General features: G+C 70.8%; 95 protein-coding genes, 2 tRNA genes and 1 pseudogene (2 of these 98 cut by a window edge). 34 read left to right on the top strand and 64 right to left on the bottom strand.

Translation table 11 applies throughout. The features are described 5' to 3' along the window. A protein-coding gene (locus tag N5D62_RS04830) for a hypothetical protein (RefSeq protein WP_279756478.1) crosses the window boundary here: on the top strand, positions 1-155 show its 3' portion. It extends 256 nt beyond the left edge of the window; only the last 155 of its 411 coding nucleotides appear in the window; its start codon lies off the left edge, out of view; its stop codon occupies positions 153-155. On the opposite strand, the gene N5D62_RS04835 is transcribed toward N5D62_RS04830, so the two are convergent. The 12 genes from N5D62_RS04835 to N5D62_RS04890 all read right to left on the bottom strand — a co-directional run bounded on the left by N5D62_RS04835 (position 67) and on the right by N5D62_RS04890 (position 13,860). Then, the gene (locus N5D62_RS04835; protein WP_279756480.1) at positions 67-885 is read right to left on the bottom strand and encodes a helix-turn-helix transcriptional regulator; all 819 of its coding nucleotides are present in this window, start codon (positions 883-885) and stop codon (positions 67-69) included. The two genes, N5D62_RS04830 and N5D62_RS04835, sit on opposite strands and share 89 nt — an antisense overlap. A 229-nt stretch (positions 886-1,114) precedes the next feature. Further along, positions 1,115-1,459: a CzcE family metal-binding protein gene (locus tag N5D62_RS04840; protein ID WP_279756482.1), complete on the bottom strand. Its 345-nt coding sequence runs from the start codon at positions 1,457-1,459 to the stop codon at positions 1,115-1,117. A 251-nt stretch (positions 1,460-1,710) separates the two neighbouring features. Continuing rightward, positions 1,711-2,493: a DNA-binding domain-containing protein gene (locus N5D62_RS04845; protein ID WP_279756484.1), complete on the bottom strand. Its 783-nt coding sequence runs from the start codon at positions 2,491-2,493 to the stop codon at positions 1,711-1,713. Next, the gene (locus tag N5D62_RS04850) at positions 2,490-3,359 is read right to left on the bottom strand and encodes a DUF692 domain-containing protein (RefSeq protein ID WP_279756486.1); all 870 of its coding nucleotides are present in this window, start codon (positions 3,357-3,359) and stop codon (positions 2,490-2,492) included. Before N5D62_RS04850 ends, N5D62_RS04845 begins: the two co-directional genes overlap by 4 nt. Positions 3,360-3,363: 4 nt before the next feature. Then, on the bottom strand, positions 3,364-3,651 hold the full coding sequence (locus tag N5D62_RS04855; RefSeq protein WP_279756487.1) for a hypothetical protein: 288 nt from the start codon (positions 3,649-3,651) through the stop codon (positions 3,364-3,366). Positions 3,652-3,784: 133 nt separating this feature from the next. Continuing rightward, positions 3,785-5,350 (bottom strand): ATP-binding protein, encoded by a 1,566-nt coding sequence (locus N5D62_RS04860; RefSeq protein WP_279756488.1) that lies wholly within the window; start codon positions 5,348-5,350, stop codon positions 3,785-3,787. Then, complete coding sequence (locus tag N5D62_RS04865) at positions 5,347-6,033, bottom strand: heavy metal response regulator transcription factor (RefSeq protein WP_279756489.1); 687 nt, start codon at positions 6,031-6,033, stop codon at positions 5,347-5,349. The genes N5D62_RS04860 and N5D62_RS04865 overlap by 4 nt, the downstream gene beginning before the upstream one ends. Next, positions 6,030-9,302 carry a CusA/CzcA family heavy metal efflux RND transporter gene (locus tag N5D62_RS04870; RefSeq protein WP_279756490.1) on the bottom strand — a complete coding sequence of 1,091 codons (3,273 nt, stop codon included), beginning with the start codon at positions 9,300-9,302 and terminating at the stop codon, positions 6,030-6,032. The genes N5D62_RS04865 and N5D62_RS04870 overlap by 4 nt, the downstream gene beginning before the upstream one ends. A gap of 13 nt (positions 9,303-9,315) precedes the next feature. Further along, complete coding sequence (locus tag N5D62_RS04875) at positions 9,316-10,725, bottom strand: efflux RND transporter periplasmic adaptor subunit (RefSeq protein ID WP_279756491.1); 1,410 nt, start codon at positions 10,723-10,725, stop codon at positions 9,316-9,318. Positions 10,726-10,766: 41 nt separating this feature from the next. Beyond that, the gene (locus N5D62_RS04880) at positions 10,767-11,984 is read right to left on the bottom strand and encodes a TolC family protein (protein ID WP_279756492.1); all 1,218 of its coding nucleotides are present in this window, start codon (positions 11,982-11,984) and stop codon (positions 10,767-10,769) included. Positions 11,985-12,130: 146 nt separating this feature from the next. After that, positions 12,131-12,544, bottom strand: coding sequence for a hypothetical protein (locus N5D62_RS04885; RefSeq protein ID WP_279756493.1), 414 nt, complete (start codon positions 12,542-12,544; stop codon positions 12,131-12,133). A 206-nt stretch (positions 12,545-12,750) separates the two neighbouring features. Further along, positions 12,751-13,860, bottom strand: coding sequence for an S-(hydroxymethyl)glutathione dehydrogenase/class III alcohol dehydrogenase (locus N5D62_RS04890; protein ID WP_279756494.1), 1,110 nt, complete (start codon positions 13,858-13,860; stop codon positions 12,751-12,753). A gap of 153 nt (positions 13,861-14,013) precedes the next feature. On the opposite strand from N5D62_RS04890, the gene N5D62_RS04895 reads away from it, so the two are divergent. Next, positions 14,014-16,245 carry an ATP-binding protein gene (locus N5D62_RS04895; RefSeq protein WP_279756495.1) on the top strand — a complete coding sequence of 744 codons (2,232 nt, stop codon included), beginning with the start codon at positions 14,014-14,016 and terminating at the stop codon, positions 16,243-16,245. A gap of 96 nt (positions 16,246-16,341) precedes the next feature. Here the strand turns inward: N5D62_RS04895 and N5D62_RS04900 are convergent, their stop codons facing one another. From N5D62_RS04900 to N5D62_RS04940, 9 genes are all read right to left on the bottom strand, one after another. Then, entirely contained in the window at positions 16,342-17,760 is a 1,419-nt protein-coding gene (locus tag N5D62_RS04900) for an FAD-binding oxidoreductase (RefSeq protein ID WP_279756497.1), read from the bottom strand. Positions 17,761-17,779: 19 nt separating this feature from the next. Then, positions 17,780-19,297, bottom strand: coding sequence for an aldehyde dehydrogenase (locus N5D62_RS04905; protein ID WP_279756498.1), 1,518 nt, complete (start codon positions 19,295-19,297; stop codon positions 17,780-17,782). After that, on the bottom strand, positions 19,294-20,118 hold the full coding sequence (locus tag N5D62_RS04910) for a gamma-glutamyl-gamma-aminobutyrate hydrolase family protein (RefSeq protein ID WP_279756499.1): 825 nt from the start codon (positions 20,116-20,118) through the stop codon (positions 19,294-19,296). The genes N5D62_RS04905 and N5D62_RS04910 overlap by 4 nt, the downstream gene beginning before the upstream one ends. Then, complete coding sequence (locus N5D62_RS04915; protein ID WP_279756500.1) at positions 20,115-21,593, bottom strand: NAD-dependent succinate-semialdehyde dehydrogenase; 1,479 nt, start codon at positions 21,591-21,593, stop codon at positions 20,115-20,117. The genes N5D62_RS04910 and N5D62_RS04915 overlap by 4 nt, the downstream gene beginning before the upstream one ends. Beyond that, positions 21,590-22,942 carry a 4-aminobutyrate--2-oxoglutarate transaminase gene (gabT, locus tag N5D62_RS04920; RefSeq protein WP_279756501.1) on the bottom strand — a complete coding sequence of 451 codons (1,353 nt, stop codon included), beginning with the start codon at positions 22,940-22,942 and terminating at the stop codon, positions 21,590-21,592. Before gabT ends, N5D62_RS04915 begins: the two co-directional genes overlap by 4 nt. Positions 22,943-22,952: 10 nt before the next feature. Continuing rightward, positions 22,953-24,317, bottom strand: coding sequence for a glutamine synthetase family protein (locus N5D62_RS04925; protein WP_279756502.1), 1,365 nt, complete (start codon positions 24,315-24,317; stop codon positions 22,953-22,955). 225 nt (positions 24,318-24,542) lie between these two features. Beyond that, entirely contained in the window at positions 24,543-25,859 is a 1,317-nt protein-coding gene (locus tag N5D62_RS04930; protein ID WP_279756503.1) for an FAD-binding oxidoreductase, read from the bottom strand. Continuing rightward, entirely contained in the window at positions 25,859-26,971 is a 1,113-nt protein-coding gene (locus tag N5D62_RS04935) for a M14 family metallopeptidase (RefSeq protein WP_279756504.1), read from the bottom strand. Before N5D62_RS04935 ends, N5D62_RS04930 begins: the two co-directional genes overlap by 1 nt. Positions 26,972-27,109: 138 nt before the next feature. After that, positions 27,110-28,087: a helix-turn-helix domain-containing protein gene (locus N5D62_RS04940; protein WP_279756506.1), complete on the bottom strand. Its 978-nt coding sequence runs from the start codon at positions 28,085-28,087 to the stop codon at positions 27,110-27,112. Between the two features lie 168 nt (positions 28,088-28,255). Between N5D62_RS04940 and N5D62_RS04945 the strand changes: the two genes are divergently transcribed. From N5D62_RS04945 to N5D62_RS04955, 3 genes are read left to right on the top strand one after another with little or no spacing between them, the layout of a single operon-like run. After that, positions 28,256-30,490, top strand: a complete 2,235-nt coding sequence (locus N5D62_RS04945) for a TonB-dependent receptor (protein WP_279756509.1) — start codon at positions 28,256-28,258, stop codon at positions 30,488-30,490. Beyond that, positions 30,480-31,781, top strand: a complete 1,302-nt coding sequence (locus tag N5D62_RS04950) for an MFS transporter (protein WP_279756510.1) — start codon at positions 30,480-30,482, stop codon at positions 31,779-31,781. Before N5D62_RS04945 ends, N5D62_RS04950 begins: the two co-directional genes overlap by 11 nt. 12 nt (positions 31,782-31,793) lie before the next feature. Further along, positions 31,794-33,878, top strand: coding sequence for a S9 family peptidase (locus N5D62_RS04955; RefSeq protein WP_279756511.1), 2,085 nt, complete (start codon positions 31,794-31,796; stop codon positions 33,876-33,878). A 65-nt stretch (positions 33,879-33,943) separates the two neighbouring features. Here the strand turns inward: N5D62_RS04955 and N5D62_RS04960 are convergent, their stop codons facing one another. Together N5D62_RS04960 and N5D62_RS04965 are read right to left on the bottom strand one after the other, a co-directional pair. Further along, a complete protein-coding gene (locus tag N5D62_RS04960; RefSeq protein ID WP_279756513.1) occupies positions 33,944-36,454 on the bottom strand; it encodes a DUF2339 domain-containing protein in 2,511 nt (836 codons plus the stop codon). A gap of 396 nt (positions 36,455-36,850) precedes the next feature. Then, positions 36,851-39,568: a winged helix-turn-helix domain-containing protein gene (locus tag N5D62_RS04965; protein ID WP_279756515.1), complete on the bottom strand. Its 2,718-nt coding sequence runs from the start codon at positions 39,566-39,568 to the stop codon at positions 36,851-36,853. 213 nt (positions 39,569-39,781) lie between these two features. Here N5D62_RS04965 and N5D62_RS04970 point away from each other — a divergent pair, with 213 nt between their 5' ends. Both N5D62_RS04970 and N5D62_RS04975 read left to right on the top strand, forming a co-directional pair. Next, entirely contained in the window at positions 39,782-41,713 is a 1,932-nt protein-coding gene (locus N5D62_RS04970) for a hypothetical protein (protein ID WP_279756517.1), read from the top strand. A 112-nt stretch (positions 41,714-41,825) separates the two neighbouring features. Next, the gene (locus tag N5D62_RS04975) at positions 41,826-42,341 is read left to right on the top strand and encodes a hypothetical protein (RefSeq protein WP_279756519.1); all 516 of its coding nucleotides are present in this window, start codon (positions 41,826-41,828) and stop codon (positions 42,339-42,341) included. A gap of 40 nt (positions 42,342-42,381) precedes the next feature. On the opposite strand, the gene N5D62_RS04980 is transcribed toward N5D62_RS04975, so the two are convergent. The 10 genes from N5D62_RS04980 to uvrC all read right to left on the bottom strand — a co-directional run bounded on the left by N5D62_RS04980 (position 42,382) and on the right by uvrC (position 49,896). After that, positions 42,382-42,714 (bottom strand): hypothetical protein, encoded by a 333-nt coding sequence (locus N5D62_RS04980; RefSeq protein ID WP_279756521.1) that lies wholly within the window; start codon positions 42,712-42,714, stop codon positions 42,382-42,384. An 82-nt stretch (positions 42,715-42,796) separates the two neighbouring features. Further along, positions 42,797-43,585: a hypothetical protein gene (locus N5D62_RS04985; protein WP_279756523.1), complete on the bottom strand. Its 789-nt coding sequence runs from the start codon at positions 43,583-43,585 to the stop codon at positions 42,797-42,799. A 19-nt stretch (positions 43,586-43,604) separates the two neighbouring features. Beyond that, positions 43,605-43,982 carry a VOC family protein gene (locus N5D62_RS04990; protein WP_279756525.1) on the bottom strand — a complete coding sequence of 126 codons (378 nt, stop codon included), beginning with the start codon at positions 43,980-43,982 and terminating at the stop codon, positions 43,605-43,607. Between the two features lie 117 nt (positions 43,983-44,099). Beyond that, positions 44,100-44,175 (bottom strand) — tRNA-His (locus N5D62_RS04995). Between the two features lie 116 nt (positions 44,176-44,291). Beyond that, a complete protein-coding gene (locus N5D62_RS05000; RefSeq protein WP_279756527.1) occupies positions 44,292-46,205 on the bottom strand; it encodes a peptidylprolyl isomerase in 1,914 nt (637 codons plus the stop codon). 101 nt (positions 46,206-46,306) lie between these two features. Next, positions 46,307-46,382 (bottom strand) — tRNA-Val (locus N5D62_RS05005). A gap of 34 nt (positions 46,383-46,416) precedes the next feature. Next, a complete protein-coding gene (locus N5D62_RS05010) occupies positions 46,417-46,689 on the bottom strand; it encodes an HU family DNA-binding protein (RefSeq protein ID WP_067270581.1) in 273 nt (90 codons plus the stop codon). A gap of 110 nt (positions 46,690-46,799) precedes the next feature. Then, a complete protein-coding gene (pgsA, locus tag N5D62_RS05015; protein WP_279756528.1) occupies positions 46,800-47,366 on the bottom strand; it encodes a CDP-diacylglycerol--glycerol-3-phosphate 3-phosphatidyltransferase in 567 nt (188 codons plus the stop codon). A gap of 29 nt (positions 47,367-47,395) precedes the next feature. After that, complete coding sequence (locus tag N5D62_RS05020; protein ID WP_279756529.1) at positions 47,396-47,944, bottom strand: hypothetical protein; 549 nt, start codon at positions 47,942-47,944, stop codon at positions 47,396-47,398. A 26-nt stretch (positions 47,945-47,970) separates the two neighbouring features. Continuing rightward, on the bottom strand, positions 47,971-49,896 hold the full coding sequence (gene uvrC / locus N5D62_RS05025; protein ID WP_279756618.1) for an excinuclease ABC subunit UvrC: 1,926 nt from the start codon (positions 49,894-49,896) through the stop codon (positions 47,971-47,973). A 206-nt stretch (positions 49,897-50,102) separates the two neighbouring features. Between uvrC and earP the strand changes: the two genes are divergently transcribed. Both earP and efp read left to right on the top strand, forming a co-directional pair. Further along, positions 50,103-51,182: an elongation factor P maturation arginine rhamnosyltransferase EarP gene (gene earP / locus N5D62_RS05030; protein ID WP_279756530.1), complete on the top strand. Its 1,080-nt coding sequence runs from the start codon at positions 50,103-50,105 to the stop codon at positions 51,180-51,182. 146 nt (positions 51,183-51,328) lie between these two features. After that, entirely contained in the window at positions 51,329-51,883 is a 555-nt protein-coding gene (efp, locus tag N5D62_RS05035) for an elongation factor P (RefSeq protein WP_279756531.1), read from the top strand. 89 nt (positions 51,884-51,972) lie between these two features. Here efp and N5D62_RS05040 read toward each other — a convergent pair whose 3' ends face one another. The 6 genes from N5D62_RS05040 to N5D62_RS05065 form a co-directional block, all read right to left on the bottom strand. Continuing rightward, positions 51,973-52,287, bottom strand: a complete 315-nt coding sequence (locus N5D62_RS05040) for a hypothetical protein (protein ID WP_279756532.1) — start codon at positions 52,285-52,287, stop codon at positions 51,973-51,975. Positions 52,288-52,381: 94 nt separating this feature from the next. Next, a complete protein-coding gene (locus N5D62_RS05045; RefSeq protein WP_279756533.1) occupies positions 52,382-53,242 on the bottom strand; it encodes a 2OG-Fe(II) oxygenase in 861 nt (286 codons plus the stop codon). A gap of 72 nt (positions 53,243-53,314) precedes the next feature. Further along, on the bottom strand, positions 53,315-54,100 hold the full coding sequence (gene yaaA / locus N5D62_RS05050; RefSeq protein ID WP_279756534.1) for a peroxide stress protein YaaA: 786 nt from the start codon (positions 54,098-54,100) through the stop codon (positions 53,315-53,317). A 108-nt stretch (positions 54,101-54,208) separates the two neighbouring features. Beyond that, positions 54,209-55,576, bottom strand: a complete 1,368-nt coding sequence (locus N5D62_RS05055) for a TolC family outer membrane protein (RefSeq protein ID WP_279756535.1) — start codon at positions 55,574-55,576, stop codon at positions 54,209-54,211. Positions 55,577-55,832: 256 nt separating this feature from the next. After that, entirely contained in the window at positions 55,833-56,486 is a 654-nt protein-coding gene (locus tag N5D62_RS05060) for a protein-L-isoaspartate O-methyltransferase (protein ID WP_279756536.1), read from the bottom strand. A gap of 48 nt (positions 56,487-56,534) precedes the next feature. Continuing rightward, the gene (locus tag N5D62_RS05065) at positions 56,535-57,233 is read right to left on the bottom strand and encodes a TetR/AcrR family transcriptional regulator (RefSeq protein ID WP_279756537.1); all 699 of its coding nucleotides are present in this window, start codon (positions 57,231-57,233) and stop codon (positions 56,535-56,537) included. A gap of 194 nt (positions 57,234-57,427) precedes the next feature. Between N5D62_RS05065 and N5D62_RS05070 the strand changes: the two genes are divergently transcribed. The 4 genes from N5D62_RS05070 to mnmH all read left to right on the top strand — a co-directional run bounded on the left by N5D62_RS05070 (position 57,428) and on the right by mnmH (position 62,858). Next, positions 57,428-58,255, top strand: a complete 828-nt coding sequence (locus N5D62_RS05070) for an undecaprenyl-diphosphate phosphatase (protein WP_279756538.1) — start codon at positions 57,428-57,430, stop codon at positions 58,253-58,255. Between the two features lie 70 nt (positions 58,256-58,325). After that, entirely contained in the window at positions 58,326-59,144 is an 819-nt protein-coding gene (map, locus tag N5D62_RS05075) for a type I methionyl aminopeptidase (RefSeq protein ID WP_279756539.1), read from the top strand. A gap of 16 nt (positions 59,145-59,160) precedes the next feature. After that, entirely contained in the window at positions 59,161-61,794 is a 2,634-nt protein-coding gene (locus N5D62_RS05080) for a [protein-PII] uridylyltransferase (protein ID WP_279756540.1), read from the top strand. Further along, positions 61,791-62,858: a tRNA 2-selenouridine(34) synthase MnmH gene (gene mnmH, locus N5D62_RS05085; RefSeq protein ID WP_279756542.1), complete on the top strand. Its 1,068-nt coding sequence runs from the start codon at positions 61,791-61,793 to the stop codon at positions 62,856-62,858. The genes N5D62_RS05080 and mnmH overlap by 4 nt, the downstream gene beginning before the upstream one ends. 174 nt (positions 62,859-63,032) lie before the next feature. On the opposite strand, the gene N5D62_RS05090 is transcribed toward mnmH, so the two are convergent. The 4 genes and pseudogenes from N5D62_RS05090 to N5D62_RS05105 form a co-directional block, all read right to left on the bottom strand. Then, positions 63,033-63,380, bottom strand: coding sequence for an FKBP-type peptidyl-prolyl cis-trans isomerase (locus tag N5D62_RS05090; RefSeq protein ID WP_279756619.1), 348 nt, complete (start codon positions 63,378-63,380; stop codon positions 63,033-63,035). A 33-nt stretch (positions 63,381-63,413) separates the two neighbouring features. Continuing rightward, positions 63,414-63,758: pseudogene (locus tag N5D62_RS05095) on the bottom strand (FKBP-type peptidyl-prolyl cis-trans isomerase); the annotation flags it as partial. Positions 63,759-63,787: 29 nt separating this feature from the next. Then, the gene (gluQRS, locus tag N5D62_RS05100; protein ID WP_279756543.1) at positions 63,788-64,726 is read right to left on the bottom strand and encodes a tRNA glutamyl-Q(34) synthetase GluQRS; all 939 of its coding nucleotides are present in this window, start codon (positions 64,724-64,726) and stop codon (positions 63,788-63,790) included. Beyond that, entirely contained in the window at positions 64,723-65,685 is a 963-nt protein-coding gene (locus N5D62_RS05105; protein WP_279756544.1) for a LysR substrate-binding domain-containing protein, read from the bottom strand. Before N5D62_RS05105 ends, gluQRS begins: the two co-directional genes overlap by 4 nt. Before the next feature lie 121 nt (positions 65,686-65,806). On the opposite strand from N5D62_RS05105, the gene N5D62_RS05110 reads away from it, so the two are divergent. From N5D62_RS05110 to N5D62_RS05120, 3 genes are all read left to right on the top strand, one after another. Then, positions 65,807-66,529, top strand: coding sequence for a pirin family protein (locus N5D62_RS05110; protein WP_279756545.1), 723 nt, complete (start codon positions 65,807-65,809; stop codon positions 66,527-66,529). A 114-nt stretch (positions 66,530-66,643) separates the two neighbouring features. Then, the gene (locus tag N5D62_RS05115) at positions 66,644-67,141 is read left to right on the top strand and encodes a hypothetical protein (RefSeq protein ID WP_279756546.1); all 498 of its coding nucleotides are present in this window, start codon (positions 66,644-66,646) and stop codon (positions 67,139-67,141) included. Further along, positions 67,069-67,779 (top strand): DUF599 domain-containing protein, encoded by a 711-nt coding sequence (locus N5D62_RS05120; RefSeq protein WP_279756547.1) that lies wholly within the window; start codon positions 67,069-67,071, stop codon positions 67,777-67,779. The genes N5D62_RS05115 and N5D62_RS05120 overlap by 73 nt, the downstream gene beginning before the upstream one ends. A 55-nt stretch (positions 67,780-67,834) precedes the next feature. On the opposite strand, the gene clpB is transcribed toward N5D62_RS05120, so the two are convergent. The 3 genes from clpB to N5D62_RS05135 all read right to left on the bottom strand — a co-directional run bounded on the left by clpB (position 67,835) and on the right by N5D62_RS05135 (position 71,411). Then, positions 67,835-70,447, bottom strand: coding sequence for an ATP-dependent chaperone ClpB (gene clpB, locus N5D62_RS05125; RefSeq protein ID WP_279756548.1), 2,613 nt, complete (start codon positions 70,445-70,447; stop codon positions 67,835-67,837). Between the two features lie 89 nt (positions 70,448-70,536). Next, positions 70,537-70,917 (bottom strand): fluoride efflux transporter CrcB, encoded by a 381-nt coding sequence (crcB, locus tag N5D62_RS05130; protein ID WP_279756549.1) that lies wholly within the window; start codon positions 70,915-70,917, stop codon positions 70,537-70,539. After that, complete coding sequence (locus tag N5D62_RS05135; RefSeq protein WP_279756550.1) at positions 70,914-71,411, bottom strand: molybdenum cofactor biosynthesis protein MoaE; 498 nt, start codon at positions 71,409-71,411, stop codon at positions 70,914-70,916. The genes crcB and N5D62_RS05135 overlap by 4 nt, the downstream gene beginning before the upstream one ends. A gap of 175 nt (positions 71,412-71,586) precedes the next feature. Here N5D62_RS05135 and N5D62_RS05140 point away from each other — a divergent pair, with 175 nt between their 5' ends. Beyond that, a complete protein-coding gene (locus tag N5D62_RS05140) occupies positions 71,587-72,321 on the top strand; it encodes a type II toxin-antitoxin system antitoxin SocA domain-containing protein (RefSeq protein ID WP_279756551.1) in 735 nt (244 codons plus the stop codon). 137 nt (positions 72,322-72,458) lie between these two features. Then, on the top strand, positions 72,459-73,187 hold the full coding sequence (locus N5D62_RS05145) for a type 1 glutamine amidotransferase (protein WP_279756552.1): 729 nt from the start codon (positions 72,459-72,461) through the stop codon (positions 73,185-73,187). A gap of 26 nt (positions 73,188-73,213) precedes the next feature. Here N5D62_RS05145 and N5D62_RS05150 read toward each other — a convergent pair whose 3' ends face one another. After that, complete coding sequence (locus tag N5D62_RS05150) at positions 73,214-75,571, bottom strand: restriction endonuclease (RefSeq protein ID WP_279756553.1); 2,358 nt, start codon at positions 75,569-75,571, stop codon at positions 73,214-73,216. 155 nt (positions 75,572-75,726) lie between these two features. Here N5D62_RS05150 and N5D62_RS05155 point away from each other — a divergent pair, with 155 nt between their 5' ends. Both N5D62_RS05155 and N5D62_RS05160 read left to right on the top strand, forming a co-directional pair. After that, positions 75,727-76,236 carry a hypothetical protein gene (locus N5D62_RS05155; protein ID WP_279756554.1) on the top strand — a complete coding sequence of 170 codons (510 nt, stop codon included), beginning with the start codon at positions 75,727-75,729 and terminating at the stop codon, positions 76,234-76,236. Between the two features lie 149 nt (positions 76,237-76,385). Further along, positions 76,386-77,111 (top strand): glutamine amidotransferase, encoded by a 726-nt coding sequence (locus tag N5D62_RS05160; protein WP_279756555.1) that lies wholly within the window; start codon positions 76,386-76,388, stop codon positions 77,109-77,111. 20 nt (positions 77,112-77,131) lie between these two features. Here N5D62_RS05160 and N5D62_RS05165 read toward each other — a convergent pair whose 3' ends face one another. The 3 genes from N5D62_RS05165 to N5D62_RS05175 form a co-directional block, all read right to left on the bottom strand. After that, on the bottom strand, positions 77,132-78,010 hold the full coding sequence (locus N5D62_RS05165; RefSeq protein WP_279756556.1) for an RNA ligase family protein: 879 nt from the start codon (positions 78,008-78,010) through the stop codon (positions 77,132-77,134). Between the two features lie 344 nt (positions 78,011-78,354). Further along, on the bottom strand, positions 78,355-81,378 hold the full coding sequence (locus tag N5D62_RS05170) for a hypothetical protein (protein WP_279756557.1): 3,024 nt from the start codon (positions 81,376-81,378) through the stop codon (positions 78,355-78,357). A 112-nt stretch (positions 81,379-81,490) separates the two neighbouring features. Continuing rightward, positions 81,491-81,763, bottom strand: coding sequence for a hypothetical protein (locus N5D62_RS05175; protein WP_279756558.1), 273 nt, complete (start codon positions 81,761-81,763; stop codon positions 81,491-81,493). A 239-nt stretch (positions 81,764-82,002) separates the two neighbouring features. Between N5D62_RS05175 and dbpA the strand changes: the two genes are divergently transcribed. Together dbpA and N5D62_RS05185 are read left to right on the top strand one after the other, a co-directional pair. Then, on the top strand, positions 82,003-83,343 hold the full coding sequence (gene dbpA / locus N5D62_RS05180) for an ATP-dependent RNA helicase DbpA (protein ID WP_279756620.1): 1,341 nt from the start codon (positions 82,003-82,005) through the stop codon (positions 83,341-83,343). Further along, positions 83,340-84,578: a DEAD/DEAH box helicase gene (locus tag N5D62_RS05185; RefSeq protein ID WP_279756559.1), complete on the top strand. Its 1,239-nt coding sequence runs from the start codon at positions 83,340-83,342 to the stop codon at positions 84,576-84,578. The genes dbpA and N5D62_RS05185 overlap by 4 nt, the downstream gene beginning before the upstream one ends. A gap of 51 nt (positions 84,579-84,629) precedes the next feature. Here the strand turns inward: N5D62_RS05185 and kdpE are convergent, their stop codons facing one another. From kdpE to N5D62_RS05225, 8 genes are all read right to left on the bottom strand, one after another. Then, positions 84,630-85,337 (bottom strand): two-component system response regulator KdpE, encoded by a 708-nt coding sequence (gene kdpE, locus N5D62_RS05190; protein WP_279756561.1) that lies wholly within the window; start codon positions 85,335-85,337, stop codon positions 84,630-84,632. A gap of 4 nt (positions 85,338-85,341) precedes the next feature. After that, a complete protein-coding gene (locus N5D62_RS05195) occupies positions 85,342-88,149 on the bottom strand; it encodes a DUF4118 domain-containing protein (protein ID WP_279756562.1) in 2,808 nt (935 codons plus the stop codon). A 37-nt stretch (positions 88,150-88,186) separates the two neighbouring features. Next, a complete protein-coding gene (locus N5D62_RS05200; protein WP_279756564.1) occupies positions 88,187-89,035 on the bottom strand; it encodes a TorF family putative porin in 849 nt (282 codons plus the stop codon). A gap of 102 nt (positions 89,036-89,137) precedes the next feature. Continuing rightward, positions 89,138-89,770 carry a potassium-transporting ATPase subunit KdpC gene (kdpC, locus tag N5D62_RS05205; protein WP_279756565.1) on the bottom strand — a complete coding sequence of 211 codons (633 nt, stop codon included), beginning with the start codon at positions 89,768-89,770 and terminating at the stop codon, positions 89,138-89,140. Positions 89,771-89,786: 16 nt separating this feature from the next. Then, positions 89,787-92,015 carry a potassium-transporting ATPase subunit KdpB gene (gene kdpB, locus N5D62_RS05210; RefSeq protein WP_279756566.1) on the bottom strand — a complete coding sequence of 743 codons (2,229 nt, stop codon included), beginning with the start codon at positions 92,013-92,015 and terminating at the stop codon, positions 89,787-89,789. Positions 92,016-92,031: 16 nt separating this feature from the next. Beyond that, positions 92,032-93,825 carry a potassium-transporting ATPase subunit KdpA gene (gene kdpA / locus N5D62_RS05215; protein ID WP_279756567.1) on the bottom strand — a complete coding sequence of 598 codons (1,794 nt, stop codon included), beginning with the start codon at positions 93,823-93,825 and terminating at the stop codon, positions 92,032-92,034. 1 nt (position 93,826) lies between these two features. Beyond that, entirely contained in the window at positions 93,827-93,916 is a 90-nt protein-coding gene (kdpF, locus tag N5D62_RS05220) for a K(+)-transporting ATPase subunit F (protein WP_279756568.1), read from the bottom strand. 221 nt (positions 93,917-94,137) lie between these two features. Next, positions 94,138-95,082, bottom strand: coding sequence for an EamA family transporter (locus tag N5D62_RS05225; protein ID WP_279756569.1), 945 nt, complete (start codon positions 95,080-95,082; stop codon positions 94,138-94,140). A gap of 98 nt (positions 95,083-95,180) precedes the next feature. Here N5D62_RS05225 and N5D62_RS05230 point away from each other — a divergent pair, with 98 nt between their 5' ends. Then, positions 95,181-95,741 carry an NAD(P)H-dependent oxidoreductase gene (locus tag N5D62_RS05230; RefSeq protein WP_279756570.1) on the top strand — a complete coding sequence of 187 codons (561 nt, stop codon included), beginning with the start codon at positions 95,181-95,183 and terminating at the stop codon, positions 95,739-95,741. A 79-nt stretch (positions 95,742-95,820) separates the two neighbouring features. Beyond that, a complete protein-coding gene (locus N5D62_RS05235) occupies positions 95,821-96,717 on the top strand; it encodes a LysR family transcriptional regulator (protein WP_279756571.1) in 897 nt (298 codons plus the stop codon). 7 nt (positions 96,718-96,724) lie between these two features. Here the strand turns inward: N5D62_RS05235 and N5D62_RS05240 are convergent, their stop codons facing one another. Then, a complete protein-coding gene (locus tag N5D62_RS05240) occupies positions 96,725-97,165 on the bottom strand; it encodes a hypothetical protein (protein ID WP_279756572.1) in 441 nt (146 codons plus the stop codon). A gap of 254 nt (positions 97,166-97,419) precedes the next feature. Between N5D62_RS05240 and N5D62_RS05245 the strand changes: the two genes are divergently transcribed. The 3 genes from N5D62_RS05245 to N5D62_RS05255 are packed head-to-tail and all read left to right on the top strand — an operon-like array spanning position 97,420 to position 98,565. Continuing rightward, on the top strand, positions 97,420-97,905 hold the full coding sequence (locus tag N5D62_RS05245; RefSeq protein ID WP_279756573.1) for a hypothetical protein: 486 nt from the start codon (positions 97,420-97,422) through the stop codon (positions 97,903-97,905). An 8-nt stretch (positions 97,906-97,913) separates the two neighbouring features. Next, positions 97,914-98,213 carry a hypothetical protein gene (locus N5D62_RS05250; RefSeq protein ID WP_279756574.1) on the top strand — a complete coding sequence of 100 codons (300 nt, stop codon included), beginning with the start codon at positions 97,914-97,916 and terminating at the stop codon, positions 98,211-98,213. Continuing rightward, positions 98,203-98,565, top strand: a complete 363-nt coding sequence (locus N5D62_RS05255; RefSeq protein ID WP_279756575.1) for an ankyrin repeat domain-containing protein — start codon at positions 98,203-98,205, stop codon at positions 98,563-98,565. Before N5D62_RS05250 ends, N5D62_RS05255 begins: the two co-directional genes overlap by 11 nt. Before the next feature lie 164 nt (positions 98,566-98,729). Here the strand turns inward: N5D62_RS05255 and N5D62_RS05260 are convergent, their stop codons facing one another. The 5 genes from N5D62_RS05260 to N5D62_RS05280 form a co-directional block, all read right to left on the bottom strand. Further along, a complete protein-coding gene (locus N5D62_RS05260; protein ID WP_279756576.1) occupies positions 98,730-99,218 on the bottom strand; it encodes a hypothetical protein in 489 nt (162 codons plus the stop codon). A gap of 337 nt (positions 99,219-99,555) precedes the next feature. Next, positions 99,556-100,470: a serine protease gene (locus tag N5D62_RS05265; RefSeq protein WP_279756577.1), complete on the bottom strand. Its 915-nt coding sequence runs from the start codon at positions 100,468-100,470 to the stop codon at positions 99,556-99,558. Between the two features lie 40 nt (positions 100,471-100,510). Next, positions 100,511-102,217 (bottom strand): caspase family protein, encoded by a 1,707-nt coding sequence (locus tag N5D62_RS05270; RefSeq protein ID WP_279756578.1) that lies wholly within the window; start codon positions 102,215-102,217, stop codon positions 100,511-100,513. Positions 102,218-102,311: 94 nt separating this feature from the next. Continuing rightward, a complete protein-coding gene (locus tag N5D62_RS05275) occupies positions 102,312-103,286 on the bottom strand; it encodes an alpha/beta hydrolase (protein WP_279756579.1) in 975 nt (324 codons plus the stop codon). Positions 103,287-103,356: 70 nt separating this feature from the next. Continuing rightward, entirely contained in the window at positions 103,357-104,808 is a 1,452-nt protein-coding gene (locus N5D62_RS05280) for a patatin-like phospholipase family protein (RefSeq protein ID WP_279756580.1), read from the bottom strand. A 359-nt stretch (positions 104,809-105,167) separates the two neighbouring features. Between N5D62_RS05280 and N5D62_RS05285 the strand changes: the two genes are divergently transcribed. The 7 genes in view from N5D62_RS05285 to N5D62_RS05315 are tightly spaced (at most 52 nt apart) and all read left to right on the top strand, a layout consistent with a single transcriptional unit that may run on beyond the window. Beyond that, positions 105,168-105,779 carry a hypothetical protein gene (locus N5D62_RS05285; RefSeq protein WP_279756582.1) on the top strand — a complete coding sequence of 204 codons (612 nt, stop codon included), beginning with the start codon at positions 105,168-105,170 and terminating at the stop codon, positions 105,777-105,779. 26 nt (positions 105,780-105,805) lie between these two features. Next, entirely contained in the window at positions 105,806-106,900 is a 1,095-nt protein-coding gene (locus N5D62_RS05290) for a transglycosylase SLT domain-containing protein (RefSeq protein WP_279756583.1), read from the top strand. A 52-nt stretch (positions 106,901-106,952) separates the two neighbouring features. After that, the gene (locus tag N5D62_RS05295; RefSeq protein ID WP_279756584.1) at positions 106,953-108,614 is read left to right on the top strand and encodes a protein adenylyltransferase SelO family protein; all 1,662 of its coding nucleotides are present in this window, start codon (positions 106,953-106,955) and stop codon (positions 108,612-108,614) included. Beyond that, positions 108,611-109,471 carry a toxin-activating lysine-acyltransferase gene (locus N5D62_RS05300; protein WP_279756585.1) on the top strand — a complete coding sequence of 287 codons (861 nt, stop codon included), beginning with the start codon at positions 108,611-108,613 and terminating at the stop codon, positions 109,469-109,471. Before N5D62_RS05295 ends, N5D62_RS05300 begins: the two co-directional genes overlap by 4 nt. Further along, on the top strand, positions 109,464-111,617 hold the full coding sequence (locus tag N5D62_RS05305; protein ID WP_279756586.1) for a type I secretion system permease/ATPase: 2,154 nt from the start codon (positions 109,464-109,466) through the stop codon (positions 111,615-111,617). The genes N5D62_RS05300 and N5D62_RS05305 overlap by 8 nt, the downstream gene beginning before the upstream one ends. Continuing rightward, complete coding sequence (locus N5D62_RS05310; protein ID WP_279756587.1) at positions 111,614-112,933, top strand: HlyD family efflux transporter periplasmic adaptor subunit; 1,320 nt, start codon at positions 111,614-111,616, stop codon at positions 112,931-112,933. The genes N5D62_RS05305 and N5D62_RS05310 overlap by 4 nt, the downstream gene beginning before the upstream one ends. Next, positions 112,923-114,212 carry the 5' portion of a TolC family protein gene (locus N5D62_RS05315; RefSeq protein ID WP_279756588.1) on the top strand. It continues 93 nt past the right edge of the window, so only the first 1,290 of its 1,383 coding nucleotides appear in the window; the start codon lies at positions 112,923-112,925; its stop codon lies off the right edge, out of view. Before N5D62_RS05310 ends, N5D62_RS05315 begins: the two co-directional genes overlap by 11 nt.

Consider the following 114,212-nt stretch of genomic DNA (forward strand, 5'->3'; position numbering starts at 1 on the left):
TGCCCAAGGCGGCGCGCCTGGCGGCCGCGGCGGCGAGCAAGGCCTTCGGCTTCTCGATGGGCTTCGTCAGCAGCGAGGACGAAGGCCTGCGCCAGGGCCAGGCGTGGCTGGACGCGCGCGATACGCCGCCGGTGTCGCCCCGAACGTCCGCTTGAACAGCGTGATGAACGCGGTGGGCGTCGCGTAGCCGAGCGTCAGCGCGATCGCCGTCACCGGCTCGCCGACGGCCAGCAGCTCCAACGCCCGCAGCAGGCGCACGCGCTGTCGCCAGGTGCTGAAGTTGAAGCCGGTCTCGAGGACGAAGCGGCGGCTCAGCGTGCGGACGCTGACGGCGGCCCAGCTCGCCCAGTCCTCCAGGCCGCGCGCGTCGGCCGGGTCGGCGATCAGCGCCCGGGCGATGCGAAGAAGACGGGGGTCCCGCGGGAGCGGCAGGCCGAAGGCCTCGACCGGCAGGCTGCGGATCTCGTCGAGGATGACGGCCGCCACGTGGCCGGCCGCGGCGTCGAGCGGCCCCGGTGGCCAGCCGCTGGCGCGCTGCACCGCCTCGCGCAGCAGCCCGGACACGCGCAGCGTGCAGGGCCGCGGCGGGAGGCTGTCGCACGCGGATTCGGCGACGAAGACGCTCCAGCCCTCGAAGGGGCCGTGCGAGCGGGCCGAGTGCTCGAGGCGCGGCGGCAGCCACACCGCATGGATGGCGGGAACGACCCAGAGGGCACCCTCCACGCCCACCGACAGCAAGCCGCGCAGCGAGCCGAAGAGCTGGCCGCGGGCGTGGCGATGGGGCTGCTGGAGGAACTCGGCCTCCTGGAGGCGCCCCGCGGCGACGATGACGACGGGGCCGTCGGGCGCGTCGAGCAAGGCGGGATCGAGGGACAGGTCGGCCATGGGTGCCGGCGAGCATAGCCGTCACCGCGTGGCGTCCATCTCGCGGCGCGGCCGGCCGATCGCTCGAATCGGCCAAACCGCGCTGCCGCCTGCAGCCTTGCAGCCTTGCAGCCTTGCAGCCTTGCAGCCTTGCAGCCTTGCCGTGCTGCCGGCTGACCCGGCAGCCGGCCGGGTGGATACGCCGCAGTCCATCGGAGCCGCGGCGCGGAGGCCGGGAGGCCTCGGGCGATCAGGCGCGTTCGCCGTCGTTCTTCTCGACGTGGACGGTGAAGGGCTTGGTGACGAAGCCGGCGGGCGCGATCTTGGCCAGGTCCACCGAGCGGTGGCCGACGACATCGAACTTCCAGGTGAAGCTCTTGTCGCCCTGGCGGAACTGCACCGTCTGGCCGCAGACGATGTCCAGCGACTGGCGGGCGTTCAGGTCGACGACGACATCCGCCTTCGCGCCGGCGAACGGCACGCCGTAGACGGAGTTGCCGTTCATCAGACGCTCGGACGACTGGGCGGCGGCGGGGCCGGCGATGCCGGCGAACAGACCGGTGGCGACGGCGATCAGGGCGATGGTGCGGGTCATGGTGAAGTCCTCTTCGCGGTGGACCGGCGCTCCCGTTGAGCTCCTACGTCATCCACCATGAGACGCACTGTAGAAACCAGGCGTTGTCGCGCCGCATGGCGGTTCGATGACAAGTTCGTCAGCCTCCGCATCCGCTGACATCGATGACACGACCCTTCGTGTCGCCAAGCAGGTTGAGCAGATGATGCGCCGCACTTCGGCGTGGCGTGGCGTGGCGTGGCGTGGCGTGGCGTGGTGGCCGTGGGCGCCGCTCAGCGAGCGAGCAATTCCTCGTCGACCCAGCGGCGCAGCAGCATGCCCATCTCCGCGGCGACGTTCAGCTCGGGCCGCGCTTCGGCCAGGTCCGCGCACGTCTCGGCGAACGTGCGACCCGAAGCCACGGCGTTCAGCGCCAGGGACTCGAGCGGCCCAAGGCTTCTGAAGTGCGGGGAATGGCCGCGCCGCCAGATCAGCAGGTCCAGCGGCGTCGCCAGCGCTTGCGCGGCGGGCGGCGTCTCGTCGCCGTCGAGCGCCTGCCACAGCGCCAGCGTGTTGAAGGACTGCTTCAGGCGCCCAAAGCTGGGCGGCAGCTGAAGTCGCAGCTCGGCCCAATCCTCGGGCGCCAGCGCAGCCAGGTCGGGCATCGTGAGCACCGGCGCATCGCCGGCATCGAAGGCGCTCCGAAGCGCCCAGTCCAGCGCGGCCAGTTCGGCGATCTCGCCATCGTCCGGCCACCGCCGCGAGAGCCACGAGGCGAAGTCCGCGCCATACCAGCGCAGACTGAAGTGCGCCGAGCCGTGGACCTCGACGAAGGCCAGCGCCTCGCGCTCGAACCATTCGTCGCCGAGGTACCGGCGCGTATGCCCGTAGCTGTCCGCCAGCGTGTCGTGCAGCCGCGCGCGATAGGCATGGTGGTAGATGGACAGGCGTCGCTCCGCGGGGAGGCCGGAACCCCGACGCAGCCGGGTGTCGATCAGGCTCGGTTGCCCGATCAGGTAGTCCTGCAGGGACCGCTGCAGGTCCAGGAGCCGAGAGGCCTGCTCGACGGCGTTCATGCGGCCTTCCTTCCGGCGTCGCCGGGCCAGGCGGCCGCGGTGATCACGCGGGCCTGGTCGAGTTCCGTCAGCAGTTCCGACAGCGGCGGGATGTGGTCGTCCCGTTCGATCATCGTCGCCACCGGGCCGAATCGCCGGAGGGCCTCGGCGTACAGCTGCCACACCGGCGGGGCCACCGGCTGGTCGTGCGTGTCGATCAGATGGTCGCCGTGGTCGCTGTGGCCGGCCACGTGGATCTGCTGCACGCGCCCGGCAGGCAGGGCGTCGAGGTAGGCGAGCGCGTCGAATCCGTGATTCACCGCGCTCACATGGATGTTGTTGACGTCGACCAGCAGCAGGCAGTCGGCACGTCGCGCGACCTCGGCCACGAACTGCGCTTCGGTCAGGCTGGAGTCCGCGTAGTCGAGATAGCTGGAGACGTTCTCCACCACCAGCCGGCGGCCGAGCGCGTCCTGCGCCTGACCGATGTTGCGCACCACCACCCGCAGCGCCTCGTCCGTGTAGGGCAAGGGCAGCAGGTCGTGCAGCTGGCGGCCGTGCGCGCCGGTCCAGCACAGGTGATCGGACACCCACAGCGGCTCGACGCGACGGGCCAGCGACGCCAGCTGCCGCAGGTAGTCCGCATCCAGACCCGCCACGGCGCCCAGGTTCATCGAGACGCCGTGCATCACCATCGGGTAGCGCGCGCGGATGCCGTCCAGCATGGCCAGGGGCTTGCCGCCGGGCACGAGGTAGTTCTCCGCGATCACCTCCAGCCAGTCGACCGGCTGCGGCGCGGCCAGGAAGTCTCGATAGTGCGTGCTGCGCAGGCCCAGGCCGAAGCCCGGGCTCGGCTGTGCGACGCGCGCGACGGGTCCGGGCTTCATGGGCTTACTTCTTCGCGGCCAGGTCGCCGATCGTGCCGCCCGCGCTCAGGCACGACGCCGCGTCCATGCCCTTGAAGCTGTGGCCCTTGCAGGCGTTCTGGCCCTTGCAGGCGTTCTCCGTGGTCTTGCAGTCCGCGTTGCCCTTGCACTCGTGCACGCCGTAGCAATGCACCTTGTCGCTGGCGGCCACGGCCAGGCCGCTGCTGCCCTGGGGAGCGGGCGCCGCCTGGACGGACAGGGCGAACATGGCGGCGGCGGCGGCCAGGGCGGCGGATTGGGTCTTGCTGATCATGGGATGCACTCCGAAAGAAGGTTCAGGTTGATGAAACGGAGCGCTCCTGCGCGTTCCGCACCCTGCTATTCGTCGTGGCCGCCGCCGAAGTTACAGCGCCCGGAAAATTTCTGCGAAGGCGCGCCCGGACAGCTCAGGGGAGCGCCTGCGCTTGCGGCCGCCCCGCCGACACCGTGAACCCCACCGTCGTCACGCCCGCCTCCGATCGCGCCGACGCCTGGCCGCCGTGCATGCGCGCGATGGCCGCGACGATCGACAGGCCCAGGCCGTGATGCCGGCTCGCGTCGACCCGCGAGCGGTCGGCGCGATAGAAGCGGTCGAACAAGCGCGGCAGGTGTTCCGGCGGAATGGCGCTGCCTTCATTGCTCACGCCGATCCAGAGTTCACCGGACCGGTCGTCCTCGCCGTGCTCGCCATGCTCGCCGTGCTCGCCGTGCCCCCCATCACGGCCGTGCTCCGCATGGCGGCTGCGATCCGCGAGGCCGCTGCGTTCCGCGAGGCCGCCGTGTTCGCCCTGCCCGGCCGGCCCGATGTCCACGACGATCTCCGACCCCGGCCGCGCGTACCGCGTGGCATTCCCGACGAGGTTCGAGATCGCCCGTTGCAGCAGCCCCGCGTCCACGCTCGCGCCGGCCTGTCCGCGCACCGTCGCCGTCACCCCGGCCTGGCGCAGCGAGGCCTCGTGATAGTCGAGCACCTCCGCCGCCAGCTCATGCAGCGCGAGCCGCGCCTCCCGGCTCGCCTGCGCGCCGCGCTGCGCGTTGGCCAGGAACAGCATGTCCCCGACGATGCGCGCGATCCGCCGCAGCTCCTCCAGGTTGGACGCCAGCGTCTCGCGCAGCGCCTCCGGCGACCTCGGCCGCCTGAGCGCGAACTCGCAGCTGTTGATCAGGATCGAGATCGGCGTGTTGAGCTCATGCGCGACATCGGCATTGAAGGACTCCATCTGCCCGTACGCCCCCGCCAGCCGGTCCAGCAGGTCGTTGAACTGCGCGATCAGCGGCTGCAGTTCCTCGACCTGGTCGCGGCCGTCCAGCCGCAGATGCAGCCGGTCCGCGCTCACCGCGGCGATCTGCCCGACCAGCGCGCGCAGCGGCGTCAGCTCGCGCCGCACGCCGATCGCCGCGCCCGCCGCCAGCACCAGCGAGCCGCCCAGCGCCGCCAGCACCAGCGTCCAGCCCAGCCGCGCCAGCAGCGCGTCGTCCGAGCGCTTGTCGAAGGTCAGCGTCACCGAGCCCCGGCCGCCCAGTTGCTCGGGCAGCGGCACCGCGAAACGCACCCGCTTGAGGTCGTGCCCCGCCGGCGGGCGCCGCGGCGGCGACACCAGCAACTGCCCGCCCGCGTCGGCCAGGCTCACCGTCAGCTCGTCGTGGCCGGCCAGGAAGTCGGTGAGCAGGTGCCGCACGCTCTCCAGGTCGTGCGCGCCGCGCGCCTCGGTCAGCAGGTGCTGGATGGCCTCGCGCTTCATCCGCAGCGTCTCGTCCTGCCGCCGGTCCAGCGTCAGGAAGATGACGATGTAGACGGCCAGGCAGGCCGCGCCCAGCCCCAGCATCGACTGCAGCGCGAAGCGCAGCAGCAGCCGCAAGCCCAGGCTCCCGGCATGCAGGCCCATCGCGCTCATCGGGCCCGTCGGGCCCGTCGCGCCGATCGATCCGGACGCGCGTTCGGTCGCCGCCGGGTCTCGTGCCTTGACGCTCATGCCGGCCGGTCCTCGAGCACGTAGCCCATGCCTCGCACCGTGTGCACCAGCGGCCGCTCGAAGGGCTGGTCGACCTTCAGCCGCAGCCGCCGGATCGCGACCTCGACGACGTTGGTGTCGCTGTCGAAGTTCATGTCCCAGACCTGCTCCGCGATCTCGGTGCGGGACAGCACCTCGCCCCGCCGCCGGATCAGCAGCGTCAGCAGCCCGAACTCCTTGACCGTCAGGTCGATCCGCTGTCCCGCGCGCGTGACCTTGCGGCGGATCGGATCGACCTCCAGGTCCGCGACGCGGTACATCGCGCCCTCGCCCGCCGGCCGGCCGCCGGCGCGGCGGCGCAGCAGCACCTCCACCCGCGCGACCAGTTCCGAGAACGCATAGGGCTTGGTCAGGTAGTCGTCGGCGCCCAGCCGCAGGCCCTGGACACGGTCCTCCACGCGCGAGCGCGCGGTGAGCATCAGCACCGGCACGTCGCTGCCCTGCCGGATCGCGCCGAGCATCGCCAGCCCGTCGATGCCCGGCAGCATGCCGTCCAGGATCAGCAGGTCGTAGCGGTTCACCGAGGCCAGGTGCAGCCCGTCCACGCCGTTGTGCGCGACCTCGACCGCGTAGCCCTCCTCGGTGAGGCCCTTGCGCAGGTACTCCGCGGCCTTGGCCTCGTCCTCGACGATCAGCAGCTTCATGACGCCGCCCCGCCCGGCGCACCCGCACCCGCGCCCGCACCCGCGCCCGCGCCCGCACCGGCACCCTCGCCCACGCCGGCCGCCGCGACGCGACCGCCCCTGTCACCGATCGTCCCGGTGTCGGTGCCGGTGTCGGCGTCCTCCTCCTCGTCGCGCCGGTGCGCGAGCCGGTACAGCACCGGCAACACCAGCAGCGTCAGCGCGGTCGAGGACAGGATCCCGCCGATCACCACCGTCGCCAGCGGGCGCTGCACCTCGGCGCCGGTGCCGGTGGCCAGCGCCATCGGCACGAAACCCAGCGACGCCACCAGCGCCGTCATCAGCACCGGGCGCAGGCGCGTCAGCGCGCCTTCGTGGATCGCGTCGTCGAGCCGCTGGCCGCCTTCGCGCAGGTTGCGGATGAACGAGATCATCACCAGCCCGTTGAGCACCGCCACGCCCGACAACGCGATGAACCCCACCGCCGCCGAGATCGACAGCGGGATGTCCCGCAGCCACAGCGCCACGATGCCGCCGGTCAGCGCGAACGGAATGCCGCTGAACACGATCAGCCCGTCCTTGAGGTTGCCGAACATCGCGAACAGCAGCACGAAGACCAGCAGCAACGACACCGGCACCACGACCTTGAGCCGCTCGGTCGCGGACAGCAGGTTCTCGAACTGCCCGCCCCAGGTCATCCAGTAGCCGGTCGGCAGCGCCACCTGCGCGCGGATCGTCTGCTCCGCCTCGGCGACGAAGCTGCCGATGTCGCGCCCGCGCACGTTGGCGCTGACGACGACGCGGCGCTTGCCGTCCTCGCGGCTGACCTGGTTGGGCCCCGGCGCCGTCGTCAGGTCGGCGACCTCGCTCAGCGGAATGAAGCGCCGCGCGCCGTCCGCGCCGACCGGCAGCGGGATCGGCAGCCGCCGGATCGCCTCCAGGTCGGCGCGCTGCGCCTCGGGCAGCCGCACCAGGATGTCGAAACGGCGGTCGCCCTCGAACATCGTGCCGGCCTCGCGGCCGCCCAGCGCCGTCGCCAGCGTGTCCTGCACGTCCTGGACATTGAGCCCGTAGCGCGCGGTCCGCTCGCGGTCGACGGCGACGCTGAGCACCGGCAGGCCGGTGGTCTGCTCGACGTTGACCTCCGACGCGCCGGCGATGCCGCCCAGCAGCGCGGCGATCCGCTGCGCCGAGGCCTCCAGCACCGCCATGTCGTCGCCGAAGACCTTCACCGCGACGTCCGAGCGCACGCCCGAGATCAGCTCGTTGAAGCGCAGCTGGATCGGCTGCGAGAACTCGTAGTTCTGCCCCGGCAGCGTCGCCACCTCGGCCTGCACCGCCGCCAGCAGCTCGTCGCGCGTCTTGCGCGGCTCGGGCCACTGGTCGCTCGGCTTGAGCATCACGTAGCCGTCGGAGATGTTGGGCGGCATCGGGTCGGCCGCGATCTCCGCGGTGCCGGTGCGGGCGAAGACGCGCTCGATCTCGGGGAACTTCTCCTTCAGGCGCGTCTCCAGCTGCTGCTGCATCGCCACCGACTGCGACAGGCTGGTGCCGGGGATGCGCAGCGCCTGGATCGCGAAGTCGCCCTCGTTGAGGCTGGGGATGAACTCGCTGCCCATGCGCGTGGCCAGCAGCCCCGACAGCGCCACCGTCACCGCGGCGAAGGTCAGCACCACCGGCTTGGCGCCCATCACGCGATGCAGCATCGGCTCGTAGGCGCGGCGCGCCCCGCCCATCAGGCGGTTCTCCTTCTCGCCCACCCGATCGCCGATGAACAGCGCCACCGCGGCCGGCACGAAGGTGATGGACAGGATCATCGCGCCGATCAGCGCGATCACCACGGTGAAGGCCATCGGGTGGAACATCTTCCCCTCGACCCCGGCGAGGGCGAAGATCGGCAGGTACACGATCATGATGATCAGCTGCCCGAACAGCAGCGGCCGCCGCGCCTCCTGCGACGCGAGGAAGACCTCGTGGAAGCGCTCGGACCGCGTCAGCGGCCGGCCCTTGTGGGCCTGCGCGTGCGCCAGGCGCCGCACGCAGTTCTCCACGATCACGACCGCGCCGTCGATGATGATCCCGAAGTCCAGCGCGCCCAGGCTCATCAGGTTGGCGCTGACCTTCTGCTGGACCATGCCGGTGAAGGTGAACAGCATCGACAGCGGGATCACCATCGCCGTCAGGATCGCCGCGCGGATGTTGCCCAGGAACAGGAACAGCACCGCGATCACCAGCACCGCGCCCTCGATGAGGTTCTTCTTCACCGTGGCGATCGCCTTGTCCACCAGCGTCGTGCGGTCGTAGACGGTGACCGCGTGCACGCCCGGCGGCAGGTTGGCGTTGACCTCGGCCATCTTCCTGGCCACCGCCTGGGAGACGGTGCGGCTGTTCTCGCCGATCAGCATGAAGACGGTGCCCAGCACCACCTCGCGGCCGTTGTCGGTGGCCGCGCCGGTGCGCAGCTCGCGGCCGATCTCGACGGTGGCCACGTCGCGCACCCGCACCGGCACGCCGCCCTCGTTGCGCAGCACGACGTTGCCCAGGTCCGCCATCGAGCGCACCTGCCCCGGCGCGCGGATCAGCACCTGCTCGCCGCGGCGCTCGATGTAGCCGGCGCCGACGTTGGCGTTGTTGCGGTCCAGCGCCGCGACCACGTCGGCTAGCGACAGCCCGTAGGACGACAGCTTGGCCGGATCCGGCGCGACGTGGTACTCCTTGGCGTAGCCGCCGATCGAGTTGATCTCGGTCACGCCGGTGACGTTGCGCAGCTGCGGCTTGATGACCCAGTCCTGGATCTCGCGCAGGTCGGTCGGCGTGTAGGGCTGGCCGTCGGGTTTCTTCGCGCCGGGCTCGCTCTCGACGGTCCACAGGTAGATCTCGCCCAGCCCGGTGGAGATCGGCCCGATGTGCGGCGTCACGCCGCCCGGCAGTTCGCCGCGCGCGGCCTGGATGCGCTCGTTGACGAGCTGGCGCGCGAAGTAGAGGTCGGTGCCGTCCTTGAAGATGACCGTCACCTGCGACAGCCCGTAGCGCGACAGCGAGCGCGTCTGCTGCAGGCCCGGCAGGCCGGCCATCGCGGTCTCGATCGGGTAGGTCACGCGCTGCTCGGTCTCCAGCGGCGAGTAGCCCGGCGCGCCGGTGTTGATCTGCACCTGCACGTTGGTGATGTCGGGCACGGCGTCGATCGGCAGCTTCTGGTAGCTGTAGACGCCCAGGCCCGCCATGCCGAGCACGGCCAGCAGCACGAGCCACCGGTGCTCGATGGCGAATCGGATGATGCGTTCGAACATGGTCCGCGGCCCCTCAGTGCGAGTGCGAGGCGCTGGCCTTGCCGGCCTCCGCCTTGACCACGAAGCTGCCCACGGCCACGACCGGCGTGCCGGCGCGCAGGCCCTCGACGACCTCGACGCGCTGGCCGTCGCCGCGGCCCACGCGCACCGGCTGGGCGACGAAGCCCTCCGCCGTCTTCACGAACACGACGGTCTTGTCCGCCATCGTCTGGACCGCGTCGGCGGCCACGCTGACCGGCACGGTGAAGCGGTCGCCGCGCACCTCGACGTTGACGAACAGGCCGGGGCGCCAGGCGCTCTTCGGGTTGTCCAGCGCCACGCGCGCCTGCGCGGTGCGGGTCTGCTCGCCGATCAGCGCGCCGACGTAGGCGACCTTGCCGGTGGCGGACTGCTCGAAGGCGGTGGCGCGGATCGTCACCGCGTCGCCGACGCGGACCTGCGCCAGGTCCTTGGCCGGCACGCTGATCTGGGCCCAGACGCTGCGCAGGTCGGAGACGGTGAACACGTTGGTGTCCTCGCGCACCTGCTCGCCCAGCGCGATGTGCTTCTCGACCAGGGTGCCGTCGAACGGCGCGCGCAGCTCGAAGCGGTTCAGCGCGCTGCTCTCGGGCGACGCGCCGACGGCCTGCAGCTTCTGCCGCGCGTTGGCCACGGCGATCTCGGCCTCGCGCAACGCCTGCTCGGCCACCTGCACGTCCTGCTGCGGCGAGATCTTCTCCTCGTACAGCCGGCGCTCGCGCTCATAGGTGGCGCGGGCGAGCTGCAGCCGCTTGTTCGACGCCTGCAGGTCGGCGCGCTGGTCCGACACCGCCGGGCTGCTGATCACCGCCAGCAGCTCGCCGCGGCGCACCACCTGGCCCAGCGACACCGGCACCGCCTCCACCACGCCGGTCACCCGCGGCACGACGTGGGCGGTGCGGTCCTCGTTGAACTTCACCTCGCCGGGCAGCTGGAAGCTGCCCTGCAGCGTCGCGGACGCCGCGGGTTCGACGACGATGCCGGCCGCCTTGACCTGGGCGTCGGTCAGGCGGATCACGCCCTCGTCCTCGTCGGCATGGGCGGCCTCGCCGGCCTTCGCCGCCTTGCCGCCCTTGCCTGCCTCGTCACCGTGGCCATGGGCGTCGGCCTTGCCGCCCTTGCCCGCCTCGTCGCCGTGGGCGTGCGCGTCGGCCTTGCCTTCCTTGCCTTCCTTGCCGGCCTTGCCGTCCTCGTGGTGCTCGTCGTCCGAGTGGCCCTTGACCTCTTCATGGCCGTGCCCGTGGCCGTGGCCTTCCTCGGCTTGCGCGCCACCGGACTTGCCGACGCCGGTCAGGATGCCGATGCCGGCGGCGGTGCCCAGCAGCAGGATCACCGCGATCGCGATGGCCTGCTTCCTGCGCGCGCCGCGGCGCGTGTCGTCATTGAAATCGTGGGGAGTGTTCATGGGAATGGAGTCGGAAGGGGGTCGATCGATCGGGCGCCCGCTCACGGGCGGGCGTCGGCGGCGCCGAGCCGCCGGTCGATGTCGGCGGACAGCCGATGCGCCTGCGACAGCGCCGTGAAGTACTGGCCGCGCGCCTGCAGCCAGGTGCGCTGCGCGTCGAGCACGTCGAGGAAGCCGAACTTGCCCAGCTCGAAGCCGCGTCGCGCGGCCTCGTAGGCGCCCTGCGCGCCGGGCAGCACGTCGCGGCGCAGGACCTGGACCTCCTCGGCCCGCGCCTGCAGCTGGTCGACGGCCTGCAGCACCTCGGCCCGCAGCCGCTGTTCCTCCGCCTGCGCGAGCGCCTGCGCCGCGTCGCGCTTGCGCAGCGCCTCGAACTGCGCGCCCTGGTTGCGGTCGAACAGCGGGATCGGGATGGACACGCTGATCAGCGGTTGCGTGCGGCCCAGTTCGGTCGCGCGCTTGCCGCCCAGGCCCACGGTCACGTCGGGCGTGGCGCGCGTGCGTTCCAGGTCGAAGGCCGCGTCGGCGCGCTGCACCGCCAGCCGGGCGCGGCGCAGCAGCGGCGACTGGTCGATGCGCGCGTCCATCGCGGGGCCGTCGGGCAGCGCCGGCAAGGCGTCGGCGCTGCCGTCGACGCGCGCGATGGCGCCGGGCGCCTCGCCCATCGCCGCGGCCAGCGCCCGCAGCGCGGCGGCGAGGTCCGCCTCGGCCAGCCGCAGCTCGATCCGCGCGCCGGACTCGGCGACGCGGGCGCGCGTGTCCTCGACCGGCGAGACCTTGCCCGCTGTCACCCGGCGCGACACCGCCTGCGCGCCGCTGGCGGCGATCTGCAGCGACTCGCGCGCGACCTGGACCCGCTCCTGCGCGATCAGCGTGTCGAAGAAGGCCTGGATGGTGCCGGCGCGGACCTCCGCGCGCTGCGTCTCCAGGTCCGCCGCGGCGAGCTCGCGGTCGCGCCGCGCCAGCTCGACCCGCGCGGCGCGCTTGCCGCCGAGCTCGATCGTCTGGCTCAGCATCAGCGAGGTGCTGCGGGTCTCGCGGCGGGTGTCCTCGATGTCGAGGCTCAGCGAGGGATTGGGGATCAGGCCGGCCTGCCGGACGGCGCCGTCGGTGGCCGCGAGTTCATGGCCGGAAGCCCGCAGCAGCGGGTTCTGACGCAAGGCGGCCTGCACCGCGGCGTCCAGCGTCAGGCCGGGGTCGGCCAGGGCCGGGAAGGAAGTCAGTGCCGCGCAAGCCAGCGGCACGAGGAATCTGCGCATCGAATACTCCAGGGTTGCGGGGACAACACGAGGGATTCGACGAAGGCAGCGCGGCCGGGGGCCGCGGGACAGGCCGCGAAGGCGCGCTCAGGGCGCGCCCGGTCGGGGCTCAGGAGAAGAAGGAAACGTCCGCTGCGATCGCCGAATCAGGCGATGCGCCAGTTGGGGCGTTCGGGGTGGTCGGGCGCGCGGGTGGAGAACGGCTGCGGACCCGCGTCATGCAGCAGTTGCGCGCCGGGGCGCGGCAGCGGGACGCCGTCCAGGCTCATCGCCCGGGTGGCGCTGAAGTGGCAGGCGCCGCAGTCGCTGTCGATGGAGAGCTTGCCGCCGGCCGCCTTGCCCGCCTCGGTGGGCTGGTCGGCGGAAGGATCGGCGGAGGCGCCGGCCGTGCCGGTCGACGGCTTGGCCGAATGAGCGCCGGCGCCGGCGTGGGAGTGCTCGTGATGCCCGACGTGGCGGGCGTGGCCGACGCGGTCATGCTGGCAATAGACCGCGGCCGCCGCCCAGGAGAACTGGAGCGGCAGCAGGACCAGCAGAAGGAGCGTGAGCCAGCGGCGCATGGGGGCGGAGTGTAAGAGCACGCGACTCTAAAGCCCCTCGCCCGTCCGAAACCCACGTGGCCGGATGACAAATCTGTCAGCTTTCCCGGCGCCCCATGCGGGCGCCGGCGTCGCCAGCGATCACCGCGAACCCGCGGCGATGGCAGGCACCAGTCCAGTCCGGATCTGCGCTCCGGGGCCGGCCGCTCGGCCGGTCCCATGCCGGATCAGTAGTGGACGACCGAGCGGATCGACTTGCCCTCGTGCATCAGGTCGAAGGCCTCGTTGATGCCGGTCAGCGGCATCGTGTGGGTGACGAAGGGCGCGAGCTGGATGTCGCCGCGCATCGCCTCCTCGACCATGCCCGGCAGCTGCGAGCGGCCCTTGACGCCGCCGAAGGCCGTGCCCTTCCAGGTGCGGCCGGTGACCAGCTGGAACGGGCGGGTCGAGATCTCCTGCCCCGCGCCGGCCACGCCGATGACGACGGACTGTCCCCAGCCGCGGTGCGCGCACTCGAGCGCGGCGCGCATCACGTTGACGTTGCCGATGCACTCGAAGGAATGGTCGACGCCCCAGCCCGTCATCTCGACGATGACCTGCTGGATCGGCTTGTCGTGGTCCTTGGGGTTCACGCAGTCGGTGGCGCCGAAGACCTTGGCCAGGTCGAACTTGGTCGGGTTGGTGTCGATGGCGATGATCCGGCCGGCCTGCGCCAGCTTCGCGCCCTGGATCACCGCCAGGCCGATGCCGCCCAGGCCGAAGACGGCGACGGTGTCGCCGGGCTGGACCTTGGCGGTGTTCTTGACCGCGCCCAGGCCGGTGGTCACGCCGCAGCCCAGCAGGCAGACCTGTTCCGGGTTCGCGTCCGGGTGGATCTTGGCGAGCGAGACCTCGGCCACGACCGTGTACTCGCTGAAGGTCGAGCAGCCCATGTAGTGGTAGACGGGCTGGCCGTTGTAGCTGAAGCGGGTGGTGCCGTCGGGCATCACGCCCTTGCCCTGGGTGGCGCGCACGGCCACGCACAGGTTGGTCTTGCCGGACTTGCAGAACAGGCACTCGCCGCATTCGGCGGTGTAGAGCGGGATCACGTGGTCGCCGGGCTGGACGCTGGTGACGCCCTCGCCGACCTCGACGACGATGCCGGCGCCCTCGTGGCCCAGCACCGCGGGGAACAGGCCTTCCGGATCGTCGCCGCTGAGCGTGAACGCGTCGGTGTGGCACACGCCGGTGTGGGTGATGCGCACCAGCACCTCGCCCTTGCGGGGCGGCGCGACGTCGATCTCGACGACTTGCAGGGGCTGTCCGGCGGCGAAGGCGACGGCGGCGCGAGATTTCATGGTTCGACTCCGAGGGATGTGGGAATGCGGCGGGCGAGTCTAAACCCGATGCGCGGCACGCTCCCGCGGCGGCCCGGCGCCGCCCACCTCGCCTGTCGGGCGCGACGCTTGCCCGCGTGGGCCACACGTCCGCCCCAACGGCGAGGAGTCCTCATGCTCATCGAGCGGCCCTGGATGCGCTGGCCCGCGTCGCTGCTGGTCTTCGCCGGCGCCACCTGGCTCAACCTGCACCTGCAGCCCCAGCTCGGCGACCGGGCGCCGCTGCTGCCGTACTTTCCCGCCCTGGTGATCGTCGGCCTGAGCTGCGGTTTCGGCCCGGCCTTCGCGTTGCTGTGCGCGTCCTGCCTGGCGATCCTGTACTTCTGGATCCCGCCGGTCGGCACGCTGTTCCCCGTCGAATCGGTCTCCAACGTCGCGTTGATCGCCCTGTTCTTCTGCGCCGGGCTGCTGATCGCCGCCGTCGCCGCCACGGCCGGCAGCCTGGTGCAGAAGGACCGGCGCAGCCGGCAGCGCCTGCGCCTGGCGCTGGCCGCGGGCCGGATGGTCACCTGGGACTGGGACATCGAGCAGCGCCATCCCAGCACGACCGGCGACGCGACCGCGATCTTCGGGCGGCGCATCCGCTCGATGGAGGACATCCTGCAGGCCCTGTCCGCCGACGACGCCGCCACCTTCCGCCAGCGCTACGCCTACGCGCTGGACAGCGGCGGGCGCTTCAGCCAGATCGCGGCGATCGTGCGGCCCGACGACGGCCAGACCGTCTGGACCCAGATCGACGGCTACGTCGCCACCGATTCCAAGGGCCGCGCGGCGCACGCGTACGGCGTGCTGGTCGACGTCACCCCGCAGCAGGAGGCGCTGCGCGCCAGCCAGGCGGCCGAGGAGCGCTTCCAGCTGGCGCTGGAGAGCGCCAAGGTCATGGCCTGGGAATGCGACGAGCAGGCGCGCTACACCTGGGCGGTCAACGTTCCGATGGGCATCTCGCGGGAGCAGGTCATCGGCGCCGAGGTCGGCAGCGTGGCCGGCCAGCCGACCTTCGCCGCGGCGGTGCTCGACGCGGTGCGCTCCGGCCAGCCGGTCACGCTGGACCAGCGGGCCTCCCACGGCGGCCGGGACTACCAGCTGCTGACCTCCATCCGCCCGATCCAGGACGCCGACGGCCAGGTGCGCCGGCTGCTCGGGGCCACCGTCGACGTCACCGAGCTCGCGGCGGTGCAGCAACAGCTGCTGCTGGAAAGCCAGCGCAAGGACACCTTCCTGGCCACGCTGGCCCATGAACTGCGCAACCCGATGGCGCCGATCCGCTACGCCGTGTCGGTCCTGCAACACACCGCCGACGAGGGCGCCCGGCATCGCGCCGTCGAGATCATCGGCCGCCAGTCCGCCCACATGGCGCGGCTGCTGGACGACCTGCTCGACATGAGCCGCATCACCCGCAACGACGTGGCGCTGCAGCGCCAGGTGATCGACCTGAGGACCGTGGTCAAGCAGGCGCTGGAGGCGGTGGAGCCGGTCTACGTCGAGAAGCGGCACCGCATCTCGCTGTCGATGCCGCCGCGGCCGGTGCCCGTCGAGGGCGACCCCACGCGGCTGCAGCAGGTGCTGGGCAACCTGCTGGACAACGCGGCCAAGTACAGCCCGGTGCCCGGCGAGGTGCTGGTGCACCTGGCCGTCGACGCCGGGCATGCGAAAGTCACCGTCACCGACCGCGGCATCGGCATCGCCAAGGACCTGCTGTCGCGCGTGTTCGAGCTGTTCACGCGGCTGGACTCGAGCAGCGCGGCGCCGGTCGGCCTGGGGATCGGGCTGGCGGTCTCGCGGCAACTGATCCAGTTGCACGGCGGGACGGTGTCGGTGGAGAGCGAGGGCCGCGACCGCGGCAGCCGCTTCATCGTCTGCCTGCCGCTGGCCGAGGGCGGCGTGGGCGCCCTGCCCGGCGCGTCGACCGGACCGGCGTCCGGCCAGGACGACCATGAGGACGGGAGCGCTGGCAACACCTGCGTGTTGATCGTGGATGACAACGAGGACGGCGCGAACACGCTGGCCGAGGTGCTGCGGGAGGCGCGCTTCCGCACCGCGGTGGCCTACACCGGGGAGGACGCGCTCACCGCCTTCGAGCGGCTGCACCCGCGCGTGGTGCTGCTGGACATCGGCCTGCCCGACCTCAGCGGCAACGAGGTCGCGCGGCGCCTGCGCGGGCGGGCCCGGGACGAGCTGGTGCTGGTCGCCGTCACCGGCTGGGGCCAGGAGGCGGACCGCGCCGCCACCGCCGCGGCCGGCTTCGACGCCCACGTGGTCAAGCCGGTCGACGCGACGGAGATCGAGCAGTTGATCCGCCGCCTGCTGCGTGAACCGGCCTCGAGCGCCGCCCTCGGCACGGGCTGATCCGATCGGATCGGCGAGGACCACCTTGGGCCGGCGCCTCCGTCATCCGACGTCAGCGGCCCGCTCCTTCTCTCTTGCTCCCCGTACCCTCAGCGCTCATCGGCCCAGCCGGTCGCGCAGGTCGTACCAGAACGCACCCAGCGCCGTGAGCGGCACGCGCAGCAGCCGTCCGCCGGGGAACGGGTAATGCGGCAGGTCGGCGAAGGCGTCGAAGCGCGTGGCCTGGCCCTGGATCGCCTCGGCCAGCACGCGGCCAATCAGGTGGGTGAAGGTCACCCCGTGCCCCGAGCAACCCTGCGAGTAATAGATGTTGGGCGCGAGCCGCCCCACCTCGGGCAGGCGCGACAGCGTCAGCAGGAAGTTGCCGGTCCAGGCGTAGTCGATGCGGACATCGCGCAGCTGCGGGAAGGTCTTGGCCAGCTTGGGCCGCACGATCGACTCGATGTGCGCCGGATCGCGCGCGCCGTAGATCACCCCGCCGCCGTACAGCAGCCGCCGGTCGGCCGACAGCCGGAAGTAGTCGAGCAGGAAGTTGCAGTCCTCGACGCACAGCTTGTCCGGCAGGATCTCGGCCCAGCGCGCGCCCAACGGCTCGGTCGCGATCACCTGCGTGCCGCAGGGCATCGAACGCGCCGCCAGCTGCGGTTCCAGGTTCCCGAGGTAGGCGTTGCCTGCGACGATCACGAACCGCGCCCGGACCACGCCTTGCGCCGTCACGACGCGGGCCGGATCGCCGCGTTCGATGCGCACCACCGGCGAGTCCTCGTGGATCACGCCGCCCAGCGATTCCAGCGCCAACGCCTGGCCCTGCGCCAGCCGCAGCGGGTGGACGTGGCCTGAGCTGCGGTCAAGCAGCGCGGCGGCGTAGCGGCGCGAGCCGGTGGCCGCCTCGGTCCGCGACGCGTCGAGCAGCTCCAGTTCGCGGTGCCCGTAGCGTTCCCACAGCGCCTGGTGCCGCTCCAGCCCCTCGACCTGCCGGCCGTTGAGCGCCGCGAACATCCCGCCGGGTTGGAAGTGGCAGTCGATGTTGTATTGGCGGATGCGCTGCTTGATGATCGCCGCGCCCTCGAAGGCCATCTCGCCCAGCGCCTTGGCCGTCGTCGCGCCGTGGCGCGCCTCGATGACGTCCAGGTCGCGCGAGTAGCTGTGCACCAGCTGCCCGCCGTTGCGCCCCGAGGCGCCCCAGCCGACGCGATGCGCCTCCAGCACGACGACGCGCAGCCCCGCTTCGGCCAGGTGCAGCGCGCTCGACAGCCCGGTGTAGCCGGCGCCGATGACGACGACGTCCGCCTCGGTCAGCCCGCGCAGCGGCGGCCGCGCCGGCTGCCGCAGGGCGCTGTCGGCGTAGAAGGATGGCGCATGCGGCTCGCTCCGCTCCGAACGTTCGGAGCGCTCCGATTGCCGAGGACGGTCGTCGTGTCCGATGGCCTCTCGATGCCCGATCGGCGCATGCGGCTCGCTCCGATCGAGGGACTGGTCGCGACGCCGCGCGCCGCCGTGTTCGGTCGTGTCCATGGTCTTCGCCGTTGCGGCCTCACGCGCGGTCATCGATGCGCAGCCAGGTGGTCTTCAGCTCGGTGTACTTCTCGAACGCGTGCAGCGACTTGTCGCGCCCGTTGCCGCTCTGGCGGTAGCCGCCGAAGGGCACGGTGATGTCGTCCTCGTCGTACTGGTTCACGTGCACGGTGCCCGCGCGCAACCGGCGCGCGACGCGATGCGCGCGGTCGACCTGCCCGGTCCAGACGCTGGCCTGCAGGCCGTAGGGGCTGTCGTTGGCGATGGCCAATGCCTCGTCCTCGTCGTCGAAGGCGATGACGCTCAGCACCGGGCCGAAGATTTCCTCGCGGGCGATGCGCATGTCGTTGCGCACGCCGCTGAACACCGTCGGCTCGACATAGAACCCGCCGCTGTCGGCGCGGGCCTGCTCGCCGCCGCAGGCGACGGCGGCGCCCTCCTCCCGGCCGGCGCGCAGGTGGCCGAGCACCGAGCGCAGCTGCGCGTCGTCCACCAGCGCGCCCATGCGGCTGGCCGCGTCCAGCGGATCGCCCGGCATGAACTTGCGGGCCTCGTCGCGCAGCAGCGCCACGCAGTCGTCGACGCAGCCGCGCTGGACCAGCAGCCGCGTCGGCGCGTTGCAGGACTCGCCCTGGTTGAAGAAGACGCTGGCCGCGGCGGTGCGCGCGGCGCGCTCGAGGTCGGCATCGTCGAAGACCAGGCAGGCCGACTTGCCGCCGAGCTCGTTGTAGACCCGCTTGAGGTTGGACTCCGCCGCGCAGGCCAGCATGCGCCGGCCGATCCGCGTCGAGCCGGTGAAGCCGATCGCGTCCACGTCCCCGTGCAATGCGAGCGCCTCGCCGGCTTCCTGGCCGTAGCCCGGCACCACGTTGAGCACGCCGGGCGGCAGACCGGCCTCGAGCGCCAGGTCTGCCAGCCGCAGCGCGGTATAGGGCGACTTCTCGCTGGGCTTGAGCACCACGCTGTTGCCCGCGGCCAGCGCCGGGCCGAGCTTCCAGGCCGCCATCAGCATCGGATAGTTCCACGGCACGATCGCGCCGACGACGCCCATCGGCTCGCGCGTGATCAGCGCCAGCGCGCTGTCGGGCGTCGGGGCGATCTCGCCGTAGAGCTTGTCGATCGCCTCGCCGTACCAGGCCAGGCAGGTCGCGCTGGCGACCACGTCCACCGCCAGGCTGTCGGCGATAGGCTTGCCCATGTCCAGCGTCTCCAGCAACGCCAGCTCCTCGCGGTGGCTGAGCAGCAGCTCCGCCCAGCGCAGCAGCACGCGCTTGCGCTCGCGCGGCGGTCGCGCGCGCCAGCTGCCGCTGTCGAAGGCGTGACGCGCGGCGGTCACCGCGGCGTCGATGTCCAACGCGTCACCGCGCGCCACCTCGCCGAGCAAGCGGCCGTCGATCGGCGAGTGCTTGGCGAAACGCTGTCCTTGCGCGCCGTCGCGTCGCCGGCCGCCGACCAGCAGCCGACCGTCCGCCCGCAGCGCCGCGGCGCGCGCATGCCAGTCGATGGCCGAAGGGGAAAGAGTCTTGGGATCGTTCATGGTCGATGTCCTCTTGTCGAAGGGCTCCTGGTGTCGCGCCGTTCCCGGCAGGCCGCGCCGAAGGCCTGCAGCAGCGCCATCGAGGCCGGGTTCTCGGCGGCCCGCCATTCCGGGTGCCACTGCAGGCACAGCGAGAAGGTCGTCGCCTCGGCCAGCGAGAAGGCCTCGACCAGGCCGTCCGGCGCGCGCGCCTCGACGCGCAGCCCCGGCGCGAGCTGATCGATGCCCTGGCCATGCAGGCTGTTGACGCGCAGCTCGCGCGTGCCCAGCACGCGTTCCAGCAGGCCGCCGGGCTCGACGAAGACCGGATGCGCCGGCCCGTACTGCGTCGTCACCGGATCGGCGTCGTCGGCGCGGTGGTCCGCCATGCCGTCCAGCGCCTGCACCGCCTGGTGCAGGCTGCCGCCCAGCGCCACGTTGCTCTCCTGCAGCCCGCGGCAGATCGCCAGCAGCGGGATGCCGCGCTGCGCCGTGCGTCGGATCAGCGGCAGCGTCCAGCTGTCGCGCAGCGGATCCAGCGGCAGGCTGCCGTCGTCCACCGTGCCGTCGTAGTGCCGCGGGTCCACATTGGACGGCGAGCCGGTCAGCAGCACGCCGTCGGCGATGTCCAGCCACGCGTCGAGCTCGCCCGGATGCGCCGCCGGCACCACCAGCGGGAAGGCGCCGGCCAGCCGCACCGCCTCGACGTACTTGTGGCCGACGACATGGAAGTCGTGGTCACCCAGCCGCCGGTTGCAGGCCGAAACCAGCACCCGGGGTGCGTCGGCCAGCAGCGGCCGCGCGATGGCGTGGATCGGCGTCGTCAGTGTCGTGCTCGTCATCGCTGCAGGTCTCCCAGGCAGAGGTACTTGGCCTCCAGGTACTCGTCCAGGCCGGCGCGGCCGCCCTCGCGGCCCAGGCCCGACTGCTTGACGCCGCCGAACGGTGCCTCCGCGGTCGAGATCAGCCCGGTGTTGATGCCCACCATGCCGGCCTCCAGCGCCTCGGCCACCCGCATGAGGCGGCCGATGTCGCGCGTGTAGAGGTAGCTGGCCAATCCCGTCTCGCTCGCGTTGGCCGCGGCGACGACCTCGGCCTCGTCGCGGAAGCGGAACACCGTCGCCACCGGCCCGAAGATCTCCTCGTGGGCGCAGCGCATCGCGGGCGTCGCGTCCGCCAGCACGGTCGGCGCGTAGAAACGCGCGTCGACCCGATGCCCGCCGGTCACCAGGCGGGCGCCGAGCGCGAGCGCGTCCTCGACCAGCCGCTCCACCTTGCGCAGCGCCTCGGCGTCGATCAGCGGGCCCTGCGTCGTCCCGGCCTCGAAGCCGTTGCCCAGCCGGATCTCGGTGCGGGCACGTTCGGCGAGCCGCTCGACGAAGCGCTCGTAGACGCCCTCCTGCACGTAGAACCGGTTGGTGCAGACGCAGGTCTGGCCGCCGTTGCGGAACTTGCTCAGCAGCGCGCCCTCGACGGCGCTGTCCAGGTCGGCGTCGTCGAAGACGATGAACGGCGCGTTGCCGCCCAGTTCCAGGGCCAGCTTCTTGACCGTCGGCGCGCATTGCCGCATCAGCAGCCGGCCGACCTCGGTCGACCCGGTGAACGACAGGTGGCGCACCACCGGGCTCTCGCACAGCGCCTGGCCGATGGCCACGGACTGCGCGCCGTCGGCGGGCAGCAGGTTGAACACGCCCGGCGGCATGCCGGCGCGCTGCGCCAGCTCGGCCAGCGCGAGCGCGGACAGCGGCGTCTGCTCCGCCGGCTTGACGACGACGGTGCAGCCCGCGGCCAGCGCCGGCGCGACCTTGCGCGTGATCATCGCGACGGGGAAATTCCACGGCGTGATGGCGGCGCACACGCCGATGGCCTGCCGGATCACCAGCAGCCGCTTGCCGGCCTGCGCGCTGGGCACGCATTCGCCGTAGGCCCGGCGCGCTTCCTCGGCGAACCACTCGACGAAGCTGGCGCCGTACGCCACCTCGCCGTGCGCCTCGCGCCAGGGCTTGCCCTGCTCGGCGGTGATCAGCGTGGCGAGGTCGTCGGCATGCGCCTGGATCAGCTCGAACCAGCGCCGCAACACCGTCGCGCGCTCCAGCGCCGTCTTGTCGCGCCAGCCGGGCAACGCGCCCTGCGCCGCCGCGATCGCGTCACGGGCCTGCTCGGCGCCGCAATTCGCGACCACCGCCAGCAGGTGCCCGGTGGCGGGGTCGCGCACCTCGAAGCGCGCCGGCGCGTCGGTCCATTGGCCGTCGATCAGCGCATGCGCCTTGGGCAGCGCGCCGTCGCGCAGCCGTTGCGTCAGGGCCGGGCCGATCATGCGGCCTCCCTCGGCGTAGGCGTAGGCGTGGGCGTGAGCACGTGCGCGGGCGTGACCGTTGCCCTCGACGTCTCCGCCAGCGCCTCCGACAGCGCCTCCGACAGCACCGCCAGCGCCGTATCGAACTGCGCCTCGGGGATCGTCAGCGGATAGAGGAAACGGATCACGTTGCCGTCCATGCCGCAGGTCAGCAGCAGCAGGCCCCGGCGCAGGGCCGCCTGCTGCACCTGCCGGGCGAGGTCCGCGCTGGGCTGGCCGCTGCGCGGATCGGCGAACTCGGCCGCGATCATCGAGCCGACGCCGCGCACCTCCACCAGCGCCGGGCAGCGGGCCTGCTCGGCCTCGAGGTGTCGCCGCAGCCGCTCCCCCAGCATCCGCGCGCGCTCGCACAGCTGCTCCTCGACCATCACGTCCAGCACCGCATGCGCGGCCGCGACCGCCAGCGGATTGGCGGCGTAGGTGCCGCCCAGCCCGCCGGGCGCCGGCGCGTCCATGACCTCGGCGCGCCCGCACACGGCCGACAGCGGCATGCCGCCGGCCAGGCTCTTGGCCATCGTGATCAGGTCCGGCCGCGCCGCGTGCTGCTCCATCGCGAACAGCGTGCCGGTGCGGCCGAAGCCGGTCTGGATCTCGTCGGCGATCAGCAGGATGCCGTGCTCGTCGCAGACGCGCCGCAACGCGGCGGTGAGCTCCGCGGGCGCGACGTGGAAACCGCCCTCCCCCTGCACCGGCTCGAGCAGCATGGCCGCGACCCGGCCCGGCTCGATGTCGTGCTGGAACAGCCGCCGCAACGCGGCCAGCGTGTCCGCCACCGTCACGCCGCGCCGCGAATCGGGGAACGGCAGGTGGTGGACCTCGCCGGGGAACGGCCCGAAGCCCTGCTTGTACGGCACGGTCTTGCCGGTCAGCGCCAGCCCCATCAGCGTGCGGCCGTGGAAGCCGCCGCCGAAGGCGATCACGCCGGATCTCCCGGTGGCGGCGCGCGCGATCTTGATCGCGTTCTCGACCGCCTCGGCGCCGGTGGTGAAGAAGGCGGTCTTGCGCGCGCCGTCGATCGGCGCCAGCGCGTTGATCCGCTCGGCCAGCGCCACCGCGCTCTCGTAAGGCACGATCTGGTAGGCCGTGTGGGTGAAGCGATGCAGCTGCTGCTCGATCGCATGCAGCACCCATGGATGGCGGTGCCCGGTGTTGAGCACCGCGATGCCGGCGGCGAAGTCGGTGAAGGCGCGCCCCTCCACGTCCCACAGCGTGGCGTTGTCGGCCCGCTCGGCATGGAAGTCGCACATCACGCCGACGCCGCGCGGCGTCGCGTCGCGGCGGCGCCGCTCGATCTCCTGGTTCCTGGACATGGCGGCCCCTTCAGACGTGCAGCAGCAGGTGCTCGCGCTCCCACGGCGAGATGACCTTCATGTACTCGTCGTGCTCGATGGCCTTGACCTCCGAGTACACGGTGATGAACTCGCGCCCCAGCACGTCGTGCAGCTCGCGCTCGTCGGCCAGCAGGCTCAGCGCCTCGCCCAGCGAGCGCGGCAGCTGGTATTCCGACAGATAGGCGTCGCCCATGCATTCGGGCGTCGGCTCGATGCGGTTGCGGATGCCCAGGTAGCCGCAGGCCAGCGTCGCGGCCAGCGCGACGTAGGGATTGGCGTCGGCGCCGATGACGCGGTTCTCGATGCGGCGGGACGCCGGCGTGGCCAGCGGCGAGCGGATGCCCACGGTGCGGTTGTCGGTGCCCCACTGCGTGTTGATCGGCGCCGCGGTCGAGCGCGCCAGCCGGCGGTAGGAGTTGACATAGGGCGCGAACAGCGCCATCGCCGCCGGGATGTACTTCTGCAGCCCGCCGATGTACCAGCGGAACTCCGGGCTGGCCGAGCCGTCGGCCAGGCTGAACAGGTTGCGGCCGCTCTCGCGGTCCACCAGGCTCTGGTGGATGTGCATCGCGCTGCCCGGCTCGTTGGCCATCGGCTTGGCCATGAAGGTCGCGTACATCTCGTGGCGCAGCGCGGCCTCGCGGATCGTGCGCTTGAAGAAGAACACCTCGTCGGCCAGGCCCAGCGGCTGGTCGTGGAAGAAGTTGATCTCCATCTGGCCGGCGCCAACCTCGTGGATCAGCGTGTCGACGTTGAGCTCCATCTTTTCGCAGTACGCGTAGATGTCCTCGAACAGCGGATCGAACTCGTTGACCGCGTCGATCGAGTAGGCCTGGCGCGAGGTCTCGGCCCGGCCGCTGCGGCCGCGCGGCGGGCGCAGCGGCGTGTTGGGATCGCTGTTGCGCTCGACCAGGTAGAACTCCAGCTCCGGCGCGACGATCGGCGTCCAGGACTCGGCCTCGAACAGCTCGCAGACGCGCTTGAGCACCGAGCGCGGCGCGAACGGCACCAGCCGGCCCTCGCGGTCGAAGCAGTCGTGGATCACCTGCGCGGTCGGGTCGCCGGCCCACGGCACGATGCGCACCGTGCTCAGGTCGGGCCGCAGGTGCATGTCGCGATCGGTCGGGTGGATGACCTCGTAGTACGGGCCCTCCTCCGGGAAATTGCCGGTGACGCCCAGGCCGACGACGGCCTCGGGCAGCCGCATGCCGCGGTCCTCGGTGAATTTCTCGCGCGGCAGGATCTTGCCGCGCGCCACGCCGGTCAGGTCGGGCACCAGGCATTCGATCTCGGTGACGCGATGCGCGTCGAGCCACTTGTCCAGGTCGTTGAAGCTGAAGTTCTTTCGGTCCACGGGGGACTCCTTGAAGTCGCGTGGGCGCAGGAGCGCGACGGCGCACCGGCGCGCGCACGCAGGGCCGCGCGGACGGGGCCGCGGGCACGCAATGGCGGGATCGGGGGACGGGGACGCGCGCGCCGGCGCGCCGCCGTCAGCGCGCGCCGTCGGGGGGCTCCGCCTCGTGCTGCGGCATGCGGTGCCGGTCGCGGCGCGGCGCGCGGCAGCTGGGATTGCCGGCGTTCACAGCAGGTCCTTCAGCCGGTAATAGGCCATGCCGGCCACCAGCGCGGGCGTGCGCAGCCAGCGGCCGCCGGGGAACGGCCGGTGGCGCAGCGCGGCGAAGGTGTCGAAGCGGCCGGCGTCGCCGGCGATCGCCTCGGCCACCAGGCGGCCGGCCAGGCCGGTCAGCGCCAGGCCGTGGCCGGAGAAGCCCTGCAGGTAATAGACGTTGGCCGCCTGCCCCTGCCGCGCCGGCAGCCGGCCGAAGTCGGGCGCGCGGTTCATCGTCACGTCGACGAAACCGCCCCAGGTGTGGGCGACGCGGGCCTCGGCCAGTTGCGGGAAGACCTGCGTCATCCGCGCCCGCATGCTCTCGCTCAGGTCCGACGGCGTGCGCGTGCTGTAGCTGGCGCGGCCGCCGAAGATCATCCGGCCGTCGCGCGAGGGCCGGTAGTAGTCCAGGATCGCGTTGTTGTCGCAGACCGCCGAGCGCGACGGGATCAGCCGCTCGAGCTGCGCGGCGGGCAGCGGCTCGGTGGCGACGATGTAGGTGCCGACCGGCATGATCCGCGCCTCGAGCTGCGGCGCGATGTCCTGCAGGTAGACGTTGCCGGCGAGCAGCACCTGGCGCGCGCGCAGCGAGCCCTGCGCGGTGTGCAGCACCGGCCGAGCGCCGGCCTGCAGCCGCAGCACCGGCGACTGCTCGTGCAGCCGCACGCCCAGCGAGGCCGCCGCCCGCGCCAGCCCCAGCACGTACTTGAGCGGATGCAGGTGGCCGGAGCGCGGATCGTGGACCGCCGCCACATAGCGCGGGCTGTCGACCCAGCGGCGCACCTCGGCGCCCTCGATGCGGGCCATCGGATAACCGTAGCGACCCTCGACGAAGTCAGCGCCCTCGAGCAGCTCGCGCGCCTTGCGCGCGTTGCAGGCGACACCGAGGAAGCCGCTCTGCCATTCGGCGTCGATGTCGAAACGGGCGCAGCGGTCGCGGATCAGGTCGATCGCCTCGATGCTCATGCCCCACACCTGGCGCGCGGCGGTGGCGCCGAGCTGCTGCTCGATCACCGCCGGGTCGCAGGCCAGGCCGTGGATGACCTGGCCGCCGTTGCGGCCGCTGGCACCGCCGCCGACCTCGCGCGCCTCCAGCACGCGCACGTCGAAGCCGCGCCCGGCCAGCTCCAGCGCCGCGGACAGCCCCGCGAGTCCGCCGCCGACGATGGCGACGTCGCAGGACGCGTCGCCCTGCAGCGGCGCGTGGCGCTCGGTCCGTTCCGCGGTGGCGACGTAGTACGAGTCGCGCGCCAGCGCCGCGTCTTCCTGAAGGTAGTTCGCGGCCATCACGCCCTCGCGCCCGTGCCGTCGACCACCGCGCGCAGGCCTTTGCGGCACAGCGCGACGCCGCTCTCCATCACCGCGGCCCGCCAGGCGGGATCGGAGGGGATGAAGGCCTCGACGTAGTCCTCGCGCGCCATCTCGGTCACCGGCGTCTCGACCGCCTGGCGGCGCAGCCACATCAGCGTCAGGTGCGCGCGCTGCATGCGGCGGCGCTCGTGGGTGCCGAACTCGATCGCCACCGCCGAGACGCGGCAGTCGGGCAGCTCGGTCGCGAAGGCGTCGAGCAGCAGGCCCTGGAAGGTCGCCAGCGCCTGGTGGGTCGAGCCCTTGCCGCTGAGCGCCTCCGCGCCCCAGACGGCGATGGCGCGCTCGCGCGCCTCGGAGCCCGGCGGGTCGACGTTGATCAGGAAGGGCTGGCCGTACGGGCCGATGCCGGTGTGCAGGTCGGCGAACAGGCACTCCCGCGCCGCGTGCAGCTGCCGGCGCAGCAGCGCCCGCACCGCGAGGTTGGACCAGGCCGGCCGGTCGCCGCCATGGAAGATGCCGTCCGCATGGCTGTACTGGCCGCCGTTGAACGCGTCCGAGAAGCCCTGCTCCCCCACCCGCGCGCGGAACGCGTCCATCGCGGCGAAGGCCTGGGCGATCTCGGCTTCGGTCCAGTCGTTCAGGTAGAGCTGCGGGTGCAGCTCCGCGTAGCCGGGGTTGGCCGGCGGCGGCGTCTCGCCGTGGGCGCGGAAGTTGCGGTTCAGGTCGACGTTGTCCTCGTTGACCCGCTGACGGTGGGCGAAGCCCCAGGGGTTGATCGCGTGGATCAGCAGCACCGCGACGTCCTCGGGCAGCGCGCCCGGGCCGCCCTGCGCCAGCCAGGCGGTCTGGACCGCGGAGCCGGCGTAGCCCTCGATGCCGTGCGTGCCGCAGGCGACGACGAAGACCTTCGACGCGGCCGGCGCGCCGAAGCGCGCGGCATCCATCCACAGCGCCTCGCCCTCGGGGCCATGACCCGGGTGGCGCATGCTGTCCACGCTGCCGCCGCGGGCCGCCACGGCGGCGAGCCAGGCGTCGCGCGCCTCGGTGAAGGACGCCGGGAATCCCGGCTGGGCAAGTGCATTCGACATGGCCGGCAATGCTAGGCCGGGCCCGGTGGCGAGGCCATATCCGTCCCGGGCTATGACGGCCCGGTCGACCGCCGAGCGCCACCGTTTGCCGGGCTCCCGCCAGGCACCGCGGCATCGGCGCGCCGATGCCGCTCGCGTCTAGCGCGGCTGCGGATCCTGGTAGCGCGCCAGCGGATCGAGCTGCCGATCCGGGTCGGCGAACGGGATGCACTGGATGAACAGCGAGAACAGCTCCGCCTGCGAGCCGGTCTCCAGCTTGCGATGGATGCTCTTGCGCTGGTTGCGGATCGTGCCCTCGGCGGTGTGCAGCCGCTCGGCGGTCTGCTCCGAGGAATAGCCGCTCAACATGTAGAACAGCACCTCGCGCTCGCGCCGCGTCAGCACCGAGGCGCCGAACTGCTCCATCGTGCTCTGCACCTTGCGGTGCACCAGGTGGTTGACCTCGTCGCGCTCCGGCGGCGCCACCAGCTCGTGGTGGCGCTTGAGCGCCGAGAACAGCAGCGGCAGCACATGGCGGATCAGCGCGATCTCCGCGGCCTCGAACGGCGGCGTGTCCTCCTCGCGGCCCAGGCAGACCGCGATGCCGCTGCGCGCGTCGATGCGCCACAGGATGTCGATCGTGTCGATCAGGTGGGTGTTGCGGAAGAAGATCTCGAAGAACTCGCTGGCGCGGAAGTTGTCCGGCACGTAATCCGACATCGAATAGGCGCCATCGGCCTGTCCCGCGAGGAACATGCGGTAGACCGGATCCAGGATGTAAGGGCCGTCGACATAGACCTCCTCGCGCGCGCCGCGGCGCTTGGCCGCCGGCGCCTCGACGGCGAGGTACTCGGGCCGCTCGTCGACGACGTAGCGCAGCGCGATGCCCTGTTCCGCGTCGATCAGCGGGCGCAGGAAACCCATCATCGCCGTGTAGAAGCCGGGGCTGCCGACCGCCGCGTAAAGGGCCGCCAGCCGGTCCACCCCGTCGGCGTCCAGCGCCAGCGCGAAGCGGCTCTGGCGCCGCGCCCGGCGGGGCTGCGCGCCCGGGTCGGTGGGGGCGCCTGGCCGCTCAGGCGCGGCGGGGGAAGCCGGCGAGGCCGGCAAGGTCCAGGGGGGAGTGGGATCGCTGACCATGGCGCGCCATCATGCCTCGCCGGGCTGGCCCCCACCCATGGGTAACAGCTTATCTCGGGGGGGATATTTCAAGCGCGTGACACGCTTCTTACCATGCCGGTCCATGAACCGCGGTGCCGTCCCGGCCGCGTCGAGCGACAGAACTTCCACCCCCGTCTGGAGAGATTCATGGTCCCGCGTCCCTCGCCGTGCGCCGCCTCGCGCACCTTCCGCCGAACCCCGTTGCTGCTGGCCGTCGGCTCGCTGATCAGCCTGGCCGCCGCCGCCCAGCAGGCCGCCCCCGAGCCCCCGAAGCCGGAGGCCAAGCCCGGCGCGGACGACAAGGCGCCGGTGGCGCTGGACCGCGTCGAGATCACCTCCAGCAAGCGCCGCCAGCTGCAGAGCGAGATCGCCGGCACCGTCACCGCGCTGTCGGGCAGCAAGCTCGAGCAGCTGGGCGCCGTCGACGCCGAGAGCGTCTTCAAGCTCAGCCCCGGCGTGCAGTTCAACAAGGGCAACGCCGACGGCGCGCTCTACAGCATCCGCGGCATCGGCACCAACACCAGCTCGGACAACGTCATCTTCGGCCAGGCCTCGACCGGCATCTACATCGAGGACGTGCCCTTCACCGACCCCTACGTCTACATCTCCAGCCCCGACGTGATGCCCTTCGACCTGGAGCGCGTCGAGGTGCTGCGCGGGCCGCAGGGCGCGCTGTACGGCTCGTCCTCGCTGGGCGGCGCGGTGCGCTACCTGTTCGCCAAGCCCGACCTGCGCGAGCAGCGCTTCACCGTGCAGGCCGGCGCCAGCAGCGTCTCCGGCGGCGGCACCGGCTACAACTGGGCCGCGATGGCCAACCAGCCGCTGGTCGACGGCGTGGCCGCGCTGCGCGTCGTGCTGGGCAAGCGCCGCGACCCGGGCTACGTCGACAACGGCACCACCGGCCGCAAGGACGTCAACGTCGGCAACGCCGACTCGGCCCGCGTGATCCTGGCGGTCAAGCCGATGACCGGCCTGGACCTGACCGCCACCTACGTGCGGCAGAAGAGCACGCAGGACGGCGACTCCGGCGTCTCGCCCGACCCGAACCGGCTCAGCGTCAACGCGCCGACCGACGCGAAGGTCGATTCGAAATTCGACCTCGGCACCGTGCAGGTCAACTGGGAGGTGGCCGGCCTGCGGCTGACCTCGCTGACCGGCTACCAGACCAAGCGCCGCAACCAGGACAGCGACCTGACCTACCAGCTGGTCCCCGACTTCACGATCTACGGCGGCGTGAACTACCCCAACGTGGACCGGGCGCTGAACACCGAGCGGCGCAGCTCCAACTCGTTCACGCAGGAGATCCGGCTGGCCCCGGCCACGCCCGGCGACCTGAACTGGCTGGTCGGCGCCTTCCACCAGAAGGCCAACTTCTTCCGCACGCAGAAGGTCACGCTGCCCGGCGCCAACGACCCGGAGAACCTGCCCGGCGACATCTACTTCGAGACGCTGCGCCGCGGCGAGGCGGTCGAGAACTCCGTCTTCGCCGACGTGGACTGGAAGCTCACGCCGAACTGGAACGTCGGCGCCGGCGCCCGCCGCTTCAAGACCAGCGTCGACTTCGAGCGCTCCAACTTCGGCGCGCCGCTGGACTACTTCCAGGACAAGGACAGCGGCACCACGCCGCGCTTCAGCACGCGCTACCAGTTCTCGCCGCAGGTCGCGGCCTACGCGACCGCGTCGCGCGGCTATCGCTTCGGCGGCATCAACACGACCGGCTCGACGCCCTACAAGTCCGACTCGCTGTGGAACTACGAGGCCGGGCTGCGGCTGCAGCCGGCGCGCAACCTCTCGTTGGACCTGAGCGTGTTCACGCTGGATTGGAAGAACATCCAGGTCTCGACCGCGAATCCGGAGGGCTTCATCGTGATCGGCAACGTGGCCAAGGCCCGCTCCAACGGCCTGGAGGCGACGCTGGGCTGGCGGCCCCGCAGCGACCTGACGCTCAACGCGTCGGTCGCGGTGACGGACGCCAAGCTGGGTGCGTCCTTCGTGTCGGCCAACGGCCGCGACGTGGCCTCCGGCACGCAGCTGCCGGGCGTGGCGAAGTTCCAGTCCACGCTGGAGGCGGCCTACCGCTGGGCCGGCCCGTTCGACGCCAGCTCCACGCTCGGCGCGGTGCTGCAGCACACCGGCAAGCGCAAGGCGCAGCTCGACGCCGACCTGGACCTGCCCGCCTACACGACGCTGGACCTGCGCTGGACGCTGACCTGGTCGCAGATCGAGCTGGCCGTGTTCGCGCAGAACGTGGCCGACAAGCGGGGCCAGTCCAGCGCGGTGGTGAACTACTCGACCTACCAGAACCCGGGCGCGGTGAACTACACGCAGTGGTATCCGATCCGCCCCCGCACCGTCGGGCTGAACCTGCGTTATGACTATTGATGCCGTGCCCGCCGCCGCGCCGCGGACGGAAGAACGGGGCGGCGCCGGCCCCCTCGTGGTGCTGGCGGTGCTCACGCTGGTCAACGCGGCGGCGCAGTCCGGCAGCACGCTGCTGTCGGCGGTGCTGCCGCTGATCAAGGCGGAGTTCGGTTTCTCCGACGCGCAGCTCGGGCTGCTGACCGGCTACGGCTCGGCGGTGTCGTACGCGCTGCTGGCGCTGCCGATCTCGCACTGGGCCGGGCGCCATGGCAACTCGCTGGTGCTGGCCGTCAGCATGGCGGTCTGCGCGGTGGCCAACTTCGTGACCGCGGGCTGCAGCTCGCTGTGGCACCTGATCGCCGCGCGGCTGGTGGCCGGCACCGGGCCCGCCGCCGCCTGGCCGCTGGGGCAGGCGCTGGTGGCGGAGCACTTCCCGCCGCGGCGGCGCTCGGGCGCGATGGCGGCCTACACCGCCGGGGACTTCATCGGCGGCACGCTGCCGCTGGTGATCGGCGCCTGGCTGGCGGTGCGACATGGCTGGCGCTCGGCCTTCCTGGTGTTCGGCGTCGCGATGCTCGGCGTCGCGCTGTTGCAGCGCTGGCTGGTGCGCGACCAACCGGCCGTCGCGGTCGAGCCGGTCGAGGCCAGCGCCGACGACGAGCCCGCGCCGCGCTGGCAGGACGGCGTGCGCGAGCTGATGCGCCAGGGCGCGTTCGTGCACATCATGTTCGCCTTCAGCTGGGCGTCGTTCGCGGTCTACGGGCTGTCGCAGTGGATGCCCAGCTTCTACAACCGGCAGTTCGGGCTGCGGCCCGACGAGGCGGCCGCCTTCTTCGGCGGCGCCTATGCCGGCGGCGCGCTGCTGGGGCTGCTGCTGGGCGGCGTGATGGGCAACCGCATCGGCGGCGACCGCATGGACCGGCTGCTGGTCTTCTGCATGGGGACCTACCTGCTGACCTTCCCCTGCATCCTGGGCGTGCTGTTCGCGCCCAGCCTGCCGGTGGCCTTCGCCGCGCACGTGGCGGCCACCACCTTCGGCGCCATGCCCAACGGGCCGGTGCTGTCGATGATCCACGGGACCGTGCCGCGCCGGCTGCGCGTGCTGGCCTCGTCCGTCTTCCTGCTGGTGCTGACCCTGCTCGGCAACGGCGGAGGCCCGCTGCTGATCGGCCTGGGCAGCGACCTGCTGGCCGCCCGGTACGGCGGCGAATCGCTCAAGTACGCCATGCTCGCTGTGAAGCTGCTCGGCGTGATGCTCTTCATCCATCTCGGGATCGCCTGGCGCAACGCCCGGCGCGACGCCCGCCAGTAAAAGGAGACGGCCATGACGGCCCATGTGTTGCCCGCGCTGCGGGAAGAGGACTACTACGCCCTGCGCAACCCCAACGACCCGCAGATCTCGCCGGACGGCCGCTGGGTGGCCTACACGCTGGCGCGGCCGCTGGCCGACGAGGACGTGTGGACCGAGGAGGTCCGCGTCGTCGAGCGCGCCGGGCGGCGGGCCTTCACGATCGGCGCCGGCAGCCAGCCGCGCTGGTCGCCCGACAGCGGCCGGCTCGCCTGGGTGCGGCCGGCGGCGGACGGCTGCGAGATCGCGCTGTGGGACGTCGCGACGCGGCGCGAGACGCTGGCCGCGCCCTTGCCCGAAGGCGCGCAGGGCCTGGCCTGGTCGCCCGACGGCGCGCGCATCGCCTTCGTGATGCTGGTGCGCGAGGCGCCGCCCCGCGGACCGCTGCGCGAGGCACCCGCCTGGCATGCGCGGCGCACCGCGCAGTGGGCGCCGCCGGCGCGCTACACCGAGCGGGCGCTGCGCCGGCTCGAAGGCCTGGACGACGAGCGGCCCCACGGCCATCACCAGATCCATCTGCTGGAGGTGGCCAGCGGCGCGGTGCGCCAGTTCACCTTCGATCCGTTCGACCACGGCGGCCCGGCGTCGGCGATCACCAAGCTCAACCTGGCCGGACGGATCAACTGGACGCCGGACGGCCGCCACCTGCTGATGTCGATGCAGCGGCCCGCGCCGACGCAGGGCCCGTGGGATCCGGAGCTCAACCTCGCCTCGGAGGTCTACGAGTTCGCGCTGGCCGACGGCGCGGTGCGCCAGCTCAGCGACTTCGGCGGCGTGGTCTGCCGCGCGACGCTGTCGCCGGACGGCCGGTGGATCGCCTTCGCCGGCTTCAAGAACCGGCGGCGCGCCTTCCACACGCACAGCGTGCACGTGATGCCGCGCGAAGGCGGCCCGATCCGTTCCTTCGCCCACCCGGAGACGCTGGAGATCCACCAGGACCTGGTCTGGGAGCCCGACAGCCAGGCGCTGCTGGTGCTGCAGACGCGCCAGGGCGACGGCGGCCTGGCGCGCCTGGACCTGCAAGGCCGCTGGTCGATGCGGCGCACCGGGCTGGGCGGCTCGGCGGCGTCGGGCTACGTGCTCTGGAACAAGGGCATCAGCGTGTCCGACGACGGCCAGGTCGCCTACCTGGAAGGCCGCGCCGACCGCACCGACGAGGTCGCGGTGCTGCACGCCGACGGCGTGCGCAGCGAGCAGCTGAGCGAGCACGGCGCCTGGCTGGCCGAACGCGCCGTCGCGCCCATCGAGATGCTGTGGGCGCCGACGCCCACGCCGACGCAAGGCTGGCTGCTGCGGCCGCCCGGCGCGCGCGCCGGGGAGCGGCTGCCGTTGATCGTCTGGCTGCATGGCGGGCCCTACCTGGCCTGGGGGCCGCATTTCGCGATCGCGCCGCAGTTGTGGGCGGCGCGCGGCTACGCGGTGCTGATGCTCAATCCGCGCGGCTCGCTGGGCTACGGCGAAGCCTTCACCGACGCGATCCATCACAACTTCCCCGGCCCGGACGACCTGCGGATCGTCGACGCGGTCGAGCATGTCGTGCAGACGCAGGGCCTCGACACGGACCGGGTGTTCCTGGCGGGCGAGTCCGCCGGCGGGTTGATGTCGAGCTGGCTGATCGGGCACACCGACCGCTTCAAGAGCGCGGCGGTGGTCTACGGGGTGATGGACTGGACCAGCGCGGTGCTGACCCAGGACCGGTCCGACTACTACCCCTTCTACTGGCGCCCCGCCCCGCCGTGGGAGCCCGGCATGCTGGAGAACTACTGGCAGCACTCGCCGATCTCGGTGGTGAACCGGGTCAAGACGCCCACCATCGTGCTGTGCGGCGACGTGGACTGGCGCACGCCGCTGTCGCAGTCGGAGATGTATTACACGGCGCTCAAGCTCTGCGGCGTGAAGGCGGCGCTGGCCACCTTCCCCGACAACAACCACGGACTGGAACGGCATCCGAGCCAGTACCTGGACATGCTGGACCTGATCGTGCAGTGGTTCCGCAAGAGCGAGGCGGAGGACGAGGCCGCCGGCGAACGCGTCGGTCAGCGGTCGGGCGCGACCCGGTAGGTCGACCGGTCCGGCGGCGGGCGCGGTTCGGTGGCGTACCGGGGCCCGGTGCCGCCACGGTCCCGTCAGGCCGCCGGCGAATCGCCCACCGCCGGCGGCGCCTCGCGCGCCGGTGGCTGCGGCGCCAGGTAGCCCGCCAGCAGGAACAGCGCGCCCATGCCCAGCAGGCTGCCGACGATGCCCATCGGCGAGAAGGCCCAGCTGCCCAGCGACAGCAGCAGCTTGGCCATCGCGATCGCGCAGACGACGGCGGAGACCTGCCAGGCCAGGCGCTCGCGGCGCCGGGTGCTCAGGAACAGCGAGGCGACACCGACGGCGGCCAGCGCCAGCGGCAACAGGTAGCTCTCCCAGGCGAGCGGGAAGGCGGCATCGGGCCCGTCGGTCGCGCCGCGGACCACGACATAGCCCATCGCCACGCCCAGGGCCGCCGTGGCCACCCGACGGGCCTCCACCGGGACGGCATCGCCGAGCATCCGCCACGTCGCCAGCGCCGCGAAGAAGGCGATCGCGGCCAGCCACCAGACCGCCTGCGTCGTCTCGGCGGACGGCTCCGCGGCGAGCACCAGCGGGATCGCCGACGTCAGCAACCCCACCAGCGCCACGCGCGGCGCCGTGATGGCGCCGCCGGCGCCGAGGGCCGCCAGCGCGGGCCAGGCGCGCAGGACCTGCGCGAACGCCGCCGTGCCGGTGACCGCCAGCAGCGCGATCACGGGCCACGGATAGGACAGCGCGTGGGCGACGAGCGCCGGCAGCAGGCCGGCGAGCCAGAGCTGCGCCTTGATGGGTTCGGCCAGGCGCGGGTCCATCGGCCGGCGCAGGCGCCAGCCGGCCATCGCGGCGCCGAAGACGACCGGCGCGATCAGCGCGGCCAGGTTCATCGCGCGCGCCAGGGTGGGCTGCGACGGCACCAACGCCAACCAAGCCAACGCCAAGGCGCCAGCGAACAGCGCCGACACGGGCGTCGGCGTCGAGGTCCGCGTCGACGTCCGCACGGGCATCGCCAGCGGGTTCGGGACGGGAGCCGGCGCCGTGGGCGTCGGCCTCTCCCGGACCTCGCCGAGCGCCGGTCCGCGACGCCACATCCGGACCGCCACGCTGACCGCGGTGACCGCCAACAGGATCAACACGAACGTCGGCCACGCTTCGGCGCCCAGTCCCAGCTGCCGGTAGGTGAAGACCGCCGCGGCCCCGACCGTGATGACCGCCGCCAATCGGGCGTCGAGGGCCCGGCCGAGATAGTCCATGCGCAGCGAGAGCGCGAGCGCCGCGAGCAGCAGCAACCCGGCCGGCCATGAGCCCGTCACGCCGGTCATCGACACCGCGCCGACGATCACCAGGCCGCGGGCCACCCAGCGGCGGATGAACGACCCGTCGCGCGCCGAGAGCATCAGGATCGCGCCCTCGGCGAACAGGCCCAGGCTCGACACCGCCGGGGACAGATCGCCCTGCATCAAGCCGGCGGCCACGCTGAACGCCGCGAGCACCCAGGCCGTCTCGCGCAGCGCGGGCTGCGGGAAGGCCTTCATCGCGCCGAGGCCCAGCATTGCCGCCGCGGCGAACGCGACCGCCATGAACGCCAACGGCCCCAGCAGCCAGCCCTGGACCCCCAGGTAGAGCACGACGCTCATCGAGAAGCAGGTCACCAGGATCGGCGTCTCCCAGGCCAGGCGCGCCGCGCCCGAGGCTGCTGGCATGGCTGTCGCGCTCGCACTCGCACTCGCGCTCGCACTCGCATCCGACTCCGACTCCGACTCCGACTCCGACTCGGAGCCCGAACCCGAACCCGATCGTGCATGGGACGCCCTGGCGTCGGCGACCGCGTCCGCCTTGCCGCCATAGCGATTCGCCCAGATCAGCGCCCAGCCGGCGAACTGCGCGAGGTAGGCGTGGAGCAACGCCTGCTGCTGCCACGCGGGCAGCGCCGGTTCATGGGCCGAGCCGACGGTGGCGAGCGACGCCAGCCCCGCCGCGCAGACATGCGCGTGGACGCCGATCTCCTGCCAGCGCCGCGTGTGGCTGACCCACAGCGCCGAGGCGGTGACGATCAGGCCGTAGATCAGGTTGAACAGCAGCCCGCCCGCTCCGTACATCGCCAGCAGCGGCGCGGCGTAGGCGCCGAGGAAACCAACGCCGGCCAGGACCTTCGCGTCCTCCTTCAGCGAGCGCCAGACCAGCACGCCCGAGATCGCCGCGAACAGCGTCAAGGCCGTCCACGGCGTCAGCACCTCGTAGCCGGACGCGCCCGCGTAGGTGGCGAGGTAACCGATCGCGGCGGCGCCGCCCTGCACGACCTGACCCCACAGCGCGTTGCGCGCGCTCAGCCGCACGCCGGCGAAGCCCAGGCCCGCGGCCGCCGCCCAGGCCAGCGAGACCTTGGCGATCGGGGACAGCAGGTGACCCCATTCGATCGAATGGAACAGGAAGACGAAGCCCAGCAGCAGCAGGCCGATGCCGGCGACCGCGAACAGGTTCTTGCGCAGCAGGTCGAACAACGAGACCTGCCAGGACGGCTTGGTGTCGACGGGCGCGTTGATCGTCGGCACCGGGAGGCTCGCCGCCTTCGGTCGCGGCGGCATGGGCGCCTGTGGCGCCGTGCCTTCCGCGGCGGGTGCGGCGGGTGCGGCAGTCGCGGCAGTCGCAGCGGTCGCGGCGGTCGCCCCGGCCGGTGTCGGCGCGGCGCTCGCCGCTGCGGGCCGTGGCCCGTCGGCGGGCGGCGCGGCGGACACGACGACCTCCGACGGCAGCGGTGCGCGGCGGACGGTCTCGGCCGGCCGCTTGGCCAGGAGTTCTTCCAACTGCCGGACACGCCGCTTCAGCGCAGCGAGGTCCGACCAGAGGATGCCGACGGCGACAAGGAGTAACAGGGTGACGAACGCGCTCATGGCCGCGCAGTGTGCGCGAAGCGCCGGCGCCGTCCATGCCGAAAACACGGGGGAGCGCCAGGCGCCCCCCACCCGTTCAGGAGGCGCGACTCACCGCAATTGGTCGCGCGCCGCCTTGGCCACCAGGTAGATCCGGCCCGGCTGGTCCAGCGATTCCTCGTCCTCGGCGATCGCCGCCAGCGCCGTGTCGAGCACGCGCCGCGCCGCGACCGTGTCTCCGCGCTGCTGCAGCGCCACGCCGCGCAGCGCGTCGATGCCCGCGCCCCAGGCGCCGGTAGCGCGGGTCGCCTCCAGCACCTCGGCGTCGAGCTGGTCGATCAGCGCCTGCGCCCGCGCCGTGTGGTGCAGCTGCAGTTCCACCAGCGCCAGCACGAAGGTCGCGTCCTGGGTCTGCGGCGCCTTGGGCCCCGCCAGCCGCGCGAGCTGCTGCTGCGCCTGGCGCGCCTTGTCCAGCGCCTGCGCCGCCTGGCCGGCCTCGTTCTGCGCCCGCGCCCAGTTCAGCATCGTGACGTAGGTGACCGGATGCGCGTCGCCCAGCTTGGCGCGGGCGCGGAGGTAGACCTTCTCGCCGTACTCGATCGCGCGCGGCCAGTCCGCGCGCCGGAACGCCACCGCCATCAGCTCGTTGAGCAGCGTGATGTGGCGCGAATGGTTCTCCCCCAGCCGGGCCACGATCACCGGCTGCGCCTGCAGCAGCAGCGCCTCCACCGCCGCGTGGTTCTCGCCCTGCGCCCGCGCCAGCGCCAGCCGGGTCATCGCGATCAGCAGCTCGTTGTCCTCCTTGCGGCCGCGCGCCTCCTCGATCAGCCGCCGGCCCTCCTCGCGCGCCTCCTCGTCCTTGCCGGCCATCGCCAGCGAGAAGATCAGGTCCAGGCGCAGCACGTCGCGCTGCGCGGTCGCCGCCGGGTCCCTCGCGTCCTCGCCCTCGACCGCGGCCCGCAGCACCGGCACCGCGCGCGCGAATTCGTTGCGGTCGACCAGCAGCGTGCCCTCGGCCATCGCCAGGCGCCGCCGCGCCTGCGCGTCGGTGGCCAGCAAGGGCGCGCTCAGCGCCTGCAGCCGTTCGAGTTCCTTCTGCGCCTCGTCGCGCCGGCCCAGCTTGCTCAGCACCCGCACCAGCACCGCCCTCGCCTGCAGGCCCTGGCGGCCGTCGGCCTCGCCGTCGCGCTCCATCAGCAGCAGCGCGGCGCGCGCCTCCTTCTCCGCGTCCGGGAACTGGTCGATGGCGCTGAACAGCGAAGCCAGGCTCTCGTGGATCGCCGCCTCGGTCTCGGACTGCGCGCCGAAGCGCTTGGGCACCCGGTCGCGCGCGCTCTGCAGCACCTCGCGCAGCGTCGTCTCCGCGCCCTTGGCCGAGACCAGCGGATTGGTCCGGCCGATCAGGTCCTCGGTCAGGAAACGGGTCAGCGCGGTCGCGCGCTCGAGCTCGGTGCGCGCCGCGTTGCGCGCCTGGACCGCTTCCTGCTGCAGCCAGACCGCCACCGCCACGCCCAGCACCAGCACCGCGATCAGCGCCCGCGCGATCGGACGCCGCGCCTGCGCGCGGGCCAGCGTCTCGCGGTCGCGCTTGAGCGCGTCCTCCGCGTCGCGGCTCGCCCGCAGCGCCGCCCGGCGCGCCTCCAGCCGGCGCAGCCGGTCGGCCAGCTCATCCGCGCCGGCCAGGCGGCGCAGCGGATTGCCGTCGGTGGCCAGGCGCAGGTCCTCGCGCAGCAACTCGTCCTCGATCTCGCTTTCCCAGCCCGGCGCCATCGGCTGCCCGACCCGCCCCGACAGCAGCTGGTACAGCAGCACGCCCAGCGCGTAGACATCGCTGCGCACCGTCGGCACATGGCCGGCGAACAGCTCCGGCGCCACGTACAGCGGCGTGCCGGTGGTGGCGTTGTCGCCGATCGCGCCCTCCTCCACCGTCATGCCCAGCCGCGTGATGCCGAGCTGCTCCAGCCGGTCCGCCTCCATCAGGTGGCCGCTGCCGAAGTCGGTCAGCCGGACCTGCGGCCGGGCCGGGTCGCCGTCGACCAGCACGTTGGCCGGTTTCAAGTCCTTGTGCAGCACGCCGACCGCGTGCGCCGCGGCCACCGCGTCGGCGATCTGCAGGAACAGCGCCAGCCGCGCCCCCGGGTCCAGCCGCGCCAGGTGGGCCTCCGCCCAGTCGCCCAGCGTCGCGCCGCCGTAGCGGCATTCCAGGAAGAACGGCGCGACCTCGAAGTTCCAGTCCAGCACCTCGACCACGCGGCCCGGGTCGTCCAGGCCTTCCTGCAGCAGCCGCAGCAAGGTCACCTCGCGCTTGAGCGCGCGCAGCCGGGTGGTGTCCAGCGCGAACTTGTAGACCCGCTGCTCCCGCGTCTTCGGATGCTCGCCCAGCCAGACCTCGCTGCCGCCGGTGCGGCCGAGCTGCCGGACCAGGGCGAAGTTCGCACGACCCGGCACCGGCTGGCCGGCCGCCAGCGCCAGCGGACTGGCGAACTGCCGCCCGACGGCGGTGCGGGTGACCGGTCCCTCGAGCCGGTAACCGACCCGGGCCTGCGTGGCGATGTGGCCGGCGTTGCTCTCGCCCAGCGCCCGGCGCAGCTTGTTGATCGCGTTGGGCAACACCTTGTCGACGGTGACCCGTCCGGCCCAGACCTCGCGCAGCAGTTCGTCCTTGGTCACGACCTCGCCGGCGTGCCGCAGCAGGTAGGCCAGCACCTCCAGGGCGCGGCGCTCGACTTCCACCGGCAGTCCGGCGACGCGCAGCTCGAAACGGGCTTCATCGAATTCGGCGGTACCGAATCGGTAACTGAAGGCTGACTTCTCCATCGAAACAGACATCAAAACCATCCAGGAAAGCGGTAACGCGGCGATTAAACCCCGGCCGCCGGAATCGCCCGGCGCGGGCCGACACGGGAATCGGCGACGTTACCGATCCGTTATCGGGCCGTGACCGGGGCGTGCCGACACCGCCGGGGGGCCAAACCTAGCATCGACCGCGATCGTGTCCTCCCAGGGCGCGAGACCCTTTTCGACCGCAACTCCATTCAAGGCATGACATACAAACAATCGAGAGAGACCGCCTCGCGGCAAGCGCGCAGGCTCGGGTGGCTGGCGGTGGCCGTGATCGCCGCGTCGGCGCTGACCGGTTGCCTGGAAGACGATTCCGATGACCCGGTCGATCCCGGCCCCGGCGGTCCGGGCGGCCCGGGCACCCCGGTGACCTACGCGGTGACGGCCAGCGTCACCGGCAACGGCAAGATCACCAGCAACACCGGCGGCCTGGACTGCGGCACCGCCTGCACCGCCACGGTGGCGGCCAACACGGTCCTGCAACTGACGGCGACGCCGGCCGCCGGCCAGGTCTTCGACAGCTGGGGCGGCGCCTGCGCCACCACCGCCACGCCGACTTGCAGCGTGACGGTGACCCAGGCGACGGCGGTCTCGGCCACCTTCCGGGCCGCGCCGACCGCCACCTTCGGCCTGACGGTGGCCGTCACCGGTAACGGCAAGGTCACCTCGCTGCCCGCCGGCATCGATTGCGGCACCGCCTGCAGCGCCACCTACGCCGCGGCCACGCAGGTCGTGCTGACGGCCGCGCCCGCGCAGGGCCAAGTGCTGCAAGGCTGGGGCGGCGCCTGTTCCGGCACCGCCGCGGCCTGCACGGTGACGATGAGCGAGGCCCGCAACGTGACGGCCGCCTTCGCCGCGGCCCCGGCGGCGGCCAAGGCCTGGCAGGCCGCGGCGCTGATGGAGGACAGCAACGACTTCAACGTCGGCGAGACCAACCAGTTCGCCGACGCCCACCTGCTGTCGGCGGTGGACGGGTCGGGCAACGCGATGATCCTGTGGGAGCAGTCGGACGGCACGCCGGACGGCCGCACCCGCAAGGTGTTCTCGCGCCGCTACACGGCGGGCCAGGGCTGGGCCGCCGCGGTGGTGGTGCCGGGCCTGACGACGACCAGCGAGCGCGAGGAGATGGTCTCCGGCCGCCTGCTGATGGACGCCGCCGGCACCGCGGTCTGGGTGCGGGAGAACTTCCAGACGCGCCGCTACGCCGTGGGCACCGGCTGGACGGCGACGCCGTTCGCGCCGACCAACGGCGGCGGCGGCGAGCTGACCGACGCGCGCATCGACGCCGACGGCAACGTCCACCTCGTGGGCATCGGCAACGGCGACGTGCGCTACAGCCGCCTGCCCGCGGGCAGCAACCAGTGGCCGGCGTTCGTCGACATCAGCCAGTCGTCGCTCGAGACCCGTGCCGCCCAGCTGGCCGTCAGCGCCCAGGGCGCGGTGACGGTGGCGTGGAAGGAGCGCAACCCGGGCGACTCGAACGACAGCATGAAGGCCACCCGCTTCACCGGCGGCGCCTGGCAGACGCCGGTGCGCATCGAGGAGATCCTGACCAACGTGCAGGACACGATCCCGCGCCTGGGCGGCGACGCCGCGGGCAACGCGATCGCGGCCTGGCACCAGGGCAACGCGATCTACGCGAGCCGCTACGACGTCGCGACCAACGCCTGGAGCACGCCGGCCGCGCTGGACACCACGCTGGTGAGCAGCATCTCGTCGATCGAGCTGGCGATGAACGCCGACGGCAAGGCGGTGATCACCTGGAGCGCGAGCACCTCGCCGCTCAAGGCCGCGACCTACGTGCCGGGCACCGGTTTCTCGGCCGCGGCGATGGCGCATGGCTATGCGGCCGGGCACGGCGTGAGCATCGACGGAGACGGCCGTGCGGTGCTGGTCTACCGCAGCCCGGACCTGGGACCGCCGCTGGGCAGCGTCCAGAACCTGTACGCGCGTGAACTGCCGTGGGGCGGCGCCTGGAGCGCGGCCACGCTGCTGGAGAGCGGCGCGCCGGAGGTCAAGGGCGGCTTCGCCTGCTCGCTGAACCCGGCGGGCCAGGCGGTCTGCGTCTGGGCGCAGTACGACACCACGGCCACCGACGACCGCAACAGCCTGTGGAGCGCCATCCGCAAGTGAGGCCCCCGCTCAGGGAGAGCACCCGCCCCGGCCGATCGCGGCCGGGGCTTCGGCGGGCCGGTGGCTAACATCGGCCCGCTTTGTCCTGCACGCAACTTCAAGGGAGACACGAATGAAGGCAGTCTTGACCGGATGGCTGGTGGCCATCGCGCTCCAGGGATCGTTCGCGGAGGCCGCGCCGCCGGTGTCGCCGACCTCCGCGGCGGCTCCGGCCGCGTCGCCGCTGGTGGGCCAGTGGGCGCTGGATGTCGGCACGCTGCCGATGCCGCCGGAGATGCGGCCCCAGCGCGTGGAGCTGGACTTCCGCGCCGCCGCCGACGGCAAGTGGACGACGCAGGTCGACATCGTCGACGCCAAGGGCGGCCGGATGCAGTCCACGTCCACGCTGGCGCTGGACGGCACGCCGGGGCGCGCCACGGGGAACTACTGGGTCGACGTCGTCAACGCCAAGATGCCGGCGCCCAACGTGCTGGTCATGCAGTTCGTCTACGAAGGCATCCCGCGATCGACGCGGGTCTACTCGGTCAGCCCGGACGGCCAGGTGCTGACGGAGACCGAGGCCTACTTCAAGGACGGCGCGCCGGTGCTGCGCACGGCGCTGTTCAGCCGCGCGGCCCGCAAGCCCTGAGGCGCCCCGCCCTCGCGGTCGTTCTCGCGCCCGGCCTCGCTCAGACGAGGCCGAGTCCGGCGAGGATCGACCCGATGCCCATCGCGCCGGTGACGGCCGCGTAGAAGAAGGCCATCTTGGGCGTCGACGGCCAGGAGAGGTTCTCGCAGAACCAGCGCAGGCCGCGCAGGAAGAAGGTCCGGTCGCTGAAGCGGACGCTGGCCAGGAACATCAGGCTCCACGCGATCAGCGTCAGGCCCATCAGCACCGATTTCATGCCGCCGTCGGCGCGCAGCGCGCCGGCGGTCAGGGCGGCGAGGAAGGCGATCAGGCAATAGCCCAGGACATCGCCGCGCGGTCGCGGCGAATTCGGATCGGAAGGGGGAGCGGTCATCGTCGTCGGAAAGGCGCGTCGCGTGGCGGCCGGGAGGTCGGCCGCGCCACCGCGCGCGCGGCGCAGCATACCGCCCGCGGGTTCAGCGGGACCAGTCGTAGGGCGTCGTCGTCGACACCTTGACAAGGCCGGAGGCTTCGAGGATCGGCCGCGAGAAGTCCGTCGAATCGCTGTGGATCAGCGACTTGCCCAAGGCCAGCGCGGCACGTGCCCGCGCGGCGGTCAACGCGCGATAGATGCCGCGCCCGCGCCAGGCCGGGCGCGTCGCGCCGCCCCAGATGCCGGCGAACGCGGTGCCGGCCACCGGCTCCAGGCGGCCGCCGGTGATCACCTCGCCCGCGGCCTCGGCGATCCACAGGCTCGTGCCGTCGCCGCGGGCCAGGTGCTCGAGCATCGAGGCCGTCATCGGCGCCGGGTCGCCATCGCCGAAGACCTCGGCCTGCATCGCGCACAGGCGCGCGACGTCCTCCGGCTCGTGGATCGAGCGCAGCGTCACGCCGTCGGGCAACGGGACGTCGGCGACCAGCAGGCGGGCCTCGCCGACCATGATCGATTCCGGCTCGCCCGGCGCGAAACCGTGGGCGACGAGCGTGTCGTGCAAGCCCGGCGCATGGTCGTGGGCGCGGGTCTTCCATTCGACGTGAAGGATCGCGGGATCGGCCTGGAAATGCCGCAGCGCGTCGACGACCAGGCGGCGGACCTCCGCGGCATCGGCGCCGCCGAGGTCGCGGTAGCTGACGAAGCCCTGCCCTCGGGCGAAGGTCACCAGCCGCAGCGGTCCCAGCGAGCTCACGGCGATGGCGCCGGCGGCTTCGGCATCGCCGCGGAGTTGGGCGTCGTAGGCGGCGAGCAGGGAGTCGGTGTCTTGCATGGCGAGCGATGATGCCGTGCTACTCGGCGCCTTTGAACACCGCCTCGACGCGATGACCGTCGGGATCGACGACGAAGGCGGCGTAGTAGGTCGGCCCGTAATGCGGACGCAGGCCGGGGGCGCCGTTGTCCGTGCCGCCCGCGGCGATCGCCGCGGTGTGGAAGGCGTCCACCGCGGCCCGGCTCGGCGCCGAGAACGCGAGATGGAATCCCGGTCCCGGTGGCGCCGCATCCGGCCGCTGCTTGACGCAGAACACGTCCTCGCCGTCCTCGACGCCGTAGCCGATCGCGGTGTCGTCCTCATAGACCCGTCGCAACCCCAAGGCCGCGAGCGCGCCGTCGTACATGCGGACGCTGCGCGCCAGCGAAGCGACGCCGAAGGAGAGGTGGTGAAGCATGTCGAGCGCCTGGGCGGTTGTGCGGAAGGCGCTACGGTAACGGCTCGGCGACGTTTCTGACCCGCAAAGCAAAACGCCCGCGAGACTTGCGTCTTGCGGGCGTTTGCTTCTATTCGGTGGGGTGGCTGATGGGACTCGAACCCACGACGACCAGAATCACAATCTGGGACTCTACCAACTGAGCTACAGCCACCGGAGAAGCCTTAGATTATGGCTGAAGTTCTCCTCTGTGGGAAGCACTTTCTGCGATTCTTTTGAAAATCCTTCGAACCGCCCAAGTGCCGCCCCGTTGCCTTCAGCCAAGGCGCATCAATTCGCCGGCGCCGAAGCCGCCGTCGCCTTCAGCGCGGCCGGCTTGATCGTGGCCTTGTACTCGGCCTTCAGCGCGTTGTAGTAGCCCTGCATCTCGACCGCGCTCCAGGCGCGCGCGTACTGCTCCGCCGCCCGCTTCGCATCGATCAGCGCCGGATCGCGCGCCAGCACCTTCTCGATCTTCACGACCAGGAAGTTGCCGTCGCCGCCGTCCACGCCGACATAGGCCGGCAGCTTCGACGCATCGGCGCGCATGACCGCGTCCAGCACCTTCTGCGGCATCACGCCGGGCTTGGCGCGCGAGACCGTCACCGGCTCGCTCAGGCCCTTCGCGTCGCCACCCTTCTGCAGCTCGGCCAGGCGCGCCTCGCCCGCCTTCCTGGCGGCCTGGGCGGCGTGCTCCTGCACCCACGCGGCGGTCACGGCCGGCTTGACCTCGGCCAGCGCCGGCACGCGCGCCGGCTTGTACTCGACGACGCGCGCCGACACCAGCTGGTTGCCGCCCGCCTCGATCGCGGCGGTGTTGCGCTTGTTCTTCAGCGTGTCGGCTTCGAAGACCGCCTCCAGCAGCTTGGCCGAGGCCAGCGGGCCGGTCGCGTCCGGCGCCGGCTTGCGACGCACCGTCGCCTTCTGGATCGTCAGCTTGAACTTGTCGGCCGCGGGCTTGAGCGAGTCGCTCTGCTCATACACGGTGTTGCCGAAGTCCTCGGCCATCTCCGTGTAGCGCTTCTGCGCCAGCTGGCGGCGCAGCTCGGCTTCGATCTCGGCCTTCACCGTCTCGAACGGACGCGCCTGACCGCCCCGCAGGTCGGTCAGCATGATGATGTGGTAACCGAAGTCGGACTGGACGACGTTGCTGATCTCGCCCTTCTTCAGCGCGTACACGGCGTCCTCGAACGGCTTGACCATCGCGCCCTTGCCGAAGAAGTCCAGGTCGCCGCCGCGCTCGGCCGAGCCCGGGTCTTCCGAATTCTTCTTGGCCAGCTCGGCGAAGCCCGCCGGGTTCTTGCGCGCCTCGGCCAGCAGCGACTCGGCCTTGGCCTTCGCCTTGGCCTTGTCGGCGGCGGACATGTCCGCGCCGGCCTTGATCAGGATGTGGCTCGCGCGACGTTCCTCGTCGCTGGTGTAGCGCGTCTTGTTGTTGTCGTAGAACTTCTGCACCTCGTCCGCGCTGACCGTCACGCCGGCCTGCAGCGCCGCGGCGTCCAGCGCCACGTACTCGATGTCGGCGCTCTCGGCCAGCTGGAACTTGGCGGCGACCTTCGGGTCCTTGTAGTAGGCCTCGAGGTCCGCGTCCTTGGGCACCAGCGTCGCGGCGAACACCTGCGCGGCGAACGGCTGGAACTGCACCTCGCGCTGCTGCAGCAGCGCGTCGAAAGCGAGGCCGGCGCTGGCCTGCGTCGGCAGCGCGCTCTGCGCCAGCGGCGCCAGCACCGAGTTCATCTGCAGGTCCTGGCGCAGGCGTTGCAGCAGGCCGTCCACCGTCAGGCCCTGCTGGGCGGCGATCTGCTTGGCCGTCTCCGGATTGCGCAGCGGCGCCAGTTGCGGATCGGTGCGGATCAGGTCGAGCAGTTGCTCGTCGGTGATCGAGCGGTGCTCGTCGGCCACCACGGCGCCGAGCACGCGCTCGCGCAGCAGGTTCTCCAGCACGTCCTTGCGCACTTCCGGCGACTCGAACATCTTGGGGTCCATCGTCGGGGCCTGCTCACGCATGCGCTCGACCTGCTGGCGCTGGGCCTGGTCCCATTCGGCCTGCGTGATCTTGCGGCCATCAACGGTCGCCACCGTCGCGTTGCTGCCGTCCATGAAGCGGCTGTAGCCCTCCACGCCGAGCAGCACGAAGGACGGCAGGATCAGGATCAGCAGCAGGAACTGAAACAGCCGCGTGTGCTTGCGAACGAAATCAAACATCAACAACCTCGGGTCATTTCACATACGACAAAGGCGAACCGGGGTTCGCCTTTGGGCCGCGGCATTCTAGTCCACCGTTTCAGGGGACTCGCCTCGGGATTTGGTGGGCGCTGACGGTCTCGAACCGCCGACCTACTCCGTGTAAAGGAGCCGCTCTACCAACTGAGCTAAGCGCCCGAAAGCTTCGGGTGGAGTGGGAGCGAAGGCCGTCTCAGTTGACGGCGTCCTTCAGGGCCTTGCCCGGACGGAACTTCGGCACCTTCGCCGACTTGATCTTGATCGCCTCGTTCGTGCGCGGGTTGCGGCCGGTGCGCGCGGCGCGCTTCGTGACGCTGAAGGTGCCGAAGCCCACCAGCGACACCGTCCCGTTCTTCTTGAGCGTGGTCTTCACGCCGCCGATCACGGCTTCCAGCGCACGCCCCGCGGCGGCCTTGGAAATGTCCGCCTGCTTGGCGATGTGCTCGATCAATTCGGACTTGTTCACGAAGGTACCCCCTCATTGGTTTGCCAGGCCGCCGAACGGCGCGGGAAGCGGATTCTAGACGCATTGGCTTCGGGCCCCGACAAGGGGGAAGTCCCGATACAAGGGGGGTCTCAACGCACTTTCGCGCGGATCTCGGGGAGCGCCTTCTGCAGGTAATAGACCATCGACCAGATGGTCAGCACCGCGGCCAGGTAGATCAGCCAGGTGCCCCACAGCCGGGTGTTGATCAGGCCGAACAGCCGGCCGTCGTACAGCAGGAAGGGGATGGCCACCATCTGCACCGTCGTCTTGAGCTTGCCCAGCATGTGGACCGCCACCGAACGCGACGCGCCGATCTGCGCCATCCACTCGCGCAGCGCGGAGATCGCGATCTCCCGCCCGACGATCACCAGCGCCACCAGTGCGTCCACGCGCTGCTGCTCCAGCAGCACCAGCAGCGCCGCGCAGACCAGGAACTTGTCGGCCACCGGATCCAGGAAGGCGCCGAAGGACGAGGTCTGGTTGAGCTTGCGCGCCAGGTAACCGTCCGCCCAGTCGGTCAGCGCGACCGTGATGAACAGGACGGTGGCCAGCAGGTTTTGGTGGGCGGGCGCCATCTGCAGGTGGAACACCCCGACGATCAGCGGGATGGCCACGATGCGGGCCCAGGTCAGCAAGGTTGGCAGCGTCCAGAACATGGGCGGCATTGTGCCCCCTTCCGGGGGGCTCAATCGTCCAGCGTGCGCGGCTTGAAGCGCCGGTCGTCGTCGAAGAGGAACACCTCGACGAACTTCCACGGCTTGGGCAGCCGGCTCACGTCGCCGAAAGGCGCGGCACGGCGCACCGCCGCGATCGCCAGCTCGATCGTGTCCTCCGCCTGCGTCGGCTTGCGCAGCACGCGGATGTGCTTGATGGTGCCGTCCTGGTTGAGTTCGACCTCCAGCACCGGGATCGCCAGCAGCTCCGGCGGCGGCTCGCTCATGTAGGTGGTGTCCGGGTTCGCGGCGACCATGCGCTGCGCGGCCTGGCGGCGCAGGTCCTCGTGCGAGGCCACCGCGTGCGGCGCCGGCAGCGGCAGGCCGCGGCGCACCGCGGGCGACGTCGGCACCGGCGCGGCCGGCGAGGTCGGCGTCGCGGTGATCTCGCGCGTCGGCGCCGGGGCCGGCGGCGCCGGACGCTGCGTCGGCGTGCCGCAGGCCGCCAGCGACAACGCCAGCGCCAGCTTGGCGGTCCCGCGCAGCGCGCGTTTCAATGGGAGTCGGTCGATCGTGTTCATCACTTCTTTTCCAATCCGCGCGCCGCTCAATGCAGCGCGCGATAGATCTCCTCGGCGAGTTCGCGCGAGATGCCCTTGACGCTGCACAGTTCCTCGACGCTCGCGCCGGCGACGCCGCGCACGCCGCCGAAACGCTGCAGCAGCTGCGCGCGTTTCTTTGGCCCGACGCCAGGCACGTCCTCCAGCCGCGAGCCGCCGGTGCGGATCGACGCGCGCTTGGCGCGCATGCCGGTGATCGCGAAGCGGTGGGCCTCGTCCCGGATCTGGGCGACGAGCATCAGCGCCGCCGAATCGCGCCCCAGGTACACCTTCTCGCGCCCGTCGGCGAAGACCAGTTCCTCCAGGCCGACCTTGCGGCCCTCGCCCTTCTCGACGCCGACGATCAGGCCCAGGTCGACGCCGAGCTCCTCGAACACCTCGCGCGCCATCGACACCTGCCCCTTGCCGCCGTCCACCAGCACCAGGTCGGGCATGCGGCCGGTGCCATTCTGGGCGGCCTCGGCCATCTTGCTGTAACGGCGTGTCAGGACCTGGCGCATCGCGGCGTAGTCGTCGCCGCCGGTGATGCCCTCGATGTTGAAGCGCCGGTACTGGCTGCTCTGCATCTGGTGGCCCTCGAAGACGACGCAGGACGCCTGCGTCGCCTCGCCGGCGGTGTGGCTGATGTCGAAGCACTCGATGCGGAACTTGTCGAGCTCGGTGACGCTGAGGTCCAGCGCGTCGACCAGCGCGCGCGTGCGCGCCTGCTGCGAACCTTCCTCGGACAGCAGCCGCGCCAGCGCGATCTCCGCACCCTTGACGCACATCTCCTGCCAGATGCGGCGCTGCCCGCGCGGCTGGGCCTGCGTCGTGACGCGGTAGCCGGCCTGCGCGCTCAGGGCCTCGGCCAACGCCGGGTCGACCGCGTCCGACAGCACCAGCAGCGACGGCACCGCCATCTCCAGGTAGTGCTGCGCGATGAAGGCCTCCAGCACCTGGCGCTCGGGGCTCGGCGGCGCGGCCGCGGCGCCCTCGCCCGCCGCCGCGTCGTCCTCGTCCATCAGCTGGATCGCGGTCGCGTCGTCGACATGTTTCGGGAAGTAGGCGCGATCGCCCAGGTGCCGCCCGCCGCGCACCATCGCCAGGTTGACGCAGGCGCGCCCGCCCTGGAGCTTGACGGCCAGGATGTCGACGTCGCGGTCGCGGCCGGTCGCGCTGTTCTCGTCGACGGCCTGCTGCTGCAGCACCTTCGACAGCGCGGTGATCTGGTTGCGGATGCCGGCCGCCTGCTCGTACTCGAAGCGCTCGGCGTGCGCCATCATCTGCGCCTGCAGCGCGTCCATCACCTCTTGCGTCTCGCCCAGCAGGAAACGCTCCGCGTTGCTGACGTTGCGGCGGTAGTTGTCGTCCTGGCCCTCGGGCACGCAGGGACCGGTGCAGCGGTGGATCTGGTGCAGCAGGCAGGGCCGGCTGCGGTTGTTGAAGACGGTGTCCTCGCAGGTCCGCAGCTGGAAGACCTTCTGGATCAGCTGGATCGACTCCTTGACCGCCCAGGCGCTGGGGAACGGGCCGAAGTAGCGATGGCGCCGGTCGACCGCGCCGCGGTAGTAGCTGATGCGCGGCCAGGCATGCCCCGACAGCCGCAGGTAGGGATAGCTCTTGTCGTCGCGGAACAGGATGTTGAACCGCGGATTGAGCGCCTTGATCAGGTTGTTCTCGAGCAGCAGCGCCTCGGCCTCGGTGCGCACCACCGTCGTTTCCAGCCGCGCGATGCGCGCGACCATCATGCCGATGCGAGTGCCGCCGTGGTCCTTCTGGAAGTAGCTCGAGACGCGGCGCTTCAGGTTCTTCGCCTTGCCGACATAGAGCACCTGGTCCTGCGCGTCGAAGTAGCGGTACACGCCGGGCAGCGCCGGCAGCGCCAGGACCTCGGCCATCAGCCGCTCGCGGACCTCGCGCGCGGCGCGCTCCATGTCGGCGACGCGGCGCGACTCGGCGGCCTCGATCGCCTCGGACTGGGCGTTCCATGCGTCGGCGGGGGCCGGCGCGGGGGACTCGGGCGGCGGGGAGGAAGGATCCGGCACTTCGCTGGCGCCGGCGGGGGTCGTGCTCATGGGGCGCGATTGTGCCGCTTGATAATTCCGCGATGCCCGCTCCGCGCCCCGATTCCCCCCTCGACTTGCAGACTGCTGACAGCTCCCCGCCGACGTGGGACATCTGCTGCCGCGTCATCGACAACTATGGCGACCTCGGCGTCTGCCTGCGCCTGGCGCGCGACCTCGCGCGGCGCGGCACGCGGGCGCGGCTGTGGTGCGACGACCTGTCGCCGCTGGCCTGGATGCAGCCGGATCCCGTCGAGCGCCTCGAGATCCGCCCCTGGGAACAGGCCGAGGCGGCGGCGCCGGGCGACGTCGTCATCGAGACCTTCGGCTGCGAACCGCCCGCGGCGTTCGTGGCGGCGATGGCCGCGAAGGCGGTGCGCCCCGCCTGGATCAACCTCGAGTACCTCAGCGCGGAGGACTACGTCGAGCGCAGCCATGGGTTGAAGTCGCCGCAGTTCTCCGGGCCGGGCGCGGGACTCGACAAGTGGTTCTTCTATCCCGGGTTCAACGAGCGCACCGGCGGCCTGATCCGGGAGCCCGGGCTCATCGACGCCGTGACCGCGCATCACGGCGACGCCTGGCGCGCGGCGCGCGGCTGGGGCCGCCTGCCCGGCGAGCGGGTGCTGAGCCTGTTCGCGTATCCGCAGGCGCCGCTGGCGCCCTTGCTCGAGGCGCTCGGCCCCGGATGGCTGTTGCTGCTGTGCCCCGGCGCGCCGCAGGCCGCCGTGCCGCCGCTGCTGCGCGAGGGCCAGCGCGCCATCGCGCTGCCCGCGCTGACGCAGGACGACTACGACCGGTTGCTGTGGTCCTGCGACCTGAACCTGGTGCGCGGCGAGGACTCCTTCGTGCGCGCGCAGTGGGCCGGCCAGCCGATGCTGTGGCAGATCTACTTCCAGGACGACGGCGCGCACGGGCCGAAGCTGGAGGCCTTCCTGGACGCCGCGCTGGCGGGCGCCGAGGACCGCTGGGCCGCGAACTGGCGGGCCTTGTCGCGCGCGTGGAACGGCCTGGGGCCGTGGACGCCGGCCTGCGCCGAGGCGCTGCGCGAGCGGCCGGCCGCCGTGGCGCAGGCGCGCGCGTGGCGTGCCAAATTGGCCGCGCAAGTGGATTTGACCTCCCAGCTCCAGGCCTTTGCCGCCCGGGCGGGTGGCGCATGAGGGGCCTTTCGAGCTAGAATGCGCGGCTTTTCGCGTTCTGAACGCGCGGTTCCCCGAACCAGCGCCGAACGCCTCACACCGCCGGAACAGTTCGGATCTCCAAGCATCCATGTGACTGTGCCCGGACCCAATCTCCCGGAATCATCATGAAGATCGCTCAAGAAATTCGCGCCGGCAACGTGATCATGCACGGCAAGGACCCCATGGTCGTGCTGAAGACCGAGTACAGCCGCGGTGGCCGCAATGCCGCGACGGTGCGCATGAAGCTGAAGAGCCTGCTGAACAACTCCGGCACCGAAGTCGTCTTCAAGGCCGACGACAAGATGGACCAGATCGTCCTGGAGAAGAAGGAGTGCACCTACACGTACTTCGCTGATCCGATGTACGTGTTCATGGACACCGAGTACAACCAGTTCGAGGTGGAAGCCGAGAACATGGGCGACGCCATCAACTACCTGCAGGACAGCATGGAAGTCGAAGTGGTGTTCTACGACGGCAAGGCGATCTCGGTGGAACTGCCCACCAGCGTCGTGCGCGAAGTGACCTGGACCGAGCCGGCCGTCAAGGGCGACACCTCGGGCAAGGTCCTGAAGCCCGCCAAGATCGCCACCGGTTTCGAGATCCCCGTGCCCATCTTCGTGGCGCAAGGCGACAACATCGAAATCGACACGCGCACGCACGAGTACCGCAAGCGCGTCTGAGCCCCACCGGCCTCGGACCCCAATGAAAAAGCAGCCCTCGGGCTGCTTTTTTGTTGCACGCGCGCCAGGCGCGGCCGGGCGCGGGTCGATCAGGCGGCGGCGTGGCGCTTTGCCTTCTTCGACTTGCCGGCGCTGGCGACCTTCTTGGACGACGACTTGCCCGACGCGGCGTGCTGCGCCGGCTTCTTGGCGCCGGACTTCTTCGCCGTGTGCTTGCCGCCCTTCTTGGCGGTCTTGCCGGCGGCCTTGTGCTTGGCGCCGGACTTGGCGGGCTTGGCCGCCGGTGCGGCCATGTCGGCCTGGGCGGCCGGGACCGGCGCGGTGGCCGGCGGCATCGGCTGGCTCTGCGCCTGCGCCAGGGTGGCCAGCAGGGCGGTGCCCAAGGCGGCGATCAACGACTTCATGCGGATTCCTTCTTCAAGTCAACGAACGCCGGCCCTCGGAATCCGGGACCGGCGCGATGCGGGCGAGTCTAGCGCCGGGGCAGTCAAGACCGCGTCAAACGAACTCGCCCTGACGTAACCATTTCGTGGCGACCCACTTCTCGCCCTCCACCACCGGGGCGCCGCCGTGCAGGGTCAGCGTGCTCGGGTCGGGCCGGTCGTAGCTGAAGAACACCGCGTTGCCCTTCTGCGCCATCACGTCGAGCTTGATGTCCGGGAACACCGTCGCGCCGCCGCGCTCGGGCGTGTTCAGGTACATCACCAGCGTGGCCACGCGCTGGCCGCCGCGTTCCAGGATCGCCTTGGAACTGGCGTGGCGCGGGTCGAAGTAGTCGTAATGCGGCTGGTACTCGGCGCCGGCGCGGTAGCGCAGCACCTGCAGCCCTTCGCCGTTGCGCACCGGCCAGTTCACCAGCGACGCGATGCGGCGCTCCACGCGGGCGACGACCTCGTTCTCGCCACGTTCGAAGAACATGCCTTCGCTGGTGCGGGCCGAGTTGACCTCGCTGCCCTCGCGCTTGGCCGCGACCGTTTCCGACCGGGCCAGCCGGGCGCTGGCGGCGGCGACGATCGCGTCGCACTCGGCCTCCGACAGCAGGTTGCCGAACACGATCACCCGCGGCCGCTGCAGCGCCATCACGATCTGGACGCGATGGCCGTCGGCCATCAGCACGCTGCGCTGGTTGCCCAGTTCGGGCTCGGGCAGCGAGCCGGGCTCGATGACCGGCTCCGGCAGCTCGGGCAGCGCCAGCGGCGGCTCGAACGGCCGGTGCTCGGCCAGCGCCTGCTGGGCCATGTCGGCCTGCCAGCCGCTGGTCAGCATCGCCTGGTAGAGCGCTTCCCGGGAGATGCCGTTGCGCAGCTGCGCGGCCACCCAGTCGCGCAGTTCCGGCGTGAGGTATTGCGAGGTGCTCATGGACGCGACGGTATCAAACTGATCGGGGATTGCCTGTTTCGCGGTGTGCCGGCGCCCCGGCGCGGCGGCCGCTCATTCGGCGACGCGGCGCCGGAAGACGAGGCGGTCGGGCTCGCTGGCCTCGGGCGCGTAGGCGTAACCGTCGGCCGCGAAATCCAGCAGGCCGGCCGGCGTGCCGATGCGGTGCTGGATCGCGTACCTCGCCATCAGGCCGCGCGCCCGCTTGGCGAAGAAGCTGATGATCTTGTAGCGACCGCCCTTCCAGTCCTCGAACTGGCACTCGATCACGCGGGGCTTCAGCGCCTTGCGCGCGGCCGCCTTGAAGTACTCCTGCGAGGCCAGGTTCACGATCACCGGCGCCGGCAGCCGCGCGCTCTGCGCGTTGAGGTGCTCGGCGATCGTGTCGCCCCAGTAGGCGTACAGGTTGCCGCCCTGGTCGTTCTTCAGCGCGGTGCCCATCTCGAGCCGGTACGGCTGCAGCCGGTCCAGCGGACGCAGCACGCCGTACAGCCCCGACAGGATCGCCAGGTGGCGCTGCGCCCAGTGCAGGTCGTCGATCGACAGCGTCGAGGCCTGCAGCCCGTCGTACACGTCGCCGTTGAACGCGAGCACCGCGGGCTTGCTGTTCCGGTCGGTGAAGCGGGTCGACCACGCCTGGTAGCGCGCGACGTTCAGCGTCGACAGCGCCTCGGACAGGTCCATCAGCTCGCCGATGTCGGCGGGCGTCTTCGTCTTGAGGATCTCGATCAGCCCGGCCGCCTGCGGCACGAACTGCGGACGTCCCGCCAGCGCGGCCACGTCGGGCGGGGTCGGGGTGTCGTAGTCCAGGGACTTCGCGGGAGAAATCACATACAGCATGGGCGCGGATTGTCGCGCCTGCGGCGCGCAAGACCTGTCACTTGTGAACCGGATGCACGAAGGCCGCCCGGAGGCGGCCTTCGATGGGCGCGGCGCGAGCCGGCGGGCTCAGCGCGCCAGCAGCGTGTTGATCGCGGAGACGTCCTCGGGGCGCAGCTGGCCGGAGGCCTGGCGCAGCTTCAGGCTGTTCACGAGCACGTCGTAGCGGGCCTTGGCCAGGTCGCGTTGCGTCGTGTACAGCTGCGTCTGCGCGTTGAGCACGTCCAGGTTGACGCGCACGCCGACCTTGTAGCCCAGCTGCGTCGCCTCCAGGGCCAGCTTGGAGGACGCCTCGGCGGCCTCGTAGGCCTTCACCTGCGCCTGCAGCGACTGCACGCCGAAGAAGGCGCGCTTGGTGCCTTCCTCGACGCTGCGGCGGGCGAAGTCGAGGTCGTTGCGGGACTTCTCCTCCAGCGCCATCGTTTCCTTGATGCGGTTGGTGATCGCGCCGCCGCTGTAGACCGGCAGGTTCACCGACACGCCCAGCGTGCCCGTCTTGGCGGTGCCGCTGTAGCTGACGCCTTCGCCGGTCTGGCGCTGCACGCCCAGCGTCGCGTTCAGGTCGACGGTCGGGTAGCGGGCGCCCTGGGCGCGCTCGATCTCGATCTTGGCGATGTCCAGGCCCAGCTGCGCCTTGCGGATGGCCGGATGGCCGCCCTCGGCCTGCGTGACCCAGGGCTCGACCGTGGACGGCGCCACCGGCGGCAGCGCCACCGGCACCGCCAGCGGGCGCGGCTCGACGCCGGCGCGGCCGACCAGCTGGTCCAGCGTCACGCGCTTGACGCGCAGGTCGTTGTCGGCGGCGAGTTCCTGGGCGGTCGCCAGGTCGTAGCGCGCCTGCGCTTCGCGGGTGTCGGTGATGGTCGCGGTGCCGACCTCGAAATTGCGCTTGGCCGAGGCCAGTTGCTCGGCGATCGCCGCCTTGTTGGCGCTGGAGGTGGACAGCGTGTCCTTGGCCGCCAGCACGTCGAAGTAGGCCTGCGCCACGCGGACGATCAGGTCCTGCTCCGCCGTGGCCAGGTCGGACTGCGCGACGTCGACGCCCAGGCGCGCCTGCTCGATGCTGCCGGCGTTGGGGCGGTTGAAGATCGCGTACTTGGCGCTCAGGCCGGCATTGCTGGTCGTGCTGCCCTGCCAGCCCGGGTTCACCGGGCCCGCGGCGGTGCCGACGGTGGGCAGGTCGGTCTCGTTGCGCGTGGCGCCGATGCCCAGGCCCACCGACGGGCGCGCCAGCGCCTGCGCCTGGCCGTAGCGGTACTGCGCCGAGTCCGCCACCGCGCGCGCCGCCAGGTAGGTGGCGTCGTAGGCGCGGGCCGCGTCGTACAGCTCTTGCAGGCTCTGCGCCTGGACCGCCCCGGTCGCCAGCGCGAGCGCCGCGGCCAGAAGCGAGACCCGCGGCAGACGGGAGATCGGAGACGTACGGCGGTCAGCAGCCATGAGGCATCCTCGTGTCGATGTGATGTTCTTCGGATCGGTCCAACTGCGAACCGGCCGCGGACGCGCCGCGGCCGGGATTCAGTTTCCTGGCACCGGCGGGTCGGACTGCGCCGACCTCGGCTCCGGTGCCGCGGGCGAGGTTATAGATCACCTCTCCCGTCTGTCTCGAAAGAAATGCGACGACCTGCAGTCTTCGCACCCCCTGTCGGCAATACGGCGCGACGGAATGCTGGAACCGCCCGGCGCGCCGCATCCCTCAGAACGTGAAATGCGAGCCGGTGTCGAAGCCGTCCAGGCGCTGCACGACGGTCTCGAACAGGTTCTTCGTCGTGAACTCGCGCTCGCCGGTGCGGGTCACGATGCGGGCCGTCATCGCCGGCTCGTCGCCGACGATCACGCCCATGCGGCCGCCGATCTTGAGCTGCTCCAGCAGCGCCTGCGGCGCCTGCGGCACCGAGCCCGACAGCAGGATCACGTCGAACGGCGCCTCGCCGGGCAGGCCCTTCGTGCCGTCGCCCTCGACCACCGTCACGTTGAGCACGCCGTTGCGGCGCAGCGCGTCGCGGGCGGCGCCGGCCAGCGCCGCGTCCTTCTCCACGCTGAACACCTGCTGCGCCTTGTGGCCCAGCAGCGCGGCCATGTAGCCGCTGCCGGTGCCGATCTCCAGCACCTTCTCGTGGCGCTCGATCTGCAGTTCCTGCATCCAACGGGCCTCGACGCGCGGGGGCAGCATCTTCTGGCCGTTGGCCAGCGGCAGCTCGACGTCGGTGAACGCCACGTTGCGGTAGGCGGCCGGCACGAAGTCCTCGCGCTTGACGACGGCCAGCAGGGCCAGCACCGAGGGATCCAGCACATCCCACGGACGGATCTGCTGTTCGATCATGTTGAAGCGGGCTTGTTCGAAGTTCATGTTCAGGTCCTCTGGCGGCCCCATGGCACGCCGAATGCGGGCGGTATTCTAGGCGGGCAGCCGGGGCGCGGGCCGATCCCGGGGGCGGTTGAGAAGTCCCTCGAACATGAGTTCGAGCTGCAGCGTCAGCACCTGCTCGGGCGTGCACTTGTGGTCGTGGGTCACGCCGGCCGCGCCGATCGAGTGCTGATGCAGCACCAGGTGCAGCACCGGACCGATCAGCACCATGACCGCCGCGTCGGGGTCCACTGACCGGAACTCGCCCGAGGCGATGCCCCGGCGCACGACCTCGGCCAGCAGCTCGCAGCTGGGCTCGATGACCTCGTCGTTGTAGAAGGCGGCCAGCTCGGGGAAGTTGCGGGCCTCGCTCATCATGATCTTGTGGATGCCGCCGGCGGGGGTCAGGCCCATGCGTTCCCACCAGCTCCACAGCATCCAGGTCAGCAGTTCCGCCATCGAGCCCTGGTGCTTGCCGAGCTCCGACACCCCTTCGGCGATCTTGGTGCCGAGGGCCTCCCGCACCACCGCCTTGAAGAGTTCCTCCTTGGAGGGGTAATAGAGGTAGAGCGTGCCCTTGGACACGCCGGCCTTGACGGCGACCTCCTCCGACCGGGTGGCGGCGAAGCCCTTCTCCACGAACAGCGCGAGCGCGGCCTCGAGCAACTCCTGCGGCCGCGCCTCCTTGCGCCGCTGACGGGCGGAGGCAGGGGCCGGCGAGGCGGTGGTCTTGGCGGAAGCGCGAGGCATGAGGGATGGGGGACTACTAACTGACTAACCGGTCAGTAATGTATCCGTCGGCTTTTGCCCTGGTCAAGACGGAAGTCACGCGCGGACCGCGCCCTGTCCCTTACCGCACTGCAACAAACCCTGTTCGCGCCACGGCTATGATCCGCGCCGACCCGCCTCCACCCCTGAGCGAGGCGGCAAGTTGGAGTCGAAGTTTGGACACTGTGCTGCTGATCAAGGCCGCGATCATGGGGATCGTGGAGGGCCTGACCGAATTCTTGCCGATCTCGTCGACCGGCCACCTGATCCTGGCGGGTTCGCTGCTGGGCGGTTTCGAGGATGCGCGGGGCAAGGTGTTCGACATCGCCATCCAGACGGGTGCGATCCTGGCGGTGGTGATCGTGTACTGGCAGCGTCTGCGCGAGACGGCCGCGGGCCTGGGCAGCGACGTGCGCGCGCGGCGCTTCGTGCTGAACGTGGCGATCGGTTTCCTGCCGGCGGTGGTGCTGGGCCTGCTGTTCGGCAAGGTGATCAAGGAACATCTGTTCACCCCCGTCGTGGTGGCCAGCACCTTCATCGTGGGGGGCGTGATCATCCTGTGGGCGGAGCGCCGCCAGCAGTCCGCGGTGCGGATCCAAGACGTCGACCAGATGACGCCGCTGGACGCGCTCAAGGTCGGCCTGGTGCAGTGCCTGGCGATGGTGCCGGGCACCAGCCGCTCGGGCGCGACCATCATCGGCGGCATGCTGCTGGGCCTGTCGCGCAAGGCGGCGACCGATTTCAGCTTCTTCCTGGCCATCCCGACGCTGATCGGCGCCGGCCTGTACAGCCTGTACAAGGAGCGCTCGGTGCTGTCGACGGCGGACATCCCGCTGTTCGCGGTGGGGTTGTTCTTCTCCTTCGTCAGCGCCTGGATCTGCGTGCGCTGGCTGCTGCGCTACATCGCCAGCCACAGCTTCACGCCGTTCGCCTGGTACCGGATCGCCTTCGGCATCGTGGTGCTGGTCACCGCGTACACCGGCGCGATCGTCTGGGCGGACTGAGCCGTCCCCAACGCCCGCTGACGCCATCCCCCCTGCGCGGGGATGGCCGAACGCCTAAAATGCCGGCCCTATGACCATCACGATCAAGACCGGCGCCGACATCGACGCCATGCGCATCGCCGGGCGCCTGGCGTCCGAGGTGCTGGACATGCTGACGCCGCACGTCAAGCCGGGCGTCTCCACCGACCACCTCGACAAGCTGGCCCACGACTACATCGTGAACGTGCAGCAAGGCATTCCCGCCCCGCTGCACTACCAGCCGCCGGGCTACACGCCGTACCCGAAGTCGATCTGCACCTCGATCAACCACCAGGTCTGCCACGGCATCCCCAACGACCGCCCGCTGAAGAACGGCGACATCGTCAACATCGACGTGACGGTGATCAAGGACGGCTGGCATGGCGACACCAGCCGCATGTTCGTCGTCGGCGAGGGCTCGATCGCGGCCAAGCGGCTGTGCTCGTTCACCTACGAGGCGATGTGGAAAGGCATCCAGAAGGTCAAGCCGGGCGCGCGCCTGGGCGACATCGGCCATGCGATCCAGACCTTCGCCGAGAACGCCGGCTTCAGCATCGTGCGCGAGTTCTGCGGCCACGGCATCGGCCAGAAGTTCCACGAGGAGCCGCAGGTCCTGCACTACGGCCGCCCCGGCACGCTCGAGGAGCTGGTGCCCGGCATGGTCTTCACCATCGAGCCGATGATCAACGCCGGCCGGCGCGAGATCCGCGAGATGGGCGACGGCTGGACCATCGTCACCAAGGACCGGTCGCTGTCGGCGCAGTGGGAGCACACGGTGCTGGTCACCGACACCGGCTTCGAGATCCTGACGCAATCGGCCGGCACGCCGCCGCCGCCGGCCTTCGTGCAGCCGCAGGCCGTCCCGGCCTGACCGCCGCGGGCCGCCCATGAACGCCAGGACGCCCGGCGAGGCCGGCGACGCGTTGCCGGTCGCCGAACTGCGCCAGCGCTTCAAGGCCGGCAAGCAGGCGCTGCTCGAGGACTTCGCGGCCGCCGGGACCAGCGTCTCCGCCGCCACGCGGCTGATGCGGCAGCTCGCTCGCCATGTCGACGCCACCTTGCGCGCGCTGTGGACCGAGTCCGGCATCGCCGCGGCCGCGCCGCAGGCGGCGCTGGTCGCCGTCGGCGGCTACGGGCGCGGCGAGCTGTTCCCGCATTCGGACGTCGACGTCCTGCTGCTGCTGCCGGACGCCCTGCCCGACGGCGTCACGCCCGACCAGCCCGGCCCGCTCAAGCGCGCGATCGAGGCCTTCATCACCGCCTGCTGGGACATCGGGCTGGAGATCGGCTCCTCGGTGCGCAGCGTCCAGGAATGCCTGGACGAGGCCGCCGGCGACGTCACGATCCAGACCTCGCTGCTGGAATCGCGCTGGCTGGCTGGCGCGCGGCCGCTGGTGCGGCGCTTCGACCTGGCCTTCCACGCGGCGCTGGATCCTCGCGCGTTCATGCGCGCCAAGACGCTGGAGATGCGCCAGCGCCACACGAAGTACGAAGAGACGCCCTACGCGCTCGAGCCCAACTGCAAGGAAAGCCCCGGCGGCCTGCGCGACCTGCAGGTGCTGATCTGGATCGCGCGCGGCGCGGGCCTGGGCAAGACCTGGCCCCAGCTCGCGGCCAAGGGCTTGATCACGCCGTTCGAGGCCCGCCAGCTGCAGCGCAACGAGGGCGTGCTCAAGACGATCCGCTGCCAGCTGCACCTGGCGGCCCGCCGGCGCGAGGACCGGCTGGTCTTCGACCTGCAGACGGCCGTGGCGGAGAGCTTCGGCTACGCGTCGACGCGCTCGCTGCGGGCCTCCGAGAAGCTGATGCGCCGCTACTACTGGGCGGCCAAGGCGGTCACGCAGCTCAACCAGATCACGCTGCTCAACCTGGAGGAGCAGATCAACGGCACCAGCGGCAACGAGCGCCGCCCGGTCAACGAGCGCTTCCTGGAGCGCAGCGGCATGCTGGAGATCGCCGCCGACGACCTGTACGAGCGCGAGCCGCACGCGATCCTCGAGACCTTCCTGATCTACCAGCAGACGCCCGGCATCAAGGGGCTGTCGGCCAAGACGCTGCGCGCGCTGTACAACGCGCGCGGCCTGATGAACAGCGCGTTCCGGCGCGATCCGGCCAACCGCGCGATGTTCATGCGCATTCTGGAGGAACCGCAGGGCCAAACCCACGCGTTCCGCTTGATGAACCAGACCTCGGTGCTGGGGCGCTACCTGTGGGTGTTCCGGCGCATCGTCGGGCAGATGCAGCACGACCTGTTCCACGTCTACACGGTGGACCAGCACATCCTGATGGTGCTGCGCAACATCCGGCGCTTCTTCATCCCGGAGCACACGCACGAGTACCCGTTCTGCTCGCAGCTGGCGGCGCAGGTCGACCGGCCGGCGCTGCTCTACATCGCCGCGCTGTTCCACGACATCGCCAAGGGCCGCGGCGGCGACCACTCGGATCTCGGCGCGGTCGAGGCCAGGCGCTTCTGCCGCGCGCACGGGCTGTCCAAGGCGGACGCGGCGCTGGTGGTGTTCCTGGTCGAGCATCATCTGACGATGTCGCGGGTCGCGCAGAAGGAGGACCTGTCCGATCCCGAGGTCATCCAGCACTTCGCCGCCCTGGTCAAGGACGAGCGCACGCTGACGGCGCTGTACCTGCTCACCGTGGCCGACATCCGCGGCACCGGGCCCAAGGTCTGGAACGCCTGGAAGGGCAAGCTGCTCGAGGACCTGTACCGGCTGACGCTGCGCGCGCTCGGCGGCGCCAAGCTGAACATGGCCGCCGAGATCGAGGCGCGCAAGCAGGAGGCGCGGCAGGAACTGGCGCTCAAGGCACAACTGCCGGGCACCGAGGACGCGTTGTGGAAGACGCTGGACCTGAGCTACTTCGCGCGGCATGACGCGCCGGACCTGGCCTGGCACGCGCGCGCGCTGTGGCGCCATGTCGCGGGCGAGGCGCCGGTGGTGCGCGCGCGGCCGTCGCCGGTCGGCGAAGGGCTGCAGGTGCTGGTCTACGCCCGCGACCAGCAGGACCTGTTCGCGCGCATCTGCGGCTACTTCGACGGCGCCGGCTTCAACATCCTGGATGCCAAGGTGCACACGACCCGCACCGGGTATGCGCTGGACACCTTCCAGGTCATCGCGCCGGAACTGGACCTGCACCACCGCGACCTGACCGCACTGGTCGAGTCCAAGCTCGGCCAGGCGCTGGTCGCGCCGGGCCCGCTGCCGGAACCGCGCAAGGGCCGGCTGTCGCGGCGGGTCAAGAGCTTCCCCTTCACGCCGCGCCTGTCGCTGCGGCCCGACGAACGCGCCCAGCGCTGGCTGCTGTCGGTCAGCGCGACCGACCGCGCGGGCCTGCTGTACGCGATCGCGCGGGTGCTGGCGCGCCATGGCATCAACCTGCAGCTGGCCAAGGTGTCGACGCTGGGCGAGCGCGTGGAGGACACCTTCCTGCTCGACGGCGCGGCCCTGCAGCAGAGCCGCCTCCAACTGCAGATCGAAGGCGAGCTGCTGGACGCCCTCGCCGTCCAATGAGCCAGTACCACGTCATCCCGTCGGCCGAGGCCTTCGCCCGGCTCGGCGGGTTCAGCACCGTCATCGACGTGCGCTCGCCCGGCGAGTTCGCCGAGGACCGGCTGCCCGGCGCGATCAACTGGCCGGTGCTCGACGACGAGGAGCGCCGCGTCGTCGGCACGCTCTACAAGCAGGATCCGCTGGAGGCCCGCAAGCTCGGCGCGGCGCTGGTGGCGCGCAACATCGCCGCGCACCTCGATGCCAACCGGCCGCTGATGCAGAAGCATTGGCGGCCGCTCGTCTATTGCTGGCGAGGCGGCCAGCGCTCGGGCGCGATGAACTGGTTCCTGAACCAGATCGGCTTCAAGTCGCTGCAGCTGGTCGGCGGCTACAAGGCCTTCCGCGGCGAGGTCATCAAGACGCTGGCGGAGCAGCCGGCGCGCTTCGACTTCGTCGTGCTGTGCGGCCGCACCGGCTCCGGCAAGACGCGGCTGCTGCACGCGCTCGCGGGCGCGGGGGCGCAGGTGCTGGATCTCGAAGCGCTGGCGCGGCATCGCGGCTCGGTGCTGGGCGCCCTGCCCGACCAGCCGCAGCCGGGGCAGAAGGCCTTCGATACCGCGCTGTGGCAGGCGCTGGTGGCGCTGGACCCGTCACGGCCGGTGTTCGTCGAGAGCGAGAGCCGCAAGATCGGCGGGGTGCAGACGCCCGAGGCGCTGCACCTGCGGCTGCGCCAGCACGGGCGCTGCGTCTGGATCGACATGCCCGAGGCGGGGCGCGTCCAGCTGCTGCTGGAGGACTACGCGCACTTCCGGGCGGATCCGGAAGGCTTCAACGCGCTCATCGGCGGGCTGGTCGCGCTGCGCGGCCGGGAGCGGGTGCAGCGCTGGCAGGGAATGGCGCGGGACGGCCAGTGGGCCGAAGTCTTCGGCGAACTGATGCGGGATCACTACGACCCGGGTTATGAGCGCTCGCTGACGAATCACTTTCCGCGACTTGCCGACGCGCCGCGGCTCACGCTGCTGGACGGCAGTGCCGACGAGACCCGTCGGACCGCGGAGCAGCTCATCGCGTTGGCTGGCGAGTAAGGCAAGGTCCTCGCCGAGGTCCTTCGGCGACCCTCACCCCGGCCCTCTCCCGCAGTGCGGGAGAGGGAGTTGCGGGAGACCGCGTTGGCCATTCCACGATAGCGAGCCGGTCCCACATGACTCCCTCTCCCGCACCGCGGGAGAGGGCGGGGGGTGAGGGTCCCCCGAGTCCGCTCAGACGGCCAGCAGTTCCACTTCGAACAGCAGCGTCGCGTGCGGCGGGATCACGCCGCCGGCGCCGTACGCGCCGTAGCCGAGTTCCGACGGGATCACCAGGAAGCGGGTGCCGCCGACCTTCATGCCTTGCACGCCCTCGTCCCAGCCCTTGATGACCTCGCCCGCGCCCAGGTGGAAGCGGAACGGATCGCGGCGGTCCTTGGACGAGTCGAACTTGCGGCCGCGCTGGCCGTCCTTGTAGAGCCAGCCGGTGTAGTGGACGGTGACGCGCTTGCCGGCCTCGGCGACGGCGCCCTCGCCTTTCTTGACGTCCTCGAACTGCAGGCCGCTGGCGGTCTTGGCCAGGTTGCCCAGCGTCAGCGGCTCGGCGCCGCCGGACACGCCCAGCAGCTCCACCTCGAACATCAGCGTCGCGTTCGGCGGGATCACGCCGCCCGCGCCACGCGCGCCGTAGCCCAGCTGCGGCGGGATGACCAGCACGCGCGTGCCGCCGACCTGCATGCCCTGCACGCCTTCGTCCCAGCCCTTGATGACCATGCCGCCGTCGAGTTCGAACTCGAACGGCTCGCCGCGGTCCTTGCTGGAGTCGAACTTCGTGCCCTTCTGGCCGTCCTTGAACAACCAGCCGGTGTAATGAACCTTCACGTCCTGGCCGGCGCGGGCGGTGGCGCCGGTGCCCGGCGTGGTGTCGTCGTATTGCAGGCCGCTGTCGGTCGTTTTCATCGGAGGGTTCCTCACAAGCAAAACCGCGATCATGCCAGCCGTTGAAGGCCCTGTTCGGTGCGCTGGCGCGCGCCCCACGCCTGTACGGCGTGCGCCAGCCAGTCGGACATCGCGCCGGCCGCGCTCGGCGGCAGGCCCAGCCGCGCGCCCGCGCGGCGCAGCGCCGCCAGCGGGTCGGCCAGGTCCAGCGCCCGGGCGCCGTTCTGCTTGGAGAGCTTTTCCCCGTTCTCGCCCAGCACCAGCGGCGTGTGCAGGTAGCGCGGCGTCGGCAGCCCCAGCAGCTGCTGGAGGCGGACCTGGCGCGGCGTGTTGTCGGCGAGGTCCTCGCCGCGCACGACGTCGGTGACGCCCTGCCAGCCGTCGTCGACGACCACCGCCAGCTGGTAGGCCCAAAGCCCGTCGGCGCGCTTCAGGACGAAGTCGCCCACCTCGTCGGTCAGGTCCTGCGACTGCGCGCCGAGCCGCCGGTCCCGCCAATCGATCCGCAGCGGCGCGTCGTCCTCGACGGTGGCGGTGCTGCGCAGCCGCCAGGCCCGCGCGGGCTTGCCGCCCAGGCCATGGCGGCAGGTGCCCGGATAGACGAGTTCCCCGTGCCGCGACTTGCGCTCGCCGCGCGCCGCGATCGCCTCGGCGATGTCCTTGCGCGAGCAGCCGCAGGGATAGGCCCAGCCGGCCGCGACCAGGCGCTCCAGCGCCGCCTGGTAGGCCGCGCCGCGCCGGGACTGCCACACCGGCGGCGCATCGGGCAGCAGGCGCACCTGGGCGAGCTGCGACAGCACCGTGGCGTCCGCGCCCGGCGGACAGCGGGGACCGTCGACGTCCTCGACGCGGATCAGCCAGCGCCCGCCGTGCGCGCGGGCGTCGAGCCAGCTCGCCAGCGCGGCGACCAGCGAGCCCTCGTGCAGCGGCCCGGTCGGCGACGGCGCGAAGCGTCCGACGTACCGCCGGGCTGCCGGCGCCTCGCTCACAGCAGCAGGCCCTCGTGCTGCTCCAGCAGCGAGCGGCGCGTCGCCTCGCTCTTGAGCCGCTCCAGCCACCAGGCGAGCGCCTTGGCCGGCCGGTGGCCGGTGTTGCGCCATGCGTAATGCATCGGCGAGATCCGCTTGCCCTGGAAGGTCTCCTTCATCACCAGGCGTCCCGCGTCGACGTGCCGGCGCACCATCGGCGTCGGCAGCGAGCCCACGCCCAGGCCGCGCAGCATCGCCTCGAGCTTGATCGCCATCGACGGCACCGTCAGCACCTCCTGCCCGGGCACCACGCCCACCGTGATCGGCGCCAGGCTGCGCGCCGTGTCCGCGACCGCGACGATGCGGTGCCGCGCGATCTCGGCCGAGGTCAGCACGCCCTCGAACGGCGCCAGCGGATGGTGCGGCGCGACGCAGAAGACCATCTCCATCGGCCCCAGCACCTCGCAGACCACCGAGCTGCCCGGCGGCTGCGCGCTGGTGCCGATCGCCAGGTCGGCCTGGCCGGAGATCAGCGCCTCCCAGGTGCCCGACAGCACCTCGGTGCGCAGCTTGAGCCGAGTGGGCGGCGGCTTGCCGTCCTCGGCCTGCTGGTAGAAGGCTTCCATCAGGTCGAAGATCGCGCGCCGGGCGATGGCGTCGTCGAAGGCGATCGTGAGTTCGCTCTCCCAGCCGGTGGCCACGCGCTTGACGCGGTTGGCGACCGCATCCATCTCCTGCAGCAGCCGGCGGCCTTCGGTCAGCAGCTCGTGGCCGGCGGCCGTCAGCACCGCCTGGCGCGAACTGCGATCGAACAGCAGCACGTCCAGCGCGTCCTCCAGCTGCCGCACCGAGTAGGTCAGCGCCGACGGCACCTTGCCCATCTCCCGCGCCGCCGCCGCGAAGCTGCCGCTGCGCGCGATGCTGTCCATCATGGCCAGCGCCTCGGGCGTGAGCACCCGTCGTTTGTCTTGCTGTGACATCCCTTCATCTTATTTGAATGCTGGCTTCAAGGCCTCTCCCCCTCGACGGAGGCGGCCTTGCCTACAGTGAACCCATCGCAAACACAGCGGCCCGGCGACGGGCCAGACAAGGAGCATTCAAATGCGTGAAGTCATCAAGTCCTCGGATCGCGGCTATGCGGACCACGGCTGGCTGAAGAGCTTCCACAGCTTCTCGTTCGCGGACTACTACAACCCGCGCCGCATGGGCTTCGGTCCGCTGCGGGTGATCAACGAGGACCGCATCGCCGGCGGCACCGGCTTCGGCACGCACGGCCACCGGGACATGGAGATCATCAGCTACGTGCTCAGCGGCGAGCTGGCGCACCAGGACAGCATGGGCAACGGCAAGCCCGGCGGCGCCAACGCCGGCGTGATCCGCCCCGGGGACGTGCAGCGCATGAGCGCCGGCACCGGCGTGATGCACAGCGAGTTCAACCACTCCAAGGACGGCCAGACCCACTTCCTGCAGATCTGGGTCATGCCGGACCGCCAGGGCGTGACGCCGGGCTACGAGCAGAAGCATTTCGCCGACGCCGACAAGCGCGGCCGCCTGCGCCTGGTGGCCTCGCCGGACGGGGCGCAGGACTCGGTGTCCCTCCACCAGGACGCGCGGCTGTACGCCGGACTGTTCAACGGCGATGAACGCGCGACGCTGCCGCTGGGCGCGGACCGGCTGGGCTACGTGCACGTGGTGCGCGGCCAGGTGAGCGTCAACGGCGAGGCGCTGACCGCCGGCGACGCGCTGCAGCTGGCCAAGGAGGACCGCGTGTCGATCGACGCCGGCCAGGACGCCGAGGTGCTGGTGTTCGACCTGCCGGTCTGACGCGCCCGCCGGCGCGGCGCCGGAACCGCGCTTCCGGCGCCTGGCACTGGGGCGTCCTGCACGGGGCAGACCCGCCGCATGTCGCGGCGGGTCGTCGCCTCAAGGAGTGCGCCGATGCTGTCTGGTCCGCTGCCCCTGCCCGCCCACGCCACGCCGGATCCCGGCCCCGAGGCCGCCGCCGGTTCCGTCCTCTCCCTGTTCACGGCGCTGGCCCGGCTGCTGGTGTCGATGGACGCATGGCCCGAGGACCATCACATCCGGCTGGACGGCTCGGGACAGCGCGCGCCGCCGGTCATCGGCCGGGTGACCGCGGCCCGCCAGGTGATCGATGTCCTGTTCGATCCCACGACCGGCCAGTTCCTCAGCCTGGCGGTGCAGCCGACGGCGGTCGATTGGCCGGCCGGCCTGGGCGTGGCGTCGGCCGAGGGCAGCTTCCTCGGCGCGGTGGTCAAGGGACTGGCCGGGTCGGTCGCTGCGGCGTTGCTGCAGTCGCCGCAGCTGGTCGAGGTCTGGTCCGGCGCCGACCCTACACTGGCGCGATGCAATCGCTCCGACAACTGCTGGCAGCGCTCCCCCCGCTCGACTGGGTGGCGCTGTGCCTGTTCTTCCTGACCTGGGTCGGCTACGCGCAGTTCTCCAAGCGCCATGCCGAGGAGCGCGGCTCGCTGCTGGCGATCACCAACCGCGTGCGGCGGCAGTGGATGCTGCAGCTGACCTACCGCGAGATGCGGGTGCTGGACGGCGCGGTCAGCCAGGCGCTGCTGTCCAGCCCGTCGTTCTTCGCCTCGACGACCATCCTGATCATCGGCGGCCTGCTGGCGGCGCTGGGCGCCAGCGAACAGACCAGCGCGATGGTGCTGGACCTGCCGTTCACGGTGAAGACCAGCACGCTGGTCTTCGACCTGAAGCTGGCGCTGCTGACCGGCATCTTCGTGTACGCCTTCTTCCGCTTCACCTGGAGCATGCGCCAGTACACCTTCGGCGCGCTGCTGGTGGCCTCGGCGCCAGAGGCGAGCCAGTTCCTGGAACTGGAACCCGGCGCGCGCGAGGAATTCGCCGACCGCGCCGGCGCGGTCGTCGGCATGGCGGCCGAGGCCTTCAATGACGGCTTGCGCGCCTACTACCTGGCCTTCCCGGTGGTGGGTTGGTTCTTCTCGCCATGGGCGCTGATGCTGGCCGCGGCCGGCGTCGTCTACGTGCTGTACCAGCGCGAGTTCCGCTCCGAGGTGCTGGCCAAGCTGCGGGCCTGAGCGCCGGGGCCGGCCGGGCGGACCCGGCCGCCGCGCCGCCGGCCCGCGGCGGTCGTCAGTGCACGACCCGACCGAAGCTGAACGCGCCCGGCTCGCCGCCCGGGGCGTGCTCGACGCTCACCGGGATCACGTCCTTCGGGCCGAAGCGGCCCTGCAGGATCAGCTTGGACAGCGGGTTCTCGATGCGCTGCTGGATCGCGCGCTTGAGCGGCCGCGCGCCGAAGACCGGATCGAAGCCGACCTTGGCCAGCTCGTCGAGCGCCTCGTCGCTGACGTCGAGCTTCATCTCCAGCTTCTCGAGCCGCTGCTCCAGCTGCTTGAGCTGGATGCGGGCGATGGACTTGATGTGCGTCGCGCCGAGCGCGTGGAAGATCACCGTCTCGTCGATGCGGTTGAGGAACTCGGGCCGGAAATGCGCCTTGACCTCGCCCCACACGGCCTCGCGGATGACCTCCTCGGGTTCGCCCTGCAAGGCCATGATGTGCTGCGAGCCCAGGTTGGACGTCATCACGATCACGCAGTTCTTGAAGTCGACGGTGCGGCCCTGGCCGTCGGTCAGCCGGCCATCGTCGAGCACCTGCAGCAGCACGTTGAACACGTCCGGATGCGCCTTCTCGACCTCGTCGAGCAGCAGCACGCTGTAGGGCTTGCGGCGCACCGCCTCGGTCAGGTAGCCGCCCTCGTCGTAGCCGACGTAGCCCGGCGGCGCGCCGATCAGCCGGCTGACCGAGTGCTTCTCCATGAACTCGCTCATGTCGATGCGCACCAGGTGGTCCTCGCTGTCGAACAGGAAACCGGCCAGCGCCTTGCACAGCTCGGTCTTGCCCACGCCCGTCGGGCCCAGGAACAGGAAACTGCCCAGCGGCCGGTTCGGGTCGGACAGGCCGGCGCGCGAGCGCCGGATCGCATCGGCGACCGCGACGATCGCCTCGTCCTGGCCGACGACGCGCTCATGCAGCTTGCCCTCCATCTGGAGCAGCTTGTCGCGTTCGCCCTGCATCAGCTTGGACACCGGGATGCCGGTGGCGCGGGCGACGACCTCGGCGATCTCCTCGGCGCCGACCATCGTGCGCAGCAGCTGCGGGACGGTCTTGTCCCGGGCCTTGCCGGCTTCCTTGGCCTGGGCCTCGTTCAGGCGCTTCTCCAGCTCGGGCAACTTGCCGTACTGCAGCTCGGCGACCTTGTTGAAGTCGCCCTTGCGCTTGAGCTCCTCGATCTGGAACTTGATCCGGTCGATCTCTTCCTTGACGTGGGCGGAGCCCTGCGCCTGCGCCTTCTCGGCGGTCCAGATCTCCTCGAGGTCGTTGTACTCGCGCTGCAGCTTGAGCAGCTCCTCCTCGATCAGCGTGAAGCGGCGCTGGGAGCCCTCGTCGGTCTCCTTGCGCACGGCCTCGCGCTCGATCTTGAGCTGGATCATGCGGCGGTCGAGCCGGTCCATCGCCTCGGGCTTGGAGTCGATCTCGATCTTGATCTTGGCGGCGGCCTCGTCGATCAGGTCGATGGCCTTGTCGGGCAGGAAGCGGTCGGTGATGTAGCGGTGCGAGAGCTCGGCCGCGGCGACGATGGCCGGGTCGGTGATCTCCACGCCGTGGTGGACCTCGTACTTCTCCTGCAGCCCGCGCAGGATGGCGATGGTGGCCTCGACGCTGGGTTCGTCGACCAGCACCTTCTGGAAGCGGCGCTCGAGCGCGGCGTCCTTCTCGACGTACTTGCGGTACTCGTCCAGCGTGGTGGCGCCGATGCAGTGCAGCTCGCCGCGGGCGAGCGCGGGCTTGAGCATGTTGCCGGCGTCGATGGCGCCCTCGGCCTTGCCGGCGCCGACCATCGTGTGGATCTCGTCGATGAACAGGATGATGCGGCCCTCGTCGGCGGCGACTTCCTTGAGCACGGACTTGAGGCGTTCCTCGAATTCGCCGCGGAACTTGGCGCCCGCGAGCAGGCCGGCCATGTCCAGCACCAGGACGCGCTTGTCCTTGAGCGACTCGGGCACCTCGCCGTTGACGATGCGCTGGGCCAGGCCCTCGACGATGGCGGTCTTGCCGACGCCGGGTTCGCCGATGAGCACCGGGTTGTTCTTGCTGCGCCGCTGCAGGACCTGGATGGCGCGGCGGATCTCGTCGTCGCGGCCGATGACCGGGTCGAGCTTGCCCTGGCGGGCGCGTTCGGTCAGGTCGAGCGTGAACTTCTTCAGCGCCTCGCGGTTGCCTTCGGCTTCCTGGCTGTCGACCTTCTGGCCGCCGCGCACCGCCTCGATGGCGGTTTCCAGCGCCTTGCGGGTCAGGCCGTGGCCGCGCACGACGCCGGCGAAGTCGGACTTCGCGTCGGCGAGCGCGAGCAGGAACATCTCGCTGGCGATGAAGTGGTCGCCGCGCTTGGCGGCTTCCTTCTCGGCGGACTGGAACAGGCCGACCAGGTCCCGGCTGGGCTGGACCTGCTGGCCCTCGCCCTGGACCTGCGGCAGGCCGGCCAGCAGCGTGTCGGTGGCGGCCTTGAGGGCCGGGACCTTGACGCCGGCGCGCTCCAGCAGCGCCTTGGGGCCCTCGTCCTGGGCCAGCATCGCGGCCAGCACGTGGGCCGGTTCGATGTAGGGGTTGTCGCTGGTCACCGCGAGGCTTTGGGCCTCGGCCAGCGCTTCCTGGAATCGGGTGGTGAGCTTGTCGACTCGCATGGGTGAAATACCTCCGTTGCGGTCCCAGGTAGGACTGTGGCCCTAATTTTCAAGAGCAGCCTTTCGCAGCAAGGCTCGTGCCCAGTCGCTCAAGCCGACGTCAGCATCCGCATGACCTTGAGCCCGACCGCAGCGGCGGCCAGCGATCCGACGACGTGCGCGCCGGAATGCGCGAGCGCCATCAGGAACTCCCCGCGCTGCAGCAGCGACAGCGATTCCCCGGAGAACGAGGAGAAGGTCGTCAGCCCGCCAAGGAAGCCGGTCACCAGCAGCAGCTTGAGCAGGTCGTCGGGATAGCGCCCGAACCATTCGAGGGCCATGCCGATCAGGAAGCCGCCGATGAGGTTCACCATCAGCGTCCCGAGCGGGAAGCCCTGCCACTTCGTGTTCAGCCACACGCCCGCGCCCCAGCGCGCGAGCGCGCCGCCCGACGCCCCGACGGACACCGCCGCCACCTGCACCCAGCTCATCGACCGTTCCCCGCCACGTTGATCCCCCAGCGCGCGAGGGCCTCGTCGTCCGAGACCCGCGCGTCCACCCAGCGGGCGCCGTCCGGCCCGTGTTCCTTCTTCCAGAACGGCGCCTGCGTCTTCAAGTAGTCCATCAGGAACTCGCAGGCCTCGAAGGCCTGGCCGCGGTGCCGCGAGCTCACCAGCACCAGCACGATCTGGTCGCGCGGCCGCAGCGCGCCGACGCGGTGGATCACCCGCGCGCCGCGGATGTCGAAACGCCGGAAGGCCTCGTCGATCATCGATTCGATCGAGGCCTCGGTCATGCCGGGGTAGTGCTCGAGCTCCATCAGCGAGACCGGCGTGCCGTCGGCGCCGTCGCGCACCGTGCCGACGAAGCTCACGACGGCGCCGATGCCGCCGTCCTCGGCGCGCAACGCCAGCGTCTCGGCCGAGAGATCGAAGTCCTCGGTCTGGACGGAGACGCGTGGGCGTGCGGGGACGGGCGAGTTCATCCGGAGATTGTGGCATCGGGCCGCGGGCCGCCGAGGCGCTCGCCACGTGCCACCGATTCAAGTGGGCGATTCGATTCACATCGGTGGGCGCCGGGACGATTCGCACCTGCCCGAGCCATTTCGAACGGACGCCCGGCGCCCGAGGATTTGCGCCTGCTCCACTTCAAGGTACGACATGGCCATCTCCCCACAACTCGATGCCGTGCATCGCCTGATCATCGAATGCCATCGCGAGTACTTCGAGGAGAGTCCAAGCCCCGCGAAGGTGCAGAAGCTCTGCTACTACGCGCAGGGATACAGCCTCGCGAAGAACCGCGAGCTGTTTCCCGACGACTTCGAGGCATGGCAGAAGGGCCCGGTCGTGGCGGACCTGTATGCCAGGTACAAGGACCACGCCTGGCGCCCGATCGAGACCCGATGGGAAACGCCACTTGAGGAGGCTGCGGGCTTCGACCTCGTGCGCGAAGTGGTCGGCGCCTACGGGCAGTACGACGCCGCGGCGCTGTCCAACATGACGCACCTGGAATCTCCTTGGATCGACGCGCGCGCTGGCATTCCGGACAACGAGGGCTGCCAAGCCCTGATCCCCAAGACCTCCCTGCAAGCGTTCTTCAGGACGTCAACGGGAACTCATCACGAGTTTCCGCTGCAGACCCTCGACAGGATCATGACGAAGCTGAGCAAGGAGGGCGGCGCTTCCGACCCCTGCGCTGAAGCGAGGCGCATCGCCCAGACCGCGTTCGAGGTCAGCATGGGCAAGAACCAAAGCACCGAGGAGGTCATGCAGCTGAAATCCGGCGCTCACGGCGAACTCCTGCGGATGAAGCAGCGGATCGACGCGCTGATCGCCGAGAACAACCAGTTGGCTCGCGACTTCGACGAACTCATGGAGCAATGGGTCGCTCGCTGATCGTCAGGGACAGATCGCGGGACTCCTTGATGCCTTCTTGACACCCCGGCGCCAGGTCTTGCTGCCGCCTTGACGACGCCGTCCCTACGCTGGAGTCCTCGCAACCACGGCGCGCGCCCTGACGCCCGCCCCTTCGCATGAAACCGGTGTTGATCCTCCAGCACGAGCCCGCGCAAGGCCCCGGCTACCTGCTCGAGTGCCTGCGCGCGCGCGACGTCCCGGTGCACCTGCTGCGCCCCGACCTGGGCGACACCCTGCCCCGGACCGCCTCCGCGTTCAGCGGCCTGGTGCTGCTGGGCAGTGACCACAGCGTGCACGACGGCACGCCCTGGATCCGCGCGGAACAGGCCCTGCTGATCGACGCGCTGCGCCTGAGCCGCCCGGTGCTCGGGCACTGCTTCGGCGCGCAGCAGCTGGCACGGGCGATGGGCGCCGGCGTGGCGCGCAACGCCCGGCCCGACATCGGCTGGCGCGAACTCTGGATCACCCCGGCCGCCCGGCCGCTGTTCGGCGGCGAGGACCGGCTCCTGAGCTTCAACTGGCACTACGACAGCTTCCAGATCCCGACCGGCGCGACCCGCACGCTGTTCGGCTCGAACTGCCTGAACAAGGGCTTCTCGCTGGGCCCGCACATCGGCCTGCAGAGCCACCTCGAAGTGACCGAGCAAGGCCTGCGCGACTGGTGCGCCCATGGCCGCGAGGAGCTCCGCGCCGGCCGCAGCGTGACGGTGCAGAGCGAGGGCCAGATCCTCGCCGCGCTGCCCGAGCGCCTGGCCCGCCTGCGCTTGGCCGCGGCCTGCGTGTACCGGCACTGGATCGGGCAGCTCGACCGGCCGCCGGCCTTCGGCGGCCTGCGCGCCGCCTGACGCGCCGGTCGGCGCGGGTCGCCGCCTCACCGATCGAGCAGGGACCGGAAAAGCGCGGCTTCGTCGAAGGGCGGCTCGTCGAGCGGCGGGAAACCGTCGCCCGGATCCCCGTCATACCCGCCATGCCCGTCATCCGCCTCGTGGCGCATCGACTCCAGCTCGTTGATGCGCTCGTTCAGACGTGTCCTCAGGGCATCGAGCCCGGTGAACGACGGATAGGCATCGGTGAACCGGGTCAGCTCGTGCCAGTCGTCGCTCAACGGATCCTCGCCCTCGTACTCCAGGGACTGCGTCACGACGTCCTCGACGACCGCCAGGACCCGCGCCTGGTCCTCCGGCGACAGCGTCTCGACGTGCATGGCCGCGAAGACCAGCGGCATCACGCCACGGGCGCGGTACTCGGCCGCCTCCGGCGCATGCAGGCTTCGGCGCACCGCCTCCCGGAACATCGCCAGCGCAGGCTGCGCGCGACCGTGACCCGAATCGACCAGCCATTCGACCAAGTCGCCGATCTCGGTCGCGCGGCCGTGGTCGGTCCATGCCAGCGCCATCAGTTCCTCCCAGCGTGACACGGCCAGAATGCGACGCCAGATCAGGTCACTCGCCTCGTCGTCGTCCTCCTCGCACCGAAGATCGATGTCCAGGAGCAGGCGCAGGACGGCGATGTCCGTCAGTGAGCCCCGCTCGTCCCAGTACCGCTCGGGGGACTCGTTTGCCCAGTCGCTGAGATGCCTCAAGAGCCCGTTGCGCCGTCCGTCGCAATCCACGGCACGCTGGCGAAGCGTGGCCAGCAGCGCCGGATCCGCGCCGCTCCCCTCGATGACACCCAGGATCTTCGCGGCTTGGTCGACATGCGTGACCACGGCCGCCAGCGTGCGCAGATAGGCCTTTCCACGCGCGACCCCTTCCACGAACTCCTCGACGGACGGGTTCTGGAAGGAAACGATCTCGATCGGCTGCCCTCCGCGCAGGACCCGCAATCGGTCCGTGAGGATGAAGTTGCCGTCCAGTTGCCGCAGCGCCTGCGTCATCGCGCGCTGGAAGGACAGCGGATCCAGCGTCGGATGCAGGGCGTGGACGATGGCCGTGACCGACTCGAGATCCGCGGGGCCGCCGAAGCTCCAGAGCGCCAGCAGCAGCGATCGCCCCAACGGGCCGATCTCGTTCTCGAACGGGTGGCGCCACAGCGACACGGGATTCTTGAACTCCTCCTGGAAGTACGCGAGAAAGGCGTCGTCCTCCAGGGACTGGCTGTTGCCGGCCTTGCACACGGTCTCCACCATGCGCGGATTGAAGAAGTCGCCGTCCAGCACGGTCCGGTAGGCCTGCGACGTCACCAGCGCCTCAAGCCGCGAGGCCGCCAGGTCGGAGAAATACAGATGGTTGAACAGGATCCTGGCCCGCTCGGGCCGGGTGTAGTCCTCGATGCTCAACGTGTACTTGAGGAAGTCCGCGACGCCTTCGTCGAAGGCTCCGTGCAGCCGCTTCGCGTCCTCGAGGATGTACTCGCGCGTCGTCAGGATGAAGCGCAGGTTGGCGCGCCGGCTGACCAGGTCGACGAAGCGCAGCAGGGACGTCTCCTCGTTCTTATGGAACCGGAGGTTGTCGAAGCCCAGCCGCCCCAGGAAGTCGTCGTAGACGATCACGAACTTGGCGTCCTTGCCGGCCGCCGCCTGGACGATCGCCCAAGCCTCCTCGATGTGGCCGCTGACCCAGAGCGGTTGGAAGCCCTCCCGGAGGTACTCCAGCTGAAGCAGGCGCGCCAGCGTCGTCTTCCCGACCCCGGGGTTGCCGACGATCATGACGTGATGCCGCTGCCGCAGCGCGTCCAGCGCCTCCCGGACGCCGCCATGGACGACCAGCCGGCCGACCATCCGCGCCGTGTCCTCCAGGCTCGCCTCCGTGCGCGCGAAGATCGCCGCGTTCAGCACCCGCTCCAGCACCGCCGTGCTGGACAGCCAGAGCTTGAGATGCGCCTGCTCGATCGCGGGGTGCGCCCGCAGGAGCCGGTTCAGGTCGTCGGCGCCGAACACGTCGTTGCTGGAGATCACCCAGGGCCGCAGCAACTCCCCCACCTCGCGCTTGTTGTCCGGCGTCAGGCCGACGCTCGTCGCCACCAGATACCGCGAGGGCCGCAGGCGCTCGAGCTTGGGCAGCTCGGCGACGAGGCTGCGCCGCAGGGCAGCGAAGTCCTTGGACCCGTACCGCTTGCATTGGACGATCCAGTCGCCCTGGCCCGTGCCGCTCAACGCGAACTGGAGATCGACGCCGCCATCCGGCCCCGCCTTGAACTGCTGCAACGGCACGCCGAGTTCCTTGCCAAGCAGGTCGCCGACCAGGCGCTCGAAGTCCTGCGGCGACAGGGTCATGAAGTCATAGCTCATCGATCGTTCCCCTCCCGTCCTGACCGTTCCCGTGCCGGCGGCCCGGCGGTTCTACCCCATTCGGCGGATGCGCGCGCGCCGGACCCCACCTAAGCTGGGCCCGGCAGTGCCAGGCATTCCAACCCCGCCGCCCGCGCGGCTCCGCAGGAGCATCCATGTTCGGACTGACCACCTTGGGCGCCGTGCACACGGCCTTCGCGATCGTCGCGCTCGTCGCCGGCTACGCGATGATCTTCCGCCACGGCCGCATCGTCGCGGCCTCGACGCTGGGCCGCGCCTACCTCTGGTGCACCGTCGTCACCTGCCTCACCGCGTTCGGCATCTTCCGCCACGGCGGCTTCAACATCGCGCACGTGCTGGCGATCGTCACGCTGGTCACCCTCGCCGCCGCCGTCATCGCCGCCCGCACCCGCGTCTTCGGCGGCCTGTCGCCCTACGTCGAGACGCTGGGCTACACCGCGACGCTGTTCTTCCACATGATCCCCGGCCTCAACGAGACCTTCACCCGCGTCCCCGTCGGCGCGCCGTTGTTCACCGGCCCCGAGGACCCGGCGCTGGGCAAGGCGATCGGCGTGGTGTTCCTGCTCTTCGCGATCGGCATGGCGGCGCAGGCCTGGCGCATCCGCAAGGGTCCGGCGGCCGGGCAGCAGCCGCGGATGGCCTGATCCGCCACGACGGCGGCCCGCCGGCGCGCGGACCGGCGCGGATCGATGCACCCTGTACGAATCGGTAAGCCTTTCGCACGGACGGACGAGGCGCGCGGGCACCCGGCGCCGATACTCGGCGCTCGATCCGCTCCCGCCGCGACCGCCCGATGCCCACGCCCAAGACCGTCCTCGCCCTCCGCCACCTGGCTTTCGAAGACCTCGGCCTGCTGCGCCCCGTGCTGGAGGCCCGCGGCTTCGAGCGCTTCATCACGCTGGACGCCGGCGTCGACGACCTGCGCGCGGTCGACCTGGACGGCGTCGACCTGCTGGTCGTGCTCGGCGGCCCGATCGGCGCCTACGACGATGCGCTGTATCCCTACCTGAACGACGAGCTCGCGCTGATCCGCCGCCGCCTGGCCGCGCGCCGGCCGTTGCTGGGCATCTGCCTGGGTGCCCAGCTGATGGCGCGCGCGCTGGGCGCCGACGTGCGGCCGATGGCCCACGGCCGCAAGGAGATCGGCTTCGCGCCGCTCACGCTGACCGACGCGGGGCGCGCGTCCGCGCTCGCCCCGCTGGCGGACGGGCAGCCGGTGCTGCATTGGCACGGCGATCAGTTCGACCTCCCGGCCGGTGCTCCCACGCTCGCCACCACGCCGTCGTGCCCGCACCAGGCCTTCGCGATCGAGGGTTTCGCCCTCGCCCTGCAGTTCCACCTGGAATGCGACCCCACCCGGCTGGAGCAGTGGCTGATCGGCCATGCGGGCGAACTGGCGCAAGCCGGCGTGCCGCTCGACGCGCTGCGCCGCGACGCGGCGACACATGGCGCAGGCTTGCGAGCGGCGCTCGGCGACGTCGTGGACCGGTGGATGGCGGGGTGGGCTGAAGGCGCTTGATCCGGGTCGGCGCGTCGCGCTCAGGCACAGCGCTGCTCCATCGCGTCGACCGACAGCGCCCGCAGCGCCCCGAGCGATCGCACCGTCCGCAAGCCGAGGTCGCGCCAGGTCACCGTCGGCTGAGGGGCGAAAAGGTCCGCGCCCCGCGCCAGCGCGTTGGGCAGCAAGGCCGGCAACGGCAGCGGGCGCTCGTGATCGGCGCGCGTCAGCCGGAAGCGCGCCAGCACGTGGTCGCCCTCCTCGACCTTCACGACCAGCGTCACCGGCGGTGTCCCGCCCGCGCGCGTCGGCCATGAGGACATCGGCAGCGCCTCGCGCAGGGCCGTGGCCTCGAAGGCGGCGCGCCAGTGGGCGGAGCGCGCGAGCGACCGCGCCAGCAGCACGTCGAGCCACTGCGGATGCGTCGGCATCGGACCCGCGTAGAGCACCGGCGCGGACAGCACCGGCGATCCGGCGAGCAGCGCCTGGCGTCGCGGCGTCGACAGGCAGCGGCCGCTGGCGCGGTCGAGCAAGTCCGTCTCGATGAAGTAATGCGGCAGCTGGTCGTACCAGACGCGCCGCGCGGCGTAGGCCCAGCGGCCGTGGAGCTCGAGGCGGTCGCCCAGGCGCTCGATCAGCCGTTGCTCATGGGCCATCGCCCAGATCTTGAGCGGGATGAACGGCCGCTCGCCGAAGCCGCCGGCCAGCGGCTGGCCGCGCGAACGCAGCAGCGGCTCGCCCCGGTCGTCGAAGCCCAGGTCGGTCTCGGCGCCGTCGAGCGCTTCCTCGATGACCACGTGCCGGCCCGCGAGGGCGGACAGCGGCAGGGACTCGGGCGCGTCGTCGTGAAGGGGCAGGCCGTGGCCTGAAGGTGTCGCCGCGCGCGTCGAACGCGGCAGCGGCATCGATGTCAGATGCATGAATCCGTCGACCGCCCGCGTTGTTGGCGCGAGCGGATCCTGAGGGGGTCAGGGGACCGACGGAGAGCGGGGAAGCGGCGCGCGATGCGGGCCCGGTGCCAGGACCGGTGCGGACATCGCGGCGAAGACAGCGGAAGTTCCGGGCAGCCGTCGGCGATCAGCGAAGGGTGAACGTCGGGTTCTTCATCGGGGCACCTCCTGGAATCGAAGAGCTTGAACAAGGCGCGCGGGCGGAGCCACGCGGCGTGGGCGCGATTCTTCCACCGCGTCTTCGGCGGCGTCAACCCGCGCCGACGCCTCGATCCGACACCCGGATCGGGGACGCGCCCGCGTCGTCGGGGGGCTCAGGCCCGGGCCGGCGCGCCGGTCCCCGGACCGGTGGCGAGGTAGTTGAGCAGCTGCCTGCCCGGCAGGAAGAAATAGCCGCCGCCCCGCACCGTCACGAACTGCGGCAGCGACTTCAGCCCCACCGGACCGCGTCGCGTGGGGATGGTGAACCCGTCGCCGCCCGGCAGTCCCCGTCCCGCGATGGGATCGGTCTCCGCGGACAGGCCGTGGAACTTGGTGCTGCCCATCCAGGTCTGCTGGATGAATTCGAACTGGCGCTCGATGTCGCCGTTCAGGCACATGAACATCAGTCCCTCGGTCTTTCCGCCTTGCCCGAGGTAACCGCGGCCGACGCGCAGGATCCGATGGCGATTGCTGATCGCGATCTGGTCATTGGAGCCGCGCGACAGGCTCTCGCGCGGATTGGCGCGGCGGACGTGCGCGCCGAACGGGCAGCGCAGCCCTTGGGGATCCTCGGTGCCGAACAGGAAGTCGTTGTCGGGCTTGATGTCGCGCCTCGGCGCGGCGCCCTGCTTGTCGGCGGCGGGGATCGGCGCCGCCGCGGGCGCGACGGGCAGGCTCTCCGAGCGGGCGGTCGTCGCCGCCGGGTCCGTGCCGGTTCTCTGCCTGAGCTCGCTCGCCGGGATGTAGGGGTTGCGGATCAGCGACGAGCCGTCCTGCCAGCGGCCGATCATCTTGGCGCCGATGTAGGCGGCCATCCCGTCCTCTCCCGGCATCAGCGGCAGGTCCGGGAACGCGTCCTTGAGGCGCATCCCCTCCTGGCGGCAGTAGCGCTGGAACCCGTCCGCGTCCTGCCGGAGATGCCGGATGACCAGGAACGAGCCGTTGTAGCCGATCAGCCGCGGATTGCCCGCCAGCCCCTGCGGGTAGCCGTTGGCCTTGCCGGCCACGGGCAGCAGCATCCCGGGGTCGTGCCGGGCGTCCATCATCGGCCCCGGCGGCACGTTCCCTCGGTTGTCCGGGTAGCCGAGGACGAACTCGCCGGGCTCGACCAGGTGGATCGGATCGTCGTTGCGCAGGCCGCGGTAGGTGCCGCGCATCGCGGGCTGGGAGACGCCGTCGACGAAGCCGAACGGCTCCTTGCGCTCGCTCAGCGATTCGCCGACCCGCGTCAGGTCCTGCGTCATCGCGACCGTCGCGCCGCAGCGCGCGCACAGCGCGCCGACGTGATCGGCGAGCGCATCGACCGCGTTCGTCGTGTCGCCGTAGACCAGCAGCGCGACATCGTTGCCCGCTTGCCCCCAGTCCCAGGCGTCCCGGGCATTGGGCCCGAGGTCGCCGAGGATGCGCTCCCGCCCCGGCCCGTGCATGCCCTGCGTGAACGCCGCGGGGAAGCTGTCCACCGCCTCCGCGGGGAGACCCAGCCGGCCCAGCCCGCGGGCGCTGGTCGCGAGACTCAGCAGCGCCGGCCGGGTCTCGTAGCGCCCGTCGTTGAAGGCCACCAGCGGCAGCACGTCGCCCAGCCACCGGCGGTTGAGCGCCACGTCCGGTCCCAGGTCGATCACCAGCAGCCGCCCCTCCGGCTTGAACTTCATGCCGCCGAAGACCAGGCTCTGGATCTGCGTGGTCTCGAGCTTCTCGACCGGCCGCGGCAGGGAGCCGAAGTTCGTCAGCCAGTGGACCGCGTCGGCCTCGGTCTCGGCGACGTCGAGGCCGCAGCGGATGCGCCGATGGGTCCGGATGTTGTCGGTGGTGAGCGACGGGTAGGCGCAGTACCAGAACGGGGTGTGCCGCATCGACTGGCGGGCGTAGCGCTTGAAGCGCTCGCCGTCGGTGGCGCCGTCCTGGAACAGGCGGCGGCTGCGCGGGAAACCCGTCGTGTTCGACCACACCGCCGTCAGGCCGGCATGGGCCTTGGTGATGAAGTCCTCGAGGTAGCTTTCCCAGGACCCGCCGAAGTTGGAGAAGAACACGAGGTCCCGCGTGCCCGGGATCATGATCCAGCGCGCGAAGTGGATCGTCCCGATGTCGCCCAGGCGTCCCACGCGCGGATTCATCGCGTTGAGCGTGGCCACGGCCCAGAACGCCAGCCGGATCGTCAGCCCGCGCAGCCGGCCGGGCTTCAGCACGGTGCAGGACATCATGTGGTTCTGCACGTGGTCCAGCGCGTTCTCGCGCGCGACCATCGCCTGCAGTTCGTCCGAAGCGGGGCCGCGGTCCGAGACCGGGTCGCTGTCTTCCTGCCGGCGGAAGACGAGATACACCACGCCCAGGATCACCAGCGTGAACGCCAGTTCCAGCCCCGCCACCGCGGCGACGAAGCCGATCGCGCCGCGCGGCGACCAGGCGCGGGGCCAGGCGAGCCACAGGCACAGCGGGAGCAGCGCCAGCAGCACCGGCCACAGGAAGGTGACGACGAAGGACGGCCCCAGTGCAAGGGCCTTCTTCAGCAGGGTCGGTTCCTCGACCGGATCGGCGCCCTCGTTGAGCCAGGCCCGCTCGGCGGCCGATGCCGTCGCGGCCGGCGTCGGCCCTGGCCGCTGGAGGTCGCGCCGGACCGCCTCGAGCTTGCCCAGCGGCGGCAGGACGCCCACCGCGGGACGGGCCAGGATCTCCGCGACCGCGCGGGCCAGGCGTTCCTCCTCGAGGATCGACTCGACGGTCTGCCCCGGCGTGCCGCAGAACGCCAGGTCGGGGTTGTCGAACAGTCCGAAGCCGACGGCGCGCCGGTGGTGCTCGAGGTAGGCGGCCAGGTCCTGGCCGGCGCGCCAGTCGCTCGCCGACTGGAACAGCGGCTCGATCCAGGGCGCGGCGCGGGCCGCGAACTCGCGCACGACCTGGCGCTCGTCGCCGTCGCCGGACAGCTCCAGGATCAGATGGCCGCCGTCGCCTTCGCCGTCCTGTCGCTCCAGGGCATGCAGGCTCGCGAAATGGAGGAAGCGGGCGCCCTGTTCCAGCGCGTCCCGGAACGGCTGGATCGCCGGGTTGCCCAGCGTCGCCGCGATCTGCCTCCCGACGTCCGCCACCCGGCTCTTCGCGAGCGGCGCGACGATCGTCACCATGGATTGAACCTTGCTCATCCAGGCCTCCCAGCCAGTGCCGCGCGATCGTAGGGGCGAAGGGCTGGCGGGAGGAGCGGCGGCCTCCCCCATGTCTGGAGGGGCCGGCGGGAGTCAGATTAGGGGGTCGGGCTCACTTGCCCTTCTTCTGGACCAGCTTGGCGTAGTCCGCCTGCAGCTTGGTCATGAAGTCGATGGTCGCGCGGAACTGCTGCTCCTGGAAATCGATCAGCTTCTGGAACTCGTCGGCGGCGACCTCGAACGGCGTGCCGGTGCCGCGCATCGATTCCATGATCGCCTTCTGCGACGACAGCACCGTGCTCCATGCCGCGTAGTTCTGCTCGAACGCCTTCTTCGACTGCTCGAAGAACGCCTTGGCGAGTTCCACCTGACCTTGCTGAATCATGAGATGTCTCCTGGTGAGCGGGGGGTTGTCGAACCATCGCCCGGGACGGGCGAGCGGGGCAATGCTACCGAACGGCGTGGACTCTTGCCGTGCGGCCGCGCACCCGGCGCCGGATCGGGCGCATTGCAGCGGACAATCCGGGGATGACCCGTTCCGATTCCCAGGGCCCCGCCGCCCCGCCGGCCGCCGCGCCCTCGCCCGCCGCCGCCTCCTTCGCCCAGCTCCCGCTGGCGCCCGCGATGCAGGACAACCTGCGCCAGCTGGGCTACCTCTCGATGACGCCGATCCAGGCGGCCAGCCTGCCGCTGACGCTGGGCGGCCACGACCTGATCGCGCAGGCCAAGACCGGCAGCGGCAAGACCGCCGCTTTCAGCCTGCCGCTGCTGGCCAACCTGAATCCCCGCCGCTTCGCGGTGCAGGCGCTGGTGCTGTGCCCGACGCGCGAGCTCGCCGACCAGGTGACCCAGGAGATCCGCCGCCTGGCCCGCGCCGAGGACAACATCAAGATCCTCACCCTGTGCGGCGGCGCGCCGATCCGCAACCAGCTCGCGAGCCTGGCGCACGGCGCGCACATCGTCGTGGGCACCCCGGGCCGGGTGCTGGACCACCTCTCGCGCGAGACGCTGTCGCTGGAGGCGCTGAACACGCTGGTGCTGGACGAGGCCGACCGCATGCTGGACATGGGCTTCGCCGAGGACATCGCGCAAGTCATCGCCAACTGCCCGAAGACGCGCCAGACGCTGCTGTTCTCGGCGACGTATCCCGAAGGCGTGGCCTCGATCGCGCGGCGCTTCATGCGCGATCCGAAGGAAGTGACGCTCACCGAGCGTCACGCCGCCAGCAAGATCCGCCAGCGCTTCTACGAGGTGACCGAGAGCGAACGGCTGCATGCCGTCGGGATGCTGCTCAACCACTTCCGGCCCGGCAGCACGCTGGCCTTCTGCAACACCAAGCAGCAGTGCCGCGACCTGGTGGCCGTGCTGCAGGCGCAGGGCATCGTCGCGCTGGAGCTGCATGGCGACCTCGACCAGCGCGACCGCGACCAGGTGCTGGTGCAGTTCGCCAACCGCAGCTGCAGCGTGCTGGTGGCCACCGACGTGGCCGCGCGCGGCCTGGACATCGCCCAGCTCGAGGCGGTGATCAACGTCGACATCACGCCCGACCCCGAAGTCCACGTCCATCGCGTCGGCCGCACCGGGCGCGCCGACGAGGCGGGCTGGGCCTTCAGCCTGGCCAGCCTGGACGAGATGGGCCGCGTCGGCCGCATCGACGAGCAGCAGGGCGGCGCCAGCCCCTGGCATTCGCTGCGCGAGCTGACGACCGAGCCCGGCGCCGGCCCGCTGCATCCGCCGATGGCGACGATCCAGATCCTGGGCGGCCGCAAGGAGAAGATCCGTCCCGGCGACGTGCTGGGCGCGCTGACCAAGGACCTCGGCCTGGAGGGCGAGCAGATCGGCAAGATCAACGTCAACGAGTTCTCGACCTACGTCGCCGTCGCGCGCGACATCGCCGACCGGGCGCTGCGCGGCCTGAACGCCGGCAAGGTCAAGGGCAAGTCGGTGAAGGCGAGGCTGCTGTGAGCGGCTTCGACACCCTCGGGCTGACGCCCCGGCTGGTCCATGCGACCGAGGAACTCGGCTACGACGAACCGACGCCGATCCAGGCGGCGGCGATCCCGCCGGTGGTCGCGGGCCGCGACCTGATCGGCTCGGCCGCGACCGGCTCGGGCAAGACGGTGGCCTTCGCGCTGCCGGTGCTGCACGGCGTGGCCACCGGCGCCCGGCCGGCGCTGCGGCGCGCCCAGGTGCTGGTGCTGGTGCCGACACGGGAGCTCGCGGCGCAGGTCGGCGAGACCTTCCTGCGGCTCGGGCAGTTCCTGGACGACCCGGTGAAGGTCTCCGTGCTGTACGGCGGCGTATCGATCAATCCGCAGCTGATGGCGCTGCGCGGCGGCACCGACATCGTCGTGGCGACGCCGGGCCGGCTGCTCGACGTGGTCGACAAGAACGGCGTCGATGTCTCGCGCGTCGGCTGCCTGGTGCTGGACGAGGCCGACCGGCTGATGGAAGGCGGCTTCGCGGAGGAGATGGCGCAGGTGCTGGCGCTGCTGCCGGCACGGCGGCAGAACCTGCTGTTCTCGGCCACCTTCCCCGACGAGGTGAAGGCGCTGGCGGAGCGGATGCTGCGCGATCCGGTCCAGGTGGAAGTGGCCGCGCAACCGGTCGAGGAAGGCCGGATCGACGAACACGCCGTCGAGGTCGACACGGCCAAGCGCACGCCGCTGCTGCGACACATGATCGAAGCGGGGAAATGGTCGCGGGTGCTGGTGTTCGTCGCGACGCGCTACGCCTGCGACCACGTGGCGGAGAAGCTGCGCAAGGCGGGGCTGGAGGCCGCGGCCTTCCATGGCGACGCCAGCCAGGGCGCGCGCACGCGGACGCTGGCGGACTTCAAGGCCGGCAGGCTGCAGGTGCTGGTCGCGACCGACCTGGGGGCGCGCGGGATCGACATCGCGCACCTGCCGGTGGTGGTGAACTACGACCTGCCGCGCTCGGCCGACGACTACGTGCACCGCATCGGCCGCACCGCGCGCGCCGGCGCGACCGGGCTGGCGGTGAGCTTCATCGGTGCGGCCTCGGAGGGGCACTTCCGGCTGATCGAGAAGCGCCAGGGGCGTCGCGTGCCGCGCGAGCGCATCGCGGGCTTCGAGCCGACCGAGACGGCGCCGGAAGGCGCGGCCACCGGCGGCATCAAGGGCCGGCGGCCGAGCAAGAAGGACAAGCTGCGGGCCGCCGCGGCGGCGCGGGGCGAGTAGGTCGGGAGACTCACCCCCTCTCCCGCGGCGCGGGAGAGGCAGCCCTCCCCCTCAAGGCATCAATCGATACCCGACACCCGTCTCGGTGAGCAGATGCCGCGGGCTCGCCGGCTCGGCCTCGAGCTTCTGGCGCAGGTTGCCCATGTACACGCGCAGGTAGTGGTTCTGCTCGACCTGCGAGGGCCCCCACACCGCCTTGAGCAGTTGCCGGTGCGTCAGCACCTTGCCGGCATTGCCGATCAGGTGGCTCAGCAGCCGGTACTCGATCGGCGTCAGGTGCACGTCCTCGGCGGCGCGGCGCACCCGGCGCGCCGCCAGGTCGACCTCGACATCGCCGAAGCGGAACACCGGATCCTGCTGCTCGCTCGCGCGCGCCTGGCTGCGCCGCAACGCCACCCGCACCCGCGCCATCAGCTCGCCGACGCCGAACGGCTTGCTCAGGTAGTCGTCGGCGCCATGGTCCAGCGCGGCGATCTTGTCGTCCTCGGCGCCGCGCGCCGACAGCACGATCACCGGCACCGCCGACCACGCCCGCAGGTCGCGCAGGAAGTCCTGCCCGTCGCCATCGGGCAGCCCCAGGTCCAGGACCACCAGGTCCGGCCGCCGCGTACCGGCGTCGATCAGGCCCTGGCGCAGCGTGCCGGTCTCGTGGACCGTCCAGCCCTCGCCCTCCAGCGCCAGGCGCACGAAACGGCGGATGTTGGGTTCGTCCTCGACGATCAGCGCCACGGGGGCCACGCTGGACTGCGGCTCGCTCACGGTGTCACTCCCGGGGTTCCTTGTCGTGATGGGGGATGTCGCGGGGAACGCCGTCCGCGTCCGGCCCGGGTTCGTCGTCGAAGGCCGGCAGTGCGGGCGGCTCGCCCAACGGCAGCGCCAGGCTGAAGCGCGCGCCTCCCTGCGGCGTCGCCCGCTCGGCCCAGATCCGGCCGCCGTGGGCCTGCATGATGGCACGGCAGATCGCCAGCCCCAGGCCGACGCCAGGCAGGTGCGACTCGCTGTGGCCCCGCTCGAATTTCTCGAACAGCTGCTCCTCGCGCCCCGGCGGCAGGCCGGGGCCGTTGTCCTCGACGGACAGGCGCATCTCTCCATGCCCGTCCAGGCTGCCGCCCAACCCGCCCTCGCCCGCCGCGCCGTGCGCGCGGGCGATCACGCGGATCTCGCTGCCCGGCGGCGTGTACTTCGCCGCGTTCTCCAGCAGGTTGGCCAGCACGCGCTCGATCAGCACCGCGTCCAGTTCCACCAGCGGCAGCGACGCCGGCACGTCCAGCACCACGCGATGCCGCGCCAGCGCGCCGCCCATCAGCTGCAGGCTGCTGCCGACGACCTCGTCCACCGGCTGCCACTGCCGGTTGAGCTTGAGCGCGCCGCTCTGCAGCCGCGCCATGTCGAGCAGGTTGTGCACCATCGCGTTGATCCGCAGCGACTGCTGCTCGATCGCCAGCGCGGTCTCGGCGGCGCCGGCGTCGAGCTCGCGCCGCGTCAGCGTCTGCGCCAGCCCTTGCAGCGCCGCCAGCGGCGTGCGCAGGTCATGCGACAGCGCCGACAGCAGCGAGTTGCGCAGCCGCTCCGATTCGATCTGCAGCAGCGCCTGCTGCGCCACCTCGACGTAATGCACCCGCTCCAGCGCCTGGCCGGCGATGCGCGCGGCGGTCTCCAGCTGGGCGCGCCGCTCCGGCAGCAGCAGCGTGCGCGCGTCGCCGGGCCGCAGCGCCAGCACGCCGCGGGTGCGCATCGGCGCGCGCAGCGGCAGGTAGAACCACTGGCTGCCCGGCAGCGTGTCGGTACCCAGCCCCGCCGCCTGTTCGTGGTCGAAGGCCCAGCGCGCGGTGCCGGCATCGGGCAGGTCGCCGACCGGCAGCCCAGGCTCGGCGGGCGACGGCTGCAGCCGGTCGTCGGGATCGAGCACGTACAGCAGCGCCCGTCCGCCGAATTGCTGCGTCAACTGCTGCTCCGCCGTGGCGACGACCTGCTCGGTCTGCAGCGCGCCGGCCAGCTCGCGCGTCAGCTCGAACAGCCCCCGCGCCCTCGCCTCCCGATCGGACGAGACCCGTGCCTCGTACCGCAAGCCCGCCGTCAACTGACCGGTGATCAGCCCGACCGCCAGCATCACCGCGAAGGTGATCACGTATTGCACGTCGCTGACCGCCAGGCTGAGCCGCGGGGCAACGAAGAAGAAGTCGAACAGCGCGACGCTGAGGAAACTCGCCAGCACCGCCGGCCCGCGCCCCCAGCGCATCGCCACGGCGACGACGCCCAGCAGGAACAGCATCACGATGTTGTCGTTGGCGATCCGGTGGGCCAGCGGCCAGCAGACGACCGCCACGCCGACGCAGGCCAGCGCCGCCCACAGGTAGCGCCGCGGCGCCGCGCCGAAACCCGGTCCCGGCGCGTCGTCGTTGACGCGCTGCGTGGCGGAGGCGCCGACCTGGATCAGGTCCAGCTCCGGCGCCGCGCGGCCCAGGTGGGCGGCCAGGTCGCGGCTGCCCCAGCGCCGCGGCGACGGCGCGCCGCGGCCCATCAACAGCTTGGACAGGTTGTGCTGGCGCGCGTACTCGGCCAGCGCCTGCGCCGGGTCCTGCGCGGACAGCACGGCCGTGGCCGCGCCCAGGTCCTGCGCCAGCCGCACCACGCGCAGCGTGCGTTCGCGCCGGGCGTCGGCGAGCCGGTGCAGCGCCGGTGTCTCGACATAGACCGCATGCCAGCTCACCGCCAGCTGCTGCGCGAGCTGCGCGGCGCTGCGCACCACGGACTCGGCCTCGTCGCCGGGGCCGATGGCGCAGAGGATCGCCGCTTCGGTCTTCCAGACCGGCGCGATGCGCTCGTTGCTGCGCCAGGCCTGGACGTCGTCCTCGACGCGGTCGGCGGTGCGGCGCAGCGCGAGCTCGCGCAGCGCCATCAGGTTGCCCTTGCGGAAGAAGTGCTGGCCGGCGCGCTCGGCCTGCGCGCCCTGGTAGACCTTGCCGGCCTTGAGCCGCGCCAGCAGCTCGTCGGCCGGCGTGTCGACCAGCACCACCTCGTCGGCGCGGTCGAAGAAGGTGTCGGGCAGCGTCTCCTGCACCCGCACGCCGGTGATGCCGCCGACGACGTCGTTCAGGCTCTCCAGGTGCTGGACGTTGACGGTCGTGTAGACGCTGATGCCGTTGGCCAGCAGTTCCTCGACGTCCTGCCAGCGCTTGGGATGGCGCGAGCCGGCGACGTTGGAGTGCGCCAGCTCGTCCACCAGGATCAGCGCGTCGGGCTGGCCGCGCAGCTGCTCGAGCGCGCCGTCCAGGTCGAACTCCGGCAGCGTGCGGCCGCGGTGGGCGACCTGCTGCATCGGCAGGCGCGGCAGGCCGTCCAGCAGCGCGGCGGTGTCGGCGCGGCCATGCGTCTCGACGACGCCGATCAGCGGCGCGCGGCCCTGCGCGGCCAGGTGGCGCGCGGCCTGCAGCATCGCGAAGGTCTTGCCGACCCCGGCCGACGCGCCGAAGTAGATCCGCAGCCGCCCGCGCGACTGCGCCGCTTCCTGTTGCCGCAGCTGCGCGAGCAGGCTGTCGGGGTCAGGTCTTTCGTCGGGGGCGGCGGGCATCCGGCGATTCTCTCCCTGGAAGGCGGTTCATGGGGGGTCAGAACGTCTTGGCAACGCCCAGCACCACGCCGGTGTCGCCCAGGCGCTTCGCGCGCCGCGCGGCGCTGTCGCCGGCCTGGTAGAAGGCCTTGTCCGCGTCGGTGCCGACGACGGCCAGCGACAGCGTCAGGCCGCCCAGCGCCTTCATCTCCTTGCTGACCGACAGCTTCCAGTCGGTGTAGGACAGGTCGCCGTACTTGCGCACCCACAGGTGGCCCAGGTGCACGCCGGCGTTGAACCCCTGCCCCAACTCGAAGCCGTAGTTCAGGTCCAGGTAGGCCGTGCCCTTGGACGAGCCCTTGGCCGGCAGCGCGTTGAAGTAGGCGTAGCCGGCGGTCTCGCCGTCCAGGCCGAAGTAGTCGGTCGCGGCCACCGACAGCTTGGCCGAGAAGGCGCCGGCGGTGACGGCGGCGTAGACGTCGACGTTGTCGTACTTGTTCGAGGTCGGCTGGCCGGGCGCGGCGTTCAGGCGAGCGCCGGGATACAGGTAGGCCAGCGCGCCGACGTCCAGCGTGATCGCGTCGGTCACCGCCAGCTTGTAGCCGCCGTACAGGTCCCACTCCATGCCGGCGCCGTTGTTGTAGCTGTTGCCCGAGACGTTGGACGCCCAGGTGCCCAGGTACAGGCCGCTGGCGTGGCTGTAGTCGAAGCCGGCCTGCACCGCCGGACGCTTCCAGGTCTGGCTGATGCCGCGGAAGCGGTAGTCGGAGACGAAGGCGACGTTGCCGGTGAAGGTGTGTTCCGGCGTCGGCGCCGGCGCGGCGGCCGGGGCTTCGCCCTCGGCGCGCGCCGCGGCGTGCAGGAGGCAGGAGGAGATCAGGAACAGCGAGAGAAGACGGGTTTTCATGACGATGAGGAATGGGCGCAGGCAACCGGGCCGGAGCCCGCGAGCACCTGCGCGATGGAAGTCGATGGGTGGGGCGGCCGCGGCCCCTGCCGCGGCCGTGGGTCAGGCGGCCGGCGTGGACGCCGCCGGTTCGGCGGGCGTGGCGGCCTTCTGGCCCGGCGCCTTGTCCAGCGCCAGGTTGAGCTTGAGCACGTTGACGCGGGGCTCGCCGAGCACGGCGAGGTCGCGGGCCTCGGTGTGCGCCTGGATCAGGCGCTGGACGGCGTCGACCGGCAGGCCGCGCTCGCGCGCGACGCGGACGGCCTGGTAGCGGGCCGCGGCCATGCTGATGTGCGGGTCCAGGCCGCTGGCCGAGGCGCTGACCAGGTCGACCGGCACCGGCAGCGGGTTGCCCGGATCGGCGGCCTTGAGCGCCTCCAGGCGCGCCTTGACCGCGTCGGTCAGCGCCGGGTTGGTCGGGCCCTGGTTGGAGCCGCCGGAGCCCGCGGCGTTGTTGCCCATCGGCGCGGTGGCCGACGGGCGGCCCCAGAAGTAGCGCGGCGACGAGAAGCTCTGCCCGATCAGCCCGGAGCCGACCAGTTGGCCGTTCTCGGTGATCAGGCTGCCCTCGGCCTGGAACGGGAACAGCGTCTTGCCCACGCCGGTCACGACGGCCGGGTACAGCAGCCCGGTGACGGCGCTGAGCAGCGCGAAGCCGACGAGCGCGGGGCGCAGCATCTTGAGAGTGGCATTCATGGTGAGTTCCTCCGCGTCACACGAGACGCAGCGCGACCAGCAGCAGGTCGATGAGCTTGATGCCGGCGAAGGGCACGACCAGGCCGCCCAGGCCGTAGATCCACAGGTTGCGGCGCAGCAGCGCGGCCGCGCCGATGGGCCGGTAGGCGACGCCCTTCAAGGCCAGCGGGATCAGCGCGACGATGATCAGCGCGTTGAAGATCACCGCCGACAGGATGGCCGAGGCCGGGCTGTGCAGGCCCATCACGTTGAGCGCGCCCAGCTGCGGGTACACGCCCAGGAACATCGCCGGGATGATGGCGAAGTACTTCGCGACGTCGTTGGCGATCGAGAACGTGGTCAGCGAGCCGCGCGTCATCAGCAGCTGCTTGCCGGTCTCCACGATCTCCAGCAGCTTGGTCGGGTTGGAGTCCAGGTCGACCATGTTGCCGGCCTCCTTGGCGGCCTGCGTGCCGCTGGCCATCGCCACCGCCACGTCGGCCTGGGCCAGCGCGGGGGCGTCGTTGGTGCCGTCGCCGGTCATCGCGACCAGCCGGCCCTCGGCCTGGTAGTCGCGGATCAGCTTGAGCTTGGCCTCCGGCGTGGCCTCGGCGAGGAAGTCGTCGACGCCGGCTTCGGCCGCGATGGCCGCGGCGGTGAGGCGGTTGTCGCCGGTGATCATCACCGTGCGGATGCCCATCTTGCGCAGCTGCGCGAAGCGCTCCTTGATGCCGCCCTTGACGATGTCCTTGAGCTCGACGACGCCCAGCACGCGGGCCTGGCCGTCGCTCAGGTCGGCCACCACCAGCGGCGTGGAGCCGCGGCGCGCGACCTCCTCGGCCACCGCGGTGACCTGGGCCGGCATCTGGCCGCCGTGCTGCTCGACGAAGCGGCGGATCGCGTCCACCGCGCCCTTGCGCAGCTGGCGCCTGGGGTGGTCCGGATCGCCGAAGTCGACGCCGCTCATGCGGGTCTGCGCGGTGAAGGGCACGAAGTGCGCCTGCAGCGCCGCCAGCTCGCGCTCGCGCAGGTTGAAGCGCTGCTTGGCCAGCACGACGACGCTGCGCCCCTCGGGCGTCTCGTCGGCCAGCGAGGCCAGTTGCGCGGCGTCCGCCAGCGCCTGCTCCTGCAGCGTCGGGGCCGGCAGGAAGGCGCTGGCCTGGCGGTTGCCCAGCGTGATCGTGCCGGTCTTGTCCAGCATCAGCACGTCGACGTCGCCGGCGGCCTCGACCGCGCGACCGGAGGTCGCGATGACGTTGGCCTGCATCAGGCGGCTCATGCCGGCCACGCCGATGGCCGACAGCAGGCCGCCGATGGTGGTCGGGATCAGGCACACGAGCAGCGAGACCAGGGCGGTGATCGACACCACGGTGCCGGCGCCGGCCGCCTCCACGCTGAACAGCGAGTACGGCAGCAGCGTCACCGTGACGACCAGGAACACCAGGGTCAGCGCGACCAGCAGGATGGTCAGCGCGATCTCGTTGGGCGTCTTCTGGCGCTTGGCGCTCTCGACCATCGCGATCATGCGGTCGAGGAAGGCCTCGCCCGGGTTGACGGCGATGCGCACGACGACCCAGTCCGACAGCACGCGGGTGCCGCCGGTGACGGCGGAGAAGTCGCCGCCGGACTCGCGGATCACCGGCGCGGATTCGCCGGTGATGGCGCTCTCGTCGACCGAGGCGACGCCCTCGATGACCTCGCCGTCCAGCGGCACCAGGTCGCCGGCTTCCACCAGCACGACGTGGCCCTTGCGCAGCTCCTCGGAGGCGACCGGGTGCCAGGACGAGCCATGGCGCGGCACCTCGAGCTTCTTCGCCCAGGTCTTGGCCTTGAGGCCGCGCAGCGACGCGGCCTGCGCCTTGGAGCGGCCTTCGGCGAGCGCCTCGGCGAAGTTGGCGAACAGCACGGTGAACCACAGCCACAGCGCGATCGCGAGCATGAAGCCCGGGCCCTCGGCGCCGGCCAGCTCGGGCTTGGCGAAGCTCGCCAGCCACAGGCCGGTGGTGAGGATGCTGCCGGCGTAGACGACGAACATCACCGGGTTGCGCAGTTGCACCGACGGCGCGAGCTTGGCGAAGGACTGGGCGATGGCGGGCTTCACCAGCGCGGGGTCGAACAGCCCGGTGCGGGCGTTCGCGCGGGGCGGCTGCGGGTCCTGTCCTTGCGGACCGGACGGCGACGGGCCGGTGGGCTTGACGCCGCCCAGGACCTCGGCGCGGGCGTTGGCCGGCACGGAGGTATGAAGGGTCTTCAGTTGGTTGGTCATGTCAGGCTCCGAAGGGTCACTTCCAGAGCGTCAGGTGCTCGACGACGGGGCCGAGCGCGAGCGCGGGCACGTAGTTGAGGAGGCCGACGAGCAGCACGGTGCCGATGAGCATCGCGACGAACAGCGGGCCGTGGGTGGGCAGCGTGCCCTCGCCGACGGGGATGCGCTTCTTGGCGGCCAGGCTGCCGGCGATGGCCAGCACCGGCACGATCACCAGGAAGCGGCCGAGCCACATCGCGATGCCCAGCAGCGTGTTGTAGAACGGCGTGTTGGCGGACAGCCCGGCGAAGGCGCTGCCGTTGTTGTTGGCCGCGGAGGTGAAGGCGTAGAGGATCTCGCTGAAGCCGTGGGCGCCGGGGTTGGCGATGCCGGCCTTGCCGTCGGCGGCCAGGACCGCGATGGCGGTGCCCGCGAGCACGACGATCGGCGTGACCAGGATGGCCACGGCGCTCATCTTCATCTCGAAGGGTTCGATCTTCTTGCCCAGGTACTCCGGGGTGCGGCCGATCATCAGGCCGGCGATGAAGACGGCCAGGATCGCGAAGATCAGCATGCCGTACAGGCCGGTGCCGACGCCGCCGAAGACCACCTCGCCGAGCTGCATCATCACCAGCGGCACGGCGCCGCCGATGGGGGTGAAGCTGTCGTGCATCGCGTTCACCGCGCCGCAGGAGGCGGCGGTGGTGACGACGGCGAACAGCGAGCTGGCGGCGATGCCGAAGCGGGTCTCCTTGCCTTCCATGTTGCCGCCGGCCTGCAGCTCGGTGGCCTGGATGTCGACGCCCTGGGCGGCGACGAGCGGGTTGCCGGCCTGTTCGGCGGGGGTGGCGATGAGCACGCCCACGACGAACAGCACCGTCATCGCGGCCAGGATCGCGCCGCCCTGGCGGCGGTCGCCGACGAGCTGGCCGAAGCTCAGGCACAGCGCGGCGGGGATCACGAAGATCGCCACGATCTGCAGCAGGTTGGTCAGCGGGGTCGGGTTCTCGTACGGATGGGCGGAGTTGGCGTTGAAGAAGCCGCCGCCGTTGGTGCCCAGCATCTTGATCGCCTCCTGCGAGGCGACCGGGCCCATGGCGAGCTGCTGCTCGCGGGTGCGCTGGTTCTCCATGACGGGCTGGCCCTTGTCGTCCTTGAGCGGCTGGCCGTCGGCGCCGAGCTTGGGCGTCTGGTAGTCCTGGGCCTCGACGGTCTGCACGGTCTTGTAGCCGTCGAAGTTCTGGATCACGCCCTGCTGGACGAAGACCAGCGCCAGGACGAGGGACAGGGGCAGCAGCAGCCAGAGGGTGCAGCGGGTGATGTCGGCCCAGAAGTTGCCGACGTGGCCGGAGAGGCGCGAGGCGAAGCCGCGGATCAGCGCGAAGACGACGGCGATGCCGGTGGCGGCGGACAGGAAGTTCTGCACCGTCAGCGCCAGCATCTGGGTGAGGTAGCTCATCGTCGACTCGCCGCCGTAGCCCTGCCAGTTGGTGTTGGCGACGAAGCTGATGGCGGTGTTGAAGGCGGAGTCGGGCGTGACGGCGCCCATCCCTTGCGGGTTGAGCGGCAGCACGCCCTGCAGGCGCTGCAGCAGGTAGACGGCGATGACGCCGAGGAAGTTGAAGACCAGCAGCGCGATGGCGTACTGCTTCCAGCCCATGCCGTCGTCGGGCTTGATGCCGGCGAGGCGGAAGATCGGGCGCTCGATGGCGGCGATCCAGCGCGGGACGCGGCCCTGCGCGAGGGCGGTGATCCAGCGCGACAGCGGCCAGGCGAGCGCCAGCGTGACGGCGAGGTAGAGGGCCAGGTTGGCCCAGGCGAGGTTGGTCATGTCAGAACTCCTCGGCTCGCCAGAGGGCGATCAGGAGGTAGACGAACAGACCGGTGGACAGGAGTCCGGTCAGCCAGTAGAGCGCGCTCATTGCTTGCCCTCCAGGCGGTGGCTGGCGACCGCCAGCCCCACCGCCACGAGGAACAGCACGACGCTCAATCCGAGGAAGAGTGCATCCATGTTTTTGGGGACCCATGCCCCCGGGATGAGGGCGTGATGGGATGGATGGACTCTAGGAACGGGCGGGTCAAGAGCGCGTAGAAGGTGGGGGGTGGGGTATCAAGATTCCATAAAGACGGGGATGACTGCCCCTCAAACCGCCAGCCCGGCGGCCCTCCTCGCGTGCCCCCAGGCGATCAGGCCGACCCCGCCGAGGATGACGACGGTGCCCGCGAGCATCGGCGTGCCGATCGCCTCGCCGGCGAGCCAGTAGCCCAGCAGCATGGCGACCAGCGCGTTCACGTACTCGTTGCTCGTCGCCAGGCCGGCGCTGGCGTGGTGAAGGATGTAGACGTAGGCCGAGTACGCCACCATCGACCCGAACACCACCAGGTAGGCGAAAGCCAGCCACGCGGAGGGAGGGACGGACGCCGGCCAGGTCTCCCCCTTGGCCAGCGCCATCGGCACCAGGCAGAGCGCGCCGCCGAGCATCTGCGCGGGCGCGGAGAGGCCGCCTCGCGGCAAGTCCAGCCGCGGCTGCAGCACGACGGCGAGCGACATCCCCGCGCAGGCCAGCAGCACGGCGATGGAGCCGAACCAGTTGGCCTGCAGCGCCTTGTCCGCATGGATCAGCAGCACGCCGGCGATGCCCAGGCCGACGCCCAGCCATTCGACCGCCAGCGCGCGGCCGCCGCGCAGCCGGTCGAAGACAAGCGCGAACATCGGCCCGCAGGCGTAGATGACCGCGGCGGCACTGGAGGAGATGTGGCCCACGGCCAGGCACACGAAGCCGTTGCCCACGCTGACCATCAGGAAGCCCATTGCCAGAGCGTTGCGCCACTGGCGCCAGGAGGGCCAGGGCGCGCCCTTGAAGCGCATCAGCGCGAAGAGGAGCACGCCGGCGGTGGCGTAACGCGTGGCGGCCAGCAGGAACGGCGGCAGGCCGGCGATGGCGACCTTGATGGCGAGGTAGGTGGAGCCCCAGATCACGTAGACCAGGGCGAGGCACCAGAGCAGCTTGGTGTTGAGGCCCGGGGACGTGGCGGGGCCGGCGGGAGTGGCGGCGGCGACGGGCGTGGCGGGGGTGATGGAGGACATCCCGGAAGGCTAGGAGGCCCGGGCGCCTCGCGGAAGCCGACGTGTCGGCAAAGGTCCGTTGTCCGCGCGACAACGCGATGCTGCCTAGGATCGCGCTCATGAACGAACGTCAACTCTTCCTCGTCGGCAGCGGTCGAAGCAACGGGAACTCCGAGCAACTGGCGCGCCGCGCCGCGCTCGGTGCTCCGGATGCGGAGCAACGCTGGATCCATCTCCTCGACCATGCGCTGCCGCCCTTCATCGACCGACGGCATGACGCGATCCCGCTCTACCCGGCGCCCACCGGGGCGGAGAAGCTGCTGCTCGACGCGACGCTGTGGGCGGACCACCTGATCTTCGTGTCGCCGCTGTACTGGTACGCCATGCCGGCGGACATCAAGCGCTACCTCGACTTCTGGAGCGCGTGGCTGCGGCATCCGACCGCGGACTTCAAGGCGACGATGGCGGGCAAGCGGCTGTCGGTCGTGACCTCGGTCAGCGACGAGGACCTCGAGGTGGCGACGCCGATGATCAAGTCCTACGAGCTGACCGCCAAGTACATGGGCATGGCGATGGGCGAAGTGATCGTGGGCTACGGCAATCGGCCCGGCGAGGTGCTGTTGGACGAGCGCCTGCTCGACCAGGTCGATGCGATGCTGAAGGCGCCGGCGGCGCGCTGATCCAGCGTGACGGGCGTCGGCCCGCAGGACATCGGGTAAGGTGGCCGGCTTGCGCCCTTCCCCACCAGGTGTCCCCGCGATGACTGCATCCGCTCCCGGCATGTTCGATGAAATGGCGGTCTTCGCCCAGGTCGTGGAAAGCGGGAGCTTCTCCGCGGCCGGCAAGCGGCTGTCGCTGCCGACGTCGTCGGTGAGCCGGCATGTGGCACGACTGGAGAAGCAGCTCGGCGCGCGACTGCTGGACCGGTCGACGCGGGCGATCTCGATGACGGAGCTGGGGCAGCAGGTCTACGCCGCGTGCCGGCGGATGACCGCGGCCGCGCAGGACGTGCATGCGATGGCCGGCGTGTATGGCGCGAAGCCGATCGGGACGGTGCGCGTGTCCGCGCCGGTGGTCTTCGGGCAGCTGTGGATCGCGCCGAGGTTGCCGGAGTTCGTGGCGAGGCATCCGGAGGTGAACGTCGATCTGATGCTCACGGACCGGACGGTGGACCTCATCGAGGAAGGCATCGATATCGCCTTCCGGATCGCACGGGAGATCGCGCCCGGGTTGGTGTCGCGCAGGCTGATGACGATCGGGCAGCAGCTGGTCGCGTCGGTGGACTATGCGAAGCGACATCCTCTGCCGACGGAGCCCTCAGCGCTGAACGACCACGCGCTGATCCAATTCAACTTCGAGCGCTTCGAGCGCTGGACCTTCCAGCGCGAGGGCGAGGAGTGCCAGGTGTTGCCAGCGAGCCGGATTCGCTCCAACAACAGCGGAGCGACGCTGGCGATGGTGGAAGCCGGCGGCGGGATCGGGTTGATGCCGGCGTATGTCGCCGCGCCAGGGATCGCAGCCGGGAGGCTGGTGCCGGTGCTTCCTGAATGGCGGCTGCATGAGACGTTCTGCAGTGACGTTCATATGGTCTATACGCCGGGGAAACACTTGCCGTTGAAGACGAGGGCGTTGATTGATTTCCTGGTTGGGGCGTAGCTCCCGATCACTGGTCCTCGAGCACCTGAACCCGGGGCTCCTTCGACAAGATGATCCGCAGCTGATCTGACGCGAGGGACACTTGCTCTTCGGTGCTTGCCCGGCCCAGCAGCCTCCTCCAGAAGAACGATGTCCATATCGGAGCATCAGTGCCTACGAAGCAGGACCAGATGACCTCGCGTCCATCCGGCACAAACGAATTCATCGCTTCAGGCGTGACCTTGTCATAAAACGCCGAGCGGTCATTGCCGCATGCGATCCACAGCATGAACGGCTCGCGGCGAAGCATGACGCACCAACCCCAGTCTTCTGGAATGACCGGCTCGGGTTGATAGCCAAGGTCGACAAACCGCTCCCGAATCCACTCCGCCAGCGACCGTCCGTAACAGAACGGGTTTGTCTGTTCGTCCTCGCGTGGGTCGATCTGAAAGAGATCGCTGCGAAGCATGATGGTTGGGGATTCCTGAGGCATCTGGCAATGGGGCGAGCGCGCTTGCAACGTCTCAGCCTAACGCACGTTCATCCGCGATCCATGGCCACCGGCGCCGAGCTTCCAGCAGTTCATCCTTTGCTTCATTCCTTGGGAAACGGCTCGTTTAGAAAGCGCCCTTCGCGACCCGCGCAGCCGCGCCGCGAATGCCCGAAGATGTCCCGATTCCTTCGCCTCCATCGCGACGCCCGGGCTCGCAACGAGGAACGACCATGCGACCAGACAAGAAGCCACCGCTCTACCGAAAAGAAAACACCACCGCGCACGCGATGCGCTCCTGGCATGGAGCCGGTGACTTCCGTGATGTCCGGAACACGAAAGACGAACTCACGTCCGACGCCACGCGCCGCTCGATGCACGGCAAACGGCGTCGCGGCTTCGACTACACGCCGCTGTATCGATTCCTGCTGTCCAAGGTCGGACAGCCCTGGGCCGAGGTGCATTCGGAAGCGGTCTCGCGACTCGACCATCCCGATCCCATCTTCCGAATGGTCGCGATTCGCGAGGAAGACCGTGAGGAGTATTTCTGGACGGGCGAGTCGACCTGCTTCAGCGGTCTCTACGTCGATGACGAGGGCATCCTGCGCATCGTGAATCCCGACATCGGTCCATCGACGCTGGAGCCGTCCTGTCCCTGCTGCACGCACACGTTCAACGGCGTGACGTTCACGAAGCGGTATCGCCTTCCAAGTCTTTGAGGCCTGACATGTCGACACCATCGCCGAAGGATTCGAAGGACCAGCAAATCACGGATCTCGTCGTGGCGGTCTTGAGTTTGGTGGCACTCGTTGCCGTGATGGTTTGGTGGTGGACCTATCCGCGTCCCAACGGAAACCACCCTCGCCTGCTCGACCTCTTCCAGTTCTTCCCGCGCGAGTCGCTGCTGATCGCTTTCATCGTCGTCAGCGTCATGAGCCTTGCGGTAGCGACGGCATGGCGCGCCTTGAAGCGCATAGCCAGAAGACGCTTCTCCGACGTGCACGGGGAATCCTCAGATGGCCCCTAAAACCGATCTCTCCGCCTTCGCCTTCTATTGCAGCCCCGGCGCATTGCGCCGCGGCTTGCGAGCCGGCGTCGATCCCAACGTGCGCGACGCCGACACCCTGAAGACGCCGCTGATGTGGCTGTGCGAGATGCACAACCACCATCAGCGATCTCGGAAGCGAATGTTTCGACTGCTGGTCCGAGCTGGCGCCGACCTCGAGGCAACGGATTTCGCCGGAATGACCGCGCTCGACTACGCCAAGTTCGGCGCGATCACCGTGTTCCTGCGCTTCGTCGAGCATGAATATCGTCTCCAGCGCCGGGGGAAGCGCCCGCCTGCCCCAGTTGCTCCAAACTCTCCTTCAACTGCCTGAACGCCAGTTCTGCGTCTGGCCTCTGCGGCTCCCAAACATCAGAAACCAGCGAAACGGGCTTCGAAACCTTGATCATCAGAAAAAACTTGCCAAGAGGTCATTCTGAAGGCGATAGATTCTCATCCGCAGAGCCAGCCGGCCTATGTGTCGCGCAACGTGCCATATTAAAGATCTGCAGCTCCAAATAATTTCGTTGAAAATCTTCGCCCTAGCTGCCCAAGCACACGCGCCCAGTTGTCAATAAAGCCCAACGGCGCCTGACTCGACATGGCCGCTGCCTTCTTATAGTCGCGCAAGAGAAGCGCAAATTCCTTTTCCAATTGCACCATTGTTAGAAGACCGCTATTGCACCGCGCGCGCAACAGCCTAAGGTCGCGATAGACTGACACATATGCATTTCCTATCTGCACATGCAATGAAGACATGTGACCCAACTTCAGAACGGCGACCACCCCGGAACATATTGCAGCAAGCATTGAGAGGTATCGAATCGATTCAAAATCAGACAACACCTTTGACGAAATCAATGCGTTAATAACAGTCGAGGCAACAACCAGAAGAGTAAATACCGCCGCCTTTCGCTTGGCGGCAAAGTAGTGAAAGTTCTTCCCCCGCTTGCTGTCAACAATTAGCTCCACAAGCTCATCATTCAAGTTTGGACTATTGGAAGACATAGCATCCCCTTTAAATCATAAAAACGTCTGAGAAAGGCAAAGCACCATCATCGTAGCCAATGAAAATCATGAAAGGCAGTCGACGCAATAAGCTCAAACACGTCACATTCCTCAAACTGGATGTCTGGTCATGAATGCAGACAAAAGCCCCACCTCACCACCGAAAAGCGGCAAGCCGCAATTGCTCCTCAACGGGGTGTCGTGCGGGAAGCGATGTCGGTTTCCCGTCCCCGGAAGAAAACGTCAGCCCAAGCAAGCCAGCTGCACATGAGCGACGACTGCTCGGCCTCTTCATGTGCAGCAACGTCCCTCCCGCCTACTTGCACGCTGCAGGCGAGGCCACACAAGCCTGGATCCAACTGCCGTAGTTAGCCACCCGCGTGTAGATGCCGACCCGATTGGGTTTGGCGCAGCCATCGCCCCAACTGACGACGCCCGCCAGCCGGGGTGCCGACGCCGTCGATACCGTCAGCGGACCGCCGCTGTCGCCCTGGCAGGAGTCCATGCCGCCCGCGGCAACCCCGGCGCAGATCATGTTCTCGGTGATCTGCCCGTCATAAGCCAGCGGACGATTGCAGGTACCGCGCTCGACGAACGGGACCGACACGAACCTCAGGTCGCGCACTTTCTGCCCACCCTGCTCCGTCGCGCCCCAGCCGACCGCCACCACAGCGGCATCCTTCACAAGCAGCGTCGCTTCCTCTTGCGTCGAAATCAGCGGGATTGCGCGCACGGTCGTGCCCAACGTCAACGGTTCCATGAGCTCGATCAGTGCGATGTCGTGATCCTGGGTCGACGCCGCGTAGTTGCTCTTGACGATCATCCGGCGGACGTTGTGCCGGCTACCACCCGCGCCAAGGATGTTGGTCCCCGCCGTCACGATCACGTCTTTGGGCGACATGTCAACCAGGCAATGGGCAGCCGTGACGATCCAGGTTTCGTTGTAGACACTGCCACCGCAGAAATGCGCGTGATAGGGGCTCGCGATCCAGGACACCCCGAGCGAGACCTGCCACGGGAATGAACCGACCGGTGCCAGCTGTCCGCCCACGATCTTGGGCTGCTGCATCTTCAGATAGCGCGTCACGGTATCGCGATACTGTGGAGACCCCTGCAACGGCACATCCGCCAGCGCGACGTTGCGCGAGGTCTGCGCCGTGCCGTTGGTGGCCGCGCAAAGCAAGCCGGCTAATGCCATCGTTGCGCACCAGCCCTTGAACAGTCTCTTCATGTCGCTTCCTTTCCTTGCTGTGGTTTTGGCCGCCAGGGGCCTAATAGCCGAAGAAGCGCAGACGAACGCCGTCCCCGCTCACGTCGTCCGCCGCGGGCATCGAGCTGATGCGCCGCTCGTCGATACCCGCCCGCTTAAGCACGTAGGCCGCATGCGTGGCTCGCGCGAGCCGGCCGTCATACACATGCGTATCGATGCTGGGCGAGACCGCGATCGACACCCAGGTCAGCGTCCTCTTCTGCTGCTTCAGCTCGGCGAGTCGGGCCTGCACCAGGGCCGGATCAATCACATCCTTGAACCCCTTGACCGGGGGCGGCAGGATCAGCTCGCTGAGGCTCCTGCCGAGCTCCACCGGCGCCACCGGACTCTCCCAGTTGGCCGCGAGTTGCACGTAGATTTGCTCTTCATCGCCCGGGATCCTTCCCACCAGGACCGGCAGGCCGGATTTCGTCGTCGTGAAGCCTTCGACGTTGACGCGAGAGCCTGCCTTCACGACTTCGTCGACCCGCCCCGGATATGCCGCGGCACGGCTCCCGCCCACATCCGCCGTCGCGACCATCGCGCCATGAGCCAGGAACGACTGCTTCAGACGATGGAGCTGCGGCTGCACGTCCTTCTTGCCGGACGGCACTAGGCCCAGGTCCTCGTTGTCCAAGTACGCCACCCACTCACCGCTGTTCAGCGGCAACGCCCGGTCGAACGCGAATCCGCCGAACGTGGGCACGATGGCGACGCGGGCGCCATCCGGACGCCAGGCGCGCTCGACGGCCGCCGGCGAGATCAGCGTGAAACGGCTCGTCGCGCTGTCCTGCGGGTGCTGGTCCAGCCATCGTCTAGCCGCCATGGCGAAGCGACTGATGGAGTTCCTCATCGCGAAGCGCTCGATCACCGGACGCTTGCCGCTGTCCAGCGCAGCTTGCCAGGCGGCCCGTTCTCGCTCCAGGGTCGTCGCGCCAGGGTTCAGGAACGGATTCGTGTTGGACCAGTCAAATAGACCCGGATGCTGGACGTTGCCGCTGTTCTGCAGCACGTCGACGCTGACGTCCTTGAACACGGACCCGAAGTCATCGTCCTGCGCTGCAATCCTTTCCACGAGGCTTGCGGAGAACAGGCTCAGTTGGTCGGCGGCTTCGCTGCCGATGGCGATGAAACCAGGGCGGGCGGCAAAGCCGATCATGCTGTTGGTGGTACGCGAGCCTCGCACGGGCTCGGCGATGCTCTTGGCCACCAAGTTCTGGTTGCCTGGCGCGGAGACCACGAAGCCGGCAATCGTGCGACAGGCGTCGATCAGCATCAGCAGCAGACCGGGCGAGCGCTTCTCTAGATAGTCCTGCAAGCTCTCGATCGCGATGGCGACGTCGCCGACCTCGCCGGCCTTGATCGACAGTCCCATGCCGGTCGGTGCCAGGAAGTTGTTGGGCCCGTACGTGAACCCGTGGCCGGAGAAGAAGACCAGCACAAAATCGCCGGGCTCGATGCTCTTGCGAAAGGCCGGCAGCACCTCGTCTTCCAATTGCCGCACCGACTCGATGTTCGGGACATGGGTGACCTTGAACTTGAGACCCTGAAGCCGGGCCGCGACGCGGTCACCATCCAGCTTCGCGCTGGACAATGGCGCCAAGGCGACGTAGTCGCTATTGCCTATCACAAGCGCATGCCGGGCCGGCTCGCGCTCTTCCAGATAGGCGGAGGTCTGCGCGCGGACTCCGCCAACGGCGGAAGCAGCCGACACGAGCGCGATCAACAAGCTGCATGTACGGTCCATCCGACGAGTCCCTCCCGAGCCTCGTCGACTATTTCCGACACGCGAACAGCGCGCATCCTTCCCCTTGATGAGGGCTCTACGGCCGCCCGAACAACACCTTCACCCCCGCCTCCGACGTGAACATCGCCCTTCCGTTGTGCCCCACGCCGGGCACTTCGACGAGCCGTTGGGCGATTGGACTGCCCTCACGCGCCCGGAGCGCCGCGACGTAGGCCCGGCCTCGCTCGAGCCGCGTCGCGCCCTGCGCCTCCGCCGCGCAGGACCGATCGAGCTCCGGGTGATTCGGATCCGAGTCCGCGGTACCCAGCAGGTAGGTGATGTCCTGCCCGACATAAACGGCTTCAGCCAGCGCCTCGGTCATCCGCACATACGGCGGGACCCTGCCCGCCATCCCATAGGGCCAGCGATCAACCGCGGCGCATCGACCACCCCCACTGCCCTGCGCCTTCGGCCGCGCCGTCCCGAAGTACAGATAGGACGAAGGATTGGCCACCACGTAGCGCACCTTGATGCCATCGCCAGCCCGCGCCTCGGCATGCCCCACCGCCGCGTAGCGCTGCACGAGCTGCCCGCCCGCCGAATGCCCCGCGATGACGATGGTGCTCAGGCGCGGGAAGAGCCGCCGGTCCGCCAGCCGCGCCACGATCGCGTCGACCGCATCGAACGCGCTCACCGGCGCCGGCCCCAGCGCCGGCCGGCCCGCCTTCCAGTCCTCCACGCCCCATCGCAGCATCGCGTCCGGCAGCCCATGCGCGCGCGTGTCCGCCTCGATCAGGAATTGCGGCGCGACGACGATCGTGTGCTCGGCGGCCTCGCCGGCCTTGGCCGCCGCGGCTTCGCCTTCATCCAGGCTGCGCCGCGACCATCCATGGATCACGACGACCGCGTGCTCGACATCAGGCTGCGGCGTCGACCAATCGCGCGACACCCGGATCGGGATCGATCCCCGACCCGATGGCGCTTCCACCTCGAATCGCCCGTCCGGCACCACCGCCACGGGCCCCGCCACCTGCCGCGGCGTGATCGCGTCCGCCTGACCGGCGACCAGCAAACCCGCCAGCCCCAAGCCGGCGGCGCAAGAACGAAGCAGCGAGCACGTGAATGTCATGCCCGCTCAACGCTCACCGCGCGCCCGCGCGGACGCTCTCAACACGACTTTGCCCACTCGGCGGCGACAGCACAGGTGTGTCAGCCGGCGACAACCTTTCCAGGCTTTCCTTCAACCGCTTGAACGCCGGCGCTGCCCTTAGCGCCTGCGCCCCGGCCTTCTGCAGCTCCCGCACGTCCCCCGCCTCGATCGTGAACGCCGTCGGCACGCGCAGCATGCTGTAGCGGATCTTGTCGTCCGGCACGTCATGCAGGCTGACGCTGACGATGTGCAGCTCCGCGTCCGCCGCGAACGGGCTGCCCGGCGTGCCGCGCGTGCGCTTGAGCTCTTCCTGCCAGCGCCGGTTGTCGTCGTTGAGCATCGCCAGCGTGATCTGCGTCTCCCGCGCTCCGGCGCCGAAGACCAGCGTCTCCACCACCTGCCCCGTCGACGGGATCCGATCCGCCGCGTCGATGCGCTCGGCCAGGTCGCGCTCCGAGTTCACCGTCACCAGCACCATCCGGTGGATCGACCCCGGCGCCACGTCCGGGAACGACGACGCCATCGAGCCGCCCGCCAGGAACCGGTCCAGCATCAGCCGCGCGCCCGTGTTGTCCGACACGCCGCCATCCACCAGATGGATGTAAGGCCGTTCCTTCGCGTCGCGATAACTCTCCGCCGACAACGCCAGCATCCGTGTCCGGTAGTCGCCGCCCGACTCGTGGGCCGCCCGCGGCGCCGGCGCGCATTCCCCGGCGTGATTGCGCAGCGTCATCGGCGACAGCAGGATCGGCACCGCCGACGACGCCGCCACCGCGAACGACAGCGGCGTGCGGTCCAGGTCCGAGCAGATCAGCCCGAACTGCTCCGGCGTGAAGTCGAACGGCGCCCCGGTCGTCAGGTCGGTCGCCGTCACCATCAGGTCCGGCGCGCCGGGTCGCGACCGCAGGTCGCCGAAGGTGCGGCCGCGATAGAGCTCATCCAGCCGCTGCGCCAGGATGTGCGTCCGCCCGTACCACGGCGAGGTCAGGTGATACAGCCGCCGCGGCGCGAAGGCCTGCCGGATCAGGCCGGCCTCGAACGGCACCAGCAGGAAGTCCGGCTCGAACCGCGTTAGCGTCTCGTCGCCGAAGGCCGCGTAATGCGCCGCCAGGATGCTGCCGCCCGACACGCCGCTGACCAGCGTGACCTGGTCCAGCAAGGTCGTCGGCTGGCCGTCGAGCACGAAACCCGTCGCCTTCAGTTCCTGCAGCACGCCGAGCCCGAAAGCCGCGGCCCGCGCGCCGCCGCCCGACAAGGTGACCGCCGCGACGATCGGCCGCCCGGGTCGCCGCGTCGAGGCCGCTACCGGCGGCGAGCCGTCCTTGGCCACCGGCAGGCCCTCGTTGATCCAGGGCCGGTAGGTGGAACAGCCGGCCAGCAGGGCCACCGCGATTCCCGTCGTCGCCAGCACACCCAGCCGGCCGCTCACGTCACTCCAGCGCATCTCCACCCGCTCCCTCGCTTCACCGCCGCGATTTCACCGGACGCGCTTATACGTCACCGACGTTTCTCCGATGCGGTCGCGGCGATCGACCGCGACGCCCGCGCCATCGACGACCGCCGCCTGCCAGCCCCATTGCCTCCAGCCTGCTCCGCGACACGCCAGTCGCCATGCGTTAGCGCGTCATCAAGGGAAGTTCTTCCTCCGATCGCCTCGGCGAGGCTTTACCCGCCGGAAACGATATTTATCGCCGGACGCGTGCCTAGAATATTTTCATGTCATCCGGCAAATGAATCGGTTGCACCAGAAAAATAGCAATCAAATCGCCGGTTAAATTCTCGTGAGAGAAATATCAAAGGGAAGTGAACATTATGTCAAATAATGGTCAAGGCATTGCTTCGAGCGCCTCCGGGAAAAGATCTACGAAGCGGCTCGGCATCTCGCTGGCAATTACCCTCGGTCTGACCTTCGGTATTTTCTCGCAGGCGTCGGCCCAAGCGATCGACCGGCTGGAATCCACCAGCCAATGCGACCAGACGACGGTGCAGACCGTCACCTACTGCACCCGGAGCGACGCACCGGGCGAAGGCCGCTGTTTCGCCCAGCAGATCTCGCTGCGCAACGGCGGCGGCACCTATACGGTGTTCCTGACCAATCCGGACGCCGCATCGGACCGCTCGCTGGCCCGCGGCGGGCAATGCGTGAGCAAGGGCAACGCCCATTGGCTGGTCATCGCCTCGTCCAACCTGGGCGCCGGCGACACCTGCACGGACTGCGAGCGCAGCGATGTCTTCGCCCTGGCCCCGTCGCCCCGCTACGCCGGCAGCGTCGGCACACTGCCCCGCCTCGTCCTGGCGGCACCCGATCCGCTCAAGCCGCTCCAGGACACCGACGCGATCGACGCCTACCGCGCGCGCATCCGCAAGCCCGGGGCCCCCATCTACGACTTCGATATCCAGTGGTTTGTCCGTTGAACAACTGAAGGGAAGGAAGCAGATCCATGCCAGCCAGCAATTCACATTACAACGACCCCGGGGTATCCACGGGTAATTCCAGGGATTGGGGAGACGCCAGCCAGGACGTCAAGGATTTCGTCGTCGCGGAAATCATCGCGCAGGGCAAGGAAGCCGGGCTCAGCAATGACGACATTTCCAACCTGCTCGCGATCGCCGACAAGGAATCGGGATTCAATCCCGACGCGGCGAATGTCGGCTCCTCCGCTTCCGGGGTATTCCAGATCATCGACGGCACCGCCGCGGACGCTGGCAGCCGGCTCAGCGGCAGCAGCCTGGTGAATGGCTACAAGATCGACGTGCCCTATAGCCGTTTCGACGCGACGGCCAATATCGCCACCGGCATCGCCATCTACCTGGACGACAAGCGCAAGGCCGGCAACACGACCGACATCGGCGCCATCTACAAGTTCTTCAATCCCAAGGCGACCGCGAAGGACATCGCCACGCTGAAGGCCTTCAAGTCCACCTTCCAGAGCAACATCAAGAACATCCAGATGATCGGCGGCGGGGAACCGCTGCCGACCCTGCCGGACGACTACAAGGAAATCACCGTCCAGGTCCCGTCCCACACGGGCACCTGGACGATCGGCGCGCCGCAGCCCGTGCTCACGCCCCCCGCGCCACAGGGCGCCTACACCGTGGGCGCGCAGATCGACGCGCCCGACCCCGAGAACCCGGATGGCACGGACCCGGACGGTTCCCAAGGAACGCCGGCGGGAGATCCCGGCGACGGCACCCCGGGCGGTGACCCTGGCGGCGATCCCGGTGGCGACCCGGGCGGGGACCCCGGCGGCGACCCCGGCGACACCGAAGGCTTCGCCCGCGTGGTCGTGGCCTCGGTCCAGCGCGGCACCGATCGCCGCACGGAGCTGACGCCGGAAGCCACCGTCGTCCGCCGCGGCCGAACGGCGCTGACCCCGGACCAGGGCGAGTCGCACGCGGTGGCGCACGCGCCGCGCGCCGACGCGTCCGCGCTGATCCAGGCCATGCACGCCGTCCATCCCGCCGGCGGCGCGATGGAGCACATCGCCTCGTCGCAGGTCTTCGACCACGCGCACCTGGTCAGCCGCAGCCTCTGAGCCCAGGCCTCGCAGGCCTCGCCAACGAAGGGCCTCCGGGCCCCTTCCCCGCATGCATTTCGAGTTGCCCCGCGCCAGCTTCGCGGCGTTCCCGGTCACGCGCCTGCGGGCGCCGAAGGTCCTGTGGACCACTCCGGACCGGGCCGCCGCGGCGGCGCTTCCCGACAGCTTCTGGTGCGTGCCGCACCCCGACGACGACCCCGCCGCCTTCGCGGACGAGCGCCGCCTGGCGTTCGCCGACAAGTACGGCGGTCGCGGCGTCGGCGCCAACGGCGGCAGCGGGCGCTCCGCCCTGGACGGCCCGTTCCAGGTCAAGGGGATCGGCCGCACGCCGCTGATCGGCGAATCGTCCGACCCCGATTTCGCCCATGGCGGGCTGACGCTATCGGAAGCCGTGCGCGAGGCGGTCTGGAGCGAGGTCTACGCGGCGGCGCTGCCCTGGGGCAGCGTGCGCAGCCTGGCGATCGTCGCGACCGGGACGACCACCTTCCTGGAGTCGTCCCGGAGCACCCGATCGGCGACCCGCGCGCTGTTGCTCCGCGAACGGGCGGTGCGGCCGGCCCACTTCATGCGCGCGCCCAACTTCTTTCCGCCGGGTGCCGGTCTGCGCACGCACCTCGAGGACGTGGCCCGCACCCGCGACAGCGTCCGCGCGCTGGTCGAGTGCCTCCACGGCGAATCGCCGGGCCGCCCCTCGGCCCCGCGGCTGGTCGACGTGCTCCTGGACACGGTCCACCGCTTCGCCGCCCAGATCGCCGCCGCGCGCGCCAAGCGCATTCCGCACGGGTCGCTCAACTGCTCCAACATCGCCATGGACGGCCGGCTGATCGACTTCGGCACGGCCACCGCGCTGTCCGATTTCGGGCCCGCGGTGACCTCGGTCGGCAAGTTCCCGTTCTGGCAGGAAGACCAGGCCATGCTGCTCTCGCTGCGCAACCTCGTCTTCACCATGTCCCGCTACGCGGGCGATCCGTCGGGCCCCGAGGTGGCGCGATCGGGGCCGCGCCTCGTCGAGGCCTTCCACGCCGCGCTGGCGGACCGCACGGCGATCGAGCTCGTCAAGCTGACCGGCCGGACGGAGGCCGAGGCCCTGGCGGTGCCGGGCGCCCTCCGCCAGCGCTTCTCGGACGCGGCGCTGGCGGTCACGCCGCTGCACGGCGCGGCCCCCTTCCTGCTCGACGAGATGCCCCGCCGCATGGGCGGCCACGGTCATCTGCCCATGCTCCTGGCGCTGCTGGCCTGCGCGGAGTCGCCTGCCTGCGCGGCACGGGAGCTCGATGCGCATGGCGTTTCCGGGCCCGCGATCGCGCGCCTGGTCGACGCCTGCTTCTCCCTGGAGGACGATGCCCGCGCCGAACCCGCGCAACGGCGGTCCGCCCGGCGATGGCGCGCCCTCAACGCGCTTCGGCTGGCTGCGCCGCTGCCGCGGCTGGTACGCGTGCAACTGGCGCGCGACATCACCGCCGAACTGCGCGGCGGCGCCCCGGACTGGCAGCGCTTCATCGACGAGCGGGTGGCCCACGGGGCCTGGGCCCTGGCCGACACGCGCCCGGACGAGGACGCCGCGTCGCGCGCGCTGTGGTCGCACATCCAGGACGAGACCCGCCCCGTCGACGCCGGCCACCGCGCCCGGGTTCGCGCCTGGAAGCCGGCGATCGATCTCGCCCGGTCGCTGACGCGCGGGACCTGGCCCGACGGCGGGCCCGCGTCTTGAAGCCGTACCACGCCGTCTTCTCGCCGGCCGATCCGGCGGTGCAGGCCCTCTCCACGCAGCTCGGCGCCGTCGCGTCCGTCGACCTGGGGAGCGGCGCGCCCTCCGAGCTGACGCCCTGGCGCCTGCGCGAACTGGTGCTGCCCGCGATCCACCAGCGTCGGCTGCGCGTCCATCGGGACGTCGCGTCGAGGCCGGTGGCCTTCATGGTCTGGGCCATGCTCGCCGACGACGTCGACGCGTCCCTGCGCGCGCCCTACGGCAACCGGCTCCACCCGAGCCAGTGGAACGAAGGCACCCACTTCTGGATCCTCCTGGCCCGCGCCCTGCCGGGGCACGCGATGAGCGCCTTCCTGTCGATGCGTCGCGCGGTGCTGCGCGACGCCGGGCCGGTGAGCTACTTCTCCCGCCCTCGACACGGGCGGGACACCCCGAGCCAGGCCGCCGCCGCGGGCTGCGCGCGCGCCGGTGCCGGCGTGGACCTCGCCCATCTCGGCCATGTGCTCACGGTCCAGGGCGAGAGCGCCCATCACCAGGACCTGCCGCTGCGGGACGCCGTCGGCGCACTGCTCGGCAGCCACCCGCATCGGCGGGTGACCGTGTACTTCGGCGCGGAAGGACACCCGGCCGCCTACGTCGTCTGGCAGTGGCGCCCGGGCGCCTCCCCCGGCCGGGGCGGCGTGGTCCGCGTGCTGGACATCGCCGCGCCCTTCGGCCATCTGCGGCACCTGCTGCCGCTGTTCCTCCAGGCCGAGCGCCGGGATGGCGCGACGGTCCTGTACCGACGACGCGGCCGCCGGCATGTCCTCCACCCCCGCCAGCGCGCCGCCGAGACCGCGCGAGGAACCCACGATGCATAGCGCCCTGTCGTGCCTGCAACTGATCGCGGACTTTCATCAGCACCCGCTGGACGGCCAGCGCCTGCTGCATGAGTTCGGCGAGGCGCCGTGGTCGCCGCAGGCGTTGGTCCTGGCCGCGCGCTCGGCCGGTTTCAGCGCGAAGCCGTTGCGGCAGCAGCCCGGTCGGCTGGCCAGCACGCCGCTGCCGGCGATCGCGCTGGCGCGCGACGGGGGCTGCTTCGTCCTGGCCAAGGCCTTCGAGGAGGACGGCGTGGACAAGGTCCTGCTCCAGGTCCCGGGCTCGCCGCCCCAGGTGATGGACCAGGCCGGTCTGCTGTCCTTCTGGTCCGGCGAGCTGGTGCTGCTGCAGACCGCGGAGTCGCTGGCCGGGAGCCTCGCCCGATTCGACTTCAGCTGGTTCATCCCGGCGATCGTCAAGCACCGGCGCGTCCTGGCGGAGGTGCTCGCCATCTCGCTGGCGCTGCAGCTGATCGGGCTCGCCACGCCGATGGCCTTCCAGGTCGTCACGGACAAGGTGATCGTGAACCACGCGGTGCAGACGCTCGACGTGGTGGGCGTGGCGCTGGGCGCGGCCATCCTCTTCGAGGTGGCCCTGACCTTCCTGCGGACCGTGGCCTTCAACCTGGCCACCAGCAAGATGGACGTGGAACTGGGCGCGCGGCTGTACCGCCACCTGCTCAGCCTGCCCATCGGCTACTTCCACGCGCGGCGGGTCGGCGACTCCATCGCCCGGGTCCGCGAGCTGGAGCACCTGCGCTCGTTCCTGACCGGCAACGCGATCACGCTGGTGCTGGACCTGGTCTTCTCCTCGGTCTTCCTGGCGATGATGGTCTGGTACAGCCCGCCGCTGTCGCTGATCCCGCTGGCCGCCATGCCCCTCTACGCCGCGGTGTCCTTCGTCTTCACGCCGATCATCCGCCGCCGGCTGAACGACAAGTTCGCCAGGAACGCCGCGTCGCAGTCCTTCCTGGTCGAGTCCGTGACCGGCATCGACACGGTCAAGGCCTTGTCCCTCGAGCCGCGATGGCAGGAGCGCTGGGACCGGCACCTGGCCGCCTACGTCGGCGCCAGCCTGAAGGTCACCGGCGTGTCCGCGGCCGCCTCCGGCGCCGCGACGGCCATCAACAAGGTGTCGGGCGCGCTCATCCTGTGGTTCGGCGCCTCGCAGGTGATGCAGGGCGCGATGACCGTGGGCGAACTGATCGCCTTCAACATGTTCGCCGGACAGGTCGCCTCGCCCATCCTGCGGATGGCCCAGCTCTGGAACGACTTCCAGCAGGCTTCCGTGTCCGTCGAACGGCTGGGCGACATCCTGAACATGCCGGCCGAGGGCGCCCGCGGCAAGCCCGAGGCGCCCCGGCTGCGCGGCGCCCTGCGCCTGGACGACATCGGCTTCCGCTACCGGCCCGACGGCCCCGAGATCCTGCGCGGCGTCTCGCTGGACATCCCCGCGGGCAGCGTCGTGGGCATCGTGGGGCGGTCCGGCTCCGGCAAGAGCACCATCGCCAAGCTGCTGCAGCGCCTGTACCTGCCCGAGCGCGGCAAGGTCTGCGTCGACAACGTCGACGTGTCGCACCTCGAGTTGACGACCTATCGCCGGCAGATCGGGACGGTGCTGCAGGAGAGCTTCCTGTTCACCGGGTCGATCAAGGAGAACCTGAGCGTCACGCGTCCCAACGCCAGCTTCGAGGACATCGTCCAGGTCTGCCGGCTCGCGGGCGCGCATGCGTTCATCTGCGAGCTGCCCGAGGGCTACGACACGCGCATCGGCGAGAACGGCGTGGGGCTGTCCGGCGGCCAGAAGCAGCGCATCGCGATCGCGCGCGCGCTGCTGAACGATCCGCGGATCCTGATATTCGACGAGGCCACCAGCGCGCTGGACTTCGAGTCGGAGCGCGCGATCCACGAGAACCTCCAGGACATCGCCCGCGGCCGGACGGTGATCATCATCGCGCACCGCCTGTCGACGGTGATGGGGGCCGACCAGATCGTCGTGATGGAGCGCGGCCAGGTCGCCGAGCGCGGCGACCACGACACGCTGATCCGGCAGCCGGGCGGGATCTACGCGATGCTGTGGCGCTCCCAGGCGGGCGTGGGCGACCGCGCGGCGCGCCTCGCCGCGCCGGCGTGGGAGGAAGCCACGTGAACGCCACCGCCACGCTGCTGGCACGGTACTGGCGCATCCTGCGGCAGGCCTGGGCCGATCGCGAGACGCGCCAGGCCGTGTCCCGCACCGCCCAGGAGGCGGAGTTCCTGCCCGCGGTGCTGGCCATCCAGGAACGCCCGGCGTCCGCCTCGACGCGGATCACCGCCTACACGCTGATGCTGCTGATGGCGGCCACGCTGGCCTGGGCGGCCTTCTCGCGCGTGGACATCGTCATCCAGGCCACCGGCAAGGTCATCCCGTCGTCGCACACCCGCACGATCTCGGCGGTCGAGACGGCGACGGTCGAATCCATCGATGTCGTCGAGGGCCAGGCGGTCAAGGCCGGGGACCGCCTGCTGCGGCTGGACAGCATCGCCGCCGACGCGGACCGCAAGAAGTCGGAGGTGGACCTCCAGATGGCCCGGCTGGACGGGCGCAAGGCGGCCGCGCTGCTGCGCGGCCTGGTCACGATGAGCCCGCCGAGCCTGGGCCCCTGCGACGCCGCCGTCGAATGCCTGCAGACCGCGCAGAACCTGGACGCCCAGTGGCGGGAATTCATGACCCGGCTGACCCAGCTCGATGTCCAGCTCGCCCACGGCGCATCCAGCCTGGCGCTGGCGCGCCAGCGCGCGGCGGACTACGAGGCGCTGGTCGAGCACCGCGACGTGGCCGCGCATGCCTGGCTCGACAAGCGCCAGGCGGTCGACGACCTCGAGGCCGAGGTCAAGGCCGTGCGCCTGCAGCGCGAGCAACTGGTCGACCAGCTCCGCCGCGAGGCGCTGGCCGCCATGATCGACGCGGAGAAGACGGCCAAGGCCCGGGGCGCGGACCTGGAGCGCGCCTCGCTCAAGGGCCGGCAGTCCCTCCTCGTCAGCCCCGTGGACGGCCATGTCCAGCAGCTCAACGTGCACACGGTGGGCGCGGCCGTGGCCGCCACGCAGCCGCTGCTGCTGGTCGTGCCGCAGGACGACGAGCTCGAGATCGAGGCCACCGTGGACGCCAAGGACATCGGCTTCCTGCGCGCCGGGCAGCGGGCCGAGGTCAAGTTCGACGCGTTCGACTACACCCGCTTCGGCACCGTGATCGCGGAAGTGGTCCAGGTCTCGGCGGACATGGTCCCCGACGAGAAGCGGGGACCGCAGTTCGCCATCGGGCTGAAGCTGGCGAGCGCCCAGATCGTCGTCGACGGCAAGCCGGTCCGCCTGGGTCCCGGCATGGGCGCGCGCATCAACATCAAGTCCGGGACGCGCACCGTCCTGCAGTACCTGCTGTCCCCCCTGCTTCGCCATGCCCGGGAGTCCTTGAATGAGCGCTAGGCGCCGCTGGCCGGGCGCCCGGACCGTTCCGCCGCTGGTGGCCGCGGCGCTGGCGTTCGGCGGCGCGCGCGTGGCCTGGGCGCTCCCGCCCGGCCCCGGCCCGGACGATTGCGCGGGCGGCGCGCCTGCATCGACGCAACCGCTGGAGCTGGACGACGTGACGCGCCTCGCGCTGTGCCACAGCGCCGAACTGGCGATCGCGCAGGCGCAGGTCCGTCACCAGGACGCACAGCTCGCCGTGGCGCGGTCCTCGCTCTATCCCCAGGTCACGGCGAGCGCCTCGCGCGTCGTCGACCGCACCGACTACGCCGGGCCGGAAGCCGGCACGCGGCTGCGCAGCACCTCCCTGTCCGGCGCCATCTCCTGGCGGCTGTACGACTTCGGCGCGCGCGCGCATGCGGTGGCGGTCGAACGGCTGGGCCTGCGCGCCGTCGAGGCCGACGCGGTGGACGCCCGGGACAAGGCGATCCAGGCCGCCGCATCCGCTTTCTTCGATCGCCAGCGCGCCGAGGCCACGAGCGTCCTGAGACATCAGGAGGTCGCGCTGGCGCAGGGCACGCTGGAGAGCGTGCAGCGCAAGGCCGGATCGGGGGCGGCCAGCGATTTCGAGGTCCGCCAGGCGCAGGCCTTCGTCGGCAGGACGCGCCTGGAGGAGCGCGCGGCCGGGGCGACGCTGACGAAGGCGCGATCCGCGCTGGCCTCGCTGGTCGGGCGTGACGGGCCGTTCGAGATCGCCGCCGCACCGCCCGACGCGCAGGACGCCTGGATTCCGTCCGCCGAGGAACTGGTCCGCGAGGTGCTCGCGGCCAATGCGGCGGTGCAGGCGGCGCAAGCCCAGCTGGACGCCTCGCGGGAACGGGTCCGGCAGGCGCGGGCCGAGACCCTGCCCACGGTGGATGCCGGCCTGGACTACTACCGCAACGGCCGCCCCACCGTCGGCCTGTCCTCCGTGCGGGCGACGGAGCGGGTGGCCTCCATCGCGGTCAACATTCCGCTGTTCGACGGCTTCCGGGGCTCGGCGCTGAAGGACCAGGCCGCCGCCCTGGTCCAGCAGCGGATCGCCGAGCTGGAGAAGGCACGGGAGCGCGCGCTGCTCGATGCCACGCTGATCCACGAGGACGCGCTCGCGGCCCGGGACAGCCTGGGCATCGCCACGGCGACCGTCTCGACCGCGGAGGAGGCTTTCGCCTCCGCCCAGCGGCGCTTCGCCCACGGCGTCGGTGACCTGTCGGAACTCATCGGGGCGGAAACGGCCCTGGTCAATGCCCGGGAAGCCCGC

This window comes from Mitsuaria sp. GD03876 (assembly GCF_029840635.1).
Lineage (GTDB): Bacteria > Pseudomonadota > Gammaproteobacteria > Burkholderiales > Burkholderiaceae_C > Roseateles.

Excerpts from the sequence above, each read along its gene's own strand:
- N5D62_RS04835 (WP_279756480.1), bottom strand. The coding sequence starts at position 885 with ATGGCCGACCTGTCCCTCGATCCCGCCTTGCTCGACGCGCCCGACGGC.
- N5D62_RS04840 (WP_279756482.1), bottom strand. The coding sequence starts at position 1,459 with ATGACCCGCACCATCGCCCTGATCGCCGTCGCCACCGGTCTGTTCGCC.
- N5D62_RS04845 (WP_279756484.1), bottom strand. The coding sequence starts at position 2,493 with ATGAACGCCGTCGAGCAGGCCTCTCGGCTCCTGGACCTGCAGCGGTCC.
- N5D62_RS04850 (WP_279756486.1), bottom strand. The coding sequence starts at position 3,359 with ATGAAGCCCGGACCCGTCGCGCGCGTCGCACAGCCGAGCCCGGGCTTC.
- N5D62_RS04855 (WP_279756487.1), bottom strand. The coding sequence starts at position 3,651 with ATGATCAGCAAGACCCAATCCGCCGCCCTGGCCGCCGCCGCCGCCATG.
- N5D62_RS04860 (WP_279756488.1), bottom strand. The coding sequence starts at position 5,350 with ATGAGCGTCAAGGCACGAGACCCGGCGGCGACCGAACGCGCGTCCGGA.
- N5D62_RS04865 (WP_279756489.1), bottom strand. The coding sequence starts at position 6,033 with ATGAAGCTGCTGATCGTCGAGGACGAGGCCAAGGCCGCGGAGTACCTG.
- N5D62_RS04870 (WP_279756490.1), bottom strand. The coding sequence starts at position 9,302 with ATGTTCGAACGCATCATCCGATTCGCCATCGAGCACCGGTGGCTCGTG.
- N5D62_RS04875 (WP_279756491.1), bottom strand. The coding sequence starts at position 10,725 with ATGAACACTCCCCACGATTTCAATGACGACACGCGCCGCGGCGCGCGC.
- N5D62_RS04880 (WP_279756492.1), bottom strand. The coding sequence starts at position 11,984 with ATGCGCAGATTCCTCGTGCCGCTGGCTTGCGCGGCACTGACTTCCTTC.
- N5D62_RS04885 (WP_279756493.1), bottom strand. The coding sequence starts at position 12,544 with ATGCGCCGCTGGCTCACGCTCCTTCTGCTGGTCCTGCTGCCGCTCCAG.
- N5D62_RS04890 (WP_279756494.1), bottom strand. The coding sequence starts at position 13,860 with ATGAAATCTCGCGCCGCCGTCGCCTTCGCCGCCGGACAGCCCCTGCAA.
- N5D62_RS04895 (WP_279756495.1), top strand. The coding sequence starts at position 14,014 with ATGCTCATCGAGCGGCCCTGGATGCGCTGGCCCGCGTCGCTGCTGGTC.
- N5D62_RS04900 (WP_279756497.1), bottom strand. The coding sequence starts at position 17,760 with ATGGACACGACCGAACACGGCGGCGCGCGGCGTCGCGACCAGTCCCTC.
- N5D62_RS04905 (WP_279756498.1), bottom strand. The coding sequence starts at position 19,297 with ATGAACGATCCCAAGACTCTTTCCCCTTCGGCCATCGACTGGCATGCG.
- N5D62_RS04910 (WP_279756499.1), bottom strand. The coding sequence starts at position 20,118 with ATGACGAGCACGACACTGACGACGCCGATCCACGCCATCGCGCGGCCG.
- N5D62_RS04915 (WP_279756500.1), bottom strand. The coding sequence starts at position 21,593 with ATGATCGGCCCGGCCCTGACGCAACGGCTGCGCGACGGCGCGCTGCCC.
- gabT (WP_279756501.1), bottom strand. The coding sequence starts at position 22,942 with ATGTCCAGGAACCAGGAGATCGAGCGGCGCCGCCGCGACGCGACGCCG.
- N5D62_RS04930 (WP_279756503.1), bottom strand. The coding sequence starts at position 25,859 with ATGGCCGCGAACTACCTTCAGGAAGACGCGGCGCTGGCGCGCGACTCG.
- N5D62_RS04935 (WP_279756504.1), bottom strand. The coding sequence starts at position 26,971 with ATGTCGAATGCACTTGCCCAGCCGGGATTCCCGGCGTCCTTCACCGAG.
- N5D62_RS04940 (WP_279756506.1), bottom strand. The coding sequence starts at position 28,087 with ATGGTCAGCGATCCCACTCCCCCCTGGACCTTGCCGGCCTCGCCGGCT.
- N5D62_RS04945 (WP_279756509.1), top strand. The coding sequence starts at position 28,256 with ATGGTCCCGCGTCCCTCGCCGTGCGCCGCCTCGCGCACCTTCCGCCGA.
- N5D62_RS04950 (WP_279756510.1), top strand. The coding sequence starts at position 30,480 with ATGACTATTGATGCCGTGCCCGCCGCCGCGCCGCGGACGGAAGAACGG.
- N5D62_RS04955 (WP_279756511.1), top strand. The coding sequence starts at position 31,794 with ATGACGGCCCATGTGTTGCCCGCGCTGCGGGAAGAGGACTACTACGCC.
- N5D62_RS04960 (WP_279756513.1), bottom strand. The coding sequence starts at position 36,454 with ATGCCGCCGCGACCGAAGGCGGCGAGCCTCCCGGTGCCGACGATCAAC.
- N5D62_RS04965 (WP_279756515.1), bottom strand. The coding sequence starts at position 39,568 with ATGTCTGTTTCGATGGAGAAGTCAGCCTTCAGTTACCGATTCGGTACC.
- N5D62_RS04970 (WP_279756517.1), top strand. The coding sequence starts at position 39,782 with ATGACATACAAACAATCGAGAGAGACCGCCTCGCGGCAAGCGCGCAGG.
- N5D62_RS04975 (WP_279756519.1), top strand. The coding sequence starts at position 41,826 with ATGAAGGCAGTCTTGACCGGATGGCTGGTGGCCATCGCGCTCCAGGGA.
- N5D62_RS04980 (WP_279756521.1), bottom strand. The coding sequence starts at position 42,714 with ATGACCGCTCCCCCTTCCGATCCGAATTCGCCGCGACCGCGCGGCGAT.
- N5D62_RS04985 (WP_279756523.1), bottom strand. The coding sequence starts at position 43,585 with ATGCAAGACACCGACTCCCTGCTCGCCGCCTACGACGCCCAACTCCGC.
- N5D62_RS04990 (WP_279756525.1), bottom strand. The coding sequence starts at position 43,982 with ATGCTTCACCACCTCTCCTTCGGCGTCGCTTCGCTGGCGCGCAGCGTC.
- N5D62_RS05000 (WP_279756527.1), bottom strand. The coding sequence starts at position 46,205 with ATGTTTGATTTCGTTCGCAAGCACACGCGGCTGTTTCAGTTCCTGCTG.
- pgsA (WP_279756528.1), bottom strand. The coding sequence starts at position 47,366 with ATGTTCTGGACGCTGCCAACCTTGCTGACCTGGGCCCGCATCGTGGCC.
- N5D62_RS05020 (WP_279756529.1), bottom strand. The coding sequence starts at position 47,944 with ATGAACACGATCGACCGACTCCCATTGAAACGCGCGCTGCGCGGGACC.
- uvrC (WP_279756618.1), bottom strand. The coding sequence starts at position 49,896 with ATGGAGCGCGCCGCGCGCGAGGTCCGCGAGCGGCTGATGGCCGAGGTC.
- efp (WP_279756531.1), top strand. The coding sequence starts at position 51,329 with ATGAAGATCGCTCAAGAAATTCGCGCCGGCAACGTGATCATGCACGGC.
- N5D62_RS05040 (WP_279756532.1), bottom strand. The coding sequence starts at position 52,287 with ATGAAGTCGTTGATCGCCGCCTTGGGCACCGCCCTGCTGGCCACCCTG.
- N5D62_RS05045 (WP_279756533.1), bottom strand. The coding sequence starts at position 53,242 with ATGAGCACCTCGCAATACCTCACGCCGGAACTGCGCGACTGGGTGGCC.
- yaaA (WP_279756534.1), bottom strand. The coding sequence starts at position 54,100 with ATGCTGTATGTGATTTCTCCCGCGAAGTCCCTGGACTACGACACCCCG.
- N5D62_RS05055 (WP_279756535.1), bottom strand. The coding sequence starts at position 55,576 with ATGGCTGCTGACCGCCGTACGTCTCCGATCTCCCGTCTGCCGCGGGTC.
- N5D62_RS05060 (WP_279756536.1), bottom strand. The coding sequence starts at position 56,486 with ATGAACTTCGAACAAGCCCGCTTCAACATGATCGAACAGCAGATCCGT.
- N5D62_RS05065 (WP_279756537.1), bottom strand. The coding sequence starts at position 57,233 with ATGCCTCGCGCTTCCGCCAAGACCACCGCCTCGCCGGCCCCTGCCTCC.
- map (WP_279756539.1), top strand. The coding sequence starts at position 58,326 with ATGACCATCACGATCAAGACCGGCGCCGACATCGACGCCATGCGCATC.
- N5D62_RS05080 (WP_279756540.1), top strand. The coding sequence starts at position 59,161 with ATGAACGCCAGGACGCCCGGCGAGGCCGGCGACGCGTTGCCGGTCGCC.
- mnmH (WP_279756542.1), top strand. The coding sequence starts at position 61,791 with ATGAGCCAGTACCACGTCATCCCGTCGGCCGAGGCCTTCGCCCGGCTC.
- N5D62_RS05105 (WP_279756544.1), bottom strand. The coding sequence starts at position 65,685 with ATGTCACAGCAAGACAAACGACGGGTGCTCACGCCCGAGGCGCTGGCC.
- N5D62_RS05110 (WP_279756545.1), top strand. The coding sequence starts at position 65,807 with ATGCGTGAAGTCATCAAGTCCTCGGATCGCGGCTATGCGGACCACGGC.
- N5D62_RS05115 (WP_279756546.1), top strand. The coding sequence starts at position 66,644 with ATGCTGTCTGGTCCGCTGCCCCTGCCCGCCCACGCCACGCCGGATCCC.
- N5D62_RS05120 (WP_279756547.1), top strand. The coding sequence starts at position 67,069 with ATGCAATCGCTCCGACAACTGCTGGCAGCGCTCCCCCCGCTCGACTGG.
- clpB (WP_279756548.1), bottom strand. The coding sequence starts at position 70,447 with ATGCGAGTCGACAAGCTCACCACCCGATTCCAGGAAGCGCTGGCCGAG.
- crcB (WP_279756549.1), bottom strand. The coding sequence starts at position 70,917 with ATGAGCTGGGTGCAGGTGGCGGCGGTGTCCGTCGGGGCGTCGGGCGGC.
- N5D62_RS05135 (WP_279756550.1), bottom strand. The coding sequence starts at position 71,411 with ATGAACTCGCCCGTCCCCGCACGCCCACGCGTCTCCGTCCAGACCGAG.
- N5D62_RS05140 (WP_279756551.1), top strand. The coding sequence starts at position 71,587 with ATGGCCATCTCCCCACAACTCGATGCCGTGCATCGCCTGATCATCGAA.
- N5D62_RS05145 (WP_279756552.1), top strand. The coding sequence starts at position 72,459 with ATGAAACCGGTGTTGATCCTCCAGCACGAGCCCGCGCAAGGCCCCGGC.
- N5D62_RS05150 (WP_279756553.1), bottom strand. The coding sequence starts at position 75,571 with ATGAGCTATGACTTCATGACCCTGTCGCCGCAGGACTTCGAGCGCCTG.
- N5D62_RS05155 (WP_279756554.1), top strand. The coding sequence starts at position 75,727 with ATGTTCGGACTGACCACCTTGGGCGCCGTGCACACGGCCTTCGCGATC.
- N5D62_RS05160 (WP_279756555.1), top strand. The coding sequence starts at position 76,386 with ATGCCCACGCCCAAGACCGTCCTCGCCCTCCGCCACCTGGCTTTCGAA.
- N5D62_RS05165 (WP_279756556.1), bottom strand. The coding sequence starts at position 78,010 with ATGCATCTGACATCGATGCCGCTGCCGCGTTCGACGCGCGCGGCGACA.
- N5D62_RS05170 (WP_279756557.1), bottom strand. The coding sequence starts at position 81,378 with ATGAGCAAGGTTCAATCCATGGTGACGATCGTCGCGCCGCTCGCGAAG.
- N5D62_RS05175 (WP_279756558.1), bottom strand. The coding sequence starts at position 81,763 with ATGATTCAGCAAGGTCAGGTGGAACTCGCCAAGGCGTTCTTCGAGCAG.
- dbpA (WP_279756620.1), top strand. The coding sequence starts at position 82,003 with ATGCAGGACAACCTGCGCCAGCTGGGCTACCTCTCGATGACGCCGATC.
- N5D62_RS05195 (WP_279756562.1), bottom strand. The coding sequence starts at position 88,149 with ATGCCCGCCGCCCCCGACGAAAGACCTGACCCCGACAGCCTGCTCGCG.
- N5D62_RS05200 (WP_279756564.1), bottom strand. The coding sequence starts at position 89,035 with ATGAAAACCCGTCTTCTCTCGCTGTTCCTGATCTCCTCCTGCCTCCTG.
- kdpC (WP_279756565.1), bottom strand. The coding sequence starts at position 89,770 with ATGAATGCCACTCTCAAGATGCTGCGCCCCGCGCTCGTCGGCTTCGCG.
- kdpB (WP_279756566.1), bottom strand. The coding sequence starts at position 92,015 with ATGACCAACCAACTGAAGACCCTTCATACCTCCGTGCCGGCCAACGCC.
- kdpA (WP_279756567.1), bottom strand. The coding sequence starts at position 93,825 with ATGACCAACCTCGCCTGGGCCAACCTGGCCCTCTACCTCGCCGTCACG.
- kdpF (WP_279756568.1), bottom strand. The coding sequence starts at position 93,916 with ATGAGCGCGCTCTACTGGCTGACCGGACTCCTGTCCACCGGTCTGTTC.
- N5D62_RS05225 (WP_279756569.1), bottom strand. The coding sequence starts at position 95,082 with ATGTCCTCCATCACCCCCGCCACGCCCGTCGCCGCCGCCACTCCCGCC.
- N5D62_RS05230 (WP_279756570.1), top strand. The coding sequence starts at position 95,181 with ATGAACGAACGTCAACTCTTCCTCGTCGGCAGCGGTCGAAGCAACGGG.
- N5D62_RS05235 (WP_279756571.1), top strand. The coding sequence starts at position 95,821 with ATGACTGCATCCGCTCCCGGCATGTTCGATGAAATGGCGGTCTTCGCC.
- N5D62_RS05240 (WP_279756572.1), bottom strand. The coding sequence starts at position 97,165 with ATGCTTCGCAGCGATCTCTTTCAGATCGACCCACGCGAGGACGAACAG.
- N5D62_RS05245 (WP_279756573.1), top strand. The coding sequence starts at position 97,420 with ATGCGACCAGACAAGAAGCCACCGCTCTACCGAAAAGAAAACACCACC.
- N5D62_RS05250 (WP_279756574.1), top strand. The coding sequence starts at position 97,914 with ATGTCGACACCATCGCCGAAGGATTCGAAGGACCAGCAAATCACGGAT.
- N5D62_RS05255 (WP_279756575.1), top strand. The coding sequence starts at position 98,203 with ATGGCCCCTAAAACCGATCTCTCCGCCTTCGCCTTCTATTGCAGCCCC.
- N5D62_RS05265 (WP_279756577.1), bottom strand. The coding sequence starts at position 100,470 with ATGAAGAGACTGTTCAAGGGCTGGTGCGCAACGATGGCATTAGCCGGC.
- N5D62_RS05280 (WP_279756580.1), bottom strand. The coding sequence starts at position 104,808 with ATGCGCTGGAGTGACGTGAGCGGCCGGCTGGGTGTGCTGGCGACGACG.
- N5D62_RS05290 (WP_279756583.1), top strand. The coding sequence starts at position 105,806 with ATGCCAGCCAGCAATTCACATTACAACGACCCCGGGGTATCCACGGGT.
- N5D62_RS05295 (WP_279756584.1), top strand. The coding sequence starts at position 106,953 with ATGCATTTCGAGTTGCCCCGCGCCAGCTTCGCGGCGTTCCCGGTCACG.
- N5D62_RS05305 (WP_279756586.1), top strand. The coding sequence starts at position 109,464 with ATGCATAGCGCCCTGTCGTGCCTGCAACTGATCGCGGACTTTCATCAG.